The 115,343-nt window shown below is 72.1% G+C and carries 84 protein-coding genes and 5 tRNA genes (2 of these 89 only partly in view); 42 read left to right on the top strand and 47 right to left on the bottom strand.

Annotated features, from left to right (window positions below; translation table 11 throughout):
- Window positions 1-1,361, bottom strand: partial view of a sigma 54-interacting transcriptional regulator gene (locus WMF24_RS02705; RefSeq protein WP_437734765.1) — the 5' portion only. Its footprint begins 7 nt before the window's first position; only the first 1,361 of its 1,368 coding nucleotides appear in the window; the start codon lies at window positions 1,359-1,361; the stop codon falls past the left edge of the window.
- A 101-nt stretch (window positions 1,362-1,462) separates the two neighbouring features.
- On the opposite strand from WMF24_RS02705, the gene WMF24_RS02700 reads away from it, so the two are divergent.
- The gene (locus WMF24_RS02700) at window positions 1,463-2,998 is read left to right on the top strand and encodes a phytoene desaturase family protein (protein WP_437734764.1); all 1,536 of its coding nucleotides are present in this window, start codon (window positions 1,463-1,465) and stop codon (window positions 2,996-2,998) included.
- Between the two features lie 59 nt (window positions 2,999-3,057).
- Here WMF24_RS02700 and WMF24_RS02695 read toward each other — a convergent pair whose 3' ends face one another.
- Window positions 3,058-3,492, bottom strand: a complete 435-nt coding sequence (locus tag WMF24_RS02695) for a VOC family protein (RefSeq protein WP_437734763.1) — start codon at window positions 3,490-3,492, stop codon at window positions 3,058-3,060.
- A gap of 103 nt (window positions 3,493-3,595) precedes the next feature.
- A complete protein-coding gene (locus tag WMF24_RS02690) occupies window positions 3,596-4,225 on the bottom strand; it encodes a matrixin family metalloprotease (RefSeq protein ID WP_437734762.1) in 630 nt (209 codons plus the stop codon).
- A gap of 149 nt (window positions 4,226-4,374) precedes the next feature.
- On the opposite strand from WMF24_RS02690, the gene WMF24_RS02685 reads away from it, so the two are divergent.
- From WMF24_RS02685 to WMF24_RS02675, 3 genes are all read left to right on the top strand, one after another.
- Complete coding sequence (locus tag WMF24_RS02685; RefSeq protein WP_437734761.1) at window positions 4,375-5,760, top strand: cystathionine beta-synthase; 1,386 nt, start codon at window positions 4,375-4,377, stop codon at window positions 5,758-5,760.
- 228 nt (window positions 5,761-5,988) lie between these two features.
- Complete coding sequence (locus WMF24_RS02680) at window positions 5,989-6,258, top strand: acyl carrier protein (protein ID WP_437734760.1); 270 nt, start codon at window positions 5,989-5,991, stop codon at window positions 6,256-6,258.
- Between the two features lie 10 nt (window positions 6,259-6,268).
- Window positions 6,269-7,789 carry an AMP-binding protein gene (locus tag WMF24_RS02675; protein WP_437734759.1) on the top strand — a complete coding sequence of 507 codons (1,521 nt, stop codon included), beginning with the start codon at window positions 6,269-6,271 and terminating at the stop codon, window positions 7,787-7,789.
- Window positions 7,790-7,908: 119 nt separating this feature from the next.
- Here the strand turns inward: WMF24_RS02675 and WMF24_RS02670 are convergent, their stop codons facing one another.
- The 4 genes from WMF24_RS02670 to WMF24_RS02655 form a co-directional block, all read right to left on the bottom strand.
- Window positions 7,909-8,388, bottom strand: a complete 480-nt coding sequence (locus WMF24_RS02670; RefSeq protein WP_437734758.1) for a carboxymuconolactone decarboxylase family protein — start codon at window positions 8,386-8,388, stop codon at window positions 7,909-7,911.
- A 151-nt stretch (window positions 8,389-8,539) separates the two neighbouring features.
- Complete coding sequence (locus WMF24_RS02665) at window positions 8,540-8,707, bottom strand: hypothetical protein (RefSeq protein WP_437734757.1); 168 nt, start codon at window positions 8,705-8,707, stop codon at window positions 8,540-8,542.
- Window positions 8,708-8,828: 121 nt separating this feature from the next.
- Window positions 8,829-9,968, bottom strand: a complete 1,140-nt coding sequence (locus WMF24_RS02660; protein ID WP_437734756.1) for a hypothetical protein — start codon at window positions 9,966-9,968, stop codon at window positions 8,829-8,831.
- 285 nt (window positions 9,969-10,253) lie between these two features.
- Window positions 10,254-10,685 (bottom strand): hypothetical protein, encoded by a 432-nt coding sequence (locus WMF24_RS02655; RefSeq protein WP_437734755.1) that lies wholly within the window; start codon window positions 10,683-10,685, stop codon window positions 10,254-10,256.
- An 829-nt stretch (window positions 10,686-11,514) separates the two neighbouring features.
- Here WMF24_RS02655 and WMF24_RS02650 point away from each other — a divergent pair.
- Both WMF24_RS02650 and WMF24_RS02645 read left to right on the top strand, forming a co-directional pair.
- Entirely contained in the window at window positions 11,515-15,564 is a 4,050-nt protein-coding gene (locus WMF24_RS02650; protein WP_437734754.1) for a serine/threonine-protein kinase, read from the top strand.
- Window positions 15,565-16,534: 970 nt separating this feature from the next.
- Window positions 16,535-17,449 (top strand): squalene/phytoene synthase family protein, encoded by a 915-nt coding sequence (locus WMF24_RS02645; RefSeq protein WP_437734753.1) that lies wholly within the window; start codon window positions 16,535-16,537, stop codon window positions 17,447-17,449.
- Here WMF24_RS02645 and WMF24_RS02640 read toward each other — a convergent pair.
- The 5 genes from WMF24_RS02640 to WMF24_RS02620 all read right to left on the bottom strand — a co-directional run bounded on the left by WMF24_RS02640 (window position 17,437) and on the right by WMF24_RS02620 (window position 22,750).
- Window positions 17,437-17,805 carry a response regulator gene (locus WMF24_RS02640; protein WP_437288631.1) on the bottom strand — a complete coding sequence of 123 codons (369 nt, stop codon included), beginning with the start codon at window positions 17,803-17,805 and terminating at the stop codon, window positions 17,437-17,439. The two genes, WMF24_RS02645 and WMF24_RS02640, sit on opposite strands and share 13 nt — an antisense overlap.
- A complete protein-coding gene (locus WMF24_RS02635; RefSeq protein ID WP_437734752.1) occupies window positions 17,802-20,018 on the bottom strand; it encodes a HAMP domain-containing sensor histidine kinase in 2,217 nt (738 codons plus the stop codon). Before WMF24_RS02635 ends, WMF24_RS02640 begins: the two co-directional genes overlap by 4 nt.
- Before the next feature lie 266 nt (window positions 20,019-20,284).
- A complete protein-coding gene (locus tag WMF24_RS02630; RefSeq protein WP_437734751.1) occupies window positions 20,285-20,995 on the bottom strand; it encodes a glycosyltransferase in 711 nt (236 codons plus the stop codon).
- Between the two features lie 55 nt (window positions 20,996-21,050).
- Window positions 21,051-21,488 carry a rhodanese-like domain-containing protein gene (locus WMF24_RS02625; protein ID WP_437734750.1) on the bottom strand — a complete coding sequence of 146 codons (438 nt, stop codon included), beginning with the start codon at window positions 21,486-21,488 and terminating at the stop codon, window positions 21,051-21,053.
- Window positions 21,489-21,520: 32 nt separating this feature from the next.
- Entirely contained in the window at window positions 21,521-22,750 is a 1,230-nt protein-coding gene (locus WMF24_RS02620) for a DUF1015 domain-containing protein (protein WP_437734749.1), read from the bottom strand.
- Window positions 22,751-22,970: 220 nt separating this feature from the next.
- Between WMF24_RS02620 and WMF24_RS02615 the strand changes: the two genes are divergently transcribed.
- Window positions 22,971-24,629: a helix-turn-helix domain-containing protein gene (locus tag WMF24_RS02615; RefSeq protein WP_437734748.1), complete on the top strand. Its 1,659-nt coding sequence runs from the start codon at window positions 22,971-22,973 to the stop codon at window positions 24,627-24,629.
- A complete protein-coding gene (locus WMF24_RS02610; protein WP_437734747.1) occupies window positions 24,622-26,157 on the top strand; it encodes a glycosyltransferase family 39 protein in 1,536 nt (511 codons plus the stop codon). Before WMF24_RS02615 ends, WMF24_RS02610 begins: the two co-directional genes overlap by 8 nt.
- A 127-nt stretch (window positions 26,158-26,284) precedes the next feature.
- Here the strand turns inward: WMF24_RS02610 and WMF24_RS02605 are convergent, their stop codons facing one another.
- Entirely contained in the window at window positions 26,285-27,298 is a 1,014-nt protein-coding gene (locus tag WMF24_RS02605) for an OmpA family protein (RefSeq protein WP_437734746.1), read from the bottom strand.
- Between the two features lie 127 nt (window positions 27,299-27,425).
- Between WMF24_RS02605 and WMF24_RS02600 the strand changes: the two genes are divergently transcribed.
- The 3 genes from WMF24_RS02600 to WMF24_RS02590 all read left to right on the top strand — a co-directional run bounded on the left by WMF24_RS02600 (window position 27,426) and on the right by WMF24_RS02590 (window position 31,169).
- Window positions 27,426-28,403 (top strand): LysM peptidoglycan-binding domain-containing protein, encoded by a 978-nt coding sequence (locus WMF24_RS02600; protein ID WP_437734745.1) that lies wholly within the window; start codon window positions 27,426-27,428, stop codon window positions 28,401-28,403.
- A complete protein-coding gene (locus tag WMF24_RS02595) occupies window positions 28,400-29,674 on the top strand; it encodes a serine/threonine-protein kinase (protein ID WP_437734744.1) in 1,275 nt (424 codons plus the stop codon). The genes WMF24_RS02600 and WMF24_RS02595 overlap by 4 nt, the downstream gene beginning before the upstream one ends.
- Before the next feature lie 61 nt (window positions 29,675-29,735).
- Window positions 29,736-31,169, top strand: coding sequence for a choice-of-anchor D domain-containing protein (locus WMF24_RS02590; protein WP_437734743.1), 1,434 nt, complete (start codon window positions 29,736-29,738; stop codon window positions 31,167-31,169).
- A 3-nt stretch (window positions 31,170-31,172) separates the two neighbouring features.
- Here the strand turns inward: WMF24_RS02590 and ftsH are convergent, their stop codons facing one another.
- Entirely contained in the window at window positions 31,173-33,011 is a 1,839-nt protein-coding gene (gene ftsH / locus WMF24_RS02585) for an ATP-dependent zinc metalloprotease FtsH (protein WP_437734742.1), read from the bottom strand.
- A 196-nt stretch (window positions 33,012-33,207) separates the two neighbouring features.
- Between ftsH and WMF24_RS02580 the strand changes: the two genes are divergently transcribed.
- Together WMF24_RS02580 and WMF24_RS02575 are read left to right on the top strand one after the other, a co-directional pair.
- Window positions 33,208-34,152: a DUF58 domain-containing protein gene (locus tag WMF24_RS02580; RefSeq protein ID WP_437734741.1), complete on the top strand. Its 945-nt coding sequence runs from the start codon at window positions 33,208-33,210 to the stop codon at window positions 34,150-34,152.
- Window positions 34,149-36,248, top strand: a complete 2,100-nt coding sequence (locus WMF24_RS02575) for a VWA domain-containing protein (RefSeq protein WP_437734740.1) — start codon at window positions 34,149-34,151, stop codon at window positions 36,246-36,248. The genes WMF24_RS02580 and WMF24_RS02575 overlap by 4 nt, the downstream gene beginning before the upstream one ends.
- Window positions 36,249-36,288: 40 nt before the next feature.
- Here the strand turns inward: WMF24_RS02575 and panB are convergent, their stop codons facing one another.
- From panB to WMF24_RS02480, 19 genes are all read right to left on the bottom strand, one after another.
- Window positions 36,289-37,233: a 3-methyl-2-oxobutanoate hydroxymethyltransferase gene (panB, locus tag WMF24_RS02570; protein WP_437734739.1), complete on the bottom strand. Its 945-nt coding sequence runs from the start codon at window positions 37,231-37,233 to the stop codon at window positions 36,289-36,291.
- A 188-nt stretch (window positions 37,234-37,421) separates the two neighbouring features.
- Window positions 37,422-38,042 carry a GNAT family N-acetyltransferase gene (locus WMF24_RS02565; protein ID WP_437734738.1) on the bottom strand — a complete coding sequence of 207 codons (621 nt, stop codon included), beginning with the start codon at window positions 38,040-38,042 and terminating at the stop codon, window positions 37,422-37,424.
- A 23-nt stretch (window positions 38,043-38,065) separates the two neighbouring features.
- Window positions 38,066-40,396 carry an HD domain-containing phosphohydrolase gene (locus tag WMF24_RS02560; protein ID WP_437734737.1) on the bottom strand — a complete coding sequence of 777 codons (2,331 nt, stop codon included), beginning with the start codon at window positions 40,394-40,396 and terminating at the stop codon, window positions 38,066-38,068.
- Between the two features lie 416 nt (window positions 40,397-40,812).
- Entirely contained in the window at window positions 40,813-45,096 is a 4,284-nt protein-coding gene (gene rpoC, locus WMF24_RS02555) for a DNA-directed RNA polymerase subunit beta' (RefSeq protein ID WP_437734736.1), read from the bottom strand.
- Complete coding sequence (locus WMF24_RS02550; RefSeq protein WP_437734735.1) at window positions 45,089-45,238, bottom strand: hypothetical protein; 150 nt, start codon at window positions 45,236-45,238, stop codon at window positions 45,089-45,091. The genes rpoC and WMF24_RS02550 overlap by 8 nt, the downstream gene beginning before the upstream one ends.
- Window positions 45,238-49,374, bottom strand: coding sequence for a DNA-directed RNA polymerase subunit beta (rpoB, locus tag WMF24_RS02545; protein ID WP_437734734.1), 4,137 nt, complete (start codon window positions 49,372-49,374; stop codon window positions 45,238-45,240). Before rpoB ends, WMF24_RS02550 begins: the two co-directional genes overlap by 1 nt.
- A 396-nt stretch (window positions 49,375-49,770) precedes the next feature.
- Window positions 49,771-50,160, bottom strand: coding sequence for a 50S ribosomal protein L7/L12 (gene rplL / locus WMF24_RS02540; protein WP_436613115.1), 390 nt, complete (start codon window positions 50,158-50,160; stop codon window positions 49,771-49,773).
- A 99-nt stretch (window positions 50,161-50,259) separates the two neighbouring features.
- Entirely contained in the window at window positions 50,260-50,787 is a 528-nt protein-coding gene (gene rplJ, locus WMF24_RS02535) for a 50S ribosomal protein L10 (RefSeq protein ID WP_437636072.1), read from the bottom strand.
- Between the two features lie 3 nt (window positions 50,788-50,790).
- Entirely contained in the window at window positions 50,791-51,501 is a 711-nt protein-coding gene (gene rplA / locus WMF24_RS02530) for a 50S ribosomal protein L1 (protein ID WP_437734733.1), read from the bottom strand.
- Between the two features lie 143 nt (window positions 51,502-51,644).
- Window positions 51,645-52,088 carry a 50S ribosomal protein L11 gene (rplK, locus tag WMF24_RS02525; RefSeq protein ID WP_129572915.1) on the bottom strand — a complete coding sequence of 148 codons (444 nt, stop codon included), beginning with the start codon at window positions 52,086-52,088 and terminating at the stop codon, window positions 51,645-51,647.
- 117 nt (window positions 52,089-52,205) lie between these two features.
- Window positions 52,206-52,736, bottom strand: a complete 531-nt coding sequence (gene nusG, locus WMF24_RS02520) for a transcription termination/antitermination protein NusG (protein ID WP_436613119.1) — start codon at window positions 52,734-52,736, stop codon at window positions 52,206-52,208.
- A gap of 30 nt (window positions 52,737-52,766) precedes the next feature.
- Complete coding sequence (gene secE, locus WMF24_RS02515) at window positions 52,767-53,471, bottom strand: preprotein translocase subunit SecE (RefSeq protein WP_437734732.1); 705 nt, start codon at window positions 53,469-53,471, stop codon at window positions 52,767-52,769.
- Between the two features lie 9 nt (window positions 53,472-53,480).
- Window positions 53,481-53,553 (bottom strand) — tRNA-Trp (locus WMF24_RS02510).
- A 29-nt stretch (window positions 53,554-53,582) separates the two neighbouring features.
- Window positions 53,583-53,753, bottom strand: coding sequence for a 50S ribosomal protein L33 (gene rpmG / locus WMF24_RS02505; RefSeq protein WP_020732607.1), 171 nt, complete (start codon window positions 53,751-53,753; stop codon window positions 53,583-53,585).
- Window positions 53,754-53,763: 10 nt separating this feature from the next.
- Entirely contained in the window at window positions 53,764-54,954 is a 1,191-nt protein-coding gene (gene tuf, locus WMF24_RS02500) for an elongation factor Tu (RefSeq protein ID WP_020733175.1), read from the bottom strand.
- A 52-nt stretch (window positions 54,955-55,006) separates the two neighbouring features.
- A tRNA-Thr gene (locus WMF24_RS02495) sits at window positions 55,007-55,082 on the bottom strand.
- A gap of 16 nt (window positions 55,083-55,098) precedes the next feature.
- Window positions 55,099-55,171 (bottom strand) — tRNA-Gly (locus WMF24_RS02490).
- A 72-nt stretch (window positions 55,172-55,243) separates the two neighbouring features.
- Window positions 55,244-55,325: transfer RNA gene (locus WMF24_RS02485), tRNA-Tyr, on the bottom strand.
- A gap of 81 nt (window positions 55,326-55,406) precedes the next feature.
- A tRNA-Thr gene (locus WMF24_RS02480) sits at window positions 55,407-55,479 on the bottom strand.
- A 682-nt stretch (window positions 55,480-56,161) separates the two neighbouring features.
- Here WMF24_RS02480 and WMF24_RS02475 point away from each other — a divergent pair.
- Window positions 56,162-57,958: a protein kinase domain-containing protein gene (locus WMF24_RS02475; RefSeq protein WP_437734731.1), complete on the top strand. Its 1,797-nt coding sequence runs from the start codon at window positions 56,162-56,164 to the stop codon at window positions 57,956-57,958.
- A 682-nt stretch (window positions 57,959-58,640) separates the two neighbouring features.
- Here WMF24_RS02475 and WMF24_RS02470 read toward each other — a convergent pair.
- Window positions 58,641-60,173 carry an MXAN_5187 C-terminal domain-containing protein gene (locus tag WMF24_RS02470; protein WP_437734730.1) on the bottom strand — a complete coding sequence of 511 codons (1,533 nt, stop codon included), beginning with the start codon at window positions 60,171-60,173 and terminating at the stop codon, window positions 58,641-58,643.
- 5 nt (window positions 60,174-60,178) lie between these two features.
- On the bottom strand, window positions 60,179-60,931 hold the full coding sequence (locus tag WMF24_RS02465) for a hypothetical protein (protein WP_437734729.1): 753 nt from the start codon (window positions 60,929-60,931) through the stop codon (window positions 60,179-60,181).
- Between the two features lie 206 nt (window positions 60,932-61,137).
- On the opposite strand from WMF24_RS02465, the gene WMF24_RS02460 reads away from it, so the two are divergent.
- The 8 genes from WMF24_RS02460 (at window position 61,138) to WMF24_RS02425 (ending at window position 70,018) form a co-directional block, all read left to right on the top strand.
- Entirely contained in the window at window positions 61,138-62,601 is a 1,464-nt protein-coding gene (locus tag WMF24_RS02460; RefSeq protein WP_437734728.1) for a prolipoprotein diacylglyceryl transferase, read from the top strand.
- Window positions 62,602-62,604: 3 nt separating this feature from the next.
- Window positions 62,605-63,294 carry a bifunctional phosphoribosyl-AMP cyclohydrolase/phosphoribosyl-ATP diphosphatase HisIE gene (hisIE, locus tag WMF24_RS02455; protein ID WP_437734727.1) on the top strand — a complete coding sequence of 230 codons (690 nt, stop codon included), beginning with the start codon at window positions 62,605-62,607 and terminating at the stop codon, window positions 63,292-63,294.
- Between the two features lie 136 nt (window positions 63,295-63,430).
- The gene (locus tag WMF24_RS02450; RefSeq protein ID WP_437734726.1) at window positions 63,431-64,333 is read left to right on the top strand and encodes a hypothetical protein; all 903 of its coding nucleotides are present in this window, start codon (window positions 63,431-63,433) and stop codon (window positions 64,331-64,333) included.
- Between the two features lie 93 nt (window positions 64,334-64,426).
- Window positions 64,427-65,989: a BamA/TamA family outer membrane protein gene (locus tag WMF24_RS02445; protein ID WP_437734725.1), complete on the top strand. Its 1,563-nt coding sequence runs from the start codon at window positions 64,427-64,429 to the stop codon at window positions 65,987-65,989.
- Window positions 65,986-66,834 (top strand): hypothetical protein, encoded by an 849-nt coding sequence (locus tag WMF24_RS02440; RefSeq protein ID WP_437734724.1) that lies wholly within the window; start codon window positions 65,986-65,988, stop codon window positions 66,832-66,834. Before WMF24_RS02445 ends, WMF24_RS02440 begins: the two co-directional genes overlap by 4 nt.
- A 111-nt stretch (window positions 66,835-66,945) precedes the next feature.
- A complete protein-coding gene (locus tag WMF24_RS02435; RefSeq protein ID WP_437734723.1) occupies window positions 66,946-67,554 on the top strand; it encodes a precorrin-2 dehydrogenase/sirohydrochlorin ferrochelatase family protein in 609 nt (202 codons plus the stop codon).
- Between the two features lie 156 nt (window positions 67,555-67,710).
- Window positions 67,711-68,985, top strand: coding sequence for a PEGA domain-containing protein (locus WMF24_RS02430; RefSeq protein ID WP_437734722.1), 1,275 nt, complete (start codon window positions 67,711-67,713; stop codon window positions 68,983-68,985).
- Between the two features lie 10 nt (window positions 68,986-68,995).
- Window positions 68,996-70,018 carry a hypothetical protein gene (locus WMF24_RS02425; RefSeq protein ID WP_437734721.1) on the top strand — a complete coding sequence of 341 codons (1,023 nt, stop codon included), beginning with the start codon at window positions 68,996-68,998 and terminating at the stop codon, window positions 70,016-70,018.
- 150 nt (window positions 70,019-70,168) lie between these two features.
- Here the strand turns inward: WMF24_RS02425 and hflX are convergent, their stop codons facing one another.
- Window positions 70,169-72,052, bottom strand: coding sequence for a GTPase HflX (hflX, locus tag WMF24_RS02420; RefSeq protein ID WP_437738751.1), 1,884 nt, complete (start codon window positions 72,050-72,052; stop codon window positions 70,169-70,171).
- A gap of 269 nt (window positions 72,053-72,321) precedes the next feature.
- Between hflX and WMF24_RS02415 the strand changes: the two genes are divergently transcribed.
- From WMF24_RS02415 to thiL, 6 genes are all read left to right on the top strand, one after another.
- A complete protein-coding gene (locus WMF24_RS02415) occupies window positions 72,322-73,335 on the top strand; it encodes a homoserine kinase (RefSeq protein ID WP_437734720.1) in 1,014 nt (337 codons plus the stop codon).
- A 200-nt stretch (window positions 73,336-73,535) separates the two neighbouring features.
- Window positions 73,536-74,429: a M48 family metallopeptidase gene (locus WMF24_RS02410; RefSeq protein ID WP_437734719.1), complete on the top strand. Its 894-nt coding sequence runs from the start codon at window positions 73,536-73,538 to the stop codon at window positions 74,427-74,429.
- A 49-nt stretch (window positions 74,430-74,478) separates the two neighbouring features.
- Window positions 74,479-76,296 carry a dynamin family protein gene (locus WMF24_RS02405; protein WP_437734718.1) on the top strand — a complete coding sequence of 606 codons (1,818 nt, stop codon included), beginning with the start codon at window positions 74,479-74,481 and terminating at the stop codon, window positions 76,294-76,296.
- 120 nt (window positions 76,297-76,416) lie between these two features.
- Window positions 76,417-77,145, top strand: coding sequence for a GTP-binding protein (locus tag WMF24_RS02400; RefSeq protein ID WP_437734717.1), 729 nt, complete (start codon window positions 76,417-76,419; stop codon window positions 77,143-77,145).
- A complete protein-coding gene (locus tag WMF24_RS02395) occupies window positions 77,142-78,638 on the top strand; it encodes a sensor histidine kinase (RefSeq protein ID WP_437734716.1) in 1,497 nt (498 codons plus the stop codon). Before WMF24_RS02400 ends, WMF24_RS02395 begins: the two co-directional genes overlap by 4 nt.
- Window positions 78,635-79,660, top strand: a complete 1,026-nt coding sequence (thiL, locus tag WMF24_RS02390) for a thiamine-phosphate kinase (RefSeq protein ID WP_437734715.1) — start codon at window positions 78,635-78,637, stop codon at window positions 79,658-79,660. Before WMF24_RS02395 ends, thiL begins: the two co-directional genes overlap by 4 nt.
- A 16-nt stretch (window positions 79,661-79,676) precedes the next feature.
- Here thiL and WMF24_RS02385 read toward each other — a convergent pair whose 3' ends face one another.
- The 4 genes from WMF24_RS02385 to sppA form a co-directional block, all read right to left on the bottom strand.
- Complete coding sequence (locus WMF24_RS02385) at window positions 79,677-80,465, bottom strand: hypothetical protein (protein WP_437734714.1); 789 nt, start codon at window positions 80,463-80,465, stop codon at window positions 79,677-79,679.
- A 43-nt stretch (window positions 80,466-80,508) separates the two neighbouring features.
- On the bottom strand, window positions 80,509-81,006 hold the full coding sequence (locus WMF24_RS02380) for a hypothetical protein (RefSeq protein WP_437734713.1): 498 nt from the start codon (window positions 81,004-81,006) through the stop codon (window positions 80,509-80,511).
- A gap of 314 nt (window positions 81,007-81,320) precedes the next feature.
- Entirely contained in the window at window positions 81,321-84,722 is a 3,402-nt protein-coding gene (locus WMF24_RS02375; RefSeq protein ID WP_437734712.1) for a vitamin B12-dependent ribonucleotide reductase, read from the bottom strand.
- 501 nt (window positions 84,723-85,223) lie between these two features.
- Entirely contained in the window at window positions 85,224-87,002 is a 1,779-nt protein-coding gene (gene sppA, locus WMF24_RS02370) for a signal peptide peptidase SppA (protein ID WP_437734711.1), read from the bottom strand.
- A gap of 420 nt (window positions 87,003-87,422) precedes the next feature.
- Between sppA and WMF24_RS02365 the strand changes: the two genes are divergently transcribed.
- The 3 genes from WMF24_RS02365 to WMF24_RS02355 all read left to right on the top strand — a co-directional run bounded on the left by WMF24_RS02365 (window position 87,423) and on the right by WMF24_RS02355 (window position 91,387).
- A complete protein-coding gene (locus WMF24_RS02365) occupies window positions 87,423-89,045 on the top strand; it encodes a ribonuclease J (protein WP_437738750.1) in 1,623 nt (540 codons plus the stop codon).
- The gene (locus tag WMF24_RS02360; RefSeq protein WP_437734710.1) at window positions 89,042-90,166 is read left to right on the top strand and encodes a CHAD domain-containing protein; all 1,125 of its coding nucleotides are present in this window, start codon (window positions 89,042-89,044) and stop codon (window positions 90,164-90,166) included. Before WMF24_RS02365 ends, WMF24_RS02360 begins: the two co-directional genes overlap by 4 nt.
- A 162-nt stretch (window positions 90,167-90,328) precedes the next feature.
- Window positions 90,329-91,387 (top strand): hypothetical protein, encoded by a 1,059-nt coding sequence (locus WMF24_RS02355; protein WP_437734709.1) that lies wholly within the window; start codon window positions 90,329-90,331, stop codon window positions 91,385-91,387.
- A 66-nt stretch (window positions 91,388-91,453) separates the two neighbouring features.
- Here the strand turns inward: WMF24_RS02355 and WMF24_RS02350 are convergent, their stop codons facing one another.
- The 4 genes from WMF24_RS02350 to WMF24_RS02335 form a co-directional block, all read right to left on the bottom strand.
- Window positions 91,454-92,023, bottom strand: a complete 570-nt coding sequence (locus tag WMF24_RS02350) for a peptidylprolyl isomerase (protein ID WP_437734708.1) — start codon at window positions 92,021-92,023, stop codon at window positions 91,454-91,456.
- Between the two features lie 140 nt (window positions 92,024-92,163).
- Window positions 92,164-93,375, bottom strand: a complete 1,212-nt coding sequence (locus WMF24_RS02345) for a thiolase family protein (RefSeq protein WP_437734707.1) — start codon at window positions 93,373-93,375, stop codon at window positions 92,164-92,166.
- Window positions 93,376-93,769: 394 nt separating this feature from the next.
- The gene (locus WMF24_RS02340) at window positions 93,770-94,579 is read right to left on the bottom strand and encodes a TPM domain-containing protein (protein WP_437734706.1); all 810 of its coding nucleotides are present in this window, start codon (window positions 94,577-94,579) and stop codon (window positions 93,770-93,772) included.
- A 14-nt stretch (window positions 94,580-94,593) separates the two neighbouring features.
- Window positions 94,594-95,178: a LemA family protein gene (locus tag WMF24_RS02335; RefSeq protein WP_437734705.1), complete on the bottom strand. Its 585-nt coding sequence runs from the start codon at window positions 95,176-95,178 to the stop codon at window positions 94,594-94,596.
- A gap of 243 nt (window positions 95,179-95,421) precedes the next feature.
- On the opposite strand from WMF24_RS02335, the gene WMF24_RS02330 reads away from it, so the two are divergent.
- The 5 genes from WMF24_RS02330 to WMF24_RS02310 all read left to right on the top strand — a co-directional run bounded on the left by WMF24_RS02330 (window position 95,422) and on the right by WMF24_RS02310 (window position 100,821).
- The gene (locus WMF24_RS02330) at window positions 95,422-95,943 is read left to right on the top strand and encodes an ureidoglycolate lyase (RefSeq protein ID WP_437734704.1); all 522 of its coding nucleotides are present in this window, start codon (window positions 95,422-95,424) and stop codon (window positions 95,941-95,943) included.
- A 178-nt stretch (window positions 95,944-96,121) separates the two neighbouring features.
- Complete coding sequence (locus WMF24_RS02325) at window positions 96,122-96,955, top strand: TrmH family RNA methyltransferase (RefSeq protein ID WP_437734703.1); 834 nt, start codon at window positions 96,122-96,124, stop codon at window positions 96,953-96,955.
- 13 nt (window positions 96,956-96,968) lie between these two features.
- Window positions 96,969-97,685, top strand: a complete 717-nt coding sequence (locus tag WMF24_RS02320) for a hypothetical protein (RefSeq protein WP_437734702.1) — start codon at window positions 96,969-96,971, stop codon at window positions 97,683-97,685.
- 222 nt (window positions 97,686-97,907) lie between these two features.
- Window positions 97,908-100,286, top strand: a complete 2,379-nt coding sequence (locus WMF24_RS02315) for a (Fe-S)-binding protein (protein ID WP_437734701.1) — start codon at window positions 97,908-97,910, stop codon at window positions 100,284-100,286.
- A gap of 181 nt (window positions 100,287-100,467) precedes the next feature.
- Window positions 100,468-100,821, top strand: coding sequence for a hypothetical protein (locus tag WMF24_RS02310; protein ID WP_437734700.1), 354 nt, complete (start codon window positions 100,468-100,470; stop codon window positions 100,819-100,821).
- 94 nt (window positions 100,822-100,915) lie between these two features.
- Here WMF24_RS02310 and WMF24_RS02305 read toward each other — a convergent pair whose 3' ends face one another.
- On the bottom strand, window positions 100,916-103,153 hold the full coding sequence (locus tag WMF24_RS02305) for a BamA/TamA family outer membrane protein (protein ID WP_437734699.1): 2,238 nt from the start codon (window positions 103,151-103,153) through the stop codon (window positions 100,916-100,918).
- A gap of 370 nt (window positions 103,154-103,523) precedes the next feature.
- On the opposite strand from WMF24_RS02305, the gene WMF24_RS02300 reads away from it, so the two are divergent.
- The 3 genes from WMF24_RS02300 to gspC all read left to right on the top strand — a co-directional run bounded on the left by WMF24_RS02300 (window position 103,524) and on the right by gspC (window position 107,365).
- A complete protein-coding gene (locus WMF24_RS02300; protein WP_437734698.1) occupies window positions 103,524-104,108 on the top strand; it encodes a ubiquinol-cytochrome c reductase iron-sulfur subunit in 585 nt (194 codons plus the stop codon).
- Window positions 104,105-105,886, top strand: a complete 1,782-nt coding sequence (locus WMF24_RS02295; protein ID WP_437734697.1) for a cytochrome b N-terminal domain-containing protein — start codon at window positions 104,105-104,107, stop codon at window positions 105,884-105,886. The genes WMF24_RS02300 and WMF24_RS02295 overlap by 4 nt, the downstream gene beginning before the upstream one ends.
- A 483-nt stretch (window positions 105,887-106,369) precedes the next feature.
- A complete protein-coding gene (gene gspC / locus WMF24_RS02290) occupies window positions 106,370-107,365 on the top strand; it encodes a type II secretion system protein GspC (RefSeq protein WP_437734696.1) in 996 nt (331 codons plus the stop codon).
- A gap of 27 nt (window positions 107,366-107,392) precedes the next feature.
- On the opposite strand, the gene WMF24_RS02285 is transcribed toward gspC, so the two are convergent.
- Both WMF24_RS02285 and WMF24_RS02280 read right to left on the bottom strand, forming a co-directional pair.
- Window positions 107,393-108,991: a serine/threonine-protein kinase gene (locus WMF24_RS02285; protein WP_437734695.1), complete on the bottom strand. Its 1,599-nt coding sequence runs from the start codon at window positions 108,989-108,991 to the stop codon at window positions 107,393-107,395.
- Window positions 108,992-109,147: 156 nt separating this feature from the next.
- Window positions 109,148-109,750 (bottom strand): hypothetical protein, encoded by a 603-nt coding sequence (locus tag WMF24_RS02280; protein ID WP_437734694.1) that lies wholly within the window; start codon window positions 109,748-109,750, stop codon window positions 109,148-109,150.
- 478 nt (window positions 109,751-110,228) lie between these two features.
- Between WMF24_RS02280 and treS the strand changes: the two genes are divergently transcribed.
- The 3 genes from treS to WMF24_RS02265 form a co-directional block, all read left to right on the top strand.
- Entirely contained in the window at window positions 110,229-113,624 is a 3,396-nt protein-coding gene (gene treS / locus WMF24_RS02275) for a maltose alpha-D-glucosyltransferase (RefSeq protein WP_437734693.1), read from the top strand.
- Window positions 113,625-114,076: 452 nt separating this feature from the next.
- On the top strand, window positions 114,077-114,943 hold the full coding sequence (locus tag WMF24_RS02270) for a hypothetical protein (RefSeq protein WP_437734692.1): 867 nt from the start codon (window positions 114,077-114,079) through the stop codon (window positions 114,941-114,943).
- A gap of 137 nt (window positions 114,944-115,080) precedes the next feature.
- Window positions 115,081-115,343, top strand: partial view of a hypothetical protein gene (locus WMF24_RS02265; protein ID WP_437734691.1) — the start only. Its footprint extends 313 nt past the window's final position; the window shows 263 of its 576 coding nt (coding positions 1-263); its start codon is at window positions 115,081-115,083; its stop codon lies beyond the right edge, outside the window.

The raw sequence follows: 115,343 nt of genomic DNA, 5'->3' as shown, positions 1-115,343 counted from the left end.
TCCGTCGCCGACACGGCGTGCCGCTGGAGCAGCTCGCGCAGGTGGCTCCGGTCCATCCGGGCTGCGCGCGCGGCGCGCGAGAGGTTGCCGCCGTTCGCGCGCACGAGCGCCGTCAGGAACGCCCGCTCCCAGCGCGCGACGGCGCGCTCCTTGGCCTCGCGGAACGACAGGCTGAGCTCGTCGTCCCGGAGCGCCTCCGCCGCCGGGGAGCCGCCCTCCCGCCCCTCCGGGCCCATCACCGCCTCGCGAAAGAGCGCCGGATCGATCATGAGCACCGCCCGCTCCACGGCGCCGCGGAGCTCGCGGACGTTGCCCGGCCAGTCCTGGCGCATGAAGCTCTCGAGGAGCTCGCCGGGCGGGCTTTGATCCGGCCCCTGCGCGAACTGCCGGTAGAAATGCGCCGTGAGCAGCGCGATGTCGTCCGGGCGCTCGCGCAGCGCCGGGACGCGGAGGCGGACGATGTTCAGCCGGTAATAGAGGTCCGACCGGAAATTGCCGCGGTTCACCTCCTGGCGGAGATCGCGGTTCGTCGTCGCGATGACGCGGATGTCGAGCCTTGTCGGCTCGACCGTGCCGATGCGCCGGATCTGCCGCTCTTCAAGCACGCGCAGGAGCTTCGGCTGCATGTCGAGCGGGAGCTCGCCCATCTCGTCGAGCAGCACCGTGCCGCCCCGCGCCGCCTCGAAGGCGCCGACGCGCGCCGACTGCGCGCCCGTGAACGCCCCCTTCGCGTGCCCGAAGAGCTCGGCCTCGATCAGCGTCGGCGGGATCGAGCCGCAGTCGATCACGACGAACGGCCCGTTCGCGCGCGGGCTGCTCTCGTGGATGGCCTCGGCGAGCAGGCCCTTGCCCGTGCCCGTCTCGCCCTCGATGAGCACCGTCGAGTCCGACGCGGCGATCCGCGGCAACGCCGCGAAGATGCGGCGCATCGCGGGGCTCTGTCCGAGCACCCGGCCGTACCGGTCCTCGTCGCCGAGCGGCTCGCGGATCTCCTCGGCCAGCAGCTCGAAGCGGAGCGTCGACTGCCCGATCCCGAGCGCGGCGCCCGGCTGGAGGTAGGCGGCCTCGATGCGGAAGCCCGAGAGGGTCGTGCCGTTCTTGCTGCCGAGATCGCGGAGCAGGAAGCCCCGCGGGGTGACGGTGATCACGCAGTGGTGCCGCGACACGGCGCGGTCGGTCAGGATGAGCTGGTTGCCGGGTGCGGTGCCGATCACGAACTCGGCCGCGTCCGACACCTGGGCCGCCCCGGCGTCCGGGCCGGCCGTCACCTGCACGCGGAAGCGGCTGAACGCGATCTCCTTGGAGCGGACCTTGAGGAGCGCCGTCTCGGCGCTCGCGTGACCTTTCGCCTCGGAGCCCATTGCGCCAGCGTACCACGAGGCCCTGCGCCGCCGGGGCCGGTCGGTGGCCCCCGGGCGCAGCGGCTTCCCGCGGGCGCACCGGAGCCCTACAGGGGTCCGCCATGACCCCGGCCAGCCCAGGCGCGCCGCGCGGCGCCGACGCGGACGTCCTCGTGATCGGCGCCGGCTTCGGCGGCCTCGGCGCGGCGCTCTCGCTGGCGGAGCGGGGGGCAAGGGTGATCCTGTGCGAGGCGCTCCGGTACCCCGGCGGCTGCGCCAGCACCTTCGAGCGCGGCGGCTACCGCTTCGAATCCGGGGCCACGCTGTTCTCCGGGCTCGCCCCGGAGCAGCTCTTCGGGCGGTGGATCGCGCGCCACGGCCTCGACGTCACGGTGGACTGGATCGACCCGCTCGTCGAGCTGCGGACGCCCTCGCTCCGCCTCCGGATCGGGCGCGACCGCGACGCGCTCGTCTCCGCCCTCGCGGGCCTGCCGGGCGCCCCGGCGCGCGGTCTCCGCGACTTCTTCGCCTACCAGGCGCGGATCGCCGACACGCTCTGGGCGCTCTTCGACGACCCGGCCCTGCTGCCGCCGCTCGGCGCCGGCGCGCTCCTGCGCCACGCGGCGAGCGCGCCGCGCTACGCCGCGCTGCTGCCGGTGCTCGGGCGCCCGCTCGAGCGCGTGCTCGCGCGGTTCGGCGTGGCGGGCTTCGCCCCGCTGCGGCAATACCTCGACGGGCTCTGTCAGATCACGGTGCAGTGCGGGGTCGCCGAGGCCGAGGCGCCGTTCGCCATGGCGGCGATGGACTACTACTTCCGCGGCACGGGCCACGTCCGCGGCGGCATCGGCGCGCTCGCGTGGGCGCTCGTCTGGGCGGTCGAGCGGCTCGGCGGCGAGGTGCGCATGGCGAGCCGCGTGCGCTCGCTCGATCCAGTCCCGGGCGGCGGCTTCCGCGTCGGGACCCGCTCGGGCGAGATCCGCGCGCGCCACGTCATCGCCAACCTGCTCCCGCAGGACCTGCGCGCGCTGCTCGGCGCCGCGCCGGGCGCGCTGCCGCGGCTCGACCGGCTCGCGCGCGACGTCGAGGGCGGCTGGGGCGCGGCGATGCTCTACCTCGTGGCGCGCGCGCCCGAGGGCGCGCCGGCCGCGGCGCACCACCTGGAGCTGGTGCAGGACCCGGCAGCGCCGTTCACGGAGGGCAACCACCTGTTCGTGTCCGTGAGCGGCGCGGCGGACGAGGGCCGCGCGCCGCCCGGGCACCGCACGCTGACCGTGTCGACGCACGTCCCGCTCGCGAAGCACAGCGCGCTTCCGGCCGAGCAGCAGGGCGACACCATCGGCGCGATCCAGGCGCGGATGCGCGAGGGGCTCGCGGCGCTCGCGCCCGAGTGGAGCGAGAACGTCGTGCACACGCTGACGGCCTCGCCGCGGACGTTCGCGCGCTTCACCGGGCGCGCGGGCGGCGCCGTGGGCGGCGCGCCGCGGCGCGCGGGGCTCGGGCACTACCTTTCGGTGTGGCCGCGCCCGGTGCAGGACGGGCTCTGGATGGTCGGTGACTCGGTCTTTCCCGGGCAGAGCACGCTGGCGACGGCGACAGGCGGCGTGCGCACCGCCGAGAGCGTGGCGCGGCGGCTCGGGCTCGCGCGGGGCGGGCGCTGAGCGGCGATCGGAAGCAGGAAGCAGCGAGAGCGACGACGCGCGATCGAGCCGCCCGTGGCTCACCCCGTGGCGCCCAGCACCTCGGCGTCCCGCGCCTCGGCGCCAGGCCCCAGCGGCTGGCCGTAGGAGAACTCGACGTAATTGCCGTCCGGATCCCTGAGCGCGCAGAAGTACGCGACCGGATAGGGCAGCTCCCTGGGAGGCCAGACGAGGTGCGCCCGGCCGCGATTCGCCACCTCATCGACGGCGGCGCGGCTCTCGAGCGCGAACCCGAAATGGCTCATGTCCTCCGGAGCCTGCGGCGCGCGGCGGCCCCCCTCGATGACCACGAGGACGAAGCTCCGCTCCTTCCCCTCCTCGGCCAGCCACGCGACCCGCGTGCCGTCGTCGGTGCGCTCGTGAACCACCTTGAGCCCGCAGAACTCGCGATAAAAGTCGATCGTCGCGTCGATATCGCCGACGTGAAGCGCGACGTGCGTCATCATGGGCCTCATTGTAAATACTCCTTCCTTTATCCTGCCGGTGAGCCGATGAGGAACGAGCGGGCGCGAGAGCGGCAGAGACCGCGCGCCTGACCGGCCGCGGCGAGGGCCCGTCCTAGGCGGGATCGAACGCCTTGCTCGCCGCGTACCTGCGCGCGGAGGACCGGATCTTCTCGATCTGCGCCGCGTCGAAGGAGACGGGCGCACCGGTGCGCGTGTAGCTCATCACGTTGTCGTCCGTGCCGCTGTGCCCGAGCCCGAAGAAGTGGCCGAGCTCGTGCGCGAGCACGGTGGGCCGCGCGTTCGCCGCCAGGATGACGCACCGGCGCTCGGGCGTCGCCCGGCGGCGCCAGTGCACGCCCATCCGGAAGCGCCGCGGATCGTCGACGTCCCGCAGCGACCCGACGACCATCACGTTGATCCGGCGCGCCTCGATCGCGGCGGCGAGGGCGTCGCGATCCTCGCGCGTCTCGACCCGCGAGAACCTCGGGGGCAGCGCGCGCGAGGCGACCTTGCGCAGCGCGACGCCCGCGGGCTCGAACAGCCGGGCCGCCTCGGCGACCTGCGCGTCGACCCAGGCCTCGTCGCGCGCCGGATGGCCGGCCTCGTCCTCCGCCACGGCGATCGACAGGGGAAACGCGTGGACGGGCGCGGCCGCGGGCCCCGCGGCGCGGGCCAGCCTCGAGGCGAGCGCGCCGGCGGAGAGCAGGCCGGCCGTGGCGAGCAGGGCGCGGCGGGAGACCATGGATAAGGCCCTATACCATGAGCGGTGAGGCCGCCGCGAGAGCGCCCGTGGAGCCGGCGTTCACCGAGGCAAGGACCGATGTGATGCGGCCCGCCGCGGCCGCCTGCTCCCCTTGTCGCTGCGGCGCGCGGCGGCTAAGAGTCGCATCCATGATGCGAGGCGCGCTCAGCGACATCACGAGAGCCGTCGGCGACACGCCGATCGTCAAGCTGAACCGGGTCACCGAGGGGCTGAAGAGCGACATCTATGTGAAGTGCGAGTACCTGAACCCGGGCGGCAGCCACAAGGATCGGGTCGCGCTGAACATGATCCGCGACGCGGAGGCGCACGGGCTCAGGCCGGGCGGGACGATCGTCGAGGCGACGAGCGGCAACACCGGCGCCGCCCTCGCCATGGTCGCCGCCATCCGCGGTTACAAATGCGTCTTCGTCATGCCAGACAAGATGTCGCAGGAGAAGATCGCGACCCTGCGCGCCTACGGCGCCCGCGTCGTCGTCTGTCCCACCGCCGTCGAGCCCGAGGACCCGCGCAGCTACTACCAGGTCGCGAAGCGCATCGCCGACGAGACGCCGAACTGCTTTTACGCGAACCAGTACCACAACCCGTCGAACCCCGAGGCCCACGTCGGCTCCACGGGCCCCGAGATATGGCGGCAGTGCGGGGACGATCTCGACGTCTTCGTCGCCGGCATGGGGACGGGCGGCACCATCAGCGGCGTCGGCAAGTACCTCAAGCAGCGGAAGCCGGACATCAAGATGGTCGGCGTCGACCCGGTGGGCTCGCTCTATTACGATTACGTGAAGACCCAGCGGATCACGAAGCCTTTCGCGTACAAGGTCGAGGGGATCGGCGAGGACTTCTTCCCGAGCACGATGAACCTCGAGATCATCGACGAGATCATCCGGGTGGATGACAAGGAGTGCTTCCTCATGACGCGCGATCTCGTGCGGCTCGAGGGCCTCTTCGTTGGCGGCTCCGCGGGCGCGGCCGTCGCGGGCGCGATCAAGTACGCGCGCCAGAGCGGGAAGAAGGAGAACATCCTCGTCCTCTTGCCCGACGGCGCGTCCAAGTACATCTCGAAGATCTTCAATGACGACTGGATGCGGGAGAACGGCTTCCTCGAGGAGGAGAAGAGCCTCGGGACGGTGCGCGACCTGCTCGCCGGCAAGCCCAGCGCGGCGGTGGTCACCGCCGACGCGAGCGCGCGGGTCCGCCAGGTCATCGACATGATGAAATCGCACGGTATCAGCCAGCTCCCTGTCACCGAGGGCGGCAAGCTCCGGGGGCTGGTCCATGAGGTCGACCTCTTGCGGCACCTCGTGGAGGGGAGCGGCACGCTCGACTCGAGCATCAGCGGGCTCGTCGAGAGCGATTACGCGACCGTGACGCCGGCGACGAAGGTCGAGCTCCTGAAGGGCGTGCTGAGCGACGCGCGGGTCGCGCTCGTCGTCGACGAGGAGACGGTGCTCGGCGTCGTGTCCAAGATCGACCTCATCGATTACCTCGCTCGCAAGGCGACGCCGGCGGCGAGCTAGAACACCGATCTCGTCGAGCGAGCGAGAAATGAACCGCCAAGGCGCCAAGGACGCCAAGAAGAAGACAATATTTTTGCGCCCTTGGCGTCCTTGGCGTCTTGGCGGTTCGAAATTCTGCTCGTTTCAGGCGAGTTCAACCCGTTTGTCGCTCTAGCATCTCGACAGGAACTGGAACTGACCTGAAACTGACTTGAACTGACTGGAACTGACCCGGAGAGGAACGTGGCCGTGACGCTCGATGTCGACGCCGTGCAGCGCGCGCTGCACGATCATATCGTGAAGGAGATCCTGCTCCGCAAGGCGCCGCTCGCCCCGGACGAGGATCTCTTTGCCGGAGGGTCCGGGTTCGATTCGATGTCGCTGACGCGCGTGCTCGTGTTCATCGAGCAGCGCTTCGGCGTGAAGATCCCGGACGAGGAGGTGGACCTCGACGAGGTGTCCACGGTCGAGAGGATGGCGCGCTTCGTGGCCGGCCGCATCGCGGCCGCGCGGGGCTAGCGGGGCCGCGATGGCCGGCCCCTACCGGCTGCGCGTCGAGGACCTGGCCGCGCGCGGCGACGCCGTCGCGCTCGCGTCGCGCGGCGCCGCGGTGACCTACGCCGAGCTCGCGGCGCGCGCGGCGGCCGTGGGCGCCGCGCTCGCCGGGACGGGCGCGCGCCCGGGGGACCGGGTGGCGCTGCTCTCGTCGGGACGCGCGCACGACGAGCCGGCGGCGCTCGCCGGGGTGCTCGCGGCCGGCGCCGTGGCCGTCCCGCTCGACGCGACCGCGCCGCCCGCGCGGCTCGGCCGGATCGCGCGGGCCCGCGGCTGCCGGGCGCTCGTGCTCGACGCGGCGGCCACGGGCCTCGCCGACGGCATCGACGCCGCGCTCGGCGCAGCCCTGCCGCGCCTGGAGCTCGACGCGGAGGGCCGGTTGGTGCGCGCGACGGCGTCCTCCGGTCCAGGCGGCGAGCGCGACGCCGCCGGCGAGGGCGCCGGGGCGCAGGACGTCGCGTGCATCCTCCACACCTCGGGCAGCACCGGGGAGCCGAAGCCGGTGCCCATCACCTGGGCCGGGCTCGACGCGTTCACGGCCTTCTGCATCGATCTCATCGGCCTCTCGCCGGCGGACCGGGTCCTCCGCGTGGCCGAGCTGGTCTTCGATCTCGCCTGGTTCGACCACCTCGCGACCTTCCGCGCCGGCGCGACGCTCGCGACCATGGCCCGGCGCGACCTCGCCTCGGGCCGCGCGCTCCGCGACGCCGTCGTCGCGCTCGCGCCGACGGTCATCTACGGCGTGCCGTCGATGTTCATGAAGCTCGCCGCGGCGCTCCCCGCGCCGGACGCGGGCGCGCCCGCCGGGGCGCTCTCCCCTCCGGTGCGCGCCGTCCTGTTCGCCGGCGAGGTGTTCCCGCCGCGCGAGCTCGCCGCGCTCGCGGCGCGCGCGCCCGGCGCGGCGCTCTACAACCTGTACGGGCCGACCGAGACGAACGTGTGCACGTTCCACCGCGTCGACCGCGCCGCGCTCGACGGGGCGAGCGAGATCCCGATCGGCGTCGCGTGCCCCTACGCCGCGTGCGCGCTCGTCGCCGAGGACGAGAGCGGGCGCGTCATCGAGGGCCCCGGCACGGGCGAGCTCGTGGTCTCCGGGCCGACGACCGTGGACGGCGGCCCGTACCGGACGCGCGACCGGGTGGAGCGCAAGGCCGACGGGCTCTTCTACTTCCGCGGCCGCATCGACCGGATGGTGAAGGTCCGGGGCTACCGGGTCGAGCCGGGCGAGGTGGAGGCGGCGCTCGCGTCGCACCCCGCCGTGCGCCAGGCCGCCGTGATCGCCGTGGAGGACCCGCGCCTCGGCAAGACCCTCCGCGGCTTCGTCGCCCTCGCCGGCGAAGCGGACGAGCGCGCGCTCAGGATGTACCTCGCGGAGCGGCTGCCTCCGTACATGGTCCCGGAGACGATCGTCGCGATGGACGAGCTGCCGCGGACCTCGACGGGGAAGATCGACTATCGCGCCCTCGCGGCGCGGGCTGACGCACACCTGGCATGACCGGACGCGGACGGCGTCCGTGGCAGTCGAGCGGGCACACGTCGCCGTCGCCGGAGGACCGTCGTGCTCGCATTCCCATGGCCGTGTGCGGGCGCGCTCGCGACCGGCCTCGCGCCGCCTCAGCCGCTCGCCCGCCCCTCCGGTCGATGGGATCCAGGCACCTTCCGGAGCGCGATCGCCATCCTGTTCCACGCGTTGATCATCGCCACGAGCCAGGTCAGGTCCGTGAGCTCCCGCTCCGAGAAATGCGGGCGCACGGCGTCGTGGATGCGATCGGGCACCTGGTCCTCCGCCACGAGCGTCACCGCCTCCGTCCACGCCAGCGCCGCCCGCTCGCGATCGCTGTAATAGGGCGCCTCGCGCCACGCGCTCAGGCCGTAGAGCCGCTGCTCGCCCTCCCCCGCGGCCCGCGCCTCCCTCCAGTGCATGTCGATGCAGAACGCGCAGCCGTTGATCTGCGAGGCGCGGAGGAGCACCAGGTGCTTCAGCGCCTCCTCCAGCGCGCAGCGCCTCACGATGGCGCTCAGCCCGAGCATCGCCTTGTACGTCTCGGGGGCGACGCTCACGTAATCGATGCGCTGGTCGGACCGTGAACTCATGCCTGAATCCATATTCACCCCGTCCTCCGTGATATCCCTTCTCGTGACGGCCTCACCGGCGTCCACAGCGCACATCTAGGCCGCTCGCGGCACATCGACGAGGGCCACGTCGCGACGATCCGCTGGATCCACCCGCGCGCAGGAGATCCCGCTAGCCGAGGGCCGCCTCGAGCCGCCGGACGCCCTCGTCGATCGCGTCCTCCGGCACCGCCGCGTAGCCGAGCAGCAGCGCGCCGCGGCCGGCCGCCCCGCGCAGCGCCTCGTCGACCTGCCGGTGCAGCGGCGCGCGCGATGTCGGATCGAGCACCACGGCCGTCACCGCGCCTCGGGGCGCGGGCGCCCGCGCTGGCCGCCTCGCCGAGATCTTCCGCGTCAACGGTGCGCGCCGAGGGAGGACCCGCCAGGCGGCGCGCGCCGCCCGGCCCGCTCCCCCGCTGACGTCAGCGCGTCCCCACCTTCGCGCCCGCGCTCGCCCGGGCCGACGCCGACGCCTTGAAGCTCGGCTTGGGGATCGAGATGTTGGGCGCCTTGATCTGGACGTTCACGCTCGGCGGCGTCACGCGGACGCTCGGCGCCTTGACGTGGACGTGGGCGTTCGCCTTCGCCCTGGCGGCGGCGCCGGACGCCGCGTGGACGTGGACCTTCGGGTCGATGTCGGCCTTCGCCTTGAGGTCCGCGTGCGCGTGGGCGTGCGCGTGCCAGTCGGTCTTCATGCGCACCTTCACCCGCGGGGCGTTCGCGTGGACGGCGAACGCCGCCCCGGCGCGGTAGCCGCAGAGGGCCACCGCCGAGCGGCCCGCGTTGCGCACCGCGACGGTCACCTTCAGCGGATCGGCGGCGAGCGCGAGCTTGCCGGTCAGGTACGCCCCCGCGGCCACGCCCGCGGTCGCCGCCACGGGCGTCAGCACGACCACCTGCGGCGCCTCGGCGACGACGCCCAGCGTGACCTTGCGCTCGCCGATGTCGACCGGCTTCAGATCGGCGTCGAGCACGAACACGCGGACCTCGCCGGTCGCCTCGTCCACGAGCAGCTCCAGGCGGTCGTCGCCGACGATCTCGATGCGCCCGCCGTGCGGGCCGAGCTTCCCCTCGGGGAGCGCGAGATCCGCCGCCGCCTTGGCGTGGGCGTGGAGCTCGGCGGTGCCGCCGGCGGGGACGTGCAGCGTGCCGCTCCACGGCTTGCCGGCGACGTTCAGCGTGTAGCCGATCTGCGTGAGGTCCGCCTCGAGCTTGGGGCCGGAGGCGACGAGCAGGCCTGTCTTCGCGTCGAGCGTCAGGGGCACCGTCTTCTCCTCGCCGGCCGCGTCCTTCCACAGCAGCGTGCCGCCGACGTCCTCCCGGATCGGCTTGCCGTCCGGCCCGGTCACGGCCGCCTTGACGCTCCCGTCCGCGGCGACGTTGAAGGCGGCCTTGCCGCTCTCGTGCTCCTCGACGTAGGCGCCTTCGCCGATCGCCGACTCGGCGGTGGCGGTCACCTCGGCCGTCGCGTTCGCCTCGACCTGCTGCTCTTCGCCCTTGCCGCATGCGGCCGCGGCGATGAGCAGCACGGCGAACACTCCGGAAAGCTTGGTGATCTTCATGAAATCCTCCTCGGTGCGAGCGGACCCTCGGCCGGAGCCGCGGCTTCGCTCGGTCCGGCGCGCCGAGGCCAAAACCTCCCCGGGCGCACCGGCTTCGGAGCCCATCATACGACGAGATGCCCCCCGAGGCGCGGACGAGCGCGAATATCGGTGTGAATCGAAAGATACAGGCGAACGGAGGTGGGACAAGGGGGCTCACGGCCGCCGAGCGGCCGTGACGCGCCTACCCGCAATTCGTTCAGCCGGCGCCCTGCGCGCGCGCAGATTCCAGCCGCCGCGCCGCGATCAAGGGCTCTCGTCGCCCTGCCCCTCACCGTCGCCCGTGGAGACGACCTGCGGGCACTTCCGCGCCACCACGTCGCAGTCCGGAGGGGCCGTCTCGAGCGTGGTCAGGGTCGAGTCGCACGTGAGCGACCGAATCATCTGGGTCTGGGCCAGGAGACAGACCTCGTACTCGGCCACGGTGGCCGTGCAGCCCGCGCGCTGGTCGTCGGGAGGCAGGCAGTCGGCGGTGACGGCCTGGCCCTCGGTCGACTCGTCGGCCGCGGAGACGCACTCGTCCTTCAGCTCGCTGCACGGCTTCCCCATGGCGGGGGCCGCCATGAGGCCGAAATACTCACAAGCATCTTCCTTGGAGAGCTTCACCCTCGCCTCGAGCGACTCGCACGCGGACCGGACGTCATCGGCCGTCAGATCCTTCAGCTGCTTGCTGCTCATGGCGGTGTCCGCCGGGGCAGTATCCGCACCTTCGCCGCCGCACGCGGCGAGGGACAGGACGGTCGCGAGGGCCCCGAGATGAATCGTACGCTTCATTCGTTGTCTCCCTTTCTAAGTGCGGCCGCGGGCGCGGCCGTGGGGCACCGGCGAGCAAGCCGTGTACCGGGAGCGCAGTTGTGCACGATTGGACCGCGCGGCGGCGCCAGGCGCCGGGTGAAGCGGGACAATCCCATCGGAGATGCGGAATCCGCCAAGCGGGGAAAGCAAACGTTTCTTGGCGCCGCGCGCGCGCCGACGAATCGAGACGTTCTCGCCCGAGCGCCGCGCCGCCAGCCTCGCCGCGAATTCGCGTCTCGCGTCCTCCTGCCGGCGCCGGCTGACGCTGGCGGCGGAGCGGCGCTCGCGGCACTCCACCGAGTCCCGGCTCCGCCGCGCACCGCTCCCCGGAACGCCCGAGGCGCGCGCGCCGAGGGGGGGTCGTTCCGTGCACGCACCGCCGACGCCACGGGCGGACGGCGCGTGGGCGCGGTCCACGCGCCCACGCGCGCCCGCGCAATCGCCGCACGACAGCCGCACGTTGTCCCGACAGGCACTCTCACCGCCTCACGCAGCGTCGCGTGTGGTCCCCTGTCGGTGCGAGCGCCCTTCAAGCGGCGTCCGTGCGATGACCGGCGCTCGACACGGACTTGTTGTACGGTCGGCCGCTCCGTGACATCATGGCAGGCCGTCGGGTGGATGTACTCAGCCTCAGCGGCGATGTGGGGAGCTCGCCTCGGGCCTACTACCTGAAGCGGATCCCGGCCCAGGCCAGGGTCGCCTGGGTCCCCAGATGATCACGACGCCGAGCTCGCGACAGGCCAGGCCCTCTCCGGACGTCCCGGCGTCCGTCGGGCCGTGGCGGGTGCTCGAGCCGCTCGGCCGCGGCGGAATGGGGGTCGTCTACCGCGCCCAGCACAGCGTCACGGGCGCGCACGCGGCGCTGAAGACCGTCTCGGTGAGCGACGAGAGCCTCGTCTCGAGCATCCGCCGCGAGATCCATGCGCTCCGCGGCGTCGAGCACCCGGGCGTCGTGCGCATCCTCGACGAGGGCATCCAGGGCGGGATCCCGTGGTACGCGATGGAGCTGCTCGAGGGGCGCACGCTCCGCGACCACAACCAGGAGCGCTGGCGCGGCCGGGCGAGCATGAACAGCGAGCCCACCGTGAGCGTCCTGTCCGCGAGCCTCGACGCGCTGACGAGCACGGCGACGGCCGAGATGGGCCCCGTCTCGATCGTCCCGCGCTCGTACCAGCCGTTCGCGCCGCGCCCGTTCCACCGCGCGGCCGGCGGGGCGCTGCGCCAGGCGCTGACGCTCCTGCGCGCGATCTGCCGGCCGCTCGCGTACGTCCACGGCCGCGGCCTCGTCCACCGCGACCTCAAGCCGGACAACGTCTTCATCCGCGACGACGGCGCGCCGGTGCTCTTCGACTTCGGCCTCGCCTTCCAGTTCGAGGGCCACAAGGGGCGCGACGAGCTCCAGGCGGGCGGCCGGCTGATGGGCAGCCCCGATTACATGGCCCCCGAGCAGATCCGCGGCGACCTCGTCGACGCGCGGGCGGACCTCTACGCGCTCGGGTGCATGATCTACGAGGCCGTGACCGGGGCGGTCCCGTTCCTCGGCGACTCGAGCTCGGTCGTGCTGTCGATGCACCTCTACGCCGAGCCGCTCCCGGCCTCCGAGCTCGTGGCCGACGTGCCCCCCGAGCTCGACGCGCTCATCGCGCGGCTCCTGAAGAAGCGCCCCGAGGACCGGCTCGGCTACGCCGACGACGTCGCGACCGCCCTCGCCCGGCTCGGCGCCGACGACGCGCCCCCGCCGCGCGACGAGGCGCGCGCGCCCGCGGCGCGGCCGTACCTCTACCGGCCGCGGCTCGCCGGGCGCGGCGAGGCGCTGCGGCAGCTCGGCGAGGCGCTCGAGCGGGCCCGGGAGCGCCGGCAGGGCAGCCTCGTCTTCGTCGGCGGCGAGAGCGGCGTCGGCAAGACGCGCCTCGCGGTCGAGGCGGCGCACCAGGCGGCGCTCATCCACATGACCGTCGTCGCGGGCGCTTGCGTGGCCGTGTCCGCGGCCGACGGGCGCGGGGGCGCCGTGAAGGCCGCGCCGCTGCACCCGTTCCGCCCGCTCCTGCTCGCGGTGGCCGACCGGTGCAACGAGCTCGGGCCCGGGGCCTACGACGCGCTGCTCGGGCCGCGCGGCAGGGTCCTCGCGCCGTACGAGCCGTCGCTCGCCCAGCTCCGCGGCCACGAGCGCTACCCCGAGCCGCCCGAGCTGCCCCCGGACGCGGCCCGCTACCGGCTGCGGACCGCGCTCGCCGACACGCTCGCCGCGTTCGCGGCGACGCGGCCCGTCCTGCTCGTCATCGACGACCTCCAGTGGGCCGACGAGAACTCGCGCGGCGTCCTCGAGCGCCTCGACGCCGACTACTTCGCCGCGCACCCCGTGGTGCTGCTCGGCACGTACCGCACCGAGGAGAGGACCTCCGCGCTCTCGTCGCTGCTCGCGGCGCCCTGGGCCTCGCGCATCGCGCTCGGGCGGCTCGACCGGGCGTCGGTCGGCCGCATGGTGCGCGACATGCTCGCCCTCGACGAGCCGCCCGAGGCCTTCGTGCGCACCCTCTTCGAGCAGTCGGAGGGGAACCCGTTCTTCATCGCGGAGTACCTCCGGGCCGCCATCCAGGAGCGGATGATCTACAGGGACGAGGGCTACGTGTGGCGCATCCGCGCGGGCGCCGAGGGCGCCGCCGCGGAGCTCTCCCGCGCCGCGCGCGCGAGCCAGCCGCCCGCGGCGCTGCCGCTGCCCGGCTCGCTGCGCGAGCTCGTCGCGCGCCGCCTGTCGGGCCTGAGCCCGGGGGCGCTCGCGCTCGCGCGGCTCGCCTCGGTGCTCGGCCGCCAGATCGAGGAGCGCCTGCTCCTCGGCGCCGCCGGCCTCGCCGAGGTCGAGGCGATGGACGCGCTCGCGGAGCTCGCCGACCGCCAGGTCCTCGAGGCGACCGAGCCGGGGCAGCTCCGCTTCGTGCACGACAAGCTCCGCGAGACCGTCTACGCCGGCATCCCCGAGCCGGAGCGGCGGGCCCTGCACCGCGCGGCCGCGCGCACGATCGAGCAGCGGCACCGCGACGCGCCGGATCTCGCGCTGTCGTACCCGCTCCTCGCCCACCACTACGCGACCGCGGGCGTCGTCGACAAGACGCTCGAGTACCTCGACAAGGCGGGCGCCCAGGCGCTCGCGACGGGCGCGTCCGGCGACGCGGTGGATTTTTACAGGCGGGCGCTCGAGCTCGACGGCGCGCTCCCGCCGGAGGAGCGCGCGCCGCCGCTCCGGCGCGCGCGCTGGGAGCGGCAGCTCGGGCAGGCCCTCTACAACGTCGGCGACCTGTTCGGGGCGGAGCGGCACTGCGCGGCGGCGCTCGAGCTGCTCTCGCGCGACGAGGCGGCGTGGCTGCGCGCGGGGGCGGAGCGCGGAGGGGGAGAGCGCGCGCCGTGGCTGCGCGCGGGGGCGGAGCGCGGAGGGGGAGAGCGCGCGCCGTGGCTGCGCGCGGGGGCGGAGCGCGCGCCTGGGCCCCGGGCGGGCGAGCGCGCGCCGCTCCGGGAGCGGATCCGGCCCGTCGTGGCCTCGCTGCGGCAGCTCGGCCTGCAGCTCGCGCACGTCGCGGGGGCGCCGATCCCCATCGCGCGCGCGGCGCTGGAGCGCGAGCGCCTCGCCGAGGCGTCGCTCGCGGCGGAGAAGCTGTCGGAGACGTACCTGTTCCGCAACGAGCCGACGCGCGCCTTCCTCGCCGCGCTGACCGCGACGAACGCCGCGGCGCGCCTCGGCCCGTCGCTCGCGCTCGCGCGCGGCTACGCGACCCTGAGCGTCGCGTTCGGGTACGTGCCGTGGAAGGCCGTCGTCGACGCCTACGCCGCGCGCGCGGCCGCGACCGCGGCCGCGCTCGACGATCCGCGCGCCGTCGCGTTCGTCTCGTGCCTGCGGGGGCTGACGGCGCTCGGCGAGGGCCGGTGCCGGGACGCGCGCGCGCTGCTCACCGAGGCGGACCGGCTGGCGGAGGCGCTGCAGGACCGCCGCCGCAAGGAGGAGTGCATCACGCTGCTCGCCAGCGTGGCGCACACCGAGGGCCGCTGGATGGAGGCGCTCGACCGCTACGGCGAGCTCTCGGTCGCGGCGCGCCAGAGCGACAACGCGCAGGGCCACGTCTGGGCGGAGAGCGGCCGCGCGCAGTGCCGGCTGCTGCTCGGCGACGGCGAGGGCGCGATCGCCATCTTCAACGGGCTGGCCGCCGAGGTGCAGCGGCTGGGCGACCGCTCGCAGCAGATCACGCACGGCCAGGTCGCGCTGGGGTACCTGCTCCGCGGCGCGCGCGACGACGCGCGCGCGGCCGCCGAGCGGACGCTGCTGCTCATCCGCGACGGACAGCCGGCCGGCTACCACTGCCTGTACGGCTACGCGGCGACGTGCGAGGTGCTGCTCGCGCTGCTCGAGGACGCCCGGAGCCCCGTCGATCGGCGCGAGCTCGCGCGGCTCGCGGCAGCGGCGTGCCGCGCGATCGCCCGGTACGCGCGCATCTTCCCGCTCGGCCGCTCCACGTCGCTCCGCCTGCGGGGCCTCGCCGCGTGGCTCGCCGGTCGCCGCGCGCGCGCGCGGCGGCTCTGGGCCGCGGCGATCGACGAGGCGCTCGCGCGCGGGCTGCCCGTCGACGAGGCGCGCGCCCGCTACGAGCTCGCGCGGCACCTCGCGCGCCGCGATCCGGCGCGCGGGCGCCACATCGCGCGCGCCGCCGCGCTCTTCTCGACGCTGGACCTGCAGTACTGGCAGGGCCGCGTGGAGCGGCTGCGCGACGACCGGTAGCCCGCGGCCGCGCCGGACGGCCGGCGCTGCCGTCCTCCCGGGCCAGCGCCCGCCCGCGCGAGAACGCCGGGCGCCTCTGATGAGGTCTCTCCTCCAGTCTCTATGTCTGGAGCGGATATCCCCTCGGCGCGCCGAGACCGGATGGCCGTATCAGGTGGTGATCACAACCACAGATTCACCGCGTTCACCGCGACACGACGACAATCGCTGAATCGTTCAGCGCACGAGAGCGTCTAGCCTCGCGCTGCTCGCGCGTCGGAGCGCCCGAGTCGCGCCGCGCGCCGTGGAATCGTGCGCACATGAAGCACGAGAAACAGAGATTCACCGGCCGGCGCCGCGGGGCGCCGCGGCCGACACGCCGGCGGTCCGTGGCGCCGAGACCACTCCACCAGGAACTCCGGAAAACGCATCTGCCCAGGACGCCTGCGGGCGAACGGCGACAGCTCAGGAAACGGCAAAAACGCCGGGCCAGCCTCGGTTTTATCCGTTGGACAACGTATCAACCCGGGGTATACACCGACGCTCATTGACGGCGTGGCCCCAGCGCACCCGCAAAACACGCAGGGAATCCATGCATTGTCCCAGGCACCCGTGCCCTGGACGACGAATTTCCGCGTCGACTGGGAGACTATAAGGTCTCATAAAGGAAGGCGAGCGGGCGTCAGCTTGCATCTCGGGGAGGAGCGGAAAGTTCTACCGGACAGCGGACAACGCGTCGTCGCTGACACAGGCGCTCCGCGTCCCCGGGATGGGCGACAGCCATCATTGCCAATGACTGTACGCGAGCGCAGGGCGACACCGGCGACATTCACACTCAACGGCGGCACGCGATCTCGTGAAACCTATTCAACCCACCTCTCCTCGACTGCCTAGCCTACCCGCCGCGGCGCCGGTGTCGGAGAGGAGCGCTTACCAGCCCATCTCAGCGGTCGTCGGCTCATCGCATTATCGCGCCCTGTCGGACGACGCCTTGAAGGACGAGGACAACGCCGCCTGGGTGCTCGGCCTCGAGCCCGACGTGAGGCAGGCGTGGCTCGACCGCATCCGCTGGATCCGCATCGTCGATCGCCTGGCCGAGAACGAGCGCATCGAGCCCCACGAGCGGCGGTTCAGCCGGTTCATGGAGGCGTGGAGGCTGCTCCGTTCACGCGGCTTCGTCGATCCGAGCTGCCCCTTCGCGAGCGAGCTCTCGGCCATCCGCGCGCTGTGGCTCCGGAGCGCGGGCGACCCGGAGCGCGGCGCCGCGCGCGATCGGCGTGAGGCGCATGAGGCGTGTGACGCGCGTGAGGCGGACGACATCGAGGGGCGGTCGCTGGCCGCCTGGGACGCTTACCTGCTCGCCCTCGCCGACTACCACGCGCCCGGCCTCCTCATCCGCACGATGAGGGAGCACGACACGATGCTCATGCGGCTCTCGGGCCACATCTTCCAGCTCGTTCCGTTCCTGACGCTGGAGCACTGGGACGCAGCCGGGGAGTTCGGCCGGCTCGATCAGTTCTTCAACAACCTCAGGGACATGCAGGAGGACGCCGATCGGGGCCTCTGCTATCTGCCCGAGGAGGAGCTCGCGCGGCACGGCGTCACGCGCGCTCAGGTGATCTCCGGCCGCTGCATCGGTACGTCCGGGTACGAGCGCCTGATGCGGTCGTGGCTCGATGAGGTCATGCCGACGCTCTACGCGCGGGCGGCGCCGTTCATCGAGGCGCGCGGCCTCCACCCCTCGCTCGAGATCATGAGGGCGTGGAGCCTGCGCCGGTATGCCCGCATCACCCGCGTATTCCGCGCGACCGGCTTCGATTACCGGCGCTTCCCCGCGCGGTACTGGGCCGAGGTGCGGCGCGACCTCGCCGGGCGCCGGCAGCTCCTGCGCGCTCACCCTGTGTAACGCCTCACGGTCGAGAGCAGCGCGTCCGGGTCGAACGGCTTGCCCAGCCACGCGTCCGCGCCGACCTCGGCCGCCCGCCTGTGCGCGTCCGCCGCGGCGGTCAGCACGATGATGGGCGCCTGCCGCCCGTGCCGGACCTCGAGCTCGCGGGCGAACTCCGGTCCGTTCATCACCGGCATCTTCATGTCGAGCAGGATGAGATCGGGGATGTCGTTCTCCAGCTTGGCGAGCGCCTCGCGCCCGTTGCACGCGATCTTCACCCGGTAGCCGTCCTCCTGGAGCACGAGGCAGACGAGCGCCACGAGGTCCGCGTCGTCCTCCACGAGGAGCACCGTCTTTGCATGTCTGTCGCTCATCGTCGGTCCGCCGCGGGGGCCTCGTTGCGGAGTGGAACGGTGAAATAGAACGTGCTGCCCTTGTCCTCCTCGCTCTCGAACCAGATGCGACCGCCGTGGCGGGTGATCATGTCCTTGGCAAGGAACAGCCCGATCCCCATGCCGCCGTAGTCGTGTCGGGTGTCCGTGTGGGCGCGGAAGAAGCGCTCGAAGATCCTCGCCTGCTTGTGGGCCGGGATGCCGACGCCCTGATCGCGCACGGACACGACCGCCTCGAAGCCCGGCGCCGAGCCGTGGCGCTGCGAGAAGAGCGCGGCGTCGCACGGCGACGGCGAGGACGCCGGCGCGCGCTCGGCCACCGCGACGCGGACGTCGATGTCGCCGCCGTCCGGCGAGTACTTCACGGCGTTGTCGAGCAGGCTCGCGAGCACCTGGCGCAGCCGCTCCGGATCGGCGCGCACGACGGTCGGCCGCTCGGCGTCGATCGACAGCCGCACGCGGTGGCGGGTCGCCGACTTCGCGACGCGGTCGACCGTCTCCTCCAGGAGCGCCTTCAGGTCGACGTCCTCTGCCGAGACGTGGAGGACGTCGAGCGACACCTGCGAGATGGCGAGGAGATCGTCGACGATGCGGTTGATCCGGTCGGCGCCGCGGTCGATCGCCTCCAGCATCTTGCGGCGGGGCGCCGGCAGGTCGTTCGTGTTGCGCAGCATGGCCAGCGCGTAGCCCTTCATGATCGCGACCGGCGTCTTGAGCTCGTGCGCGCCGACGCGGATGAACTGGTCCTTCACGAGGTCGAGCTCCATGAGCTCCGTCACGTCGCGGGCGACGGTGACCGCGCCGAGGATCGCCCCGCACTCGCTGCGGATCGGCGCGGCGCTCGTGCGCAGGAAGACGTCCCGGCCCGCGCGGCCGTTCACGAGCACCTGCTCCTCCTGGACGATGGTCTCGCCGGCGAGCGCCCGCACCATGGGCAGCTCGTCGCGCGTGAAGGGGCGGCCGTCGGAGTGGCGCATGCGGCTGAGGTCCATCACCTCCTCGACCATCCGGCCGACCTGCCCGGAGCGGCCCGACAGGCCGAGCAGCCGGATCCCCGAGGCGTTGAGCATCGTCAGCCGGCCCTGGCGGTCGCACGCGAACACCCCCTCGACGAGGTTGTCCAGCACGGCCCCGAGCTGCGCCGCGCGCTGCGCCGCGTCCTGCAGCAGGCGCTCGCGCTCGGCCAGGTAGCTGCGCATGCGGCGGGACGACTCCTCCAGGCGATCGACCATGGCGTTGACGCCGCCCGCCAGGGCGCCGATCTCGTCCTTGAAGTAGACGGGGATGCGCTCCAGCCGGTCGACCTCGCCGCGCTGGACGATCGTCTGGATGACCGCGGCGACCTGCTGGAACGGGCCCGCCAGGGCGCCCGCGAGGAAGCCAGCGCAGACGGGCGCCCAGGTGACGGCGACCATCGAGAAGATCGCCAGCGTGAGGTTCAGGCCGGGCCTCGACGGCACCGCCGTCTCGCCGAGCACCATCGCCGCCATCCAGCTCGTCGGCGCGATGGCGAGGCAGGCGCCGAGGATCACGAGCCGGACCGCGAGCGAGTAGCCCTTGCCCGGGACGGAGAGGCCGCGCTCGCGGGCGAGGAGCGAGATGACGCCGGCGGCGGGCGAGAGCAGGCGGCCGAGGATGCTGTAGGCGAGCGGCAGCGCGGCCGCGAAGAGCGCCAGCGCGAAGAGGGCCAGCGCGATGCCGCGCTGGACGCCGAGCGGGGCCTGGTCCGGCGCGATGACGTAGTAGGCCACGGTGGCGGGCAGGTACAGGAGCGCCCACGAGACGGCCCAGACCGTCGCGAACGAGAGCGGCGTGTCGTAGGCGGCGTTCGCCGCGGCGAGGATGAGATCCTGCGGGGGCGCCGCGCCGTCGCCGGTCTCCTCGAACGCGGCGCCGCTGCGGAGGGGGTGGCCGACGGCGTGCCGCCGCAGGCGCTCGATCGGGCGCAGCATGTGGACGAGCAGCGCGATGAGGCCCGCTGTCTTGATGATGTACAGGACCCCGATGAGCCCGAGCATGCGCGCCTGGACACGCGAGTCCACGACGCCGAGCAGCCGCAGGTGAGCGACCGGGACAAGCAGGCTATACGGCAGCTCGATGCCGAACGCATAGGCCACGACCCGGGGCGTGAAGGAGGGAGTCCGCGCCCTCCCCGGATTCCAGACTCTGAACCAGGCGGCTCGGCTGATCGCCACGTCCGTCACCCCCACCGGTTGAAGCATGGCCCTGGGGTCCGCGCCTGCGGGGCCCGCGGCGACCCGTCGATGAGTCAGGTCGCCAGTCCAGCCTTGCTATGGAACCAACCAGCGAGTTGTCGACCGATTTGCGCAGCCCCTCGTGTCGATTCGTCCGACTGACGCTTTCCGTCCTGGCCTGGTCTGCCTGGGTTTCCTGGCTCGACTCAGGCGCTCCCTCATGGCGCTTCTGGCAATGACGAAACGTGGTGAGGGGGTGTTTGTGCTCAACTCAGGCGCTTCCTTATGGCGCACCTGGCGATGAGGAAGAGGATGGTGAGCACGTGGCGCGCGCGCAGGCCGCTGGCCTCGCCGCGGTAGACGGGGCGCACGCTGACCTCGCGGACGCGGAGGCGGCGCGCCGCGAGGGCGGCGAGCAGGTCGTTCGGGTAGCCGTAGCGGGGCCAGAGGGCGTCGAGGTCGAGCGCGTCGAGCGCGCGCGCCGAAATGGCGGTGTACCCGCACTGGCTGTCGGAGAGGGCGTCGAGCCCCGCCGCGCGGCGGGTGAGCGCGGCGAGCGCCGCCGTCGCGGCGAGCCGCTGGAGGGGCATGACGCGCCACACGTCGGGGTGCCGCAGGCGATCGCCCTTCACGTAATCGGCCTCGCCGGAGGTGATCGGCGCGACGACGCGCGGCAGGTCGCGCGGGTCCATCTGCCCGTCGCCGGCCATGACGGCGACCGCGGCCGCGCCGAGGGCGCGCGCGCGCCGGTAGCCGGCGACGATCGCCGCGCCGACGCCGCGGCACGTCGGGTGCACGAGCACCTCGAGCCGCTCGTCGCCGGCCGCGCGCGCGACGCCGGCGGTGCCGTCCCGGCTGGCGTCGTCCACGACGATCACGTGGTCGACGAAGGCCGGGACCGCCCCTACCGCCTCGGCGATCCAGCGCGCCTCGTCCCGCGCGGGGATGACCACTGCGACGCGCGCACCGTGGAGCACGCCGGTTCGTAGCGGAAGGCGCGGCCCTCGGCAACGCGCGCAGGGCCGTGGCCCGTCACCTGCCGGCCTTCTGCCGGAGCTCGGCGTACGACGCGCCAGGCGTCGTCGTCTCGACCGGCAGCCCGGCCGGCCCCCACCCCCGCTCGGTCAGCGCGCCGAACGCGTCGCGCGGCCCCTCGAAGCCGGCGCGCTGGTCGATGACGGCCGTGAAGCCGGCCGACACCATGGCCTCGGCCGCGCGCATCGAGCGCTGTCCGGATCGACAGCCAACGACGATCTTCGCGTCCTTGGGGTAAAGGGCGCAGACGACGTCGAGGAAGTCCGGGTTGGGCTTCATGCCGCCGGCGGCGGCGTGCAGGAGCGGCACGTTGTGGGCGCCGCTCGGGTGGCCTGCCGCGTATTCGGGTTCGCTCCGGACGTCGAGGTAGAGATATCCCTCCTCGTCGATGAGCTTCTTCGCCTGTTCGGGTGATACGCGCTTGATGTCCGCCATGAGCGCAGTCTAGCCCCGGCGCGGCGCGCTCGTCAGAACGTATGCACGAAGAGCCCGCTCCGGAGCTTCGGCTCGAACCACGTGCTCTTCGGCGGCATGAGCAGCCCCGCGTCGCTGACGGCGAACAGCTCGCCTATCTGCGTCGGATACAGGACGATCGCCATCGTGAACGCGCCCGAGTCGACGCGCCGCTCGAGCTCCGCGATCCCGCGGATGCCCCCGACGAAATCGACGTGCTTGTCCCGCCGCGGGTCGCCGACGCCGAAGATCGGGCCGAGGATCTGGTCCTGGCATATCGAGCAATCGAGCGAGGCCACCGGGTCTTTGGCGTCGAACGACCCCGGGCGCACCCGGGCGGCGTACCAGCGGCCGCCGAGGTAGAGCCCGAAGGTCTTCGGGCCGGCCGGCGTCGCGGCCGCGCCATCCTGGACCGGCGCCGGCCAGACGTCGAGCCGCTCGCCGAGCGCGGCGAGGATCGCCTCCGCGCTCCGGCCCGCGAGGTCTTTCACGACGCGGTTGTACGGCATGATGTTCATCTGGTCGTGCGGGAAGACGACGGCCAGGAACACGTCGTGCTCGCCGCCGTCGCCGCGCAGCTTCCTGTGGACGCGCGCCGCCGCGGCGCTGCGGTGGTGGCCGTCGGCCACGTAGAGCGTCGGGATCTGCTGGAAGCGCTCCTCGAGGTCGGCGGTCGCCTCGCGGCCGAGGACCCAGAGCTTGTGCTCGACGCCGTCGGTCGTCGTGAAATCGTAGATGGGCGGCGACTGCGTTGCCTGCGCGACCGCGCGGTCGATGCTCGGGTCGGCGCGGTACGTGAGGAAGACCGGCTCGTCGTGGGCCCCGAGCTCCTCGATGTGGCGGGTGCGGTCGTCCTCCTTGTCGGGGCGCGTCTTCTCGTGCTTCTTGATGACGTCCTGCTCGTACTCCGCGACCGAGGCGCAGCCGACGACGCCGATCTGCCGGTGATCGCCCATCTTCTGGGCGTAGAGGTAGAGGTGCGGCTCCGGGTCCTGCGCGAGATCGCCGCGGGCGATGAGGTCGGCGAGGTTCTGCGCGCCGCGGGCGTACACCGCGTCGTCGTGCTCGTCGGTCCCCTCGGGCAGGTCGATCTCGGGGCGGGAGACGCGGAGGAAGCTGTGCAGCCCCCCCGCCGCCAGCGCGCGCGCCTCGGCGGTGGAGATGACGTCGTACGGCGGGCTGGCGACGCGGGCCGCGTGCGCCTGGGGAGGTCGGTAAGCGCGGAAGGGTCGAACGGTGGCCACGGCGAGCGCGTACTCCAGCGGCCGGGGCGCGTCGAGGCGGCTCTCGGGGCCCGCGACGGGACCGGCGCCCCGGTCGCGCGCCCGCGCGGAGCCCCGGCGACGGCGACGCTGATGGCGGCGCGCGGCGCGTGCTAGGAGGGACACGCCCGCTCCACGAGCAGCTCGCCGCGCCGGTCTTCGACACCGCGCCCCGCGCCCGCACACCGCATCACGAGGAACCTTGTCCAGCTCCGGTGAGTCCTACCCTCCCTCCCGCTACTCGACGCTCCCGCCCGGCTCGTCGGACGACGACCTCGCCCTGCCGGGCGAGGCCCCCTCGTTCTCCACGTCGCGCTCCCGCCGCGTGATCGCCGTCGGGGGCGGCCGCGGGGGCGTCGGGAAGGCGACGCTCGCGGTCAACCTCGGGGTGTACTTCGCCCAGCTCGGCCGCGACGTGATCATCATCGACACCGACGCCTACAGCCCGGGTCTCCACGCGGCGCTCGGGATCGAGGCGCCGCCGCTCGTCACGCGCGAGGACATCGAGGAGGGCAAGGCCGAGCCGATCGCGACGACGGTGCCCGGGCTCCGGCTCGTCCCGACCGCGTACGACCCGATGACCGCGACGCCGCTCCGGCCGAGCCGCGCCGCCTACTGGATGAAGATGATCCAGGAGCTCGACGTCGACTACGTGATCGTCAGCCTCGGCGCGGCGACCGGCTCCTCGACGCTCGACCTCTTCCTGCACGCCGACGTCGGCATCTGCGTCACCACGCCCGAGCCGCTCGCGGTCGAGCACGCCTACCGCTTCTGCCGCGCGCTCTACCAGCGCACCCTGCGCCGCGCGCTCATGAAGGAGCGCTTCAAGATCCGCCTCGTCGAGAAGGTGGCCGCGTCGCTCCCGGCGCTCGCGACGCCGCGCGACTTCATCATGGAGGTGAAGCGGTTCGACGAGGGGGTCGCGGCGCTCGCGGCCGCGCAGCTCCCGCGGGTGACGCCGCACCTCGTCGTCAGCCAGACGCGGCACCGCTCGGACCTGGAGCTCGGCCCGGCGATGAGCGCGGTGTCGCAGCGCTTCCTCGGCATCTCCCTCGACTACCTCGGGCACATCGAGCACGACGACGCGGTGTGGCTCACCGCGCGGCGGCGCCAGCCGCTCCTCATCGACAGCCCGACGTCGAAGAGCGCGCGCAACCTCGAGCGCGTGGCCCGGCGCATCCTCGCGCTGCTCGCCGCGCGCGACTCGCGCCCTGCCGACGCGCACGCGCGCGCCCTCGCCGCCGCCGCGAAGGGCGCCGCGCCGGCCACCCTCTACGAGGCGCTCGGCCTCGCGCGGACGGCCGCCGACGACGAGATCCGGCGCGCCTACAAGCGGCAGCGCGACATCTACCGCGAGGGGAGCCTGCCGGTCGTCAGCGTGCTGAGCCCCGCGGTGCTCCAGAAGGAGCAGGCGCGCATCGAGGAGGCGCACGACACGCTCCTCGATCCCGTGCGCCGCCGCGCCTACGACCTGTCGACCTACCCCGACGATCCGCGCACGCCGCTCGGCCCGGCGCGCCCCGACAACGCCGCTGTCGCGGCCGAGCTCGCGATGCTCCAGGCCGAGCTCGCGCGCGAGATCAACGCCGAGACGCAGTTCAGCGGCGCGCTGCTCCGCAAGGTGCGCGAGTCGCAGGGCGTCGAGCTCACCGACATCTCGCAGCGGACGAAGATCTCGCTGGCCCACCTCCAGGCGATCGAGAACGAGTCGATGGGCGACCTGCCGGCGCCCGTCTATGTACAGGGATTCGTTCAGGAAATTGCCAAGTACCTGCGGCTCGATCCGGCCCAGGTCGCGAAGACCTACATGCGCCGCCTGCGCGAGCTCTCCGCTGGCACGCGCGCGAAGCAGCATGGCTGAGGCGCCGCGGGACGGCGCCGAGGCGTCGCCGGACAGCGCCGAGGCGCCGCGGGACGGCGCCGGACCGGCGCGCGCCGGACGCGCCCCGGCGAGCCCCGGCCGGGATCTCGCGTTCTCCGCGATCGCGTTCGTGCTCGCGCTGCTGCCGCGGCTCTACGTGGCGCTCGCGTGGGCGCGCGAGCCGGTGTGGGACGGCCATTACTACGACTTCGGCGCGCGCCGCATCGCCGCCGGCCTCGGTTACTCGGACGACCTGATCGTCGGAGGCCAGCCGGTGTGGCACCCGTGGTGCCACTACCCGGTCGGCTACAGCGGCTTCCTGGGCCTCGTCTACAAGGTGTTCGGCGCCGGGCCGCACGTCGCGACGGTCGCGAACGCGGTGACCGGCGCGCTGCTCGTCGTCGTCGTCCATCGCCTCGCGCGGTACGCGACGACGCCGGCGCGCGCCCGCGTCGCGGCGCTGCTCGCGGCGCTCTCCCCGGGGCTCATCGTGTACGCGGCGCTGCTCATGACCGAGCCGCTCGCGGCGCTCGGCCTCGTCACGTCACCGTGGCTGCTCGCGCGCGACGCCGCGCGCGGCCGCCCTGTCCGGGGCGCGCTCCTCGCGGGCGCGGCGCTCGGCCTGACGGCCCTGGTGCGGCCGCAGAGCCTGCTCTGCGCGCCGGCGCTCGCGCTGCTGGCGTGGCCTCGCCCCGGCGGGGCGGCCGGCGCGTCGCGCGCGGCGATGTGGAGGCGCGGCGCGCTCGCGGCGACGCTGTCGGCCGCCACGGCCCTCGCGGTGATCGCGCCGTGGACGATCCGGAACTGCCGCGTGATGGACGGCTGCGCGCTCGTCTCGACGAACGGCGGCTGGAACCTCGCCATCGGCGCGTTCCCGCGCGCGACGGGCCGCTTCGAGACGCTGCGCGCCGGCGACGGCTGCCCGATCACGCGCGGGCAGGTCGCCCAGGACCGGTGCTGGATGGCCGAGGGCCTGAAGTGGATCAAGGACGATCCCGCGCGCTGGCTGGCGCTCATCCCGAAGAAGCTGAGCTTCACCTTCGACCACGAGTCGTTCCCCGTGGGCTACCTGGGCGAGGCGAACCCCGCGGCGTGGCCCGAGGCGCGGCGCGCGGCCGGGCGCCGCGTGCTCACGGCGTCGCACCTCGGCCTTCTCTCGGCCGCGGCGCTCGGGGTCGTGGCGCTCCCGCGCCTGCGCCCGTGGCGGGCGCTCCTCGCGCAGCTCGCGGCGCTCGCGGCGGTGCTGGGGCTCGTCGCGTGGGGCGTGCTCGGCGACGATCACGCCTTCTGGCCGCTCGCCGTGGCGATCCCGGTCATCGCCGCGCTGCCGCTGCCGGGCCGGCCCGCGAACGGCGGCGTCGTCGGCTATCTCGCGTTCGCCGTCGCCTCGGTGGCGCTGACGCACGCGGTGTTCTTCGGCGAGGACCGCTATCACATGGTCGTCACGCCGGCGCTGTGCATCCTCGCGGCGTGCGCGCTGCGGCGCGGCGGGGCGGCAGGCGCAGCGGCGCGGACGATCGCTCGCTGACGCGACGGGGCTGTTCAGGGAGCGCGCGCGAGCCAGCACAGCAGGCGGCGCGGTGCAGTGCCGTGCTGGCCGACGCGGCTCCGTTGACACCGATTCCACCGAACCGCCGCCCGCCGGGCCCGTGCCCTCAGGGCGCGGCCGCCCCCGCCTCGCCGGGCGCCTTCCCCGTCTTCCCTGCCGCTTCCGCTTCCTGGTCCGCCAGGAGGACGATCTCGATGCGCCGGTTCTTCGCCCGCCCCTCCTCCGCGGCGTTCGACGCCACCGGCGCGAACTCCCCGTACCCGGCCGCGGACAGGCGCTGAGGCGACACCCCGCGCTCGACGAGCGCCTCGACGACCGCCACCGCGCGCGCCGCCGCGACGTCCCAGTTCGACGCGAGCTTCGCGTTCTTCCTCGGCTTCCTATCGTCCGTGTGCCCGCCGACCTGGAACCTGTGATCCGGTATCGTCCGGAGCACACCGGCGATGTCCGCCAGCACCTTCCGCCCCGCCGGCTTGACCTCGGCCCTGCCGGCGTCGAACAGCGCGTCGCTCGAGATCTCGATCAACGGCAGCCCACCGCGCATCGCGACGCGGACCTTCCCGCCGTCGACCATCGCCTGGAACCGGCTCGCGAGGTCGCGCATGCGCGCCGCCCGCGCCTCGGCCGCCGCCTGCTGGCGGCGCAGCTCGTCGACCTTGGCCCGCGCCTCGGCCAGCTCGGCCGACAGGCTGCCGCGCTCGTTGGCGAGCTGGCCAACGCTCTGCCCGGCGCTCCGGAGCCGCGCCGACAGCTCCTCGTTCATCGCGGCGAGCTCGTCCAGCCGCCGAACGAGCCCGGCCTCCGCGGTCGTCGCCTCGGACAGCCGGAGGTCGCGCTCGCGGAGGTCGTCCTCGAGGCGCCCGAGCTCTGCCTCGAGCGCGGCGACCTGCGCCGACCGCTGCGCCGCCTCGGCGCGGGCGCCCTGGGCCTCGGCCCGGGCCTTGTTTCCCTCCTCACGCTCTCTCCGGATCTCGGCGCGCGCCTGGTCGTAGAGCTCCTGCCGGACGAGGCAGCCCGGCGTCGCCAGCCCGAGCAAGCCCACCGCGAGGAGCCGCGCCGCGGCGGGCGAGCGCCGCGAGAACCACGCCGGGATCGAGCCGGCCATCGTCGTGTGTCTCATGAACCCCGCCGACTCTGGCATGAAACCGCGGGCAGGACGAAATTGCGGGCGCGCGCCCGGCCCTGCGCGGGCTCCGCCGCGCGAGCCCATCGCGCTGCGCCGCGGACCCCTGGTACCCTCGGCCCCCGTGAGCTCTCGGCGCACCTGGTTTTCCGTGGGAGTCCTGGCCGCGACGACGCTGGCTGCCAGCGCCGCGGCGGCGTTCCCGCACGTCGTCCGCGAGGGCGAGACCCTCGCGCAGATCGCGGAGCGCACCTACGGGCGCGTGCAGATGGAGCAGGTGCTCGTCGCCGCCAACGCGCTCGACGCGGGCGCCGGCGTCCCGATCATGCCCGGCCTCCGGCTCGAGGTGCCCGCGCTCGGCCACCACCGCGTCACCGCCGGCGAGACCTGGGCGAGCCTCGCGGAGCGGCTGCTCGGCGCCGCCGACCGCAGCGACGTCCTCGCGCTGTCGAACGACACCTACCCGTGGATCGAGCCGACCGACGGCCTGGAGATCATCGTGCCGTACAACCTGCGGTACGTCGTCGGCCAGAACGACAACCTGCTCACCATCGCCTATCGCTTCCTCGGCAAGCGGGACAAGGCGTGGATGCTCCACAAGTACAACCACCTCAAGAAGGACACGCTGCGCCGCGGCATGGTGATCCTCGTGCCGCTGACGGATCTGCCGCTCACGGCGGAGGGCAAGGCCGAGGCCGCGAGCGCCGGCGCGCTCGTGCGCTCCGAAGGGGCGGGCCGCGCGCGCGAGGCCCAGCGCCGCGTCGACGCCGAGCTCCCGCAGCTCGCCGGCGACGTGCGGAGCGGCCGCTACATCGACGCCGTGGCCCGGGCGAACCGCCTGCTCGGCTACGGCGACCTCGCCCGGATGCAGGTCGCCACGGTGCACCGGCACCTGCTCGAGGCCTACGTCGCGCTCGACGCGACCGGGCTCGCCGAGACCGCCTGCGCCGCGTGGCGCGAGGCCGATCCGACCGCGCCGCTCGACCCGATCGAGCTGAGCCCGAAGATCGTTCGCGCGTGCACCTCGTCGACGGATCTGCACCTCAGGGCCCCAGCGCCGGAGCCCACGCCGCCCCCCGTGGACGCGGGGGTCGCGCGGTGATCTCCCCGGAGCCCGCGCCCGAGCGCCTGCCCGCCGGGCACCGCGTCGCCTCGCGGTACACGGTGGAGTCGGTCATCGGCGAGGGCGCCTCCGGCGTCGTGTACCGCGCCGCCCGCGACGAGGACGGCCGGCGCGTCGCGCTCAAGGTGATCCACAGGCACCTCTCCGGCACGCCGCAGATCTTCAGGCGCTACCACCGCGAGGCCGCGATCCTGAAGCGCGTCGAGGGTCCCCACGTCGTCCGGATGCTCGATTTCATCGAGGAGGGCGGGCTCATCGCGATCGCGCTGGAGCACATCGACGGCAGCTCCCTCGAGGAGCTCCTGCAGGAGCGCGCGCCGCTCGACATCGACCTGGCGATCGAGATCGCCGTCCAGATCTGCTCCGCGCTGGAGACCGCGCACGCTGCGGGCGTGATCCACCGCGACCTCAAGCCGGCCAACGTGCTCGTCGAGCGCCCGTCCGCGTCGCCGGACGAGCACGCCGGCGCCGCGCCCGCGCCGCTCGCGGGCCGCGTGCGCGTCGTCGATTTCGGGCTCGCGAAGGTGGTGCACGGCGAGCAGATGACGACCGGGCTCACCGAGCAGGACATGATCTTCGGCACGCCCGAGTACATGGCGCCGGAGCAGGTGCGCGGAGACGACGTCGATCCGCGCTGCGACGTCTACGCGCTCGGCTGCATCCTCTACGAGATGGTCGTCGGCGCCGTGCCGTTCAGCAAGCGGACGCCCATCGCCGTGATGACGGCGCAGATCGCCGAGCAGCCGCTGCCGCCGCGCGCCAGCGAGCGCGGCCGGCTCATCTCGGCCGGCCTGGAGGCGGTCATCCTGAGGGCGCTCGCCAAGAGCCCGGCCGACCGGCACCCGAGCGCCCGCGCCTTCGCCGACGCCCTGCGCGCCTGCCGCGAGCGGCGCTTCGTCGGCCACTCCCGCGAGAGCCTCCACGACGCCATCTCGATCACCGAGCTGGAGCTCGAGCGCACCGGCCTGGACCACGCCGCCTTCGCCGCGAGCGACGCTTTCATCCCGGACGTCGCGCCTCCCGCCGCGCCGCGGGGGAGCGCGGTCGTCCCGGAGCTGCCCGCGGCGAGAGCTCCGGTGTTCAGCGAGGCGCCTGGCAACGGCGCGACGACGGCGGGCCTCAGCGGAGCGCCTGGCAACGGCGCGACGACGGCGGGCGGCTTGTCGCGCGAGCGCATTCTCTGGACCGTGGTGGCCATTCTCTGCGCCGTCGCCGGGATCGCGGTCGGCACGCTGTTCGGAGCACGTTGACCGCGCGCCGCCCTGGAATGCGATGATGACGTGGCGCGCCCGGATCGCGATAATCGCGATCATGCGCTCCCTGCTGTACGGCGACGCTGCCCCCGCGGCTCTCCTCTCTGCTCGGCGCCGGCGCGTGGGCGCGCTCCGCTGCGCCGCCGCGGCGCTCACCCTCCTCGCCCCCGCCGCGGCTTCCGCCTACGACGCGCTCGCCGCGCCGTGCCCCGACGACCCGCTGTTCTGTGAGCGGGGGCCTGTCACCTTCCAGCGCAGAGAGGCCATCCCGCTCGAGCTCGATTTCGAGACGGGCTGGATTCCGCCGGGCTCGCCGCTGCAAGTGAGCTTGCGGGCGGCGGTCTATGCGAACACCGAGGTTTCCCTGAGCGGCGCGCTCGAGGCGACGTGGCCAGAGGCGCTCTCGCTCACCGCCCCCGGCGACGACGGCGGAAGCTCGTTTACCTGCGATTATGGGCTCGACGTCAGCGCCCAGGGGCGCATCAACGTCTCCGTCCTGGGCCAGGACGTCGACTGGACAGGCGATATCCCCTACATCCCCCAGGTCGACTTCCAGGTGCACACCCGCGACACGTTCGACGGCTGGGGCTGGGAGCCGGGCATCACGCTGGCGAGCTCGACCGACGTCCAGCGGCTCGCGTCCGTCTCCCTCGCCGACATCCTCGGATCGATCCCCGGCATCGACGGCAGGTTCGAGCTCGATGTCGCCATGGACGTCACCGCCCATTACGTGACGCATCGCGTGGCCATCGAGACACTCGAGCAGACGACGGTGCGCGGGGGCGACATCACCGCGGAGCAGGGCGCGTCCTCGACGGAGTACCTGGGCGGCCCGTCGGTCGAGCTCAACGTGCGGCCCGAGGGCTCGGTGCGGTACGAGGGCACGCTCCACCTCATCCCCGCGTTCGCCGTCAGCCTGCTCGGCCGCGAGTGGTCGATCCCGATCGCCGACATCCCGCTCGATTTCCCGATCACCGAGCGGGACTGGATCTTCGAGGGCGAGCGCGTCCACGTGCCGCTCCCGGACCTCGCGCTGGACACGCAGGAGATCGACTTCGGCGCGGTGGAGGTCGGCAAGGTCAACGCGGAGCTCGTCGCGCTGTCCAACGCCGGAGAGGCGCGGCTCGACGTCGCCGTGACGACCGACGACGCGGAGAGCTTCGAGCTCGCGGACGCGGCGCTCGAGATCGACGCCGAGACGGCCGTCGATCTCGCGATCCGCTTCGCGCCGAAGGCCGCCGGCGAGTTCACCGCGACGGTCCTCGTCGCGTCGAACGATCCGGACGCCCCGGAGCAGGCGATCACCGTGAGGGGCGTCGGGGTCGAGAGGCCGGAGGCGCCGCAGGACGGCGGTGAGCCGCCGGCGCAGGACAGCGGCTGCGCGTGCCGCGCGGCCGGCGCGCAGCGCGGCGGCGGCGGGGCGTGGGCAGCCGCCGGGCTGTCGCTCGCCGCGCTCGCGGGCGGCCTCGGGCGCCGGCGCCGCGCGGCCTGAGCCTCAGGCGGCGCTCGGCGACCCCACGGAGATCTTCCGGCGCGTCGACACCGCCGCGATGCGCTCCAGCTCCTCGCCGCGCAGGGTCTCCTTGAGCACGAGCGCCTCCGCGGCCGCCTCGAGGCCCTCGCGGCGATCGACGAGGAGCTGCTTTGCCTTCAGGTACATCTCGCCGAGCCGCTCCCTCACCTCCTCGTCGATCTCGCGCGCGGTCTCCTCGCTGCAGGTGCGCTCCTCCTGGATCACCCCGAGCATCGGCGCGCCGACGTTGCGCGACAGCGCGGGCAGCCCGAGGCGCCGGCTCATCCCGAGGCGGGTCACCATCTCGCGCACGAGCGCAGTGGCCCGCCCGAGGTCGTCGTGCGCGCCGCTCGACACCTGGCCCAGCGCGATCTCCTCGGCCGCCCTGCCGCCGAGCATCACCGTGACGCGCGACTCGATCTCCTGCTCCGTGACGAGCTGGCGCTCGTCGCGGGGCACCTGGATCGTGACCCCGAGCGCGCCGATCGTGCGCGCCACGATCGACACCCGCTCCACCGGATCGGCGGCCGGCAGCGCGAGCGCGACGAGCGCGTGCCCGGCCTCGTGGTAGGCCACGCGCCGCCGCTCCTCCGCGGTCATGATCTGCCCGCGCCGCCGGAGCCCGAGCTGCGATCGATCGAGCGCCTCGTCGAAGTCGGCCTGCCCGATCTCCCTGGCGCCTCGCCGCGCCCCGGCCAGCGCCGCCTCGTTGACGATCTTGGCGAGATCGGCCCCCACCATGCCGGGCGTCCGGCGCGCGACGAGCCCGAGGTCGACGCCGTTCGCGAGCGGCACCCGCCGCGCGTGCACGGCGAGGATCGCCTCGCGGCCCCGCAGGTCGGGCCGGTCCACGATGACCTGACGGTCGAAGCGACCGGGCCGCAGCAGGGCAGGATCGAGCACCTCGGGCCGGTTCGTGGCGGCCATCAGGATCACCGTGGTGCGCGCGTCGAAGCCGTCGAGCTCGGCGAGGAGCTGGTGGAGCGTCTGCTCCCGCTCGTCGTGGGTCGCGATGGCGCCGAGGCCGCCCCGCGCCCTGCCCACGGCGTCGATCTCGTCGATGAACACGATGCTGGGCGCGCTCCTGCGCGCCTCCTCGAAGAGCTCGCGCACCCGCGCGGCCCCGAGCCCGACGAACATCTCGACGAACTCGCTCGCGTTCAGCGAGAAGAACGGCACGTTCGCCTCGCCCGCCACGGCGCGCGCGAGCAGCGTCTTGCCCGTGCCGGGCGGCCCGATCAGCAGGAGGCCGCGCGGGATCCGCCCGCCGAGCGACCGGTACCGCGACGGCTCCTTGAGAAAGTCGACGACCTCGACGAGCTCGTCCTTGGCCTCGTCGACCCCCGCCACGTCCGAGAAGCGCACCGGCTCCTGCCTCGACCGGTCGTAGACCTTCGCCTTGCTGCGCAGGAACCCGAGCGGCCCTCCGGCCCCCTGCCCCGCCCGGCGCAGCATCAGGAAGAACACCGCGTTGATGAGGACGAGCGGCACGAGCCAGATCGCCACCTGCAGCCACGCCGAGGAGGCCGCGCTCTTCGCCTCGATGCGGATCCCCTGGTCGAGCAGCGCCCTCATGAGCGGCTCGTCCTGGACGCCGGGCAGCCGCGTCACGCGGACGCGCTCCCCGGGCCGCTCCGCGCTGCCGCGGCGGACCAGCTCGACCTCGTCGGGCTTCACGACCGCCGCGGCGACCTCCCCGCGCCGCACCTCGGCGACCGCCTCGTCGTACGGCACGAGCGGCCGCCTCAGCGGCCCGAGGATCCCGGAAAAGACCAGGATCGCGACGGCGATCAGCAGGTATCCGAGCCACGCGCGCGACACCGGTCTCCTCTCGTCAGCCATTCCATGGAGCTGATGTGTGGTGGGCGTCGCCACGGCAAGCCCTCGGCCCCGGAAGAACGGGAAAGCAAGCGGTAAAGCCGCGCGAGGGAAGGAACGCAGGGCCGGCCGAGCGCGGCCCGGCAGGGCCCGCACGGCGGGTGATCGCCCCGGGGATCCACGCTAAGAAAGCGCCCCTGTGCCGCCCTCTCCTGCCCGCGCCCCGCTCGCCGCAATTCCCATCGACTGGGGCGGGCTCGCCCCGCTGCGCCTCAGGTCGCGGGCCATCGCCGAGGGCGTCTACGCCGGGATGCACCGGAGCATCCGCAAGGGCGCAGGCGTCGAGTTCGGCGGGCAGCGGCCGTACGTGCCGGGCGACGATCTCCGCTTCTTCGATCGCCGCGCGCTGCTCCGCCACGACCGCCTGATGGTGCGCGAGTTCGAGACCGAGACCGATCGCGCCCTCTGGCTGTGCGTCGACGCGACCGCCTCGATGTCCTACCGCGGCCGGCGCGCCCCCGGCGCCAAGCTCGCCTACGCGGCGCTCGTCGCCGCGGCGATGGCCCGCGTCGCGCTCGCCACCGGCGACCCGGTGGGGCTCGCCTGGCTCGGCGGGGCCGGCACCCACGGCCTGCCCGCCATGGCCGGGCGCGAGGCGTTCGAGCGGATCGTCGGCGCCCTGGAGGCCACGTCGGCCGCGCAGGACTGGAGCGGCGACGCGAGCGCCATCGAGCGGGCGCTCGCGCCCGTCGCGAAGAAGGCCCGCCGCGGCGCGGTGGTCCTGCTCATCTCGGATCTACTGGATCTCGCTCAGGAATCTGGCGCGGAGGGCGCGCTCTCCGCGTTCGCGCCGCTCGGCACGGGCGGCCGCACGCTGATCGCCCTCCAGGTGCTCGACCCCAGCGAGGCGGAGCTCGACTTCGAGGGCAACGTGCGCCTCCGCGCCCTCGAGGGCGGCGCAGTGGTCGAGGCCGACGCGGGCGCTGTCCGCGCGCAGTACCAGGCGCGCCTCGCCGAGCTCACGGACGCCTGGTCGCGCGCGCTCGCGTCGCGCGGCGGGCGACTGCTCCGGGCGACGACCGACGAGCCGCCGACCGACGTCGTCCGCGCCCTCGTGCGGGCGATCGCGGAGGCGCGGCGATGAGCTTCGTCACGCTCGGCGCGCTCCTCGTCGCGCTGCTCGTCGGCGCGCCGATCGCCGCGCACCTCTTGCGCCGCCGCCGCGCCGAGGAGCGGCCTTTTCCGCCCGCGCGCCTGGTCCCGGCCACGCCGCCGACGGCGCGGCGCCGGAGCCTCCTCGAGGACCGCGCCCTCTTCGCCACCCGGGCGCTCTCCGTGCTCGCGCTCGCGGTGCTCGGCGCGACGCCGCTCCTGCGCTGCTCGCACCTGTCGCTCAGCCGGAAGGCCGGCGCGTCCGTCGCGCTCGCGATCGTCGTCGACGACTCGCTGAGCATGCGGGCGCGGTCGGGCGGCGGGGGCGGCGGGAGCGACGCGCGGCCTGGCGGCGCGCCCTCGCGGTTCGAGCGCGCGCTGACGGCCGCGCGCGAGCTCGCCGGCGGGCTCGCGCCCGGCGACGCCGCGGCGATCGTCCTCGCGGGCGCCCCGGCCCGCGTCGCCCTCGCGTCGACGACGAACCTCGCCGCCGTCACCGAGGCGCTCGCCGCGGTGACGCCGTCGGACCGCGCCACCGATCTCGACGGCGCGCTCGACCTCGCCCGCGACCTGCTCCGGGGGCTGCCCCAGGGCGACAAGCGGATCGTGCTGCTCAGCGATCTCGCGGACGGCGCGCCCGGCGCCCCGCCCATCGCGGGCACCCCCGACATCGCGACGTGGGTGCCGCTCAGGGAGCTCGAGGCGGGCGGCGAGGACTGCGGGATCGTGCGCGCCGATCGATCCGGCCAGAGGGCGCGCGTCCGCGTCGTGTGCACCGCCGCGTCGGCCGACGCGCAAGGGGCCGCCGCCGCCCCGGAGCGCGACGGCGGCGCGGCGCCGGCGGCCGCCGCGGGCGCCTCCGCCGCCGCGGGGCGCTCGCTCGAGGTGCGCGCCGGCGACGCGGTGCTCGCCACGGTCGCGCTCCCTCCGGCGCTGCGCGCCGAGGAGATCGCGATCGACCTGCCCTCCGGGACGCCCGAGATCCTGATCGCCGCGCTCACGGGCAGCGACGCGATCGCCGAGGACGACCGCGCGCCGATCATCTCCGCCGGCGGCCCGCTCTCGATCGCGGTCGTCGTCGACCCCGCGACGACGCACGTCGAGACGGGCGGCCCTCCGCCGCTCGAGCAGGCGCTCTCGGCGCTCGACCTGGACGCGCAGATCCGGCCGCTGCCCACCGTTCCGGAGCACGCGGACGAGCTGGCCGCGCACGCGGGGCTCATCGTCGACGACGCGCCGGGGTTCACGCCCGAGGTGCGCCGCTCGCTCGCGGCGTGGGTCGAGCGCGGCGGCGTCGCGCTCCTGACGCTCGGCCAGCGCGCGGCCGCGGCGCCGCTCGGCGCCGGGTTCGAGCCGCTGGTGCCCGGCGTCGTCCGATGGTCGACGTCCCCGGTGCCGGGCGTGGATCCCGCGACGGCGGGCTGGCTCGGCCCGTCGGCGGCCGGCCTCGCCGACGTCGCCCCGCGCGGCCGGGCCACCCTCGGCCCGGAGGCCTCCGAGGGCGCCGAGGTGCTCGCCCGGTGGAAGGACGGCGCCCCGTTCCTCGTGCGCCGCCCGCTGGGGCGCGGCGTTGTGCTGTTCATGACGCTGCCGCTCAGCACGGAGGAGAGCGACGTCGCCCTGCGGCCGGCGTTCCTGTCGCTCCTCGACGGGTTCGTCGGCGCCGCGCGCGCCCGGGGCGGGGCGCGCCGCCTCGCCGCGGGCGAGACGTGGACGTTCGACGGCTACAAGGACGTGAAGGTCGAGCGCGTGCGGGTCGACAGCAGCCAGGGCTCCGCGGCGCGCGAGCCGCTCCCCGTCGCCGAGGTCGAGCGGAGGCTGCGCGTGTCGCCCCCGATCGCCGGTCTCTACGAGCTGACCCTGGACGGCGAGCGCTCGACGCGCGTCGTGTCGGTCCCGGAGCGCGAGATCGACCTGCGCCCCCGGCGCGTCGCCGAGAGCGCCCGCGCGGCGGAGCTGGGCGGCATGTCCGCGTCGATCGACGCGTCGCCCTACGTGGCGCTGCTGCTCCTGTTGCTGCTCGCGGCCGAGCTCCTGCTGCGCGCCATCGGAGCGCGGCGAGAGCCGGCGGAGGCCCGGGCCGGATGAGCAGGCGAGGGTCCAGGCCGGCCGGAGCCGGCCGAGGGCCTCAGTGCGTCTGCCAGTGCGCGGGGATCTCGTCCGCCGGCGGGAACTCGGGCTTCGCGGGCGCCGCGGCCACGGGGGCCCGGCGCGGCCCGTTCGGCTTGAAGCTGTGCTCCGCGGCGGGGAACGTGCGCGACTGCACCTCGTCCACGTAGGCGCGCGTGGCCTCCACGATCTGGTCGCCGACCTCGGCGAAGCGCTTCGCGAACTTCGGGGTCAGCTCGCGGAACATCCCGAGCAGGTCGTAACAGACGAGCACCTGCCCGTCGCACCCGGCCCCGGCGCCGATGCCGATCGTCGGGACGGACACGGCCGCGGTCACCTCCTGCGCGAGGTCCGGCGGGATGGCCTCGAGCACGATCGCGTAGACGCCCGCCTCGTCGAGGGTGCGCGCGTCGGCGATGAGGCGCTCGGCCGCCTCGTCGCCCTTGCCCTGCACCTTGAAGCCGCCCATCGCGTGCACGGACTGCGGCGTGAGCCCGAGGTGGCCCATCACCGGGATGCCGGCGGCGACGATCCGGCGCACGTGTTCGGCGATCTCCGCGCCGCCCTCGAGCTTGATGCTCTCGAAGCTGCCCTCCTTCATCATCCGCCCGGCGTTCTCGAGCGCGTGCACCGGGGAGAGCTGGAAGCTCATGAACGGCATGTCGCCGACGACGTGAGCCCGCCGCGCGCCCCGCGCCACCGCGCGCCCGTGGTAGCAGATCTCCTCGACCGTCACGGGGAGCGTCGTGTTGTGCCCCTGCACGACCATCCCGAGCGAGTCGCCGACGAGCAGCATGTCGGCGCCGCCCTCGTCGAGCAGCCGCGCCATCGTGAAGTCGTAGGCCGTCACCATCGCGATCGGCGAGATCCCCTTGCGGGAGCGGATCTCGGGGACAGTGACCTTCGCCGAGCGCTGCGCCGGTCTGCGCGCGCTGCCGCCACCATTGCCTTGCGGACCGTACATTGTGCCTCCGGGTCGCGGCCGCACCTGCGGTCCACGCCTCCGGGGAGGCTAGAGCGGGGCCGGCTCCCGGGCAAGACGCGGCGCGCGGGCCGCCGCGGTCGCCCTGCCGCAATCTCCAGCGATCTCCCACGGTTACGGGTCGCCACGGACGTTGCGCCGTCGCGCCGTCGCGCAGCCGCGCAGCCCGGTCAACCTTGGCGCTGGCCGGCGCTCCCGGGGGGGAGCGCCGCGGCCGGCGCGCGCGGCGGCGCGGCGCGGGGGTTCGTCAGCGCCGTCAGGACGTGGTCGCGCCAGGCGCCGTCGATGTAGAGGTAGTCGCGGGCGTACCCCTCGACGACGAAGCCGAGGCGCCGGAGCAACCGGCCGCTGCGCTCGTTGTGCGGCAGGTAGTTCGCCATCACCCGGTGGAAGCCGAGCGTGTCGAACATGTACGCGAGCGCCGCCTGGAGCGCCTCGAACATGACGCCCGAGCCCACGGCGCGCTGGTCGAGCGAGTAGCCGAGGGTCGCGGCCTGGAAGGCGCCGCGGACGAACTGCGTGAAGTTGCAGACGCCGATCACCTCGCCCTCGGGATCGCCGCGCCACTGCAGCGCGAGCCGCAGCGCCCGGTCCGCGGCGAGGTCGTCGTGATCGCGGAGGAGGCGCTCGCGCCAGAACGCCTCGGTGTAGAAGCCCTCCGGGCGCGGCGGATCCCACCGGGCCAGGTGGTCGCGGTTGCGCTCGAAATAGGCGAGGTAGCGGCCGGCGAGCTCGGGGGGCGGGACGAGGAGGCGCAGCCGCGGCGTCTCGATGCAGACGGGGCTCTTCAACCCGGCCTCCGCGCGCGACGCGCCTACGACAGGGTCCCTTCGTCGAGGCGTCGCATCCCCTCGAGGAGCAGCGCCTCGGGCGAGGCGGTGATGCTGCGGGTGCTCGGCGAGAAGCTCGGATCGAGGCGGAAGTCGCCCTCGCGGAGGGTGAGCATCCGGTAGAACGCGTCCTCGCCCTGCGCGCCGGCCCAGAGCGCGTGCACGACCTGCCCGTCGGCGAAGTGGATCTCGCCGGCCATCGAGTTCGCCTGGATCTTGAGCGCGCACGTCTTCCGGCCGTGCCAGAGGATCTGGATCATGTCCGGCAGGCCCATCTCGGCGAGCGAGCCGGACACGCCGCGCGGGACGGCGGTCGAGGAGCGCCGCTCGATGAGCTGGCGGAGCTTGGCGGCCATCACGTCGGTGGAGGCGGGCTTCGAGACGAAGTCGTCGACGCCGAGGTCGAACGCGCGCTGGGCGGTCTGCCGGTCCGTCTTCGCGGTGAGGATGACCCACGTCTTGTCGCGGCCGAAGCCGAGCTTCAGCGCGTCGGCCCGGAGCGTGAGGCCGGCGTCGGGCTCCTCGAGGTCGATCTCGCTGACGACCACCTCGATGTCCTTCGTCTCGAGCTCGCGGCGCGCTTGCGCCACGTTGCGCGCGATCGAGACCTCGAACCCCTGCTCGAGGAGCCGCAGCTCGAGCACGGTCGTCTCCTCGGGATCCGGGTCGACGATGAGCGCCTGGTGCCGGTCGGACAGGAGCTTCGCGCGCATGTCGTCGCCGGTCATGACCTGGCGGAAGAGGTCGACGATGTTCGGATCGAAGATCGTGCCGCGGTACTGGGCGAGCACGTCGCAGGCCTCGGCCGGGCGGAGCGCCTTGCGGTACGGATTGCGCGGGTTCTGCGTCAGGTCCGCGTAGGTGTCCGCGACCGCGAGGATGCGCGCGCCGAGCGGGATCTCCTTGCCGGACAGGCCATCGGGGAAGCCGCTGCCGTCGTAGCGCTCGTACATCAGGCTCATCGACGAGACGACATCCTGCGGCAGGCCCACCGACTCCATGAGGTGCGCCGGCAGGTCGACGCTCTTCGTCGCGGCGAGCCGGTGGCCCTCGTACTCGGCGACGTTGAGCGCGGTGAGGTGGTACGGGCCGTTCTTGCCGAGGTCGTGCAGGTAGGCCGAGGCCACGTAGCTCGCGACCGTCGTCGGCGGCAGGCCGATGCGCTCGCAGAGCTTCCGGACGATGCGCGCGACCGTGGAGGAATGGCCCCGCAGGTCCTGCCGGTTGTTCTCGAGCAGGCTGACGAGGACGTTGAGCGTCTCGACGTACGCGTGGCTCGTCGTCGGGTGCGGCGGCGGAGGGACCGGCGCCGACACCGGCGCGGCCTGCTGCGGCTGGACCGGAGGCGATGGCGGCACCGGCGTGGGCGGGGGGCCGGCCGTGGCACCCCGGGGCGGCGCCGAGGGCGCCCGCATGACGGCCGGAACCGGCGGCGTCGCGACGAGCGGCACAGGGATCGGCGCGAGCGGCGGGGTCGCGTGCGCAGGCTGCCCGTGCATCGTCTGCGTGTGCATCGTCTGCGTGTGCATCGGCTGGACGTGCGGCGGCTGCGCGTGCGCGGGCTGGGCGAGCATGGGCTGCCCGTGCATCGTCTGCCCGGGGATCGTCTGCCCGTGCGTGGGCTGTCCGTGCATCGTCTGCCCGTGCATCGTCTGCCCGTGCATCGTCTGCGGATGCGGCGCGGGCACGTGGGTCATCGACGCGCGATCGTGAATCATCGATGCGCGGTCGTGCATCATGGACGCGCGATCGTGGGACGCCGACGTGCGCTCGAAGGGGTTGCTGTTGGCGTTGTTGTACAGGATCTCGTCGAACGAGCTGACCGGTCGGAGCAGCGAGTTGAACGCGGTCGTGTCGCCCCGGTAGTGGTACGCGATGGCCGCGCGCACGGCCGCCGGCCTGGCGACGATGGCGCGCACGTCCCGCACGCCCGCGGCCAGCCGGATCTCGTGCAGCGCGGCGTCGTTGTCGGGGTCCGCTGTCGCGACCGAGAGCGTCGTGTTGCGCTCGTCGAGCAGGACCGGGAAGACGCCGTGCAACGTCGCGGTGATCGCCGAGACCTTGGCGAGGACGCGGGGCTCGATGATCGCCTTCGAGAGCTTCTCGGTCGAGACGAAGCGGGTGTTGTGGACGGTCGCGATGAACTTCAGGAGCTCGGCCTCGTTGACGATATCGAGCTCGATGATGGCATCCTCGATGCGGCCGCGCGTACGCATCGCGTACTCCACCGCGCGACGGTGGTCGTCCGGGGTGATGCGCCCCTCGAGGACGAGGCGATCGGCAATCCGCTGGTTCAATCCGTGAACGGAAGCCATCGAAACCCTGATTCTACTCAAAAATTGGGGGTGGGCGCGCGCCGGAGAACCCTCGCGGACAGGAGCACGCGGGGAGAGCTGGCTTGCCGCTCGCGGCGTATACAGCCATGGGGTGCGCTCGATAGATGAGAGCAGAGCTGGGCGCGTCGCGCGAGCCCCGTGAACGTCCCGGCGAGCGCCGGTTGCTCCCGTGGGCCCGCTCGACCGATGCGCTGCACCGTGGAAGTGAAGGCTGACCCCGGGTAGGCGCGCGCGCCACGTCCGGCGCGCTTCGCCTGGCCGGCAGGCTCCAGGGTGCGCGGAGCCTTGGGTGCGCGGGGAAAGCGGTCGTCTCCTGACCGGCGCGCGAGCACCTCGCAGGAGACAGGCGCGCTCAGGGGCGGGGTGCCCCCCACCCCTGGCGCGCCGGATGGCCGCTACTCCTCGTTCACGGCGGTGAGCGTCTCCTCGGGGCGCGGCCGCGGGGCGACGTACGGCGCCTGGACCACCGGCTCGCCCTCGACAACGACCTGGAGGCGCTTGTAGGCGGGCAGCCCCGTCCCGGCCGGGATCAGGCGGCCCATGATGACGTTCTCCTTGAGACCGCGGAGATCGTCCGTCTTGCCGTTGATCGCGGCCTCGGTGAGCACCTTGGTCGTCTCCTGGAACGACGAGGCGCTGATGAACGACTCGGTCGACAGGCTGGCCTTGGTGATGCCGAGGAGGAGCGCCTCGGCGATGGCGGGCTTGCCGCCGCGCTCGAGGACGGTCTCGTTCTCCTTCTCGAAGATGTGCTTCTCGACCTGCTCGTCGACCAGGAAGTTGGTGTCGCCGACCTCGCGCACGCGGACCCGCCGGAGCATCTGCCGGACGATGACCTCGATGTGCTTGTCGTTGATACCGACGCCCTGGAGCCGGTAGACCTGCTGGATCTCGTTCACGAGCCAGGCCGACAGCTCCTTCTCGCCCTTCACCCGGAGGATGTCGTGCGGGTTCGGCGGGCCGTCCTGGAGGGGGTCACCCGCGCGCACCCGGTCGCCCGGCTGCACCTGGATGTGCTTGCCCTTCGGGATCAGGTACTCGCGCGCCTGATCGCCGAGCGCGTGCCCGTCCGGCGAGTACGGCGTGATGATGACCTTCCGCTTGCCCTTCGTGTCCTTGCCGAACGTGACCTCGCCGTCGATCTCGCTGATGATCGCGTGATCCTTCGGCTTGCGGGCCTCGAACAGCTCGGCGACGCGGGGCAGACCGCCGGTGATGTCCTGCACCTTCGTCGTGTCGCGCGGGATCTTGGCGATGACCTCGCCGGCCTCGATGAGATCCCCCTCCTGCGCGACGATGTGCGCGCCGACAGGGAGCAGGTAGCGCGCCTCGAGCTCGCTGTTCGGGAGCTTCAGCGTCCTGCCCGTCTCGGGGTCCTTCAGCGAGATGCGCGGGCGGACGTCGGCCGCCTTCGACTCGATGACGACCTTCCGGGAGAGGCCCGTCACCTCGTCGAGGCGATCCTGCACGCTGACGCCCTCGATGAGGTCGCCGAACTTCACCACGCCGGAGACCTCGGTGAGGATCGGCGTCGCGAACTGGTCCCACTCGGCGAGCAGCTCGCCGGGCTTCGTGCGCTCGCCGTCGGCCTTCTTGAGGATGGCGCCGTAGACGAGGCGGTTGTGCTCGCGCTCGCGGCCCGTCTCGTCGACGACCACGATCTCGCCGTGGCGGTTCATCACCACCATGGTGCCGTCCTTCTTCTTCTGGACGACCGCGCGGCGCAGGCGAACGGTGCCTTCGGTGCGGGCCTCGAGGTAGCTCGCCTCGATCTTGCCGCGCGCCGCGGTGCCGCCGATGTGGAACGTGCGCATCGTGAGCTGCGTACCGGGCTCGCCGATCGACTGGGCGGCGATGATGCCGACCGCCTCGCCGATGTTGACCCGGTAGCCGCGCGCGAGATCGCGCCCGTAGCACAGCGCGCACACCCCGCGGCGGAGCTGGCACGTGAGCACCGAGCGGATGACGACCTCCTCGATGCCGGCGTCCTCGATGGACCGCACCGCCTGCTCGTCGAGCTCGGTGTTCGCCGTGATGAGCACCTCGCCGGTGAGCGGGTCGACGACGTCCTCGAGCGCGACGCGGCCGAGGATGCGGTCGCCGAGCGGCTGGATGACCTCGCCGGCCTCCTCGAGCTTCGCCACGCGGATGCCGTCGAGGGTGCCGCAGTCGAACTCGGAGATGACCGCGTCCTGCGCCACGTCGACGAGGCGCCGGGTGAGGTAACCCGAGTTCGCCGTCTTGAGCGCCGTGTCCGCGAGGCCCTTCCGGGCGCCGTGCGTCGAGATGAAGTACTGGAGCACGCTGAGACCCTCGCGGAAGTTCGCGGTGATCGGCGTCTCGATGATCTCGCCGGACGGCTTGGCCATCAGGCCGCGCATGGCGGCGAGCTGCCGGATCTGCTGCGTGGAGCCGCGCGCGCCGGAGTCGGCCATGATGTAGATCGGGTTGAAGCTCGGCTCGATCGACTCCTTGCCCGTCTCATGGTCGACGACCGTCTCCTTGCCGATGCCGGCCATCATCTCGGTCGTCACCTGGTCGGCGATGCTCGCCCAGATGTCGACGATCTTGTTGTACCGCTCGCCGTCGGTGATGAGCCCCTCCTGGTACTGCTCGACGACGCGCTCGACCTCCTTCTGCGCCTCGCCGAGGAGGACCTTCTTGGCCGGGGGGATCACCATGTGATCCATGCAGATGGAGATGCCCGCCCGCATCGCGTGGTCGAAGCCGAGCGTGCGGAGCCGGTCCGCGAGGAGGACGGTCTCCTTGTTGCGGTGGATGCGGTAGCAGACGTCGATCAGCGCCGAGAGCGCCTTCTTGTCGAGGGTCTTGTTCGCGTACTCGAACGCGACGCCCTTCGGGAGCACCTCGGAGATGAGGACGCGGCCGACCGTCGTCTCGACGATGCGGCGCTTCACGTGGCCGTTCTCGTCGAGCTGCGGGTTGCCGTCATCGTCGATGACCGGGACGCGGACGCGGACGCCGGCGTGCAGCGCGACCTCGCCGTTGTCGTAGGCCATCCGCACCTCCTCGGGGGAGGCGTAGATGCCCCGGAGGTAGCCCTGCGCCACGCCGTCCTCGCCGAAGGAGAGGGTGTCGGCGCGGTAGGACCCCTTCTCGAACTTCCGCTCGCGGGTCGCGTAGTAGAGCCCGAGCACGATGTCCTGCGTCGGGTTGATGATCGGCTTGCCGCTCGCGGGCGAGAGGATGTTGTTCGTGCTCATCATGAGCACGCGCGCCTCCATCTGCGCCTCGACCGACAGCGGCACGTGGACCGCCATCTGGTCGCCGTCGAAGTCGGCGTTGAACGCCGCGCAGACCAGCGGGTGGAGCTGGATCGCCTTGCCCTCGATGAGGACCGGCTCGAACGCCTGGATGCCGAGGCGGTGCAGCGTCGGGGCGCGGTTCAGGAGCACCGGGTGCTCGCTGATGACCTCCTCGAGGATGTCCCAGACCTCCGGGCGCTCCTTCTCCACCATCTTCTTCGCGCTCTTGATGGTGTTGACGTAGCCGCGCTCTTCCAGCTTGTTGTAGATGAACGGCTTGAAGAGCTCGAGCGCCATCTTCTTGGGCAGACCGCACTGGTGCAGGCGCAGCGTCGGGCCGACGACGATGACGGACCGGCCCGAGTAGTCGACGCGCTTGCCGAGCAGGTTCTGGCGGAACCGGCCCTGCTTGCCCTTCAGCATGTCGGAGAGCGACTTGAGCGGGCGCTTGTTCGGACCGGTGATCGTCTTGCCGCGCCGGCCGTTGTCGAACAGCGCGTCGACCGCCTCCTGCAGCATCCGCCGCTCGTTCCGGATGATGATCTCCGGCGCGTTCAGCTCGAGGAGGCGCTTCAGGCGGTTGTTGCGGTTGATGACGCGCCGGTAGAGGTCGTTCAGATCGCTCGTCGCGAAGCGGCCGCCGTCCAGGGGGACGAGCGGGCGAAGATCCGGCGGCAGCACCGGGATCACGGTCAGCATCATCCACTCCGGCCGGTTTCCGCTCTCGCGGAAGGCCTCGACGACCTTCAGCCGCTTGGCGAGCTTCTTCCGCTTCGCCTCGCTGGTCGCGGCGCGCATCTCGGTCCTGAGCAGCTCTGCCAGGCCGTGGACGTCGACCTGCTTGAGCATCTCGAGGATCGCCTCGCCGCCCATCCCGGCGCTGAACTTGTCGTCACCGTACTCGTCGAGGAGCTGCAGATACCGCTCCTCGCTCAGGAGATCGCCCCGCATGAGGCCGGTCTCCTTCGGATCGATGACGATGTAGGCCTCGCAATAGAGCACCTTCTCCAGGTCCTTGAGCGTGATGTCGAGCATGTTGCCGATGCGCGACGGCAGGCTCTTCAGGAACCAGATGTGGGCCACCGGCGTGGCCAGCGAGATGTGCCCGAGCCGCTCGCGCCGGACCTTCGACTGGATGACCTCGACGCCGCACTTCTCGCACACGATCCCACGGTGCTTCATGCGCTTGTACTTGCCGCAATTGCACTCGTAGTCCTTCACCGGCCCGAAGATCTTGGCGCAGAACAGACCATCCCGCTCCGGCTTGAACGTCCGGTAGTTGATGGTCTCCGGCTTCTTGACCTCGCCGTGCGACCACTCGCGGATCTTCTCCGGGCTCGCGAGCGAGATGCGGATGGCGCTGAACGACAGCGGGTCTTTGGGCTTCTCGAAGAAGCTGAAGATGTCACGCATGGAGACCTCCGGAGACGGAAACGAAACCGATGAACCTGTCCGCGCCCACTGCGTCTGCCCTCGCGGGCGCGCCGCCCTCGCGGCGCGCCTCGCCCGTCATCACCGACAGCGCGCGCGGCGATCGTGACGTGACGAACTGCATCACTCCTCTTCCTCCGCGGCCGAGGCCTCCACGCCTCCGCTCGTCTCGACCAGCTCGACGTTCAGGCACAGCGACTGGAGCTCCTTGATGAGCACGTTGAAGCTCTCCGGCAGCCCCGCCTCCAGGGTGTAGTCCCCCTTCACGATGGCCTCGTACATCCGGGTGCGGCCCATCACGTCGTCGCTCTTCACCGTGAGGAACTCCTGCAGCGCGTAGGCCGCGCCGTAGGCTTCCATGGCCCAGACCTCCATCTCGCCGAGGCGCTGCCCGCCGAACTGCGCCTTGCCGCCGAGCGGCTGCTGCGTGACCAGCGAGTAGGGCCCGATCGAACGAGCGTGGATCTTGTCGTCGACAAGGTGGTGGAGCTTCAGCATGTACATGATGCCCACCGTGACGTTCTGGTCGAACGCATCGCCCGTCCGGCCGTCGAAGAGGATCGCCTGACCCGAGGTCGGGAGTCCGGCGAGGTCGAGGGCGCCCTTGATGTCGGACTCGTGCGCGCCGTCGAACACCGGCGATCCCATGAAGACGCCCTCATCGACCGTCTTGACGAAGCGCTTGACGTCGCCGTCGTCGAGGTCGTCGAAGAAGCCGTCCATCGACTCGTCGCCCGCGTAGATGGCCTTCAGGTGCTCCTTGATCTCCGCGGCAGACCGCTGCTGCTCCAGCATGCGCTGGAGCTGGTTGCCGAGCTCGAAGGCGCCCCACCCGAGGTGAATCTCGAGGATCTGGCCGACGTTCATGCGGCTCGGCACGCCGAGAGGATTGAGCACGAGGTCCACCGGCCTGCCGTCCTGGAGATACGGCATGTCCTCCTCGGGGAGGATCCGGCTGATGACACCCTTGTTGCCGTGGCGGCCCGCCATCTTGTCGCCGACCTGGAGCTTGCGCTTGATGGCGATATAGACCTTCACCATCTTGATGACGCCCGGCGGCAGCTCGTCGCCCTTGGAGAGGCGATCGATCTTGTCGCGGAAGTGCTCCTCGCGCGTGCGGACGAGCTCCTCGAGGTCGCGCAGGATCTGCTGGACCCGATCGGCGTCGTCGACGGGGATCTCGCCCCAGTACTTGCGCGGGATCTCGGCGAGCGACGCCTCGTCGATGATCGCGCCCTTCTGGAAGAGCACCTTGCCCTTGTCGTCGACGAGCTTGCCCGTCGTCTCCTTGCCGATGAGGATCTCGCGGATGCGGCGGAAGAACGAGTCGCGGAGGATCTTGATCTCCTCGTCGCGCGTCCGCTCGATCCGGGCCCGCTCCTGATCCTCGATGTCCCGCGCGCGGTCGTCCTTCTCGGTCCCCTTGCGCGAGAACACCCGGGCGTTGATGACGATCCCGCCGACGCCGGGCGGCACCTTGAGCGAGCTGTCGCGGACGTCGCCGGCCTTCTCGCCGAAGATCGCCCGGAGCAGCTTCTCCTCGGGCGAGAGCTGGGTCTCGCCCTTCGGGGTGATCTTGCCGACCAGGATGTCGCCCGGGCGCACCTCGGCCCCGATGCGCACGATGCCGGAGTCGTCGAGGTCCTTGAGCGCCTCCTCGCCGACGTTCGGGATGTCGCGGGTGATCTCTTCCTTGCCGAGCTTCGTGTCGCGGGCGACGCACTCGAACTCCTCGATGTGGATCGAGGTGAACACGTCGTCCTTGGCGATGCGCTCGGAGACCAGGATCGAGTCCTCGAAGTTGTAGCCCTGCCACGGCATGAACGCGACGAGCACGTTCTGGCCGAGCGCGAGCTCGCCCATGTCCGTCGACGGCCCGTCGGCGAGCACGTCGCCCTTCTTCACCACCTCGCCCGTCCTGACGACCGGCTTCTGCGTGTAGCAGGTCGACTGGTTCGAGCGCTGGAACTTCATGAGGTGGTAGATGTCGGGCACCTCGGCGCCCTCGCCCTCGGCGCGGACGACGATGCGCGTCGCGTCCACGCTCTCGACGACGCCGGGGCGCCGCGCGATGACGCAGACGCCGGAGTCGCGGGCGAGCCGCTCCTCCATGCCGGTGCCGACGAGCGGGGCGTGCGACTGGACGAGCGGCACGGCCTGGCGCTGCATGTTGGCGCCCATGAGCGCGCGGTTCGCGTCGTCGTGCTCGAGGAAGGGCACGAGCGCGGCGGCGACCGACACCATCTGGTTCGGCGCGACGTCCATCAGCTCGACCATCTCGGGCGTGACGATCTTGAACTCGCCGTTGTAACGAGCCGAGACGAGCGACTCCTTGAAGCGCCCGCCCTCGTCGAGGTTCACGGTCGCCTGCGCGATGTACTTGCCCTCTTCCTCGAGCGCGGAGAGCCAGATCACGTCCTCGGTCACCCGGCCGTTCTCGACCTTGCGGTAGGGCGTCTCGACGAAGCCGAACTCGTTCACGCGGGCGAACGTCGACAGCGACGCGATGAGGCCGATGTTCGGGCCTTCCGGCGTCTCGATCGGGCAGATACGACCGTAGTGGGTCGCGTGGACGTCGCGCACCTCGAAGCCCGCGCGCTCGCGGGTGAGGCCGCCGGGCCCGAGCGCCGACAGGCGGCGCTTGTGGGTGACCTCCGAGAGCGGGTTGGTCTGATCCATGAACTGCGAGAGCTGAGAGCTCCCGAAGTACTCCTTCACGACCGCGCTGACCGGCTTCGCGTTGATCAGGTCGTGCGGCATGAGCGTGTCGATCTCCTGCGACATGCTCATGCGCTCCTTGATCGCGCGCTCCATGCGGACGAGGCCGATGCGGTACTGGTTCTCCATCAGCTCGCCGACCGCGCGCACGCGGCGGTTGCCGAGGTGGTCGATGTCATCGACCGAGCCGCGGCCGTTCTTGAGCTCGATGAGGTGCCGCACCGTCTCCAGGATGTCCTGCGGCGTGAGCACGGTGAGATCGAGCCCCGGCCGCTCCTCCTCGGGGACGTCCCGGTAGAACTTGTAGTTCAGCTTCAGCCGGCCGACCTTCGACAGATCGTAGCGCTCGGCGTTGAAGAACAGGTTGTGGAACAGGGTCTTGGCGGTCTCGAGCGTGGGCGGATCGCCCGGCCGCAGGCGCCGGTAGATCTCCAGGATCGCGTCCTCCATCGTCTTCACCTTGTCGGTGAGCAGCGTGTCGCGGAGGTACGAGCCGACGTTGAGGCCGTCGATGAAGAGGATACGGAACTGCTCGATGTTCGCCTCGCGCAGCCGCTCGAGCTTCGCCTCGGTGAGCTCCTCGTTCACCTCGACCACGACCTCGCCCGTCTCGGGGTCGACGATGTCGTGCGCCGCCACCTTCCCGACGAGCTCCTCCGGCTCGAGGCTGAGCCGCTCGAGCTTCGCCTCCTTCATCTTCCGGATGGCAGCGCGCGTGAACTTCGTGTTCTTCTTGACGATGACGTCGTTGCCGATCTTGATGTCGCGCGTCGTCCGCTGACCGGCCAGGAGGTCGTACTCGATGCTCTTCGCGTACTTGCCCCCCTTCTCGAGGTACACGGTCTCCGTCGAGTAGAAGTAGTTCAGCAGGTCCTGCGTCGAGTAGCCGAGCGCGCGCAGCAGCACGGTCGCGTGCATCTTCCGCCGACGGTCGATGCGAACGTAGATGATGTCCTTCGGGTCGAACTCGAAGTCGAGCCACGAGCCGCGATAGGGGATGACGCGCGCCGAATAGAGCAGCTTGCCGCTCGAGTGCGTCTTGCCCTTGTCGTGATCGAAGAAGACGCCGGGGCTGCGGTGGAGCTGGCTGACGACGACGCGCTCGGTGCCGTTGATGATGAACGTGCCCGTCTCGGTCATCAGCGGCAGCTCGCCGAAGTAGACCTCCTGCTCCTTGATGTCGCGCACGATCCGCTCCCCGCCGTCGCGGGTGTCATAGATCATGAGCTGGTTCGTCACCTTGATCGGCGCCGAGTAGGTCATACCGCGCTGGCGACACTCATCGACGTCGTACTTCGGCGGCTCGAGGTTGTACGAGACGAAGACGAGCTCGCTCGTGCCGTTGAAGTCTTTGATCGGGAAGACCGAGCGGAACACCGCCTGCAGCCCGACCTCCTCCCGCTCGTTCGGCGGAACGCTCATCTGGAGGAATTTGTCGTAGCTCGACTTCTGGATGTCGATCAGGTTGGGGACGTCGATGATGCGACGAACGCGACCCAGGTTCTTACGGACGCGGAAGTTGGATTGGACGACCGACGGCATCGATTTCCTCCGGCTCACACGAGCAGTGCGGGGCGGGCGCACGGCTCGAACCGAGCAACGAACACGAAGCTACGCACCAATGGCGCGCGAGCGTCCCCAGGCTGTGAGGACCCAAAACGTTTTGGCTGTGGGGGCAGAGCGGACCGCGTGGCGACCCATTGAGCTCCGGCATTGGTCGAGGACCCGCACCCGCGGTCCTCTTCAGAGTTGACCGAGGACCCGTACCAGTGGTCCTCTTCTTCAGCAGCGGTCGAGGACCCGTACGCGCAGTCCTCGTCGGAGGGCCCGCACGCGCGGTCCCTTTTTTCAGACAAAAGCGGGACGTGCGGCAGGGACGACCGCCCCTGCCGCCGTCCTCCGGCGGATCCCGATTTCCCTAGCAGGGAGCGGTGATCGTTACTTGAGCTCGACGGTAGCACCTGCCTCGACGAGCTTCTTCTTCATCTCCTCCGCGTCCGCCTTGGAAACCTGCTCCTTGACGGTCTTCGGCGCGGCCTCGACCAGGTCCTTCGCCTCCTTCAGGCCCAGACCGGTGATCTCGCGGATCGCCTTGATGACGCCGATCTTGTTGCTGCCGGCGTTCGCGAGGACGACGTCGAACTCGGTCTGCTCCGGGGCCTTCTCGGCCGGAGCGGCGCCGGCGGCGGGGCCAGCCGCGACAGCGACGGCCGCGGGGGCAGCCTTGACGCCCCACTTGTTCTCGAGGTCCTTGATGAGCTCGGCGATCTGGATGACAGGGAGGTTGGAGAGGTAATCGACGACCTGCTCGCGCGTGATCTCAGCCATTGCAAGACTCCTTCAAACTCTTCTGCGCGCCCCGGGGGAGGGGGCCATGTAAACCAAAACCAGACGGGCGCAAGGCCCAATTGATACGAAAGCGCCCGCTCAGCCCGACGAGCCCGCGTCCTCCTTCGCCTTCAGGAGATAGGCGAAATTCTGGAGCGGTGCGTTGAGCTGCTGAACGAACTGCTGGAGCGGCGCCTGGAGCGTCGCGAGCAGCGTGGCACGAAGCTCATCCTTGCCGGGCATCGTCGCGAGCTGCGTCTCGACGGCGTCGCCCGAGAGGATCTGCCCCTCGATGAGCCCGGCCTTGATCTGGAGCTTCTGGTTGTCCTTGCGGAAAGCCTTGACGACCTTGGCCGCCGCGCTCGGATCCTCGTAGCTCCAGGCCACGCCGGTCATGCCGGTCAGGCTCTTCGCGAGGGTGTTCGCCCAGGGGTGCTCCTTGATGGCGTGGCGGACGAGCGTGTTCTTCACGACCCGGTACTCGACGCCGGACTTCCGGAACTCATCGCGAAGCTTGGTGACCGCCTCGACGTTCATCCCCTTGAAATCCAGGAAGACCGCGGAAGACATCCGCTCGAACTTCTGCCGGACCGAGCCGACGACCGCTTCCTTCTGGGACCGTTCCATGGGCTACGCCTCCTCTGCCTTCCCGATGAAGTGGACCGGGTCGATACGAACCCCCGGGCCCATCGTCGAGGACATCGTGATGCTCCGGAGGTAGACGCCCTTCGCCGTCGCCGGCTTGGCCCGGACGAGCGCCTGGATCAGCGCGTCCGCGTTCGCCTGGAGCGCGTTCTCCGCGAAGGAGACCTTGCCGATCCGGGCGTGCACGATGCCCGCCTTCTCGACGCGGTACTCGACCTTGCCGGCCTTGGCCTCCGATACGGCCGTCTTCACGTCGAACGTCACGGTCCCGACCTTCGGGTTCGGCATCAGGCCGCGCGGACCGAGGATACGACCGAGCTTGCCCACCAGACCCATCATGTCCGGCGTGGCGATCACGCGATCAAAGTCCATGAAGCCTTCCTGGACCTTGTTCACGAGATCGGCCTCGCCGACGAAGTCGGCCCCGGCGGCCTCCGCCTCCTTGGCCTTCTCGCCCTTGGCGAATACGAGGACCCGGAGCGACTGCCCCGTGCCGGCCGGGAGCACCACGGCGCCGCGGACCATCTGGTCAGCGTGCCGCGGGTTGACCCCGAGCCGGACCGCGAGGTCCACGGTCTCGTCGAACTTGGCCGGTGCGGCTTGCTTCACCAGCGCGCACGCCTCCGGCAACGTGTACTTTCGAGCGCGATCGACGACTGCTCGCGCTGCGAGTTTCTTCTTGGCGACTTTCGGCACATGCCCTCCTTCTTAACGGCTCTCGCCTCCCACGGTGCGCCTTAAACTACCGTGGTAAGTCCTTGCACTGCTCGCCGGGGCGCCCCCTCTCGAGGGACGCCGGGGCGGCGCGCCCCGATCGCGGGGCGCGGCTGCGACAAACCTCAGTCGACGATGTCGATGCCCATCGAGCGGGCGGTGCCCGCCATGCTGCGCATCGCGGACTCGAGGTTCGTCGTGTTCATGTCCTGCATCTTGAGCTGGGCAAGCTCCTGCAGCTGCTTCTGCGTCACCTTGCCCACCTTGACCTTGTTGGGCTCCTTGGAGCCCGCGCCCGGCTTCTTCTTCGTCTCGAGCCCCGCCGCCTTCTTGAGGAGCACGGAGGCCGGCGGCGTCTTCATGATGAACGTGAACGAGCGGTCCGAGTAGACCGTGATCACCACCGGGATGATCATGTCTCCCTGCGCCGCCGTCCGCGAGTTGAAGTCCTTGCAGAACGCCATGATGTTGACGCCGTGCTGGCCGAGCGCCGGACCGACGGGGGGCGACGGGTTGGCCTTGCCCGCCGGAAGCTGCAGCTTCACATACCCAGTGACTTTCTTCGCCATGATGAATCTCGCACCCTATCGAACCGCCGCCCGACGGGCGGTCTACTTTTCAGAGAAACAGTGAGGGACCGCGGAGGCGCGGTCCTCGCCCACAGGTTTGCAGCCGCTCGTCCCTGGCTAGCGCTTCTCCACGGCAGAGAAGTCGAGTTCGACGCTGGTGGGCCGACCGAAGATGCTGACCTTCACCTTGAGCTTCTGCTTGTCCATCTTCACGTCGTCGACCGTGCCGGTGAAGTTCGCGAAGGCGCCGTCGAGCACCCGCACCTCCTCACCCACCTCGAACGTGAGCCGCGGCTTCGGCTTGACCGACCCCTCGACGATCCCGCGCCGGAGATTGTCGATCTGAACGAGCGGGACCTCCTGGGGCGTCTGGTTGCCGATGAAGCCGGTCACCTTGGGCGTGTCCTTGACCAGGTGCCAGACCTGCTCGTTCATGTCCATCTCGACGAAGATGTAACCGGGCAGGCTGAGCTTCTGACGAACGCGGGTCTTGCCACCGGGACGGTTCTCCGTGACCGTCTCGCTCGGGATGAGGATCTCGCCGAACCGATCTTCCAGTCCGTACTGCTTCACGCGCTGCTGGAGCGCGTCGCGCACCTTCGCCTCGTATCCCGAGTAGGTATGGATGACGTACCACTTCTTGGCCATGGCGCTTGGTTCCCTCAGGATCTCCCTGCTTCAGCTTCCATCGCCGTAAACGATGTTGGTCACGAATGCCCAGAAGCGGTCGAGCAGCGCCAGGTAGAGGGTCGCCACGGTGGTCGTCGCGATCACGACGAACGTCGAGTTCGTCACCTCTTTCTTGGTGGGCCACTTCACCTTGGCAAGCTCGGAAGCGACCTCGTCGGCCCAGGTGCGGAGCTCCGCGTTGCGGAACGAACGCAGCACGACAACGAGCGCGATGATGCCGCCGATGACCATGCCGTAGGTCGCCTGGTCGTCGTCGCCCACCGCAGACACCGCCGGCAGCGTCCGGCTGAACCAGTCCTTGTTGGAGAGGGCCGACCAGAGGCTGTGGACGATCTTGCCGAGCAGGTAGGCGAGCAGCATCCCGCCGGCAAAGAAGCCGGCGAGCACGTAGCGCTCGGTGCCGAGCTGAGTCGCTGCGACCTCTTCTTCGTCCTCGTCGGTCTCACCGGCGCGTTGCGCCTCGGTGGCTTCGGAGCCTTCCGCGTCAGCGGTCCCCGGCTCCTCGCTCCGCGTCGCGAGGGACGACGTCTCGGCGGGCGCGGCCGTTCCAGATTCCTCCGGCTCCCCATCCTCCGCGACCTTCGGCGTCTGCTTGTCTTTTTGACCCTTCGCCATAACCACACCAAACGCGCCGACCCGCGGCAGGCGGAAGCCTGCTCGATGGGGTTCCGAGGGCCGCCCCTCGGCGCCCACATTCCCCGGCAGGGGCAGAGAGGCTCGAACTCCCGACCTGCGGATTTGGAATCCGCTGCTCTACCAACTGAGCTATACCCCTAGAACTGCTGCGCCTTCCTGAGCACGCGTTCACTTCGTCTCGTTGTGAACCGTGTGCTTCTTGCACTGCTTGCAGAACTTCTTGAGCGAAACCACCTGGTCGGGCGCCTTCGTCGTCTTGTAGTTCCGCGACTTGCACTCGCAGCAGGCCAGTGAGACGGCGATGCGCGCCGCACGCCACCCACCGGCCTGCTCGCCCACGTCGGCCTCCCTACGCGAGGATCTTCGTGACGACGCCGGCGCCCACCGTCTTGCCGCCCTCGCGGATGGCGAAGCGCATCTGCTCCTCCAGCGCGACCGGGGCGATGAGCTCGATCGTCATCGTGATGTTGTCGCCCGGCATCACCATCTTCACCCCCTCGGGGAGGTTCACCGTGCCGGTCACGTCCGTCGTCCGGATGTAGAACTGCGGCCGGTAGTTGGTGAAGAACGGCGTGTGGCGCCCGCCCTCCTCCTTCTTGAGGACGTACACCTCACCGGTGAACTTCGTGTGCGGCGTGATCGACCCGGGCTTCGCGAGCACCTGGCCGCGCTCGATCTCTTCCTTCTCCACGCCGCGGAGCAGACACCCGACGTTGTCGCCCGCCTGCCCCTGATCGAGCAGCTTCCGGAACATCTCGACGCCGGTGACGACCGACTTCTTCGTGTCCTTGAAGCCGATGATCTGGACCTCGTCGCCGACCTTGATCACGCCGCGCTCGATGCGGCCCGTGGCCACCGTGCCGCGGCCCTTGATCGAGAACACGTCCTCGATCGCCATCAGGAACGGCTTGTCGATGTCGCGCACCGGCTCGGGGATGTAGCTGTCGAGCGCGTTGAGGAGCTGCTGGATCGTCTCCTCCCACTTCGGGTCGCCCTGCAGCGCAGGCAGCGACGCGCCCCGGACGACCGGCGCGTTGTCGCCGTCGAACTTGTACTTCGACAGGAGCTCGCGGACCTCCATCTCGACGAGGTCGAGCATCTCCGGGTCGTCCACCGCGTCGCACTTGTTGAGGAACACGACGATGTGGTTCAGGCCGACCTGCCGGGCGAGGAGCACGTGCTCGCGCGTCTGCGGCATCACGCTGTCGAGCGACGACACGACGAGGATCGCCCCGTCCATCTGCGCCGCGCCGGTGATCATGTTCTTGATGTAGTCGGCGTGCCCCGGGCAGTCGACGTGCGCGTAGTGGCGCTTCTCCGACTCGTACTCCACGTGCGCCGCGGCGATGGTCACCGTCTTCGTCTCGTCACGGACCGTCCCGCCCTTGGCGATGTCGGCGTACGAGATCGCCTTCGCCAGCTGGCGCTTCGACTGCACCTTGACGAGCGCGGCCGTGAGCGTGGTCTTGCCGTGGTCGATGTGGCCGATGGTGCCCACGTTCACGTGCGGCTTCGTACGAGTGAATTTCTCCTTGGCCATCGAGATGTCTCCTGCCGGAATGAAGTTCGCGGATGCGTTGCGCTGTCCTCGCTGGAGCCCACCATCGGGATTGAACCGACGACCTCGTCCTTACCAAGGACGTGCTCTGCCAACTGAGCTAGGTGGGCAGACGACCGACCACAGAGCGGGCGACCGGGTTCGAACCGGCGACGTTCAGCTTGGAAGGCTGACGCTCTACCAACTGAGCTACGCCCGCGGGCGTCCGCCGGGAGAGGTCCCGGCGGATATATCTTGGTCGGATCGCTGTCGGAGCGAAAGACCGCTCCGGTGGAGGGTGATGGATTCGAACCATCGTAGGCATTGCCGGCAGATTTACAGTCTGCTCCCTTTGGCCGCTCGGGCAACCCTCCAGAATTTCTCTACTATCCGAGTATACCGGATCTTGTTCCTGCCGTGACCTCCCGAACCGTCGATCTGCTGCCTTGCATCGGAGCTGGCGAGGGGACTTGAACCCCTAACCCCCTGCTTACAAGGCAGGTGCTCTACCGATTGAGCTACGCCAGCGACTTCGACCGGCTGCCCGCCCCCGAAGCGTCGGGAGGCGTGCGTGCTGACCTAGCGAACTTCCCAAGACCGATCACTTCTGTGCGAGCAATCTACTCCCGGCCCTGCCGGACCGTCTGCCTGCACCGTTCGGAGCGTGCCGACCGGGCTGGACCCGGCGACGTGAAGCTGTTGGTGCCGCTCACGTCGCTCCGAAGGTAGACGAGTCCCGCGAAGGGAGGAGGCTCTTAGCCCCCTGCAAGAGACGTGTCAAGCGGTGTGTATCGTTTTCGTCCGTTTCGCTGGAATCGCCGCGGGAGCGCGGGCTGTCGCGCCTCGCGTCCGGCGGCGCGGATCTCGCTCGAGAGCTGGCCGCTTTCAAGATGAACGTCGCACGCACGGCAAAATTGGCGGCGATCGCGACGACCCAGCGTCGACCTGCGCGCCCCCCGCCGCCTTGTCGCGCGCGCCGCTACCGCGAGGCCCGCGCGGCTGGACCCCGGCGCCACGACGCGCGGCGCGCCCGTGGCGGCGCCGCGGGCACGCGGGTGAGAGGCCACGCCTCGGCCGCGCGAGAGCTCCCTTGCGCTCGGCGCTCGGCTGCTGCGATCCTGCCCGGCGCGCGTTCGCTCGGGTGCGCAGGAGAGCAGCCCGAGGCGGCCGCCCGCGTCTCGTCATGCTCCGGGGGTAGAGGTTCGATCGCATGGACTGTCCCGCTTGCCATCAGCCAAACATCGATGGGGCGCGCTTCTGCGCCACGTGCGGCGCGCTGCTCCCTGCCGCGCCGGTGGAAGCAGATCCGCTCATCGGCACGATCGTCGGCGGCCGGTTCCGGATCGTCGGGGTGCTCGGCGAGGGCGGGATGGGCCGCGTCTACAACGGCGAGCAGCCGATGGGGACGTCGGTCCGGAAGGTCGCCATCAAGACGCTCCTCTCGCAGCACGCGAAGGACCCGCAGGTGGTCGCGCGCTTCATGCGAGAGTGCGGCACGGTCAGCGAGCTCGAGCACCCGAACACGATCAAGGTCTACGACTTCGGGCAGACCAACACCGGGGAGCTCTACATCGCGATGGAGCTCCTCAACGGGCAGTCGCTCGAGACGGCGCTCGAGCGGGGCGGCGCGCTCGCGCCGGAGCGGGTCGATCGCATCATCGCGCAGGTGTGCGGGTCGCTCCAGGAGGCGCACGAGAAGGGGATCGTCCACCGCGATCTGAAGCCCGCCAACATCTTCTTGACCCGGCGCGCCGGCGAGGAGGACTACGTCAAGGTCCTCGACTTCGGCATCGCGAAGCGCGACGAGCGGAGCGCCAAGGCGGAGCAGAAGCTGACGCAGCAGGGGACGGTGCTCGGCACCCCGCCGTACATGAGCCCCGAGCAGTTCACGGGCACGGAGCTCGACGCGACGAGCGACATCTACTCGCTGGGCGTGCTGACCTACGAGATGCTCACCGGCCGCCTGCCGTTCGACGCCGACACGCCGTGGGCGTGGGCGACGCAGCACATGACGGCGCAGCCGTTCCCGTTCGAGGCCGTGCCGATGGGCGCCGCGGCGCCGCCGAAGATGAAGGCGGCCGTCATGAGGGCCCTCAGCAAGAAGCGCGAGGACCGCCAGCAGTCGGCGCGGGAGTTCTACGAGGAGCTCACGATCGGCGCGGGACCCCGGCTCTCGGTGCTCGGGGCGGCGCCGCGCACCCAGGTCGGGCTCGAGGCCCCGACCAGCGGGACGGCGCTGATGCCGTCGCGCTCTGGGCAGACGCAGATCGGCGAGCCGCTCTTCGTCTCGGGACCGCCCACGGGGGCCGGCAGGACCGTCGTCAACCCTCAGGCGGGCCATCACCCGGCCACCGTGATGGATCAGGCGGCGGTGCCGCCGGGCGCGGTGCCAGCGCACCCGCCCGTGCACACGGGCAGCGGCCAGGTGTTCCCCGCGCCGCCTCCCCCGCCCGCACAGAAGAGCAAGACCGCCCCGATCCTCGCGGCCGTGGCGGCCGCCGCGGTGCTCGGCGTCGTGGGCATCGTCATGATGACGAAGGGGAACAGCGGGAGCGCGACCGACGAGAGCGCACCGGACCCGATCCCGCTGCCGAGCGTGGCCACCGTCGCGTCCGATCCCACCGTGGCCGTTCCCACGAGCGAGCCCTCCGCCCCCGAACCGCCACCCGACAGCAAGGTCGAGCCCGGCAAGACGCCCGCGACCGACCCGCCGAAGAGCACGCCGACCGCGACCGCGGCGCCCAAGACCCCGCCCGCTGGCAACGAGAAGGCCGAGCAGGAGTGCAGGGCCGCGATCAACCTGGCAAACGGCGGCAACACCGACCTCGCGGCGAAGCGCTTCGCGGGCTGCGACGGCCCCAGGAAGGCCGAGGCGCGATCCGCGATCAGCGCCAGCGCCAAGCGGGCCGTGGCGTCCAGGGGGTGTGCGGCGAAGTCCCACGCGCTGGCCGCCGCGCGGATCGGGGCGGGCGAAGCGATGTCCCAGCTGCCGGCGCGCTGCCAGTGACGACGTCGGCGACGTGCGAGCTGGGCACAACGCTCGGGGGGTCCCGGCTGTTCCATGCTTGCCTTGACGCCCGATTTTGACAGGTGCTAGATCGCGCCCTGAGGTTCTGAAAGTTCATGGAACGCCGCACCCGGGCTTGTTAGGTCGGCTCTTGACTTTGGAACATGGGGGAGAAGGTCGCTCACGGGAAATGGGCAGTAAGATTCGTTTGGTCGCGCCTCGAATGACCTGGCGCGACATATGTCGTTCTGAAGAGTTCGCTGGGCGCTGGGTCGCCCTCGACAACGTCAGGTATGTTCAGGGCGGCTCCCAGCCGGCCGAAGCCGACGTTGTGGACGCTGATGATGACCTCGCGGACTTATGTGCGAGGATGCGTGAAGCCGATCGCACGGCATGTGCGATCCTCTTCGTCGAGGACGATGGCGCGGTCCCGTCGCGGGTCCAGCGCCTGCCTCAGCTCTGGCGCCGCGTCGCACACCACTGACCCGCCAGAACACCATCACCCACCCAGCCACCTGACGTAGCGAGCGCATTGCAGGGACGCAGCTCGCCGAGCGCTGCTCGGCGAGCTCGGTCCTGGCGCTCGCAACGGCGGGGTTTGTCCGCGTGCCCGGCCAGATCGAGGCCAGCGCCGGCCGGGCGCGTCCGCGCTCGCTGATGGCGTAGGTCCGTCGGCTGCCGGTTACTTGAGGATCGGCTTCAGCAGCGTCTTGCCGTCCTTGATGACGACGTCGTAGTCGACGGATCGGGCCGGGTTCGTCGCGCGCAGCTTCGCGGCCTGCGCGCGGAGGCTCTCGGCCAGGCGCTCGTAGGTGACGCCGGCCGTCGACTCCCGCGCTGCGCGCTTTGTCTCGACGTACTTCGCATAGATCTGGCGCAGCCGCTGCTCCGGGAGATCGTCGTCGCGCGCGGCGGGCCGCTGCGGGGGCGGCCCGGGTCGCGCGCGCCCGCCTGCGTCCACGCCCGCGCGTGCGGCCTCCGGCGGGCGCGACGGCGTGCGCGGGGCCGCATGCCGAGCGCCGCTCGCTGCGCCGGCGTCCGCGGCGGGCGGCATGGTGGATCGACGGCGCCGGGTCGGCGGCGGCCGCTCCGAATGCACGCGCTCCTGCCGCTTCGCCCCAGCGCCCGCCGCCGCGGCCGGCGACGCTGCGGCCGCGGCTGCGGCGGCCGGCGACGCTGCGGCCGCGGCTGCGGCGGCCGGTGATGCTGCGGCCGCCGCGGGAGCCGCCGGCGGCGGTCTGACCGGGAGCGGCGGCGGCGGGCGCTTCGGCGGGGACGGCGGCTCAGGCGCGGCGTCCGCCAGGACGGCGGGCGGTGCCGCCGCGGCCTTCGCGTCGCCGGCCTGGGGGCTCTGCGCGCGCTTGGCGCGCATCTCCGCCGCGAGCTCGGCCAGCCGCTGGCGGTTCCCGGCGCCGGCCGCGGGCTGGTTCCGGTCAGCCGCGGGTCGCGCGGCGGTCCTGGTGCCCGCCACGGATGCCTCGGCCGGCTTCGCCTCCGCCGGCCTGATCTCGGCGGGCTTCTGCTGGGGTCTGGTGAGGCCGAGCCCCCGGGGCAAGCCTCCCAGCGGGGCGGGCTTCACGGCTGGCGTGGCCTGGGGCGGGGCAGGCGGCACGAGCGCGACAAGGGGGCGCACCTCCGGGCCGGCGGGCGCCGCGCTCGGCGCCTCCGGCTGCACGGGGGCCTCGGGCGGAGGGGCCTCCTCGACGGCCGGCGCTCGCTTTCGCGCTGGCGGCGCGGGGGGCAAGGGCGGAGGCGCCAGCGTGACCGCCTCGTCGTCGACGTCGATCTCCTCGTGATCCTCGGCGTCCTCGCCGCGGCGGGCCGCCTCGCGCGCCGTCGCCTGCTGCTCGGCGAGATCCGCGTACCGCTCCGCCCGCTTGCGGCCGACGATCGTGAGCGCTTCCTTCGCCCCGACCCGCTTCGCCGCGCGGATGACATCGCGACGGTACGTCCCGTTCTCGATCTCGCGCGAGATGCGGCCCCAGTACTGCTGGAACGTGTTGTAGCGCTGGAGCAGCATCTGGAACTTGAACCGGAGCCCGGTGTTCCTGATCTGCTCCCGCCGCAGCACCCAGATGCGGCGGTCGACGTCCTTCCGCGGGATGAGCGGCTCCAGCCGCTCGATCCCCATGAAGTACTGCTCGTACAGCGCGCGCAGCCGCTCGATGCGCGTCTCCAGCTCCTCAAGCTCCCGCTCGATCTCGCTCGATTCCATCGCGGCTAGAGGGGCGTGATGCGCAGGTTGTCGAAGCAGACCGGCGCATCCCATTCGTTGAAGCCCAGGTGCTCGTGCCCCGGCCCGGAGAGCGGCTCGGGATCGCTGAGCTCCAGGTACTCGACGCCGTTCACCGACCAGGAGATCGTCTTTCCGTCGTGGCGCTCGATCCGGAAGCGGTACGGCTGCCCCGGCGCGACAGGGCGCGCTCGCTCGTCGTCGCTGTCCGGATCCACGTCGATCTCCAGCCGGTCGGCGCCGTGCTCGTCGAGCCGGGCGAGCACGTGCTTCGTGTTCTTCCACCCGCCGAGGATCACGAGGTAGCTCGTCGCGTTCGTGTAGCTCGCCGTCGTCGCACCGCTCCGTCCGTCTCCCCAGAGCTCCGCCTTGAGATCGCCGTCGGGAGCCTCGGCGATGGCGTCGAACTCGATCCGCGCGTTCTCCGGCAGCGGGCGCTTCAGCCACACGCCGCGGTTCCTCGCGGCGCGCGCACAGAGCCGCCCGTCCTCGATCTTCCACCTGGGGCTGAGCGCGTTCCAGTCGGGGCCAAGCGTCGACCGGTTGAAATCGTCCTCGAACGCGCCCGCCGCCTGCGCGCCTTGAACCGCAGCGGCCGCCGCGCTGGGCGCCGAGGTCGCGACCGTCCCGGCCGGCCGTGTGCTCGCATCGCCCGTGGCCGGCCCCTCGGGGACGCACGACGCGCTCACGAGCAGCCCGGGGACTGCGAAGACGCGGACGGCGGCGCGGCCAGAGAGCACGGAATCGATGCTAGCAGCGGCGCGCGCGGACTTCGAGGGCCGCTCGCGGACGTCATCGTCAGGGGGACGACGCTGCGCTGTCGGCCCGGGCGCATCGCGATCGCCCGATGCGGCCGGACAAGCGTCTGCGAGCGCCTTGGCCCGCCGCGTCATGCCCGAGAGACGGCGCTTGATGGTGCCCAATCCCAGGCGTAAGGAGAGGCGCCATGCATCCCATCCTGTTCCGCGTCCCGCTGCCCGTGTGGACCGTGCCCCTGCTCTGGGTCTTCCTGATCGCTGCGGGCATCGCTTTCGCGGGCGCGATCGGGCTGTTCATCGCGAAGAACAAGCCGGGCGCAGCCGCGGCGGGCATCGCGGGCGTCGCGCTCGCCGCGCTCGCCTCCCAGTTCAAGGAGCAGACCTACACCCTGGGTCCGCTGCCCATCTACAGCTACGGCGTCATGCTCGGCCTCTCGCTCGTCGTCGGCTGGTACCTGACGCTCGGGCTCGCGGAGCGCGACGGCCTGCCGAAGGAGACGATGGCGAACTGCTACGTCGTCACGGCGCTCGCCGCGGTCCTCGGCTCACGCGTGCTCTACATCCTCACGAACCTCGACGAGTTCGACTCGTTCGGCGCGATGTTCGACATCCGCCGCGGCGGGCTCGTCGCCTACGGCGGGTTCCTGGGCGGCTTCCTGGGCTCGTACCTGTTCCTGCGATCCCATCGCATCCCGCTGCTCCCCTGGGCCGACGTCGCCGTCCCGAGCCTCGCCTCGGGCCTCATGATCACGCGCATCGGGTGCTACCTCTTCGGCTGCGATTTCGGCCGACCGCTCGGCGAGACGGCGCCGGCGTGGCTGAAGAAGCTCGGCACCTTCCCGCACTGGCCCGACGGCACGCTGGACCACGGCAGCGGGTCCCCGGCGTGGGTGCAGCACGTCAAGGAGCGCGGGCTGGATCCGACCTCCGAGGCGTCGCTCGCCGTGCACCCGACGCAGATCTACGAGTCGCTCGTCGGCGCGGGGCTGCTCGCGCTCCTGCTGCTCGCGCGGCGACGGCAGAAGTTCCGCGGGGAGATCTTCCTCCTCTTCACGTTCTCGTACGGCGTCTGCCGCTACCTGCTCGAGCTCCTTCGCGACGACGCAGAGCGCGGCTCGATCCCGCCCTCGCTGCCGGAGCACGTGCTGCTCCCCGCCGGGCTCGTCATCTTCGCCGTGGGGTACACGATCGGGTTCTCTCACGTCGTCCGCGACGGCGTGCTGCGCAAGGTGACGCAGGCGCTCGCCTTCGTCCCGGCGATCGCCCTGTACCTCGCGCTCAAACCCGAGACGTTCGGCGCCTCCACGACGATCCAGTACTCGACCTCCCAGGCCGTCGCGCTGGCGACCGGGCTGGCCGCGTCGATCGCGTTCGCGGTGTACTACAAGGCCGCCCTGGATCACCCGGAGCAGGCGATGGCGCTCAACCTCCCGGAGAGCCCCGCCGCCGCGGACCGGGCAGCCGACGACGACGAGGACGAGGACGAGGAGGACGACGAGGACGACAGGCCGGACGAGAAGCGAGGCGCGCCGACGAAGGCCAGCGACAAGCCGTCGCGGGTCAAGCGCGGGGGCGCGAAGGACGACGACCGGGCGACGGCCCGCGAACGCGGCGCGGCCGCCGAGGCGCCCGACACCACCGGAGAGGCATAGGCTGTGAAGATCGAATTCGGAGAGGGCAAGCTCATACCGGCCGTCGTGCAGGATCGGCTGACAGGACAGGTCCGGATGCTCGCGTACATGACGCGGGAGTCGCTCGCCCGGACGCTGGAGACGGGGCGCGCCACCTTCTTCAGCCGATCGCGCGGCGAGCTGTGGGAGAAGGGGGCGACGAGCGGCAACACGCTGGCGGTGACGAGCGTCCACGCCGACTGCGACGGGGACGCGCTCCTGATCCTCGCCGAGCCGCGCGGCCCGACATGCCACACGGGGAGCCCGAGCTGCTTCTTCCGGCAGGTCGACGCCCGCGGCGACGCCGGGCCGGAGGCCGCCGACGAGGGGCAGGACGCGACCGCGCTGCTCGAGGCGCTCGAGCGGGAGATCGAGGCGCGCAAGGCGTCCACGGCGACGAAGAGCTACACCCGGAAGCTGCTCGACGGCGGCGCGACGCTCATCGGCGCGAAGCTCCGCGAGGAGGCCGGCGAGCTCGCGCAGGCGATCGCCGGGGAGAGCGAGGAGCGCGTCGCGTCCGAGGCTGCAGACGTGATCTACCACCTGCTGGTCGGCCTCGCGTCGCGCGGCGTCCCGCTGCGCGCGGTCCTCTCGGCGCTGGCGTCGCGCATGGGCACGAGCGGCCTCGTCGAGAAGGCACAGCGGGCGCAGAAGCAGAAGTCGGGAGAGCCGTGACGCGTTGCGCGCCGGTCGCCTGACGCGGGGCGCGCCTCCGGACGGCGCGCTTCCGTCGCCGCCGCAGCGCCGAGGGCCCTGGCGCGCCGTTCGCGCCGGCGTCCTTCGCCGGCGAGGGATGGGCTATCCTGGACGCGTGAGCCCGTTCCGTGAGCCGCCCGGCATCGAGCTCGGCCCGCTGGAGGTCGGCCTCGGGCGCGCGGCGCGGCGAGCGATGGTGGCGCTCATCCCGAGCGGCGGGCGGCTCATCGCGCCCGACGGGTACGCGCGGATCCTCCACGGCGACGGCGGGCCCTGGCGCGGCCGGTCGCACGCGGCAGGCGCGCTCGGCTCGCTGGGGCTCTTGCTGGTCGCCGCCTGCGCGTTCGTGGCGGCGACCGGCGGCTGCGAGCTGCGCGGCGCCGGGGCCACCGCCGCGACGGTGGCGCTCGTCATCGCCGGTGGGCTCTCGCTGGCCGCGGTGCTGCACGCCATCGATACGCCGCGCGAGCGGCCCACCGTGCGCGGCGCCGTGGTCGGCAGGGCCGCGAGGCGCGCGCTCCGCAGGGCGTTGCGCCTCGCGCGCCACGCGGCGCGCGCGCCGGAGCAGTTCGGCCCGCGCCACGTCACCGCGCTGCGCAGGACGCTGGCCATGCTCGCGGATCCGCTCATCGCCGACTGGATCCCCGCGGACGTGCGCGGACGCGCGGAGCTCCTCCTCGCGCGCGCCATCGCCGCGAGCGTCGGCGCGCGCTGGACGCGCGACGCCAGCGTCCGGACCGAGGTCCGGGGGCTGCTGCTCGCAGCGGCCGATCACCTGATCGAGCCGACGCCAGCCCGGCTGGACCTGCTCGTGCTGGCGGAGCACACCGAGGCGGCCTCGACCTCGAGCGCGCCGCGGTGGCCGCAGCACGATCCGCCGGTGGCGCAGCGCCGCTCCAGGGCGCCGGCGATCCACGCGCTCCCGCATGCGGAGATCGCGCGCGGGGTGGTAGAGCCGCCGCCGGAGGCGGCCGACCCCTGCGGCGAGGTGATCGATCGTGCTACGCTGCGTCGCTGAGGTCTCCGGAGGCGCTGGCGATGCCGCGGCGATCCGGTGGCTCCTCCTCGGTTCTGGAGTCCCTCACCCTCCCCGGCCATCCCCCTGCCCCCCGTGCTCAGCCGCGCACTCCTCGCGCTCTGTAGCGCGCTGCTCGTAGGGTCGTCCCCGGGGCGCGCCCTCGGGCAACGCGCCGCGGCCGCCGCGGGCAGCGCGCCCGCGGCGCCGGAGCAGAGGCCCCCCGCGGCCGCGCGCCTCCACGCTGCAGGGCCGTCCGGGGGCGCGGCGCTCCAGGCGAGACACCGCGTCCGGTACGCCCTCGATGGCGTCGAGATCCGAGGAAACACGCGGACCGCCGCGCGCGTGATCCTCCGCTACGTCAGGTTCCGCGCGGGGGACGTGCTCGACGTCGAGGATCCGGAGATCGAGCTCACCCGCTATCGCCTCCTCGGGACCGGGTTCTTCGCCTCGGTCGGGCTCTCGCTCCGCAAGGGCGTCGAGCGCGGCAGCGCGACGCTCGTGATCGACGTGGTCGAGCGCAACACCTTCGTCGTCCAGGACCTCTGGCTGGGCATCGCGGCGGACGAGGACACGGCCGGCAACGCGCGGCCGCTCTCCGCGTTCACCGGCGTGCAGGTCGCCGAGACAAACCTCGCCGGTACAGGGATCACGCTCGGCGCCGGCATCGGGCTCGCCGCGGACCAGCTCGCGCTGAGGACCCGCTTCGTCGACCCCGCGTTCGTGGGGTCCCGCTGGTCGGCCGCGGTGACGTTGCTCTACAACGACGCACGCGACTTCTTCGGCAACCGGGACGTCTCGTTCGAGTCCCCGCTGCTCGAGCAGCGGGAGGTCACCGGCTACGCCGTCGTCGCCTACAAGCGGTTCGGCGCGACGCTCGGCACGGGTCACGACGTCTCCTCGTCGTGGCACCTCTCGCTCGACTACCACCTCGAGCAGATCGACGCGACGGTGCCCACGGTCGCGTCGCACATGCGCGGCGAGAGCCGCGAGCCCATCGATTTCGACATCCTGGGCGGCAGGACGGTGCTCTCATCGCTGCGCGCCGCGATCGATCACGACACGCGCGACGCGCCCTTCCTGACGACGCAGGGCACGCTCGCCTCGCTCGCGGTCACGGTGGGGGTGCCGCCGTTCGGCAGCGATTACGGTTACCAGAAGTTCGAGTTCGGGGCGCAGCGCTGGTTCCGCCTGCCGCGGCGGCACGTGCTGCGCCTCGAGGCGTTCGCCGGCGCCGTCGCGGGGGACGCGCCGTTCTTCGAGAAGTTCTATGTCGGCGATCTGACCGACCTCCTGCCGGATCGGCTGCTCGACCTCGCCCCGGATCGGCGGCAGCCGCCGAACTTCCTCAGCACCGACATCATCGAGGTCCGGTACGGCGACTTCGCCGCGAAGCTCGAGGCGGAGTACCGGATCCCGGTCTATTCCGGCCGCGGCTCCATCTACGGCGTCGACCTCTTCGCCGCCGCGGGCCTGTACGGGCTCGCGACCCGCCGCGAGCTCACCGACGCGCCGACCGGGTACGAGGGCTTCGCCCGCGTGCCGGTGGACATCACCTACAACCTCGGTCTGCGGGTCGATACGGCGGTCGGCGGCGTGACGCTCGCCTTCTCGAACCTGCTCGGGATGATCCCGGCGCGGCGCGGTGAGCGGAAATGACCTGCCCGGACGCAGGCCGCCGGCAGCGGCGCGCGGCGCGCTGGGTCGGGGTTGCGCTGCTCGCGGCGCTCTGCCTCCCGGCGCGCCGGTCCTCGGCCCAGGAGCGGGCCAGCGCGGCGGAGGGGCGGCAGCCGCCGAAGGAGATCGCCGACGCCGACGCCCAGCAGGCGCTCGACGCGCCGGCCGCGCTGCCCACGCGGGCGGCGAGCCTGACGCTCGACCGGACGATCGTGCAGCTGACCGTGAGCTTCCGCGACGTGGTCGACGGCGAGATCTCGAAGAAGCTGCTCAGCGGGCTCCCCACCGTGATCACGATGCGCGGCTACCTCTTCCACGAGAGCGGCGGCACCCCTCTCGCGCTCGCCGCCAAGAGCTGCCGCGTCGTCTACGATCTCTGGGACGAGGTGTTCCGGATCCAGCTCATCCAGGCAGGGGGGCAGGCGAGCACGGTCGCGGTCAACGTGGAGGGCGTGCTCCGCAACTGCGCCGAGGCCCGGAAGCTGCCGCTCGTGGAGCGCTCTCTCCTCCGAGACGGCAGCCGCTATTTCGTCGCCGTGCTGGTCGAGGTGAACCCCATGAGCGCCGAGATGCTCGACCGCATCAAGCGGTGGGTCACCCGGCCGCCCGGCTCCACCGCCATCGGCCCGGGCGACTCGCTGTTCGGCTCCTTCGTCGGCCTGTTCGTGACGCGCATCGGAAACGCCGACCGGAAGCTCTCCTTCCGGACGCAGCCGTTCCTCCCCCCGTCCGCGCCGCCCCCCCCGCCGAATCCACCACCCCAGAGCCCGCCGCCCCAGAGCCCGCCGCCCCAGAGCCCGCCGCCCCAGAGCCCGCCCAGCCGTTGACCGGCGCGCGGACGGGCTGCGAGCGCGCCCCGGGTCCTGCGCCTCCCCCGCCGGGCGGCGCGCCGGTCCACGACCGCTGCGCGGACGCGGACGTTCGTGTCTACTCCCCTCATGCGCCTCTTTCCCATCGCGCTCGATCTCAACGGCCGCCGGGCCCTCGTCGTCGGCGCCGACGGCGAGGCGCCGTACACGGTGGAGCGGCTCCTCGCGGCGGGCGCCCGCGTCTCGGTCGTCGCGCCCGGGCAGGTCGACGGGGCGATCGAGCGCGCCGGCCGGGAGGGCCTGCTCGAGCTGCACCGGCGCGCGTTCGTGGACGACGACCTCGCCGGCGCGGCGATCGTGTTCCTCGCGCCGGGCGACGACGCGCTCTCGCGGCGCCTCCATCGCGAGCTCACGGACGCCGGGCGCCTCGTCTGCACGCTGGACCGTCCGGAGGTATCGAATTTCATCAATCCCTCGGTCGTGGCCGCCCCCGGACTGACCATGAGCTTCAGCAGCCATGGCGTCAGCCCAGGGACGATTCGGCGCATCCGGGAGGACCTGAGCGCGCTGTTCTCGGATCCTCGGTTCGCGCGCTACATCGACGCGCTACGGCGGCTCCGCGAGAGCCTCCCTCGCGGCGCCGAGCGGGCCGCGCGCATGCGCCAGGCGACCCTGGGCTTTGGTGTCGAGGCGAGGCTCCGCTTCCCTGCATGGCTGGAGCGGGGCGACGAGCCTTGATGTCCTGAGGCGCCCCGGGCGACGCGAACCGTGAACCGAGAACCGTGCGATTGAAGGCGCGCGCGACCAAACCAACGCGAAAACCCTTGTGTAAAGCGGCCTTCAAGGCTTAAGTGGGCGCCCACGCGACACTATCCGCGGAGGAGGGCTTACGGTATGCGTTCACGATCGGGCCGGCTGACGATGTTGACCTCGGCGGCGATGGTCTCTGGGCTCCTGACGCTGACGAACGTCAGCCCGGCATTCGCGCAGGCGGATGCCAAGCCGGCGGCACCTCCGGCGGCCAAGCCCGCCGCGCAGGCGCCCGCCGGGGCCGCGACGACGGCGGCCCCCACCGCGGCGCAGGCGCCCACCACGACCGGGACGCCGCCTGCTGCCGGCGCGACGTCGCCCGCGACGGGGACGACGCCCCCCGCGACCGGTACGCCCGCGACGGCGACCCCCGGGAAGGCCGCCGAGCCCGCGGCCAAGGTCACCACCACGAAGCCGAAGAAGCCGCTGACCGAGAAGCAGAAGAAGGACGAGGCGAAGAAGCTCTACAAGGAAGCCGAGGCCCGGTTCGACAAGGGCGAGTACGCCGTCGCGGCCGACCTCTATCGCCAGGCCGACGAGCACGTCCCCGGCGCCGCGCCGAAGTACAAGCTCGCGCTCTCGCTCGACAAGCAGGGGCTCGCCGTCGACGCGGTCGCGGCGTGGCAGGCGTTCCTCGACTCGAAGCCGGACGCCGAGAAGTTCAAGGACAAGATCGCCGAGGCGCAGGGGCGCATCGAGGCGCTGAAGAAGACGCCGGCGAAGGTGCGCGTGGCGACCACGCCGGAGGCGCCGCAGGGGCTCAAGATCGCGATCGACGGCGTGCCCCAGACGGGCGCGGAGCTCTCGGTGCCGCCCGGCAAGCACACGCTGACCGTCTCGGCCCAGGGGTTCGCGGACGCGAGCCAGGAGATCGAGGTCAGCTTCGCCGAGACGCGCGACGTCAGCGTCACGCTGACGCCGCAGGAGCCGCAGCCGGTCGCCGCGACGCCGGCGCAGCCCCCGGCCCCGCCGCCGGCCACCACGCCGCCGCCGGCCCCGCCGCCGCCTGCAGCGCCCGTCGAGCCGCGCTCCCCGGTGCCGGCGTACGTCACGCTCGGCCTCGCCGGCGCTGGCGTCGTGGTCGGGACGATCTTCGGCATCCAGGCGCTCAGCGCGAAGGGCGACTTCGACGAGAACCCGACCACGAAGACGGCGGACAGCGTCGATCGCAACGCGCTCATCGCGGACATGTCCTTCGCCGTGGCGCTCACGTTCGGCGTCACCGGGGCGGTCCTGCTCCTCAGCGATGACACGCCGGCCGAGACGAAGGCCGCGTCTTCGAGCATGAAGAGGAATGCGTTCGTCGCTCCGTTCGTCAGCCCGACCGGCGGCGGCGCCGCTGCGCGGTTTACCTTCTAAGGGGACTACCATGTGGAAGAACCAGCACACTCTCGCGATGGCGCTCTGCGCCGGCACGATCTCGATTCTCGGGATGGGCTGCGAGCTCATCGCCACGGTCGATCGTTCGCGCATCCCGGGGGACGAAGGCGTCGCCGATCTCTGTACCGACGGCGAGAAGAACGGCGACGAGACCGACGTCGACTGCGGCGGCTCCACCTGCCCGCAGTGCGCGATCGCCAAGGCGTGCGACGAGGCGGATGACTGCGCGAGCGGCTTCTGCGCCGACAGCGTCTGCTGCGACACCGCCTGCGACGACGAGTGCGACTCCTGCGCCGCGGATCTCAAGGAGTCGGGCGACGAGAGCGGCGCGTGCGGCCCCACCAAGGCCGACACCGCGTGCGGCGAGTCGACGTGCTCCGAGGGCGTCGAGACGGGCCGCGGCACCTGCGACGGGGATAGCGTCGAGTGCGGGCCGGGCGAGGAGAAGGAGTGCGAGACGTTCGCCTGCGATCCGGAGGAGAACGCGTGCTTCACCGAGTGCTCGGAGGACTCGCACTGCACGCTGTGCCACGTCTGCGATACGGACTCGGGCGAGTGCGTGCTGGCCTCGGCGGGCACGACGGGCCGTGGCTGCGAGGACGATCAGGCCTGCGACGCGACGGGCGCGTGCAAGGCCGCGAACGGTCAGGAGTGCACGGACGCGGAGCCGTGCGCGACCGGTAACTGCGTCGACGGCGTCTGCTGCGACACCGGGTGCGACACGGCGTGCCAGGCCTGCAACATCGCGGGCTCGGAGGGCACGTGCTCGAACGTCCCGGCCGGCGAGGAGGACGGGGCGGACTGCAGCGGCGCCAACGTCTGCAGCGGGAGCGGCGTCTGCGGGCTGGCGCCCACCGAGGCGTGCACGACGGACGAGGAGTGCGCGAGCGGCAACTGCCTCGGCGTCTTCGTCTGCGCCGACTTCCCGGAGGACGAGGGCACGGGCGGGGGCGGCGGCGCCGGCGGCGGCGCGGGCGGGGGCGGCGGCGGCGGCGGCGGCGGGGAGCCCTGAGCTCCCCCCGAGTGTCCGCCGGGCTCATCGCGAGCCCGGCGGCGCTCCGCCACCCCGACGTGCGCTGAGCCGGGCTCATCGCGAGCCCGGCGGCGCTCCGTCACCCCGACGTGCGCTGCGCCGGGCTCCACGGCGAGCCCGGCGCGGTGCTCAGACCTCGAACGTCCCTCTCACCCGTGTGCTGCCCCCCTCGCCGCCGGAGCCCGACGGCGTACCGAGCACCGTCATCGACTCCGCCTCGCCGTCGAACAGCCCCCCGTCGTCCAGCTCGCCGTCCTCAGCCTCCGTCTCGTAGGCGGGGACCGTCGCGGCCTCTTCCCAGCGGCTCTTGAGCCGATCCGCCAGCTTGGCGAGCAGCTCCCTCGTCGTCTCCCGATCGGTCGCGGACAGGAGCACCGCGTCGGGGTGTCCGAGGAGCAACCGCCGCCCTTCCTCCGGCGCGATGAGGTCCGCCTTGTTGAACACGAGGATGCGGGGGATTCCGATGAGATCGAGCTCGGTCAGCAGCGCCTCGGTCGTCTCGATGTGCTGGTCGCGCGCGGGATCGCTCGCATCCACGACGTGGAGCAGGAGGTCCGCGTCGGCCGCCTCCTCGAACGTCGCCCGGAAGGCGGCGAACAGGTCCTTCGGGAGCTCACGGATGAAGCCGACGGTGTCGGTGATCACCACCTCGCGCTCCTCGGGAAAGCGCAGCCGCCGCGAGCGCGTGTCGAGCGTCGCGAACAGCTTGTTCTCCGCGACGACGTCGGCGCCGGTCAGCGTGTTCAGCAGCGTGCTCTTGCCGGCGTTCGTGTAGCCCACGATCGAGACCACCGGCACGCCGAGCCGGGCGCGGCGGCGGCGGCGCTGCTCGCGCTGCCGGGAGAGCCGCTTGAGCTGCCCCTCCAGGAAGGAGACGCGCTCCTTCGCGCGGCGGCGCCCGATCTCGAGCTTCGTCTCGCCAGGGCCGCGCCCGCCGATGCCGCCGGTCAGGCGCGACAGGGAGTCGTCCTTCTGCCCGAGCCTGGGGAGCGTGTACTTGAGCTGGGCCAGCTCGACCTGGAGCTTGCCGTCCGACGACTCGGCCCGCTGGGCGAAGATGTCGAGGATGAGCTGCGTCCGGTCGATCACCTTGAGGTCGGTGTGCTTCGCGATCGCCGACGCCTGCGAGGGGGTCAGGTCCCGGTCGAAGACGAGCGTCTCCGCGTCGAGCTCGGAGGCGCGCAGGACGACCTCGTCCAGCTTGCCCTTGCCGAGCACGAGCCGCGGGTCGATGCGGTCGCGGAGCTGGAGGACCGTGTCCGCGACGTCGACGCCCGCGGTCCCGGCGAGCTCGGTGAGCTCGCGCAGGCTCTCCTCGGCCCGCGCGAGCGCGCCCACCTTCGATTTCTCGGCGACGTGGACGAGGATCGCCCGCCCGTCCTTCGCCGCGACCGAACGCGTGCGCGAGCGCTTCGCGAACTCGTCCTCGAGCGCCTGGATGAGCGCGCCGAAATCCACGTCGACGCGCCCGACCGCGACGGGCCCCACGGTCCGGTACGGCAGCTCCGCCTGCCGGCGGCCGTCGCCGCCGTCGCTGTCGCTGTCGCCCGCGGCGCCCTCCACGGTGACCGTGACCTCGTCCTTGCCGTGGACCGGTACGTTGTACGCGTACTGGATCGTGCGCGGCTCGCCCTGCGGCGTGAGCTGCACGGCCGCGACAAGGTCGAGCCGGAGACGGACGAGGTCGACGAGATCGTCCCGCGTGAGCGGCTCGTTGAAGAGGTGCGTGTGGACGAGCCGGAGCGCCCTGAAGCGCCCCTGCGCGGCGCGGAGTCGCCCGATGTCCGGCAGCATCAGCCGGGTCGCGTCGCCGACGACGACGTAGTCGATCTCGCCTGATCGGTGGACGAGCGCGCCGACCTGGCGCCCCGTCTCGTGCGACGCCTCGGCGAGCGCCTTGATGAGCTCGGGCGTGGCGATGCTGGCGAGCGGGACCTTGCGCCGGTAGATGCGCTCGAGGGTCTTGGTGGCTAGGGGGCTGAGTCCGGTGGTGTTTCCGTAGAGCGTGGGCATTCGATAGAAGAAGGGGATGTTGCTCCCACACATTCATAATGCACCCGGGTCCGGTCCGCGAGCAGGGCCCCTGCAGATCGTCGCTGGGAGCCCTCATTTTTCGCTTCTGCCATTCGCCGCTCGCCTCCGTTTCCCCTCGGCCTCCCGCGGTCTCCCCGGCCCTCCTCACCTGCTCGGCGCGCCGTGGGTTGCCGGCCGTCGCCCGTGTTCCCTGTACGCCGGCAAGTTCCTGTAGAGGCGCCGCGCGCGTCGAGGCTACCCTGCGCGCGATGGCCATCCTGACCCCGCTATCGCTCGTGGACGCCCGCCGCATCGGCGCGCTCTACGGCCTGGAGATCGCCGACGTGCGCGGCCTCCTCGCCGGGAGCGTGAACTCCAACTTCGCGCTGACGCTCGCCGGCGGCCGCGGCCAGGTGTTCCTTCGCGTGTACGAGGAGCAGCAGCTCGCCGCCGCCTCCCGCGAGGCGCGCATGCTGGAGCACCTCGCGGCCGGGGGCGTCGCCACGCCGCAGCCGCTCCGGCGCATCGACGGAGCGTCCAGGTCGGCAGGCGCCGCGTTCATCGCCGAGCACGCTGGAAAGCCCGTCGCGCTCTTCCCGTGGGTCGCCGGCGATTCGATCTGCCAGGCGCGCGTCACGCCGGAAGCGACCCGCCGCGTCGGCTCGGCGCTCGCGCGGGTGCACCTCGTCGGCGCCTCGTTCGAGGGGGCGAGCGCGAGCCGGTTCGACCTCGACGGCCTCGACCAGCGGCTCCGCGGCCTCCGCGCGCCCGGGCCGGAGGCCGCCGCGCCGGCCCTGCCGCCCGAGGTGGCCGCGGCCGTGGACGAGCTCACCGGCCGGCTCGAGCGGATCCGCGCGGCCACGCCGCGGACGTCCGGGCCCGAGACGCTGATCCATGGCGATCTCTTCCGCGACAACGTGCTCTGGCAGGGCGGCGAGATCTCCGCCCTCCTCGACTTCGAGAGCGCCTCGCGCGGGAGCGCCGCGTTCGACCTCGCTGTCACGATGCTCGCGTGGTGCTTCGGCGACGACCTCGACCCCGCGCTCGCGGCCGCGCTCGCCGCCGGCTACACATCGGTGCGGCCGCTTGCGCCGGAGGAGCGCGGCCGGCTCTTTCACGAGAGCCTTGTCGCCGCGCTGCGCTTCTCGATCACGCGCATCACCGATTTCGAGCTCCGCCCGAAGGGCAGCGGCGTCTACAAGGACTTCAGGCGCTTCCTTGCGCGGCAGCGGACGCTCGAGCGCCTCGGTCCGGAGGGGCTTCTCTCCCTGCTCGGCGTCTGATCCGCGGACCGTCCGCGCACGGTCCACGCACGGTCTACGTACGGTTCACGTCCGGTCCACGCACGGTCTACGTGCGGTTCACGTCCGATCCGCGTCGGGTTCGGGTGCGAGCGAACGCCGCCCTGTGAATTTGCGTCAAGTTCACGGCGCCGGGCGAGGGTGGCGTTGCGCGGCCGCTGCCCGACCGTTACCTTCGCCGGATGGCACAGGTCGGATCGCTCGATTTCAAGGGCTTCATCGAGAGACGGAAGGGCCAGCGCGCCGGCGGCAGCGATGGCGCTGGCAACGCGTATGCCTACGTGTCCGATAAGAACACGCGGCTCGCCTTCGAGAAGATGCGTCCGGTCGAGCTCGCCGTGACCGCCGCGGTCAGGCTGTTCAAGACGGTCGGCAAGAACGAGCTCCTCGGCCACGCCGTCAAGGTCGGGCCCACGCAGTTCCCTCGCGTCCACAACCTCGCGGTCCACTGCGCCGAGACGCTCGGGATCGCGACCCCGACGCTCTACATCGTCAACAGCCCCACCCTGAACGCCGCCACCTACGGCACGAACGACGACTCGTTCATCATGGTGCACTCGGCGCTCGTCGACCATTTCACCGACGACGAGCTGCTCAGCGTCATCGGCCACGAGTGCGGCCACATCCACAACAGCCACGTGGTCTACCTGACCGCGATGCACTACCTGACGCGGATGGCGTCGGTGTTCGTGAAGTGGATCGTCGGCCCGGCGATGCTCGCGCTCTCCGGCTGGTCGCGCCGCGCCGAGGTCACCTGCGACCGCGCCGGGCTGCTCTGCGCGAAGAGCCTCGACGTCTCGACGCGCGCGCTCACGAAGCTCGCGCTCGGCTCGACGAAGCTCTACGAGGAGCTGAACCTCGAGGCGTTCATCGCCCAGCACGAGGAGGGCAAGGGCGGGATCGGCAGGTTCGCCGAGTTCACGGCGAGCCACCCGTGGCTGCCGAAGCGCGTCCTGGCGCTCCGGGCCTTCGCCGAGAGCGAGCTCTACAAGCGCCACGCCGGGCTCGGCGCGGGCGGCCTCTCCATGGAGGAGGTCGACGAGAAGGTCCACGAAGTCATCAAAGTCTGGGGCTGAGGGGCACCCTCCTCGCCAGCTCCCCGACCAAGGCCGAGGTCCAACGCACATGCTCGAATCCTTCCACAGCCGCAAAGACGACGTGACCGGGGCGCTCAGGGATCTCGTGGAGTTCGCCGAGTCGCTCGGCGCCAGGAGCGTCGCGACGCGCATCACGAACGATCTCGTGAAGAAGCTCGACGCCGACCGCTTCCACCTCGTCGTGGTGGGCGAGTTCAACCACGGCAAGACGACCTTCGTGAACGCCCTGCTCGGCGCCTCGATCCTCCCCGTCGGCGTGACGCCCACGACGGCGGTGATCCACCACCTCGAGTACGCGGCCGATCCGCGCGCCGAGGTCGTCCACGCGTCCGGCGAGCGCACGCCCCTGCCCTTCGAGGACGTGCGCGCGTTCACCGTCGGCGGCGAGCGCTCGTCGAGCGCCGGCGAGGTGAAGTACCTCGAGGTCGGCTACCCGGCCGAGCTCCTGCGCGAGCGCGTGGTGCTCGTCGACACCCCCGGGGTGAACGACCTCTCGCTCCAGCGCGCGGACATCACCTACAGCTACATCCCGCGGTCGGACGCCGTGCTGTTCCTCATCGACGCCGGCCAGCCGCTCAAGGAGAGCGAGCGGGTCTTCCTCCAGGACAAGCTGCTCGGCCAGTCGCGCGACAAGATCCTCTTCGTCGTCACGAAGCGCGACATCTGGAGCCAGGACGAGGAGGTCGAGGCGCTCGCGTACATCAAGAGCGAGCTCGGCAAGCTCGTGAAGTCGCCGGTGGTCTTCCCGATCTCGAGCGAGCGGGCGCTGGAGGGCGACAGGCCCGGCAGCGGGATGCCGGAGCTGCTCGATCACCTGACGCGGTTCCTCGCCGAGGAGCGCGGGCGCATCCTCCTCGACAACGCGCTCGGCGAGGGCATCGAGGCCGCGCGCCTGCTCGGCAAGGGCGTCGACGCGCGGCGGCGGGCGACCGCGATGTCCCGCGAGGAGCTCAGCCGCCGCATCGAGCTGATCGAGAAGGACCTGGCCGGCCAGTCGCGCACCATCGAGGAGCGGCGCGCCGGCATCCGCGAGGAGGTCAGCGCCATCCGGGCGTGGGTGCGCCGCGACCTCGACCGCTTCGTCGACGACGTGCTCCGGCAGCTCCCGGCGATCATCGACGAGGCGAACACCGACGAGATCAAGGTCTACCTCGGCGCCTTCCTGGAGCGCACCTTCGCCGAGTGGGCGCAGGCCGAGACGAAGGAGATCGCCACGGCGCTCGAGGAGCTCGCCGAGAAGACGATCGCGCTCGTCCGGGAGGACGCGCACGACGTGGCCAAGCGCGTCAGCGAGGCGCTCGGGGGCGACGTGAAGCCGCCGAACGTCGAGGTCGACACCTTCGGCTACGATGTCGGTGTCTTCGCGCTCTTCACGATCGGGCTCGGCGTGATGTTCACGAACGCCCTGCTCGGCGGGATCCTGGCGCTCGCCGCCCCGGTCCTGGCCGTCTACGTGAAGGACAAGGTCGAGGCCGAGACCCGCAAGAAGGCGAAGGAGATGGCGCCCATCGCGCTGCGCGAGGCGGCCGTCCGGATCGGGCCGAAGCTCGACGAGATGATCCAGGAGTTCGCGAGCCGGCTCGACGCGTGGGTGGTCACGGCCGGCCAGGAGCTGCACCGGGAGGTCATCGAGGTGCTCAAGGCGGCCCGCGAGGAGCGGGCGCGCGCCGAGCCGAGCAGCGAGACCCAGCTCAAGGCGTGCGACGCGCAGGCCGAGGCGCTGAAGGCGCTGACAGCGCGCCTGGAGGGGCTCCGGAGCGCCCTCTGGACCGTCGAGAACGGCGAGAGCAAGCTGATCCCCCCTCCCGTCTCCAGCATCCCCAACGCGCCCGGCGGCTCGGCCTGAACGCGGCCTGAGCGGCGCGCACGCCTCCTGACAAGGGAGGAGACGGCGCCCGGTCCGGGCGCCTCGCCCGCGCCGCCGTCACCATATCCAATCGTCCGGCGCTCATGCGAGAATGCGGCCGTGCAGCTCGATTTCGCAGCCCGTGAAGTGACGATCAAGCTCGTCTATTACGGCCCCGCGCTCAGCGGCAAGACGACGAACCTCGTCTCGCTGCACGGCCTCGCCGGGTCGGACGCCCGCGGACGCCTGATGACGCTCGAGACGCAGGACGATCGCACGCTGTTCTTCGATCTCCTGCCGCTCACCTTCCGCGCGAAGGACGGCGACGTCTCGCTGCGCATCAAGCTGTTCACCGTGCCCGGCCAGCCGATGCACGCGGCCACGCGGCGGCTCGTGCTCCAGGGCGCGGACGGGGTCGCGCTGATCGCCGACTCGCAGACCTCCGAGACGCAGCGCAACGCCGACGCGTTCTTCGATCTCCGCCAGAACCTGCGGGAGAACGGCCTCGACCTCGCGCGGATGCCGCTCGTCATCCAGTTCAACAAGCGCGACCTCCCCGACATCCGCAGCGATGAGGAGCTGGCGCGGCTCGCGGCGCGCGGCAAGGAGCCGGTGTACAGGGCGATCGCGACTCGCGGCCTCGGCACGGTGGAGACGTTCATGGGGCTGCTCCACCTCACGTGGGAGACGCTGGATCAGACGCACCAGCTCTCGAAGCGGCTGTCGATCAGCGGCGAGGAGCTCCTGAACAGCGCGGCGCGCCAGCTCGGGGTGACGGGCTCGGTGAACGACCTCCTGGCGAGGCGAATGGGCGGCAGCTTCGAGAAGAGCTCCCGGATCGTTCCATGAGGCCCGACGCCCACAAGGGGACGCCGGCGGACTTCGGCCTCGACGACGAGGATCTCCTCGACATGCCGAGCTCCGCGCCGGTCCCGTCGGCCCGCGTCGCGGACGCGCCCAGCTCCTCGAAGCGCGACGGGGCACAGAGCGCACAGGAGCCCTCGACGCTGCCTCCCCCGGCAGCCGCGCCGGTCGTCGACATGGTCGGCATCGGCCCGCTCTCGCTCGAGGATCTCGTGGACCGCCAGGCCCTCGGGGAGATGACGGCCTCGTTCCACAAGCTGTTCGGCCTGCCGATCCGGATCCAGTCGACGAGCGGCGCGACGCTCGCGGAGTCCGGCGGCGAGCTCGCGGACGCGTCGTTGAGCGGCGCGCTCTACCAGGTGGTCCCCATCGAGTACGACGGCCGCACGATCGGCCGCTCGGTCCTCGGGCCGTACCTGCCCGAGGACGCCGCGGCAGGCCCCGCGGCGCAGGGCGAGCCGGCGGCGCAGTGCGACGCTCACCGCGCGGCGGAGGGGCTCCCGCGCGTGGCGAGGCTGCGGCCGGAGCGGCTCGGCGAGATCGCCGACCACCTCCGCGCCGTCCTCGACCTCATCCTGTTCAGCGGGCACAAGTCGCTGCTCACGTCGACGATGCACGTCGCGTCGATCCGCGAGAGCTTCCGCGAGCTCTCGCAGAAGAACGCCGAGCTGCAGCAGGCGTACGAGCGGCTGAAGGAGCTCGACCGGCTCAAGTCGAACTTCCTCGCCACGGTCTCGCACGAGCTCCGGACGCCGCTCACGTCGATCATGGGCTACGGCGAGATGCTCGCCGAGGGCATCGGCGGGCCGCTCACCGACGAGCAGCGAGAGTTCGTCGAGACGATCCGGTCGAAGAGCGAGCAGCTCCTCGGGCTCATCATGAGCCTCCTGGACCTCTCGAAGCTGGAGAGCGGCACGCTGATCGTGCACCGCAGCGAGGTGGCCGTCGGCCCGGTGCTCTTCGAGGCGGCGTCGACGATCGCGCCGGCGGCGGCGAAGAAGGGGGTCGAGCTCCGGATCAACGCGGAGGGCGATCTGCCGCCGGTGCTCGGGGACGGCGACCGGCTGCGGCAGGTGTTCATCAACCTCGTCGAGAACGCGGTGAAGTTCACCGAGCCGGGCGGCGAGGTCACGCTCGTCGCGCGCGCCGTGAGCGACGACACGGACGACCTCCCCGGGCTGGTGCTCGTCGCGCCGCTCCAGCAGGCGGTCGAGATCCGCGTCGTGGACACCGGCATCGGCATCCCTGCGGCCGAGCGCTTGAGGGTGTTCGACCCGTTCTACCAGATCGACCAGAGCTCGACGCGGGAGCACGGCGGCACGGGGCTCGGCCTCTCGATCGTGAAGCGCCTCGTCGAGGCGCACAGCGGCACGGTGCGCATCGAGCCGAACGAGCCGCGGGGCACCGTGTTCGTCGTCAAGCTGCCCACGGTGACGGGCTCGCCGGCGAACAGCATCGTGCCGCCCATCTTCCAATGAGCGCGCGCTCCGAGTGGAAGCGCATCGACATCCTGCGCGCCGTGCTCGGGGGCGCTGCGGGCGACCACGTGCTCTACGGCATCGGCGACGACGCCGCGATCCTCGCGCCCGCGGCGACGTCGCCCGGCGGGGCGCTGTCGGGCGCCGCGGAGCCGCTCGTCTGGACGGTGGACAGCGCTGTCGAGGGCGTGCATTTCCGGCGCGATCTGCTGAGCTTCGAGGATCTCGGCTACCGGGCGACGATGGCGGCGGCGAGCGATCTGGCGGCGATGGGGGCGCGCCCGGTCGGCCTGCTGGCCGCGCTGGTGCTGCCGCTCGACGTGAGCGACGACGAGCTCGGCGCCCTCGCCCGGGGTCAGCGCGCCGCGTGCGACGAGATCGGCACGGCGGTCATCGGGGGGAACCTCTCGCGAGGCGGCGAGATCTCGGTCACGACGACGGCGCTCGGCGCCGCGGCGCGGCCGCTCCGGCGCGACGGCGCGCGCCCGGGGGACGCGCTCGCGCTGGCGGGCCCGGTGGGCCTCGCCGCGGCGGGCTTCGCGCTGCTCGACCGCGGGATGTCGCCCGCCGGCGCGGCGGCCGGGCGGGCGATCCAGGCGTTTCGCCGGCCCGTGGCGCGCATCGACGCGGGCCTCCGCGCGGCAGCGGTCGCCCGCGCGGCGATCGACATCTCCGACGGCCTCGCCGCCGATCTCGCGCACCTCGCGCGCGCGAGCGGCGTGCGCGTGCTGCTCGATCCCGAGGCGCTCGTGGACGCCGACCTCCGCGAGGCCGCCGCGCTGCTCGGCGCGGACGCGCTCGGGCTCGCGCTGCACGGCGGCGAGGACTACGCGATCGCCGTCGCGGGCCCTGACGTCGGGTCGCTCCCGGGCTTCGTGCCGATCGGCCGCTGCGCGCCGCGCGAGGAGGGCGCGAGCGAGGTCGCGCTGCTCGGGCCGGAGGGGCGGGTGACGGGCGTCGAGGCGCGGGGATACGACCATTTCGCGACGGCGCCTCATCGCGAGCGCGCGGCGACGGGTTAGCTCTCCGCCGCCGCGCTCATCCGTTCGAGGGCGCGGAGCCTCCGCGCTTCGCCGGCGGAGCGCTGGGGGCATCCGCCGGCGGAGCGTCCACGTCGGTCCGCCCGGAGCGGCGCGACGACGGGCGCACGTGGTTCGCGAGGTCGGCGTGGCCTGCCAGCCGGAAGAGCCCTCCCAGGAAGGTCGCGATGCGGCCGAACCGCTCGTCGTACAGCGCGATGGCCGTGCTCTTGGCCATCCGCGTCGCTGCGGCCTCGCGCGCCTCGCGCGCGACGTCCTTCAGGTGGCTGAGGAGCGCGTCCCGCAGCCGCTCGATCCGGAGCACCGCGTCGTCGGCATCCCAGCGGACCCCCTCGCGGCGGGGTTTCGGCAGCTCCTTGCGGCTGAGCGCGCGGGTCACCTCGCCGGCGAAGCGCTCGAGCTGCACCGGATCGCGCGGGGTGGCCTCTGTGAAGCCGAGGTCCTCGAGGGCCGCGGCGTCGTGCAGGCTGGTGAGCCAGTCGCGTAGGTCGGTGAGCTCGTCGTAGAGCTCGTGGGCGGCCTCGTCGCGGCCTTCACGCGGCGGCCCATCGTCGGCGAGCTCGTCGGCGAGGGCCTCGTCGGCCGTCACCATGCGGTCGCGCGCGTCGGCGAGCGCGCGCGTGACGAGGTGCGTGAGGAGGGCGATGTTCGGCATCTTCTCTCCCTTGCGGAGGTAGGGAGAGAGCAGCGCCTCGATCTCGGCGGCGATCCGGTCCGCGTGGGTCTCGCCCGCCGCGATGACCGCGCTGGCGCTCTTCTGACGATCGGTAACCCGCTTGGAGGGCATGGCGGCTCCTGGTCGCGGCCTCCTCGGCGCAGCGCGCCGCGGCTCACTTGCACTCGTCGGGCGGCGTGGTCCCGGCGAGGCTGGCTCGGATCTGCGTGAGCGCCTTGGCGCGCGGCGTCTTCCCGCTCTTCACGAGCTTCTCGATCCCGGCGCACAGATGGGATGCCGTCGCCGCCTTCGACTTGGCATCCGGCGACTTGCCCGATTTGGTGGCGACGGCGTGGAGCGCGGTGCAGCACGCCTGGATGGAGGCGCCTCCCCCGCGGGCCGTCGCCGTCGCCCCCTCCCCCGTCTCTGCCCCCGCATCAGCATCTGTCGCCGGCGTCGCGGAAGCCGCAGCGGCCGGCTCCTGTGCTGCGGCGGGCTCCTGGGTTGCCGCAGGCGCCTGGGTCGCTGCCGGCACGGGATCGGCGGCCACCGGTGCGACCGATTGTGCGGGCGTGGGGATCGTCTCCGGCTCTGCCTCTTCTCTCTGGCAGGCGCCGGACAGGATGCCGCAGCCGAGAACGACGAAGACCAAGGACGAACGCGACGGGATCATGCCCTGTTTTCTACAGAGCCTCGCAAAGCGCAGCCATCCGGGCGGCCCGGTAGAAGCTCGTCCGGACGTCCCCGCAGGCCGCGCAGCGCGAGGTCCCCCTCACCGCAGCAGTCCACGATCATGGCCGGCGGTCCGCGATCTCATTCGGGTGGTGGGGGGAGGGCCCCACGAATCCGAGCGCCGGCCCGCAGCGCAGCGACGCGCGCCCAGACCCAGCTTCCCCGTTCGTGAGGCACTAGCCACCAAGAGGCGCGAGTTCGTGGGAGGGCCCCCCCGCCACCCCCTCCCGCCTCACCCCCACCCCCGCCCGTTGCCTAGCTGCACCCCATGCTGTTACCGCAGTTGAGGCACTTGTAGCAGGCGCCGTTGCGCACGGTGATGTGCCCGCACCCGTCGCAGACCGGCGCGTCGCCCATCATGTCCTCGAGCTGCGCGTCGAGCGCGCTCGCCGTCCGCCCCCCGCCGTCGAGCAGCGCGGTCGCTGTCGAGGTCTGCGTGAACGACGCCACGCCGCTCTCCTGCGCCCGCGACTCGACGGGGTCCTCCATGGCCGAGGTGACCGGCTGCACGTGGGCGAGGTCGTAGCGGTTCAGGTACTCGACCCCGAGCACGCGGAACAGGTAGTCCACGATCGACGTCGAGAACTTCACGTAGTCGTGCCCCTCGACGACGCCCTGCGGCTCGAACCGGGTGAACGTGTACTGCTCGACGAACGTCTCGAGCGGCACGCCGTACTGGAGCCCGATCGACACCGCCATCGCGAAGCAGTTCATCATCGAGCGGAACGCGGCCCCCTCCTTGTGGAGGTCGATGAAGATCTCGCCGAGCGTCCCGTCGTCGTACTCGCCGGTGCGCAGGTAGATCTTGTGACCGCCGACGCGCGCCTCCTGCGTGAAGCCCTTGCGCTTCCTCGGCAGGCGGAACCGCTCCGGCGCCGCCGCCGAGGGCGAGCGCGGGCGCGGCTGGATCGCGGCCGCCGCCTGGAGGACGGGCCCGGCGATCTCGGCCTTGTCGGCCTTGCTCTTCGCGTCCTTGCTCTCGCTCGTGCTCGAGGTCGACGAGAGCGGCTGCGACGCCTTGCAGCCGTCACGGTAGAGCGCGACCGCCTTCAGCCCGAGGCGCCACCCCTCCTCGTAGATGCGCTGCACGTCCTCGACCGTCGCGTCGTTCGGCAGGTTCACGGTCTTCGAGATGGCGCCGGACAGGAACGGCTGCGCCGCGGCCATCATCCGGACGTGCGCCATCGGCGCGAGGTACCGCCGGCCCTTCTTGCCGCAGCGGTTGGCGCAGTCGAACACCGCATAGTGCTCCTCGCGCAGGTGCGGCGCGCCCTCCACCGTCATGCGGCCGATGATCGTCTCGTTCGCCTCCTCGATCTCCGCGGGCGAGAAGCCGAGGTGCTGGAGCAGCGAGAAGCCGAAGCGCGCCCGCGACTCCTTGGAGACGCCGAGCCGGTCGTACGCCTCCTCGCCGAGGATCCACGGGCCGAAGGCGAGATCCAGATCGAACACCCCCGGGATGGCGGCCTCGACCTTCGCGAGGTCGTCGTTCGTGAGCCCCTTCTGCTTGAGCGACGCCCGGTTCACGTGCGGCGCCGCGAGGAGGGTGTTCGTGCCGGAGACGTAGGCGACGATCTCCTGCACCTCGGCCTCGGGGTAGCCGAGCCGCCGGAGCGCCTCGGGCACGGACTGGTTCACGATCTTGAAGTAGCCGCCGCCGGCGAGCTTCTTGAACTTCACGAGCGAGAAGTCGGGCTCGATGCCGGTCGTGTCGCAGTCCATCAGGAGGCCGATGGTGCCGGTCGGCGCGAGCACCGTCGCCTGCGCGTTGCGGTAGCCGTGCTCCTGCCCGATGCGCACCGCCTCGTCCCAGTCGGCGCACGCCGCCCGCCAGAGCGACTCCGGGCAGCGGTCGCGGTCGATCGCGTAGGCGGCGTCGCGGTGCATGCCCATGACCCGGAGCATCGGCTCGCGGTTCCTCGCGAAGCCGGCGAACGGACCCTTCGAGGCGGCCATCTCGGCCGAGACGCGGTACGCGTGGCCGCAGAGGATCGCGGTGAGCGCGCCGGCGACCGCGCGCCCCTGGTCCGAGTCGTACGGGATGCCCTGCAGCATGAGCAGGGTGCCCAGGTTGGCGTAGCCGAGCCCGAGCGGGCGGTAGTCGTGCGAGTTCTTCGCGATGTTCCGCGTCGGGTAGGCCGAGAAGTCGACGAGGATCTCCTGGGCGACGAAGAAGATCCGCACCGCGTGGCGGTAGCCCTCGATGTCGAACGAGCCGTCCTCGCGGAGGAACCGGGTAAGGTTCAGGCTCGCCAGGTTGCAGGCCGAGTCGTCGAGGAACATGTACTCCGAGCACGGGTTCGATGCGTTGATCCGCGCCGTGTTCGGGCAGGTGTGCCAGCGGTTGATCGTCGTGTCGTACTGCACGCCCGGATCGGCGCAGCCCCACGCCGCCTCGGCGATCTGGCGCCAGAGATCCTTGGCGCTCAGCGTGTCGACGACCTCGCCGGTCGTCCGGGCGCGCGTCTCCCACGCCGCGCCCGTCGCCGCCGCGCGCATGAAGTCGTCGCTCACGCGCACCGAGTTGTTCGAGTTCTGCCCGCTGACGGTGTGGTAGGCCTCACCGTTGAAGTCGGACGGGTACCCCGAGGCGATGAGCGCCATCGCCTTCTTCTCCTCGCGGACCTTCCACTGGATGAAGTCGACGATCTCCGGGTGGTCCATGTCGAGGCAGACCATCTTGGCGGCGCGCCGCGTCGTCCCGCCGCTCTTCGTCGCGCCGGCGGCGCGGTCGAACACCTCGAGGAAGCTCATGAGCCCCGAGCTCGTCCCGCCGCCCGATAGCTTCTCCTGCTTGCCGCGGATCGCGCTGAAGTTCGTCCCCGTCCCCGACCCGTACTTGAACAGCCGGGCCTCGGCCTTCACGAGGTCGTAGATGCTCATCAGGTCGTCCTGGACCGCCTGGATGAAGCACGCCGAGCACTGCGGCCGCTCGTAGGCGTTGCGGGTCTCGATGATCTCGTCGACCGCGCCCGCCCGCTGCGCCGACGCGCCCTTCAGGGCGGCGCTGCCGTTCCCCGCGTCGGCGGACGCCTCGTTCCACGCGTAGTTCCCGCCGGATCCCTCGATGCCGTAGCGGTGGTAGAGCCCGCAGTTGAACCAGACGGGCGAGTTGAACGCCCCGTACTGATGGACGAGCAGGTAGGCGAGCTCCGCCTCGAAGGTGTCGGCTTCCTTCGTCGAGGCGAAGTAGCCGCCGAAGTGCTCGCCCGCCTCGCGGATGGTGCGCGCGAGCCGGTGCACGACCTGGCGGACGCTCGTCTCGCCGAGCTCCTTCTTGCCGTGGATCCCGGCCTTGCGGAAGTACTTGGAGACGACGATGTCGGTGGCGAGCTGCGACCAGCCGGCGGGGATCTCGGCCCCTTCCATCTTGAAGACGACCGAGCCGTCGGGGTTGGTGATGACGCTCGAGCGGCGCTCCCAGGTGACCTCGTCGAGCGGGTCCACGCCGCGGTGCGTGAACCGCCGCTCGAACGAAAGCCCGCGCGGCCGCGAGGCCCCCTTCTTCGCAGCCTTCGCGGCCGCGCCGTTGACCTGCGCCCTGGCAGCCCCCCCGGTCACCGGACGGGCCCCTCCTTCTTCCTTCGTCCGTGCCGTCATCTTGCCGTTCCCGGCGGGAAGCTTACCGCCGTCACCCACCACTGCCGACTGGGCCATTTCCAAGTCCTCCTGTGAGCCACCGCACCTGTCGGTGACCCGGGCCGTACCGAAAGCACAAAGAGTTCCCTGGAGACGCCGAGGCGCTCATCGCCTGGATCTCCCACGGGTCCTCGCCGCTTCTCCCCGACTACCTGCTCAAACGTTCCGTTTCCCGAGCAGTGAGCATAGTTTCAGGTCCCATGCCCGAAAGGCGTGAGCTGGCGTTCGGGAGCGCCTGACCGCCCGCTAGTCAAACCCGCGAACGCCCCGTGCGTCAAGGAGAACCGCTACATGTTGGGAGCACGGGCTCAACAGGGCCCACATATAGGGCCTCGTCCGTTCGGCCCGTGTTTCGTAGCGTTCTCTGATCAGTTCTGAACAGCTGCTACCCACCAGGCGCACAGATTACTCACAGCTTTCCCCCGACAAAATTACCTGTCGTTTCGGAAAGCTATCCCACATCTGCGCCCAGGTGCGCGCTGGGGCGGCCGATCTCCGCTGCGGGCTTTCCAGTCGAGGTCAGCCGTCGAGCTCCGCCGCCTCCCCGCAGTACGCGAGCACCCGTTCCCCCTCGCAGTGGATCGCGAGCTCGACCTCCGCCGCGAGCCCCCGCAACCCGACGAGCTCGAGCAGCGTCGGCACCGGCGCCGGCAAGAGCGGCGGCGGCGGGATGTACCGCGACGCCCGCACGATCGCCGGCTCGATGGCCGCCGCCTTCGGCCCGATCATCTGGCGCAGCTCGTGGAGCGCCCGCTCGAACCCGCCGAGCATGTCGACGAGCCCGCGCGCCTGCGCCTCCGCGCCGCTGTAGACGCGCCCCTGCGCGAGCGGCTCGATCTCCTCGACGGGCCGCCTCCGCCCGCGCGCCACGACGCGCAGGAACGTCGCGTAGATCGCGTCGAGCTCGCGCTCCATCACCGACCGCTCCCCCGCGTCGAGGCGGCGCGACGGCGAGAAGAGATCGGCCCGCGCGCCGCGCTTCACCACGTCCGTCGACACGCCGAGCCGCTCGAGCAGCGGGCCGAGCGCGAAGCGCGCCGAGACCACCCCGATGCTCCCCGTGATCGTCTGCGGCTGCGCCACGATCGCGTGCGCCGCCGCCGCCACGTAGTAGCCGCCGCTCGCCGCCACGTTCGACATGCAGGCGACGACCGGCTTCACCTCGGCGAGCCGCGTGACCTCGTGGTGGATCCGGTCCGACGCGAGCGCCGAGCCGCCAGGCGAGTCGATGTGGAGGATCACCCCCCGGATCCGCGGGTTCTGGCGCGCCGCGCGCAGGCTCGCGACGAGCCGCTCCTCGCTCGCCAGCGAGGCGCCCCGGAAGTGGGCGCGGCTGACGATCGCGCCGTGCACCTCGACGACGCCGATGATGGGCCGCGGCCACATCGGCCGCAGCGACAGCGCGCGCCGCGCGCCGAGGTAGCGCGCCGCCGGCACGAGGCGCGCCCTCGCAGGACGATCGGCCGCGTGCGCCGCCCCGCCGGCGCCGCCCTCGGCGCGGCGCGGCGCGGTCGTGCCGGGGAGCAGCCCCGTCGCGAGCATGTGCTCGAGCTCGTCCTCGTACGCGACCGCGTCGACGATGCCCCGCGCCACCGCCTGCTCCGCGCCGAAGGGCGCCTCGTCGATCCACCGCGCGGCCGCCTCGCGCTCGACGCGGCGCCCCTGCGCGAGCGACGCGATCAGATCGACGAGGCGCGCGTCGAGCAGCGCGCCGACCTGCTCGCGCTGCGCCGCGCTCATCGAGTCGCGCACGAGCACCTCGCCGGCGTTCTTGTACATGCCCTTCGCGAACACCTCGGGCTCGACGCCGACCTGCTCCAGCGCGCGGCGCACGTAGCGCCCCTCCACGGCGAACCCGAGCGGCGACACGAGCGTCTCGGGCCCGACGACGACGGCCCGCGCCGCCGACGCGAGCAGGAGCATCGTGTTGTCGGCCCCCATCGGCAGGTACGCCACGAGGTCCTTGCCCCCGGCCCGGATCTCGAGGAGCGCGTCCCGCAGCGACGCGATCACCGCGGGGCCCGCGTGGACCGACCGCATCCGGAGGAGCAGCCCCGCCGGGCGCGGGTCCTTCATCAGGTGCTTGCCCAGCTCCCGGACGCGCTCCACCGACAGCGGCGCCCGCCGCCGGGGTCGCCACCAGAGGGCGAGCCGGACCCGCGGGGGCTGAAGATCGACGACGCGGCCGTCGATTTCGAGGACGACATACCCGCCCCGCGGTGCAGCAAACGCCCAGCGGAGCGCGCTGACCGGGAGCAGCAGCAGGCGGAGGAGGTTGATGAACAGGGCAGCGATCACCGGTGGCTCCTGGGAACGTTCAGGGGAGAGGCAGCGTCCGCCGGCGAGCGGCGGCCAGGCCACGGCGGGGGAGAGCCGGGGAAGACAAGGTGCGCTGGAACGGACCGCGCGGCGCGAGCCCCGGGTCGCCCGGGTGAGCCGGGGCCGCGGGCCTCGCGCCGGCGCCACAAAGAGAGAGCGTGACGCAAGGGGCCACCCTGTGGCTACACTGTCGCGCTAAGTTTCGAAGGGGACGGCGAGCGGATCTCGTTCTACGTCGTGAAGCCGTCGCCCCCTCTCCTACAGACCAGCTCAGCAAGCCGCGGGCCGAAGGCCCCCGGCGCCCTGGGTGGCAGCCCCCCTCCACGGAACGTGCATCCCGAGCAGAGCGCCCCCGCCACGAGCCAGCTCCCCCCGCCAGCCCCGTCCACCTTGCGGCTCGTGCCTCTCGGCGGCCTCGGCGAGGTCGGGATGAACTGCCTCGCGCTGGAGCAGGCGGACGGCCTGCTGCTCATCGACTGCGGCGTGACGTTCCCGAGCTCGGACCTCGGCGTCGACGTCTACCATCCGCGCTTCGATCACGTGCTCGCGCTCCGCGACCGGGTGCGCGGCGTCGTGCTGACCCACGGCCACGAGGACCACATCGGCGGGCTGCCATTCCTCCTGCGCCACCTCGACGTCCCCGTCTGGGGTCCGCCGCACGCGCTGGAGCTCGTGCGGTACCGGCTCGCCGAGCACGCGCTCGACGAGAAGGCGCGGCTCGTGCCGACGCAGGTCGGGCGCGAGGTCGCGATCGGCGGCTTCGTCGTGGAGCCGCTCCGGGTGACGCACTCGATCGTCGACGCCACAGCGCTCGCGATCCGCACGGCCGCGGGGCTCGTCGTCCACACCGGCGACTTCAAGCTGGACCCTGCGCCGCTCGACGGCGAGCCGACGGACGAGGCCCGCTTCCGGGCGCTCGGCAAGGAGGGGGTCCGGCTGCTGCTCTCCGACAGCACGAACGTGGACTCGCCAGGCGAGGCGGGCAGCGAGCGCGACGTCGCCCACGCGCTGGCCGAGCTCGTCGAGACCGCGCGGGCGCGCGTCGTCGTCGGCGTCTTCGCCTCCAACGTCCAGCGCCTGCTCGCCCTCGGGCAGGCCGCGGCCCGCGCGCGCCGCAAGATCTGCCTCCTCGGCCGCAGCGTGCAGACGCACGTGCGGGCCGCCCAGGCCGTGGGGCGGCTGCCGTGGCCGAGCGACCTGCTCGTGCCGCCCGAGGTCGCGTCGTCGATGCCGCGGGAGCGGCTGCTCGTCGTCGCGAGCGGCACCCAGGCCGAGCGGGCGTCCACGCTGACGCGGTTCGCGTCGGGCACGCACCCGCACCTGCGCCTGGAGGAGGGGGATCGGGTGATCCTCTCGAGCCGGGTCATCCCGGGCAACGACCGTCCGGTGGTCGATATGATGGCCGGGCTGCTCCGCCTCGGCGTCGAGCTCGTGACCTGGTCGACGGATCGGCGGGTCCACGCGAGCGGGCACGCGCACCGGACAGAGCAGGCACGCATGATCGAGATGACCGAGCCGCGCAGCTTCCTCCCCGTGCACGGCGCGCTGCACCACCTGACGCGGCACGCGGCGCTCGCGCGGGAGCGCGGCGTGGCCGAGGTGCTCGTCGCCGAGAACGGTCACGTCGTCGAGATCGGCGCGGCGCAGCCGCTCGGGCGGAGCGGCCGGGCCGTCACCGGCCGCGTGGCCACCGCGAACGGCGAGGAGCTCGGGGACGAGGTCCTCCGGGAGCGCGCGAACCTCGGCCGCGCCGGCGTGGCGTTCGTGTCGCTCGTCGTCGACGTCCACGGCGCCCTCGCGGCGCCGCCGCAGGTCCTCGCGCGCGGCGTCACGGGCGAGCTCGAGGGGGGCGCGCTGAGGGCCGCGGCGCGCGCGGTCGCCCAGGCGGTGAACGACTGCGAGCCGCGCGCGCGGCGCCGCGACAACGACATCATCGAGGCGGCGCGGCTCGCGGCGCGCCGGACGATCGAGGCGAAGCTCGGGAGGCGCCCGCTGGTGACGGTGGCGCTCACGCGGCTGTGACGCCCGCGGAGGAGAACGCCTCGCCGCAGGGCGGCGGCGCGGGTGAAGGCGACGCCGCGGCTGAAGGCGACGCCGCGGCTGAAGGCGGCGGCGCGGGCCATGGCGGCGGCGCGGGCCATGGCGGCGGGAAGCTCTCGGCCGCGGACTTCCTGGCGCCGGTGCTGCTCTCGTGCATCGAACGGGTGCGCGCCGACGCGCGGCGCGTCGTCGCCACGAGCGGGCAGGGCGCGGACGCCGAGCCGGACGTCGAGGCGGTGCACGACTTCCGCGTCGCGCTCCGCCGGCTCCGGACGCTGCTCAAGCCCGCGCGCCGCATCTACGGCAAGCGGCGGCTCCGGCCCATCGCGGACGGGCTCCGGGAGCTCGCGCGGGCGACCGGGACGCTGCGCGACGAGGAGGTGCTGCGCGAGACCCTCACCGCGCTCGAGCTGGACGACGGGGCGCGTGGCGCCGTCGACGCCTGGATCGCGCGGCGTTCGCGCCGGGAGCACGACGCGCGAGCGCACATCGTCGATCTGCTGCGGCGGGACCGGCCGGGCGACGCGACGGCGCCGCGCGACGCGGGCGCGCCGAAGGACAACGCGACGGCGCCGGGCGACGCATGCACGCCAAGGGATGACGCGACGGCAGGCAAGCGGCTCCGGCTGGAGAAGCACCTCGCGCGGCTCGAGCGGCGCGTCTCGCACAAGAAGAAGGCGAAGCGGCGCGGCGCCAAGGCGCTCGCGCGGCGAACGATCGTCGACGCCCTGGACGACGTGCGCGCGCTCGCGGCGACCGAGCCGAGCGACGGCGCGGGCATGCACGCGCTCCGGATCCGCTTCAAGCGGCTGCGCTACTCCGCCGAGACGTTCTCTCCGCTCTTCGGCGAGCGCGCCGAGCGCACGGCGAAGTCCGCGGCGCGGCTCCAGCGCCGCCTCGGCCAGCTCCACGACGTCGACGAGGCGCTCGCGCAGATGAGGAACGCCGAAGGGCTGTCGCCCGACGAGCGCGCGGCCGTCACCGGCGCGCTCAGCGCAGAGCGGGCGCGGATCGCCCACAAGGCGACCGAGGAGCTCGCGCAGGAGCTCGAGACGCTCGCGGCGCTCTGGTCGGACGAGCCTCCGACGCCCCCGCCAGGGTGACGCGGCGCGCGGCGCGCAGCGCAGCACGGAGCACCGCGGCAAGGGCGCCGCGGACGGGCCTGCAGGCTCCGGCTGCGGAGCCCGCGAAGAGGGCAGGCGGTTCGTGATACCGTCGCCAGGGCTTCATTTCCGAGGCGAAGCTCGCCGATCCCGGAGGTCGTGTTGCGCCGCTGTGCCTTCCCAAGCGTCACCGCGCTCGTCGCTCTCCTCGCGGCGAGCGCCTGCACCCAGGACTTCGACCAGTTCAACCCCCTGCCCTCCCCGGGCTCGTCCGGGAGCTCGGGCGGCGGCGGTCAGACGGCGGCCACCTCGGGCAGCGGCGCGGGCGGCGCCGAGCAATGCACGAACGGCGACGACGACGACCGCGACGGCGCGGTCGACTGCGCCGACGATGACTGCGCCGGGTTCGCCTGCGTCGCCGTCCCCGAGGGCTGGGAGGGGCCCGGCATCCTCTACGCGGGCCCGGACGCCGCGGACGTCGACTGCCCCGCGGGCTTTCCCATGCGCGTGGACGTGGGCGGCCGCGGTCCGCTCGACGAGCCGGCGACCTGCAGCCCGTGCGAATGCGGCGCGCCGACCGTGGCGTGCGAGGCGCCCAGGGCCACGGTGTACCGGGGCGAGGCGTGCGACGGGTCGAGCGCGACGCTGTCGGTTCCTGTCGATGGATGCTTCGTCGTGGAAGGCATCGATCCCGGCAGCTACCGCGCGCAGGCGCCCGACGTCGACACGGCGCGCTGCGAGGCGTCCGGCGGCGAGGCGACGCTGCCGCCGCCGCGCTTCGCGACCGAGGGGCTCGTGTGCGCCCCCAGGGCGGACACCGGCGGCTGCGCGGCGGGCGAAGCCTGCGCCCCGCGGGACATCGACGCGCCGTTCGAGCCGGGCGTCTGCATCTGGCGGGAGGGCGAGCGGCGCTGCCCCGACGGGTTCGACGAGCGGCACGAGTTCGCGAGCTCCGTGGACGACGACCGCGGGTGCACGCGGTGCACGTGCGACGCGGACGGCGTGGGCTGCGCGGCGACGCTGACCTTCTTCCAGAGGGACGGTTGCGAGAGGCCGATCGCGACCGCCTCCTTCGACGGCGCGTGCGCCGAGGACATCCCCGCTGCCGCCTCCCTGTCGCTCGAGGTGACCCCGACCGGCGACTGTCAGCCGCGCGGCGGCGCCCCTACCGGAGAGATCGAGGAAGGCGACGACAAGATCACCGTCTGCTGCGCCCGCTGAGCGGCGGCGCGCGGTCGCCCCCCGCGCCGCGCGACGCGGAGCGGCGTCGCGCGGCGGCCGACGCGGCTACTGCCGGAAGATCTCGACGCTCTCGAGGACGACGTCCTGGTTCGGCCGATCGCGCGTCGTCGCGACGTTGGCGATGCGGTGGACGACGTCCAGGCCGCTCACGACCTTGCCGAACACCGCGTGCCGGTTGTCGAGGTGCGGCGTGGGCCCCTCGGTGATGAACCACTGCGCGCCGTTCGTGTTCTTGCCGGAGTTCGCCATCGAGAGCACGCCGGCGCTGTCGTGCCGCAGCTCGGGGTGGAACTCGTCCGCGAACTTGTAGCCAGGGCCGCCGGTGCCCCAGAGCGGCGCCTTCTCCGGGTAGCGCGAGAGCGGATCGCCGCACTGGATCATGAAGCCGGAGATGACGCGGTGAAAGCGGACGCCGTCGTAACAGGGCGTGCCCTGCATGCCCTTGCCGCTCACCGGGTCTTTCCAGCTGATGGCGCCGGTGGCGAGGCCGACGAAGTTCTTGACCGTCTCGGGCGCGCGCTTCTCCTCGAGCCGGATGGTGATGTCGCCGAGCGAGGTCTTCAGTCGGGCGTGCAGCTCGCCGGTGCCGGGCACGTTGATCGGGGGGAATTCCATCGGGCCTTCTCCTGTTCCTTGCCGCCGGGGCGGCGACGTCAGCCGAATCAGCCGGAGAGGAGAGCCGCGCGGCCCCCCTGCTGCGGTCTGGTGCCGCGGTCTTAGCGCATCTCGCGCCGCGGGAGACCGGCGAAGTTGCCTCAGGCGCGCTCGAAGAGCGTCGCGATGCCCTGGCCGACGCCGACGCACAGCGAGGCGACCCCGACCTTGGCGCCGCGCGCACGCATCGCATGCACGAGCGTGCACGCGATGCGCGCGCCCGAGCAGCCGATGGGATGTCCGAGCGCGATCGATCCGCCGCGCACGTTCACGCGCGCCGGGTCGAGCTCCAGCGCCCGCGAGCACGCGAGCGCCTGCGCGGCGAACGCCTCGTTGAGCTCGAACAGATCCACGTTGGGCACGCGCAGCCCGGTCCGCTGGAGGAGCTTCTTCACGGCAGGGATCGGCCCCTCCCCCATCAGGTTGGGATCCACCCCCGCGGTCGCTGTCGCGACGACGCGCGCGATCGGCGTCGCGCCGGCGGCCTGGACGGCGTCGCTCGAGGCGAGCAGGAGGGCGGCGGCGCCGTCGTTGAGCGGCGACGAGTTGCCCGCCGTGACGGACCCGCCCTCGCGGAAGGCCGGCTTGAGCTTCGACAGCGCCTCGAGCGAGGCGTCGGCGCGCACCGACTCGTCGCGCTCGAACAGGACGGGATCGCCCTTCTTCTGCGGGACGGGGACAGGGACGACCTCGGCGGCGAAGCCCCCCGCCTCCCAGGCGAGCGTCGCGCGCTCGTGGGACAGCAGCGCGAACCGGTCCTGCTCCTCGCGGCTGATACCGTGCTTCTTGGCCACGTTCTCGGCCGTCTCGCCCATCGACTGGAGCTCGAACCGCGCGGCCATCCTCGGGTTCGGGTAGCGCCAGCCGAGCGTCGTGTCGTAGACGGCCGGCGCGCTCCGGTCGAACCGCTCGGCCTGCTTGGGCATCGAGAACGGCGCGCGCGTCATGCTCTCGACGCCGCCCGCGATCGCGCAGTCGGCCTCGCCCGTCGCGATCAGGCGCGCGGCGTCGGCCACCGCCTCGAGCCCCGAGCCGCAGAGGCGGTTCACCGTCACGCCCGGGACCTCGTACGGGAGCCCGGCGAGCAGGGCGGCCATGCGCGCGACGTTGCGGTTGTCCTCTCCGGCCTGGTTCGTCGCGCCGAAGACGACCTGATCGAGGCGCGGCGCGAGCGAGGATTGACGGCGCACGAGGGCGTCGATGACGAACGCCGCGAGGTCGTCGGGGCGGACCATCGCCAGGGCGCCGGCGTAACGGGCGATCGGGGTCCGGACGGCGTCGACGACGAAGACGGGGCGGAGAGCAACGGCCATGAAGCGAGCGTAGCTTCGCCTCGTGAAGGCGCCGTTGAAGATCGCGTGCGCTCGACGTCGGCTCGACGTCGGCTCGACGTCTGATTCCGCGTCCGTTCGGCGCGGCCCGCTGCGATGTTGCGTCCGCCTGCCGGAGGGCGCCGCGCCGGGCGCAGTCCGCCGGCCCGCCCCTTTCGCAGGCGGGCTTACACGCCCCTGCATCGATTCAACTCGGCTGCCCGATATTCACCGGACACCACCCTGCCTCGATATCCGGAGATGGCAGGAGCGACAGGACACGGTCGCTCCGGCGAGCCCGATTCGCCGGACCCGGGCTCGAACGCGACCGAGCCAGCCGATCCGTTCGGTACGTCGTGAGCGCTCGAGGCCTGAGCGCCGAGGAGACGGCAGCGGCTCAGTAGCTGTCGCTCGACCCGCCGCCGCCGGAGCGACCACCGCCGCCGCCGCCGAACCCGGAGCCGCCGCCGAACCCGGAGCCGCCGCGGCCGCCGCCACCGCGACCGCCGCCCCGGAAGAGGATCGCCTGCAGGGCGAACCACAGGAACCAGCGGAAGATGGGCGAGATGAGCGCGAGCAGCAGCGCTGCCACGACGGCGATGACCGTGACGCCGACCTTGATCGGCGAGACCGGGGTGGGCGCCGGTTGCGCGCCAGGGGCCGGTCGCCGCTCCTCCTCGGGCGTCCCGGCGATGAGCGCCCGGGCGATCTCTGTCGTCCCCTGATCGATGGCGTCGCGGAAACGATCCTGCCGGAGCAGCGGGTTGATCGTCTGCCGGATGATGTCGTTCGACTGGAGATCCGTCAGCGCTCCGCCCACGCCCTTGCCCGTCTCGATGCGGACGCGGCGCTCGGAAGGGGCGATCACCAGGAGGACGCCGTTGTCGGCCCCCCGCTGGCCGAGCTGCCACGTGTTGAAGGCCTCGTAGGCGACGTCCTCGATCGTCTCCCCTTCGAGCGATCCGGCCACGAAGGCGACGATCTCGAACCCGGTCTGGCGGCGGATGCGGTCGAGCTTGGCGTCGAGGGTGCGAATGTCGGCCGGGTCGAGGCGCCCCGCCGTGTCGACGACGTGCCCCGTGAGCGCCGGCGGCTTGAAGTCGGCGAGGGCGGGCCGGGCGACGAGCGCGCAGACGAGCGCGACGGCGGCCGCGACGGCGCGGACCACGGCCCGCAGCCGCACGCCGCTCGAGACCACCGGGCGCATCGCCGCCTCCCTCATCAGAACGAAACCTTGGGCGCCGATTGCACCTCGGGAGAGGCGGTGAAGTACACGCGCGGCTTGAACGGCTGACCCGTGGCCTTGTTCACCACCTGGCCCCGGATCTTCAGGAGCTCCGCGTTGTACTCGCGCGCCGCCTGGTTGTACTCCTCGCGCGCCCGGAGGATCCGGTTCTCGATGCCCTCGAGCTGGACCTGGAGGCCATGGAAGCTCTGGTTCGCCTTGAGATCGGGATATTGCTCCTGCACGACGAGGAGCCGTGAGAGCGAGCCGCTGAGCTGCTCCTGCGCCTTCTGGAAGGCCTGCACCTTCTCGGGATCGGTCAGGTCCTCCGCCTTGAGCTGGATGCTCGTGGCGCGGGCGCGCGCCTCGGCGACGCTCGCCAGCGTCTGCTCCTCGTGCTTGGCCGACGCCTTCACGACCGCCACGAGGTTCGGGACGAGATCGTAGCGGCGCTGGAGGTTCGCCTCGAGATCCGACCACTTCTGGGCCGCGATCTGATCCTTCTCCACGAGCACGTCGTAACGCTGGCAGCCGATCGCCGACACCATGAGGGCGAGCACCGCCAGGAAAAGGGGAACCACCGTCAGGCGCTTCCGGAACGACAATTGGTGAACAATCCGCATGACTGACTCCAGGGTCGCTTGCTTCACCGCTCGGGGTAGACGCGGTTCGTCGCCATGCAAGACCTCGGCCCCGGTGCGCCCGCAGGCGCCGTACGGTCCGGAGCGACGGTGACGTGATAGCCTCTCGCGCTGCGATCACGCCCCAGCCTTCCCCTGCAGGCGGGCCACAGGCGTGGCGCACCGCCACAGTCGACGGACCCGATGAGCCACCGCATCGCAGCCCATTCGCTCAGCCCCGCAGCGTATGCGCCGTTCGGCGACGTCCTCATGGCCGCGCCGCACGGACAGGCGGGCAAGCCGGCCAACCAGGGGACGGCCCGCCGCTTCGATCACCTCGCGGCGCTGGAGAACCTCCGTCCCGGGCGCGCCGCGCTGAACGTCTCGGTGTTTCGCTGCGCGCCCCGGACGACCTTTCCGATCCCGATCGCGCTGCTCGAGAAGCACCCCGGCTCGACGCAGGCGTTCGTGCCGATGACAGCGCGCCGCTACCTCGTCGTCGTCGCGCTGGGCGGCGACCGGCCCGACCTCGGCACGCTCGCCGCCTTCATCGCCAACGGCGCGCAGGGCATCACCTATCGCCCCGGCGTGTGGCACCACCCGATGATCGCGCTCGACGCCGAGACCGACTTCGTCTGCATGGTCTGGGAAGACGGATCTCCCGGCGACTGCGCCGTCGTCGCGTACGACGAGGCCGAGCAGGTCGCGATCGCGCTCGACCCCTGATCCCCGGACCTCTCCTGCGTCGCCGCCGGTCCTGCGACGCGCGGCGCCGGCGCCGCAGGCGCGACCGCGGCGGCGGAGGCCGCTCCCTCCGCGCCGCGCCCCTCCGCGCCGCGCCACCTCGCGCGCGGCGCCGCAGCCTCCGGGCGCGCGCCGCGCTATAGAGGCGGCCCGACCCGTCATGCGCCGCTCGACCCCCAATTGCTCGTTCGTCGCGCAGGAGCAGCGAAGGCTGCTCGCCGCGCTCGATGTCCTCGACGTCGCCGCCGTCGCCCGCATCCTCGAGGAGTTCGTCACCAGCGAGCGCAGGGCGCGGCTACGCGGCGTCATCGCGGCGCGGCTCGACGCGGTCACCGTGGCCATGGACGCGCCGCACGACCCGCACAACGGGGCCGCCGTGCTCCGGTCCTGCGACGCGTTCGGCCTGCAGCGGCTGCACATCATCGAGCGGGCCGAGCCCTTCCTCGTCTCGAACACCGTCTCGCGCGGCTCGGAGCGCTGGGTCGACGTGAACGCGCACGCGACGACGGAGGCCGCGGTGGCCGCGCTCCGCGCCTCGGGGCACGAGCTCGTGGCGACCCACCCGGACGGCGAGCTGACGCCGCGCGACCTCTCGAGCATCCCGCGGCTCGCGCTGGTGCTCGGCAACGAGCGCGACGGCATCCGCCCCGACCTCGCCGCCGCCTGCGCCCGCGCCGTGCGCGTCCCGATGCGCGGCTTCGCGGAGAGCCTCAACGTGAGCGTGACCGCGGCGATCCTCCTCGAGCACGCGACGAACGGCCGCCCGGGCGATCTGCCCGAGCCCTACCAGAGCCGGCTCTACGCCCGCGCGCTGGTGCTCACCGTGCCGCACGCCGCGGAGATCCTGGCCGCGCGGGGCATGCACCTGCCGTCGCCGCTCGGGGGGCCGCCCCCGCCCCCGCCGAAGCCGCGCGGCCCGAAGCCGCGCCGGCCAGCGCTGCCGGGGGCCGGAGAGCGCGGCGCGGGCGCCCCCGAGGAGCGCGAAGGTGGCTAGCATGCAGCCCCCCATGCGAAGCCCCGTTCCCCCGCGGCGCGCCCGCCGCGCCCGCGGCGCCGTCCCGCCCCTGCCGGCCCCCCGCGGCCTCCGCGCGCGCCTCGCCGCTGCCTGCGCGGCGCTCGCCTCCCCGCGCGCGGCGCTCGCCTTCCCGCGCGCGGCCGCGCCGCTCGCCCTGCTGCTCGCGGGCTGCATCGAGGTGCCGCCGCCCCCGCCGAGGCCGCCGCTCGAGCCGAAGGACCTCCAGGTCTCCGAGGGCGTCGGGCTCGAGATGGCCTGTACGCCGACGGGCGTCGAGCTCTGCTTCGACGCCCGCGACAACAACTGCAACGGCGTCATCGACGAGGGGTGCGGGCTCCACACCGGGATCCTCCAGTTCACGATCGCCTGGGAGGAGCCCGAGGCCGACGTCGACCTCAACGTCTACGACCCGACGGGAGAGCTCGCCCGCATCGGCGAGCCGACCGCGAGCGGCCTCATGAAGGACCGCGATTGCCCGCGCGCGAGCGGCGAGTGCCAGGAGCAGAACGTGGAGAACGTCTTCCTCACCGAGGGCGAGCCGGTCCGGGGCCGCTACCGCGTCGTCGTGCGGCTCGACAAGCTGAACGACGCGACCGCTCCCATCCGCGTCCGCCTGAGCGCGCGGATCGGCCAGCGCTCGTACAGCATGGCGCTCGACCTGTCCCCGTCCGCCTCGACCGAGGAGAAGAGCGTCGAGTTCACGCTCTGAACCCCTGGCGAGGCGCGCCTGCCGTGGTCACAACGCGACCACGCCCCCCGCGCATCCGGCCTATCCGCCCTCGCGGCAACCGTGCGCGAGCAACGCGAACCGCGCGAGAGACGACGCGCGCGCGAGCGCTCCGCGCGCGCCTCGCGGCCGCCGCGCGGTTGACGTCCGCCGCTCCCCCACCTTAAAAGACATGGCCATTTTACACTCGGAGATGTCCCGCGAATGAATCCCACGTGGATGCTCACATTGCTCGTCGGCCTCTTCGCCGCCTTTGCGTGGAGCGCCAACCGGCGTTGGCAGCTCCTCAAGGTCGGGCGCGGGGAAAGCCGGCTCGATCGGATCGCCGAGCGCCTCAAGGGCACCTGGGAGTACGCCTTCCGGCAGCGGAAGATGGGTTACTACCCGCTCGCCGGGCTGGCGCATAAGCTCATCTTCTTCGGATTCCTCGTTCTCCTGCTCCGCACGCTGATCCTGTGGGGCCGCGGCTTCGACCCGGCGTTCGACCTCTGGATCCTGGGGCACCAGCCCGTGCAGCTTCCGGGCATCGGCGCGGTGCCGCTCGGGGGCATCTACGAGTTCGTGAAGGACGTCATGGCGACGCTGGTCGTCGCCGGCGCGCTCGTGTTCATCTACTACCGGGCGATCAGGCGCGAGCGGCGCATGACCCTGTCCGGCGAGGGGCTGCTCATCCTCGGCATCATCCTCACGATGATGGTGAGCGACATGCTCTACGACGGCGCCGCGATGGCGCTGCACCACCGGTGGTCGACGATGACGTGCGCCCCCGGCGACGCGGCGCTCTGCGAGCGCATCGCGACGGTCACGGCCCCGTTCGCCGGCGTCCCCGCGGATCCGGCGGCGCTCCGCTGGCACCTCTTCCCCGCCCCGGCGGGGTCGCTCTTCGGCGTGCTCCTCGGCGGCGCCAGCCCGGGGACCCTCGTCGTCCTCGCGCACGTCGGGTTCTGGACGCACGTCACGCTGGTGCTCGTGTTCCTCAACCTGCTGCCGCACTCGAAGCACTTCCACATCATCACGGCGATCCCGAACGTCTTCGCGCGCAACCTCGACCCGCGCGGCCGGCTGCCGCTCGTCGCGGGCAGCGCCGAGGCGATCGGCGAGATGGTCATGAAGGCCGCCGAGGAGCCCGAGAAGGCCGAGCCGGTCGGCGTGGGCCGCATCGAGGACTTCACCTGGAAGGCGATCCTCGACTTCTACACGTGCACCGAGTGCGGCCGCTGCACCGACAACTGTCCGGCCCACAAGACGGGCAAGATGCTGAGCCCCAAGCAGCTCACGCTCGACCTGCGCGACCACCTGTACGGCCGGGAGAGCGAGTTCATCAACAGGCCGGGCGGCCCGAGGGGCGCCGCCGCGAACGGCCACGCCCAGGCGAACGGACAGCCCGGCGACGGGGCGGCGACGGACGGCCAGGGCGCCGAGGCGCAGGCCGAGCAAGCGGAGCAGGCCGCGCCGGAGAACCCGGTCCCGAGCCCCGAGCCCGCGTACAAGCCGGTCGACCTCGTGGCGAACGTCGTCCACCCGGACGTGCTCTGGGCGTGCACGACGTGCCGCGCCTGCGAGGAGCAGTGCCCGGTGATGATCAGCTACGTCGACAAGATCGTCTCCATGCGCCGCCACCTCGTCATGGTGAAGGGCGAGTTCCCGGCCGAGCTCGGCAATCCGTTCAACGCGATGGAGGTCAACGGCAACCCCTGGAACCTCGCGCGCATCGATCGCGGCAACTGGGCCGAGGGGCTCGAGGTCCCGACCATGGCGGAGAAGCCGCAGGCGCCCGTGCTCTACTGGGTCGGCTGCGCGGCGAGCTACGACGACCGCGCGAAGAAGATCGCGCGCGCGACAGCCCGGCTGCTGAAGGCCGCCGGCGTCGACTTCGCGATCCTCGGCCAGGAGGAGACGTGCACCGGCGACCCGGCGCGCCGCGCGGGGAACGAGTACCTCTTCGCGATGCTCGCCGAGCAGAACGCCGCGACCCTGAACGGCTACAAGGAGCAGGGGGGCATCCGGAAGATCATCACGACCTGCCCGCACTGCTTCAACACGCTCGCCAACGAGTACCCCGATTTCGGCGCGAAGTTCGAGGTCGTGCACCACACCGACTTCCTCCTCGGCCTCGTCGCCGAGAAGAAGCTCGTCCCGAAGAAGCCGGTCCAGGGCAAGGTCGTCTTCCACGACTCCTGCTACCTCGGCCGCTACAACGACGTGTACGAGCAGCCGCGCGACATCCTGAAGAGCATCCCCGGCGTCCAGCTCGTCGAGGCCGAGGGGTGGAACCGGCAGAAGGGGCTCTGCTGCGGCGCCGGCGGCGCGCAGATGTGGATGGAGGAGCAGAACAAGGACCGCGTGAACGTCAAGCGGACGCTGCAGCTCCTCCAGACCGAGGCGAAGACGATCGCGACCGCCTGCCCGTTCTGCCAGACGATGATCACGGACGGCCTCAAGGATCAGTCCAAGGAGGACTCGATCCGCCAGCTCGACGTCGTCGAGCTGCTCGAAGAGAGCTGCGCCCTCGACCGCCCGGCCGGCAGCCGCGCGGCCTCCGCGCAAGAGGCCGCCGATACGGCCGCGTCCGCCAGCGCCTAGACCCCTCCCAGTTCTGCTGCGAGCGCACGCGGGACCGCCGCGCCGTGAGGACCACGGCGCACGATCCCGCGTGTTTCCCCACATTTACGCCCTGGAGCAAGCCTGACGGAGATCAGGAGCAGCCTTCTCGTGCGTCCCGTCTCGGCCTGAGCTAGATTCGGCCGTGCCGCCGGAGGTGGATGTGATTGAAGGCGCTCTGAAGGGGACAGCAAACCTGGACCCCCGCCCTACGCCGGAAGGGACCGCGAACGCGGATTACCGGCTCACCGGGACATTGACTCACCCGATCTGCATCTCGGTCGACGCGGTCGCCGACAGCGCGCTGCGCGCGCGCCAGGCGGCCTCGGGCGCAACGGAGCTCCGCTGCGACGTGTGCGAAACGGCCATCGAGGGCGAGCCCGCCGGGCGCGGCCTCTATGTGTGGTCGCGCGGCGACGAGCTCCGGTTCGAGGAGCCCGCCCTGTGCGGCGGCTGCGCCGTCGCCATCGGGATGACCGCGCTGTCCGCCTGGAACGTCGAGGAAGAAGAGGGCTGAGCCCGCTCCTGCGGCCCGCCGAGCGGCGCGGGCCGCGCCGCCGCCCGGCGGCCTGTGCTCCACCGCAGCGTCACTCCATCGCGTGGGTTTCCCGTCAGAACGCCTCGCCGATCGCCAGGTTCACGGCGATCGGCAGCACGTCGAGGAGCGCCTCCGGGGTCCGCTCGTCGTCGGGCCAGCCCGCCTCGCCGGGCGTACACTTGCCGAGCACCTGCAGGCACGGGACGCGGTAGCCGACGTCGAAGCGAAGCGGGCCGACAGGCGTCGTGTAGCGCAGCCCGACGCCCGCCGAGACGTGCGGCCGCTGCGCCCCCGAGCGGAAGAGCCCGAACCCGCGCTTGACGTCGCCGGCGTCGGCAAAGATCACGGTGCCGAAGCTCTCCCCGAGCGGGATCCGGAGCTCGAGGCTCGCTTCCCAGAGCTGCCGGCCGCCGATCGGGATCAGCGGGGCCTCCGCGGCGGCGTTCGTGCCGCCCCGCGCGGTGGGAGACGGCACGCGCGCGTGGGGGCCGACCTCGTTGAAGCCGTAGCCGCGGTTGCTCGTCGCGCCGCCGCTGAAGAACCCGCGGAACTGCATGAGCTGGAGGTCGGCGCCGCACCTCGCCCTCTCCTCGGCGCTCGCCCCGGCGTCGCACCGGGTCGGGTCGAAGGACGCCTCGCCGTACTGGAGATCCGAGTTGGTCGGGATGAGCCACCCGGTCATCAGGCGGAAGCCGAGGGTCCATCGCCGCGAGACCGGCAGGTAGGCGCGGAACTCGGGCTGCAGGCGGATGTCCCGAGCGTCGTGGAACCTCTTCTCCCGGACCGCGGTCGGTCCGACGAGGGCCCTGGCCAGCGCTGTGTCGGCCTCCAGATAGCCGGCGAGCTGAGCGTCGAGCGAGACGTAGTAGCCATGGTGGGGGGATAACCTGTCGGGCTTCCCCGCGCGGTTCAGGCGGCGATCGTAGGACACGGTCGCCTGGAGATAGGGGATGAAGATGGTCCCGAACCCCACGGGCAGCGGCGCCGAGTTGTAGGTGAACGGGCTGTTGAGCTGAACGTTGTAGAGAAGGGCGGCGTTCAGGTCCGACTTCAGGAACGGCCGCTCGAGGCCGATGGATCCGACGTACTCGCGGTAACCTACAATCGAGTGCTCCGCTTTTTCCTGAGGAGGGTCTGCAGCATTTCCCGACTCCCCCTCTCCCGCGTCGGGATCGTCATCCGGCTTTGTGCAGAACTCGCCTGTCTGCGGGCAGTAGAGCTTGAACGAGCCGCGCAGCACCGCGGCCGTGCGCCGCTCGATCGCGCCCGGCTGGCGGAGCTCGGAGCGGATCTGGATCTCCGGCAGGAGGCGGAAGTCGTCCTTCAGCTCGCCGAACAGGGTCGAGAACTCCACCGGGTAGAACACGACCCCCGGCCTCGCCTCGATGTTGAAGCGGCGAAGCCCGCCGAGGAAGTTGCGGTCCTCCCACCCGGCGACGAGGTGCGCCTCGACGCGCGAGCCGACCTCGGCGCCGCCGCCGAGCCGCACGGCGCGCAGCGCCGCGGGCTCGACGGAGAAGGTCACGGGGACAACCGGGTTCCTCGGCTGCCCGGGCGGCGCGAGCTCGGGCTTCACGGCGACGGCGCCGAACACGCCGAAGTCGGCGAGCGCCTGCTCGGCGTCCGCGAGCACCGCGGTCGAGAAGCGCTCGCCCTCCTCGATGCCGATCGCCGTCCTGACGGGCGCCTCCGGGATCTCGCCGAGCCCCTTCAGGTAGACCTTGCCGAACGTGCACTCGGGGCCGAGCTCGATCGTGTAGCGGACCCGCGCCTCGTTCTTCACGAGGTCCACGTCGACGTGCCCCTCGACGGTCGCGTAGGCGAAGCCGCGATCGGTGAGGACCCGGAGCAGCGCCTTCTTGATCTCCTCGTACTGCTCCTCGTCGAGGCGCTCGCCGATCTTCAGCTGGTCCTTCGCCTCGGTCACCGGCCGGGCGATGTCCCGCCCCTTCTCCAGCGTCCAGTCCCGCCACTGGAGATCCACGGACGCGACCTTCACCGGATCTCCCTCGGAGACGACGATGCGCACCCGGACGCGCCCCTCCTTGTCCGGGCCGCCCATCCGCTGCACCCGCGCCGCGCGCGCCCTCGCGCTGTAGAACCCGCGCGCCCGGTAGTACCGCTCGATCCGGGCCATGTCGCGCTCCAGGACGAACCGGTCGAAGCGCTCGTACTCGACCGTCAGCGCGTCCCAGATGCTCAGGATCGGCACGCGCTCGAACGCCCCGCCGAGCAGGTGCGAGCTCTCGGCCGTCGCGATGCGCTCGGCGAGCTCATCGCCGCTGATCACCCGCTCGCCCTCGAAGGACACCTCCTCGATGGCGCACCCGCTGAGGTCCGGGCGCGTACACGGCGGCGGCTGACGCGAGGCAGTGCAGGCCGACGCCCCGAGCGCAACGGACGAGACGAGCGCTGCGGCGACGGATCGCGCGAGCGGGGCCCGGACACCTGAAAGGTAACTTTCGGTTGTGCCGGCGGCGATGCGATCGCCCCGGTGTGCGCGATGGCGAGGATTCAACGTTACGCCTGTGTTTTCGATATGCTGCCGTCCGCTCCGACCGTCGAGTGCCCGCCCCGGGTCTGGGTGGGCGCTCGGAGCGCGGCGCGAGCGAGGGAGAGCCTACGAGATGGCAGAGCCGACGCAAAAGGAACCTGGTGCCGGTGGGTACCTCGGATATGGATTGCCGCACGAACCTGGGGTGCCCGGCGCGCCCACGAACGCCGGCGCGCCGCTCGGAGCCCCTCCCCCCGAGGAGCGGCGCGGCGCCCTGAAGGCGCTCGTGGCGATCGGCGGCCTGGCCTACGCGGGCGCGCTCGCCGCCCCGGCGGCGACCTTCCTGGCCGGCCCCGCCGCCGCCGGCGGCTCCGCAGGCGGGCGCGAGCGCTGGGTCCGGGTCGGGCGCCTCGATGATCTGCCGCCGGGCGAGCCGCGGCGCCTCAAGGTGATCGGCGAGGAGCGCGACGCCTTCACGGTCGCGAAGGACCAGATGCTCGGCGCGATCTGGGTCATCCGCGAGGGCGAGAAGATCCGCGCGATGAGCGCCTCGTGCCCGCACCTCGGCTGCGGCATCGAGCTCAACGACGACAAGAAGAGCTTCAACTGCCCGTGCCACGCGTCGCGCTTCGCGCTGTCGGGCGCGCCGGAGACCGGGCCGTCCCCGCGCCCGATGGATCCGCTCGCCACGCGCGTCGTGGACGGCTGGCTCGAGGTGGACTTCCGGCGTTACCGTGACGGGACCGCCGAGCTCCAGGAGATTGCAGGGTGAGCCTCGGCGACTGGCTGAACGAACGCATCGGGCACCGCGAGCCCATCCGCCGCCTGCTCGACGAGCCGATCCCCGGCGGCGCGCGCATCGGCTACGTCTGGGGGGGCACGATCGCGCTGCTGCTGCTCGTCGAGGTCGTCACGGGCGCGCTGCTCATGTCGGCCTACGCGCCGAGCGCGACGACGGCGTGGGCGAGCGTCGCGCACATCAACTTCACCCTGCGCGCCGGCTGGCTCATCCGGGGCCTCCACTACTTCGGGGCGCAGGCGCTGATCGTCCTGATCGCCGTCCACCTCGGGCAGATCGCGATCCACGGGGCCTACCGCGCGCCGCGCGAGGTGAACTGGCTGGTCCAGCTCGGCCTGTTCGGCGTGATCCTCGGGTTCGCCTTCTCGGGCAACCCGCTGCCGTGGGACCAGGACGGCTACTGGGGAGCGCGCGTCGAGACGGGCATCATGGGCGCCGTCCCCGTCGTCGGGCCGGCCACGCAGCAGCTCGTCGTCGGCGGGACGTCGCTCGGCCACCTGACCGTGACGCGGCTCTACAGCCTGCACGTCTTCGTGCTGCCGGCGGTCATGGCCCTGCTGCTCGCCGCGAGCTTCGCGCTGTTCCGCAAGCACGGCTTCGGCGCGCCGCACGGCGCCGATCTCCGCAAGGCGGACCGGTTCTACCCGAAGCAGCTCGGCATGATCCTGCTGGCCGCGGCGCTCGTGCTCGTCGTCATCTTCGACCTCGCGGCCATCGAGCACGGCGCCCCGCTCGAGGCGCCAGCGGACCCGGTGAGCGACTACACCGCCCGCCCGGCGTGGTACTTCCGCCCGCTCTTCGAGCTGCGCAAGTTCTTCCCCGGCAAGCTGGAGCTCATCGCGACCGTCGGCGTGCCGGGGGTCGTCGGGCTGTACCTCGCGCTGCTCCCGTTCATCGATCGGAAGCCCGGCCCGCTCCGCGCGCGGATCCCGGCGCTCGCGCCGCTGTTTTTCGTCGGCCTCGGGGCCGTGGGCCTGCTGGCGATGTCGTTCGTGGCCGACCGGAAGGACGAGGGCTACCAGCGCTCGCAGGCGCAGAACGCCGAGCGCACCGCGCGCGCGATGGCGCTGTTCAAGCAGGGCGTCCCGCCCGAGGGCGCGCTCGCGATGCTCCGGAACGACCCGGAGATCCGCGGCGAGGACCTCTACAAGAAGGAGTGCGCGAGCTGCCACCGGCTGAACGATCTCGGCCCGCCCAAGGACAAGCAGACGGCGCCGGACCTCACCGGGTTCGGGACGAAGGCCTGGGCGCTCGAGGTGCTGAGGGATCCGGACGCCGACCACCTCTTCGGCAAGACGGCGTTCAAGGAGATGATGCCGTCGGTGTCCAAGCCGCCCGCGGACCCCGAGGCGGCGAAGATGTTCACGCCGATGAGCGAGGCCGACCAGGAGACGATCGTCGCGTTCCTGGAGGCGCAGGCGCGCGGGGAGACCGCCGCCGGGACGCCGGGCGAGAAGCTCGTCCGGCAGCGGTGCACGAGCTGCCACCGGCTCGACGGCAAGACCGACGACGAGGAGTCCGCCGCGCCCGAGCTGCGCGGCTGGGCCTCCATCCCGTGGATCGAGGCGCAGATCACGAACCCCGGCAGCGGCAAGGCCTACCCGCCGGCGGCCATGTCGAAGGACCTCGAGGGCCACATGCCGGCGTTCGAGGACAAGATCGCCGCGAACGACAGGAAGCTCCTCGCCGCCTGGGTGTACCGCCGCGCGCGCGGGGAGTCCGGGAAGCCGACCGCCGCCAAGACGCCCTAGAACAACGGTCACGTTGATCGAGCGAGAAATGAACCGCCAAGACGCCGAGGGCGCCAAGAAGAAGACAATGCCTTGGCGTCTTGGCGGTTCGAAGTTCTGCTCGTTTCAGGCGGGTTCAACCCGTTTGTCGCTCTAGAAAAAGCCCTGGGCGCACAGCGCGCGGACCGCCGTCGTCCCAGGCTTTCCTCGCCCCCATCTCGAACACTCCCTGAACGTCGGCCGATGAACGTCGGCGCGGCGCTCGCCAGAGCGGCGCGATCCGTTCGGGTCAAGGCGCGCGCCGGCATGCGCCCGCGCGGGGCGCCCGCGGTGCGGCGCGCCGGCACGCGCGGTGCTGTGCGGCCCGAAGGAGCGAGCCGGTGGCGACATCGTGCACGGTCGCCTCCGCGCCGGCGTGCGCGCGGCGCTCGCCTCGAGGGCAACGTCGAGGACAACGGCGCGCGCATCCCAGAAAGGGCAGGACCGGTGGACCTGGATGCGGCTGTGAAGCATCACTTCCCGTGGGTCGCGGGCACGATGATCGCGCTCGCCGTCTACTTGCAGGCGACCGGGGTCTCGCGCCTGGCCGGGGGGGCGATCATCCCGGACAGAGCCGCCCGGCTCTCTTCCGTACCCCCTGCCCCCCGCCGTGCGCCGCACGACGGCCTCCACGCGACGAGCGCCGAGGCGATCCTGCGGCGCAACCCGTTCGACTCCGCGACCGGGCCGCTCCTCCCGCCGCCCGGCGGCGCTGACGAGGGGCGCGCGCCCGCGCCGGGCGGCGCTGCCGAGGGGCGCGCGCCCGCGCCGGGCGGCGCTGCCGAGGGGCGCGCGCCCACGCCGGGCGGCGATGCATGGCGGCGCGATCCGATCTGCGAGGCCGGGCGCGTTGTTCTCATCGCGGCGTCGGAGGACGCGGCGTGGTCGTTCGCGGCGATCGAGGGCCCCGACGGACGGACGGAGCTCCAGCGGCTCGGCAGCCGCACGCCGGGCGGCACCATCGCGCGCATCGCCTGGGACCGCGTCTGGATCGCCGCGGGCGGCGCGCGCTGTCAGATGCGGCTCGGGGGCGCCCGGGTCGAAGAGGCGCCGCCAGAGCCGCCCAGGCCTCAGGCCAGGCCGGTCGGCGGCGACGCCAGCCTGATCCCGCCCGAGATCGCCGCGCGCCTCCAGCGGGCGAGCGCCACGGAGATCCACGTCGACCGTGCGGCGGTCGAGCGGATCCTCGATCAGCAGGCGGGCCTCCTGCGCGCCGCCCGGACGATCCCGGACGGCCGGGGGGACCCGATCGTCGGGCTGAAGCTCCGGCTCAGGCGGGGCTCGCCGCTCGAGACGCTCGGGCTGGAGAGCGGCGATCTGCTGCGGTCGATCAACGGGTTCGACGTCACCGACCCCGAGCGGGTGCAGGAGGCCCACGCGCAGCTCCGGACCGCGAGCCACCTGTCGATCGCGATCGAGCGCGGCGGCCAGCTCATGACCGTCGACGTGAGCGTCCGCTGACGGCGGCGCGCGCCGGCGGCGCGGGGCTCAGCCGAACGCGTCGACGGCCGCCCGGGCCGGCCGGCTCGCGAGCGACGGCGGCGCGACCGACTCCCACCAGGCCGCCGCGTGCTGCTCGGTCCACGCGGCGTCCATGCGCAGCGCGGCGAGCCGCTCGGACAGCTCGCGCGCCGACTGCGGCCGCTTCGCCGGGTCCTTCTCCAGGCAGTCGAGCACGATGCGGTCGAGCGCCGGCGGGATCGCGCGCGCCGCCCGCTTGGACGGCTCGACGGGCGCCTCGGTCGCGTGGAGCAGCACCATCTTCATCGCCGTCTCGCCCTCGAACACGAGCGCGCCCGTGAGCAGCCAGTAGGCGACGCACCCGAGCGAATAGATGTCGGTCCGGCCGTCGATCGGGCGATCGCCGGTCACGACCTCCGGCGCCATGAACGCGGGCGTCCCGGTGATCGCGTTGTCCGCCGTCAGCGTGGAGGGGGCCGCGTCCTTCCTGCGCTCGGCCACCAGCCCGAAATCGAGCACCTTCAGGAAGTCGAGATCCGCGCCGTAGCGGCACAGGAACAGGTTCGCCGGCTTGATGTCGCGGTGCACGAGGAAGGCCTTGTGCGCCTCGTGGAGCGAGTGGCAGGCCTGCCGGAGCAGGTGGACCACGCGCGCGGGCGGCTGCGGGCCGTCCAGCTTGACGAGGGTGTCGAGGTCCATGCCTTCGAGCAGCTCCATCACGTAGTAGAACGACCCGTCGCGGGCGACGCCGAAGTCGAAGAGGCTTATCGTGTGCGGCGACCGGAGCGCCGCCGTCGCCTGCGCCTCGCGTTCGAACCGCACCTTCGCGGTGCCGTAGCTCGCCGCGCCGCCCTCGAACGCCTCGGGGCGGATCAGCTTCACGGCCGCCGGGCGCGCGAGCATCCGGTGCTTCGCGCGCCACACCTCGCCCATGCCCCCGCCGCCGAGCCGCTCGACGAGCCGGTAGCTGCCGAGCTCCCGCACCGCGTCGAGCTTGCGCCCGAGCCCGAAGACGACGCGCGACACGAGCACGGAGAGCGCCAGCGCGACGACGCTCGGGAAGAAGCGGCGGAGCATCGCGTCGCGCGAGGGCAGCTCCATGAACCCCGACGCGACGAGCCCCCAGAGGCACGCCGGCTCGGTGAGGATCGCCAGCGTCGAGGTGAGCAGCGTGCGCACGCTCGGGGCCGGGACGATGATGGGGAACATCAGCACCCAGATCGCCACCGGCGACCAGCCCGGCAGCATCGGCCCCTCGGGCCACGGCTGCGCGTTCGTGACCACGGCGAGCGAGGCGGCGCCCAGGATCTTGTAGGCGAACGACAGATCGACGATCCGCGGCGGCGAGAGGAGCCTCCGCCGCGCGACGACGAAGAGCGCGGCCGAGACGAGCATGAACGGCAGGTAGACCGCGAAGCGGATCGCGTGAGGTCCGAGCCGGAGGCTCGGGAAGATCTCCGATACGGCGAAGCCGAGGGCGCCGACGACGACCGTACAGAGCGACATCCAGGCGACGCGCCGCACCGCCTGCTCCTCGAGGTCCGGCGGCAGCCGGGGCGACAGCCACGCCCAGCGCGACGTCGCGCAGCTGCTGGCCTCGGGGCCGAGGAAGATGGTCTCGCTCATGGCGTCGCGCGCGGCGCTCCGCCGCGCTCGCCAGCCTTTAGGGGAGCTGGCAGGCGGCGGGAATAGGAAGCGTCGCGCGCGGCACGGCGCCGCCGTCGCCCTCGCGCGGGGCGCCGCGCCGCCGCGCGCCGGAGCAAGCTCACTTCCGGAGCAGGCTTACTTGGAGAAGACCTGCGCGGCCGCGATGCCCGCGCCCTTCGTCGCCTTGAGGATCACCTTGCCCGGGCCGCCGATCGGCAGCGGGTTCTTCCAGCAGCCGGAGGCCTTGCCGCCGAGCGTCGCCGCGGCGCCGGTGGTGCTGTCCTGCGCGAGCACCACGGGCGGCAGCGCGGGCGCCGGCTGCGAGACGAGCTGGATGTCGAGCTCCTGGACCCCGATGCCGATGCCGACGACCGTGTAGCACTTGCCGGCCGAGATGTTGATGTCCTGCTCCAGCACCTGGCCCTCCTGGAACTGACCCGCGAACGGCCCGCCGTCCGCCTTCATCCCCGGGGCCTCGGTCGTGCCCATCCCCTGGAGGATCGGCGTGGCGGCCACTGCGGCGACGGGCGGGACCGGCGTGGCGACGGTGCCCGCGGGCGCGGCGGCGGTGGTGGCCGGGGTCGCTGCCGTCGCGGGCGTGGTCGGCACGGCCGCGGCGCACCACTGGCCGGGCGGGCACGGGTTTGTCGGGTCCGTCGTCGGCTCGGGCGTGGACGAGCACGCGAGCGCTCCGAGCGCGGCGAGGCAGAGCGGGAGTACGTGGAAGACACGCATCATGAGAATGCTCCTTCGATGGGCATGAGCTCGCCCGATCACAGAACCAGGTGCCAGCGCTTCTTACACCGGCTGCGGTTCGACGTGTGGGGAGAGCGCGCGAAGCAGCGATCTCGGCAGCGCCCGCGCCATCACCGAGCGCCCAGCGCGGGCGCCGGGCGCCGAGCGCCGAGCGCCGAGCGCCGAGCGCCGAGGCCGCCAGAGGCCGGCGGCCGCCCGCCGCGCCGCTTTGCGCCCCGCCCCTGACGTGCTATCCGAGGTTGGGCCAGCGCGGTCTTGCAATTCCAAGTAGTCAAACTATACACGTGATTCGCGTCACCTGCGTGGGACGGCAGTGCGCGCCCAGTGGTGGACCTCCCAGCGTGCCTTGCCTCCTGGCCTCTCCTGGCTCGGCGGCGGCGCGCGCCGCACGAGGTCCGTACCGCTGCGTCCTTTGCGCCCGGCGTCGTCGCGCGGATAGCGCGCATCCGTCGGAGCAGCCATGAGCCAGGATCAGAAGCCCCCTCCCGCCGAAGGCAACGCCCTCTGGTACAAGGACGCGATCATTTACGAGCTCCACGTCCGCGCGTTCAGCGACTCGAACGCCGACGGGATCGGCGACTTCGAGGGGCTCATCGAGAAGCTCGACTATCTCCAGGATCTCGGCGTCACCGCGATCTGGCTCCTGCCGTTTTACCCCTCGCCGCTGCGCGACGGCGGATACGACATCGCAGACTACACGAACATCAACCCGTCTTACGGGACCCGGCGAGATTTCGCCCGCCTGCTGCGCGAGGCGCACCGCCGCGACATCCGCGTCATCACCGAGCTCGTCCTGAACCACACATCGAACGAGCATGAGTGGTTCCAGCGGGCGCGGACGTCCCCCAAGGGCTCGCGCTGGCGCGACTTCTACGTGTGGAGCGACACCCCCCACCGCTACAAGGACGCCCGGATCATCTTCAAGGACTTCGAGACGTCGAACTGGGCCTGGGATCCGGTGGCCAACGCCTATTACTGGCACCGCTTCTACTCCCACCAGCCCGACCTGAATTTCGACAACCCGGACGTGCACGCGGCCGTGTTCAAGGTCGTCGACTTCTGGCTGGAGATGGGCGTCGACGGGCTCCGGCTCGACGCCGTGCCGTACCTCTACGAGCGCGACGGGACGAACTGCGAGAACCTGCCGGAGACGCACGAGTTCCTGCGGAAGCTCAGGCGCCACATCGACGCGAATTTCTCCGATCGCATGCTCCTCGCCGAGGCCAACCAGTGGCCCGCCGACGCCGCCGCGTACTTCGGCAACGGCGACGAGTGCCACATGAACTTCCACTTCCCGCTCATGCCCAGGATGTTCATGGCGGTGGAGCTCGAGGACAGCTTCCCGATCGTCAACATCCTGCGGCAGACGCCCGTGGTCCACGACACCTGCCAGTGGGCGACGTTCCTCCGGAACCACGACGAGCTGACGCTCGAGATGGTGACCGACGAGGACCGGGACTACATGTACCGCGTCTACGCGCAGGAGCACACGGCGCGCATCAACCTGGGCATCCGCCGCCGGCTGGCCCCGCTCATGAAGACGCGGCGCCGGATCGAGCTGATGAACGCGCTGCTCTTCTCGCTCCCCGGGACGCCCGTCCTCTACTACGGCGACGAGATCGGGATGGGCGACAACATCTATCTCGGCGACCGCGACGGCGTGCGCACGCCGATGCAGTGGAGCGCCGACCGGAACGCCGGCTTCTCCAGGGCGAACCCGCAGAAGCTGTACCTGCCGATCATCATCGACCCCGAGTACCACTACGAGGCGATCAACGTCGAGGCGCAGCAGCAGAACCCCTCGTCGCTCCTCTGGTGGATGAAGCGGCTCATCACCCTGCGCAAGCAGAACAAGGTGCTCGGCCGCGGGACGATCGAGTTCCTGCACCCGGACAACAGCAAGGTGCTCGCGTTCATCCGCGCGTACGACGACGAGCGGGTCCTCGTCGTGGCGAACCTCTCGCGCTACGCGCAGCACGTCGAGCTCGACCTCGCGCGCTTCGCGGGCATGGTGCCCGTCGAGCTGTTCGGCAGGAGCCGCTTCCCGGAGATCACGAGCCGCTGTTACTCCCTGTCGCTCGGGCCGCACGACTTCTTCTGGTTCGCGCTGGAGCCGGCGGTGACCGCGGTGTCCACGGGAGACAGCCAGGCCGCGCCCGCCATCTCGACGAAGGGCGCGTGGCAGGCGCTCCTCTCGCCGGAGGGCCGCAAGGCGCTCGAGCCGGCGATCGGCAAGTACATCGCGGCGCGCCGCTGGTTCCGCGGCAAGGCGCGCACCCGGCGCTCGACGACGCTCGCGGACGTCATCCCGATGGCGCGCGACGAGCGGGGCGCGGCGCAGCACTTCATCCTGCTCGTGCGCGTCGAGTACACGGACGGCTCGCCGGAGACGTACGTCGTGCCGGTCGGCTTCGCGACGGCAGATCGCGCGCGCGAGCTCGCGACGCGCACGCGCCACGCGGTCATCGCGGACGTCACGGTGCGCGATCCGGACCCGGAGAGCGCGGCGGCGCCGGAGGGCGTCCTCTACGACGCGCTGGCGACCCCGGAGTTCGCCGCGCTGGTCCTCGCCGCGATCCGGGCGCAGGGGGTCGCGACGGGCTCCGTCGGCGAGCTCCACGCGCTGCCGCTCGGGACGACGCTCGAGGCGCTCGGCGCCGAGGGGGAGCTCCCGGCGCGCATCGCCGAGAGCGAGCAGAGCAACACGACCATCATTTACGGCGACAAGCTGCTCCTCAAGATCTTCCGCCAGGTGGAGGAGGGCATCAACCCGGAGCTCGAGATCGGCCGGTTCCTGACGGAGCACCAGTTCCCGGCCACGGCGCGGCTCGCCGGGGCGATCGAGTACCGGGGCCGCGGTCGCGAGGCGATCACGGTGGCGATGCTCCAGGAGTACGTGCAGAGCCAGGGCGACGCGTGGACGAGCACGCTCGAGGCGCTGAACCGCTTCTTCGAGCGGGTGCTCGCCGACGAGGAGTCGGTGAAGGGCGGCGCGCCGCCGATGCCGGCCGGCACGCTGGTCGAGGCGTCGCGCGCGACGCCGCCTCCGATCGTGAACCAGCTCATGGGCACCGAGCTCGTGAGGATGCGGCTGCTCGGCGAGCGCACCGCGCAGCTCCACCTCACGCTCGGCAAGGAGAGCAAGGATCCCTCGTTCGGGCAGCAGCCGTTCACGACGCTGCACCAGCAGTCGATCTTCCAGTCGGCGCACGGCATGCTCGCGCGCACCTTCGCGCTGCTGAGGAAGCGCGAGCACGCGCTCCCCGAGAACGTGCGGCAGCAGGTGTCGGCGATGCTGCCGCGCGAGGCCGAGATCAACGCGAAGCTCCAGCAGATCGTGTCGAGGAAGTTCGACGTCCCCCGCATCCGGACGCACGGCGACTTCCACCTCGGCCAGGTGCTCTCGACGGGCGACGACTTCATCCTGATCGACTTCGAGGGGGAGCCGGCGAGGCCGCTGAGCGAGCGGCGCTACAAGCGCGGCCCGCTCCGGGACGTGGCCGGGATGCTGCGCTCGTTCGACTACGCCGGCGCCTCGGCGCTCCGGGACGCTCGCCTCCGGCCCGAGGACGTCGCCGTCCTCAAGCCGTGGACCGACGCCTGGGTGGCCTGGATCTCCGCGAGCTACCTCGCGGGCTACATCGAGACGATCGCGCGCGCTCAGGCGGCCGCCGAGCCGCGGACTGACGACACGTGGCCGTACGTGCCCGCGAGCGACGCGGATACGGTGCTCCTTCTCGACTTCTATCAGCTCGAGAAGTGCATCTACGAGGTCGGCTACGAGCTGAACAACCGTCCGGACTGGCTCGACATCCCGATGCGCGGGCTGGAGCATCTAATTACGCCCAAGGCGTAATATCACTCCCAAGCCCCCTCCCCCTCCCCTTCCCGATTCCCTGCTCAGAACGGCCTCGGGCGCGCCCTGCTGGGCGCGCGCCCGAGGCTCGGCGCTCGCAAAGACGTGACCCCCCGCGCCCGGCTCGCCCACGCGGCGGTGCCATTGCGCGGAGGTGCCCGGAGGCGCTTGCCTCGACGCGCGAAGAGGAGACGCGCCGGCAAGGAGCCACTGGCTCGTTCGGCCGACGAAGAGTCAAGTCGTCCGGAGGCATCCTCTGGTAGGCTGTCGGCTCGCGCCGCCGAAAAGAGCCCCGAGAGCGCGCTTGACCTGAACCTCGGGCCAGGAGGTCCACCCCAGTGAGCAAGAGTTCGCACCTCGGCCTGAGACTGTGCATTGCCACGACCCTCCTATTTTTCTCACCCATCGGTCGCGCCGAGCCCACAAAAGAGCCGGTGAGGGTGGAAGATGCGGTGACCCGCCTGCGCGCCCAGGCGAACGCCGCGCAGGCGGAGGGCCGCTTCGCGGAGTCGCGCGACATGTGGCAGGCGGTATGGAGGATGGAGCGCTCGCAGGTGGCTGCCTGCAACATCGGCGCGCTCTCTTACCGGATCGGCGACGCGCCCGCTGCCGTGCGCTGGCTGTCGCTCTGCAAGGAGATCATGCGGCCGCCGAGCACGCCGGAGGAGCGTGAGCTCTACGAGTCACGGCTGTTCGATCTGGCGCGCGCGCGCCAGCTCGTGGGCGAGATCCGCATCATGCTCCCCGCCGGGGCGTCGTGCACCATCGACGGCGAGCCGGTCGCGATCGAGCGCGACAAGCTCATCCCCGTCAACCCCGGACGCCACACCATCGCCGCGACGCTGAGCGGCGCCGCCGTCCGGGTCGACACCGATGTTCGACGCGGAGAGGTCCGCGAGGTGCGGCTCGATCTGACCGCCCCGGCGCTCGGGCCCACGGCGGCGAGCGGCCCGGCGCCGGCGAGCGCGCCGCCAAGCTCGGGGCTGCGGACCGGCCTCATCGCTGGAGGGATCGGGGGCTCGGCGCTCTTCCTGGCGCTCGGCGGCGTGCTGATGGTCGTGGCGCACGACGCGGAAGCGAACCGGGACGAGACGGCGCGGAGCGTGGGCGGCAACAACTGCCTTCGCCTCATCGCCCCGGAGTGCAAGAAGGCCGCCGAGTACGAGGACACCATGTTCACGGCGCGCGAGCTCGGCACGGCCAGCTTCATCGCGGGCGGCCTGCTCGCAGCCGGCACGCTCGGGTTCGCGCTCCTCACGCACCAGCGCACCGAGATCACGGCGTCGGCCAGCGGCGTGGCGGTGCGGGGCGTGTGGTGATCCCCGACGTGGCGAGAGCGCGGGTGCCCGCCCGCCGTTCGCCGAGGTAGCGTGGTCACGGTACGCTGCGCTGAAGGGCCAGGGCCGCTCGCTGGACGGTCCGGGCGACGCGGTTATCCTGGAGCGCCGGAGGGGCCATGATCCGGCTGGAGCTCGCAGGCGCGCACACGCGGGTGCACTCGACGTTGTGCGGCGCCTGTCCGCAGGGGCCGACCGGCTGCTGCGCGAGCCCGCCAGGGGTCGAGTGGTCCGACATCGGGAGAATCGTGTCGCTCGGCGGCGCAGCCTGGCTGTTCGAGCAGATCGCCGCCGGCAGCCTGCGCCCTGGCCAGCGCGGCCTGCTCATCCTCCGCGTCGAGCCCCGGGACAGCGAGGGTCGCGCGCTGCCGAAGCGGTGCGC

Origin of the sequence: Sorangium sp. So ce1335, from assembly GCF_051521615.1 — a bacterium.
Lineage (GTDB): Bacteria > Myxococcota_A > Polyangia > Polyangiales > Polyangiaceae > Sorangium.
This window is presented reverse-complemented; position numbering and strand designations above follow the sequence as displayed.

What these genes read in the sequence shown, in the direction of transcription:
- WMF24_RS02700 (WP_437734764.1), top strand. Translation starts at nt 1,463, where the DNA reads ATGACCCCGGCCAGCCCAGGCGCGCCGCGCGGCGCCGACGCGGACGTC.
- WMF24_RS02695 (WP_437734763.1), bottom strand. Translation starts at nt 3,492, where the DNA reads ATGAGGCCCATGATGACGCACGTCGCGCTTCACGTCGGCGATATCGAC.
- WMF24_RS02690 (WP_437734762.1), bottom strand. Translation starts at nt 4,225, where the DNA reads ATGGTCTCCCGCCGCGCCCTGCTCGCCACGGCCGGCCTGCTCTCCGCC.
- WMF24_RS02685 (WP_437734761.1), top strand. Translation starts at nt 4,375, where the DNA reads ATGATGCGAGGCGCGCTCAGCGACATCACGAGAGCCGTCGGCGACACG.
- WMF24_RS02675 (WP_437734759.1), top strand. Translation starts at nt 6,269, where the DNA reads ATGGCCGGCCCCTACCGGCTGCGCGTCGAGGACCTGGCCGCGCGCGGC.
- WMF24_RS02670 (WP_437734758.1), bottom strand. Translation starts at nt 8,388, where the DNA reads ATGAGTTCACGGTCCGACCAGCGCATCGATTACGTGAGCGTCGCCCCC.
- WMF24_RS02660 (WP_437734756.1), bottom strand. Translation starts at nt 9,968, where the DNA reads ATGAAGATCACCAAGCTTTCCGGAGTGTTCGCCGTGCTGCTCATCGCC.
- WMF24_RS02655 (WP_437734755.1), bottom strand. Translation starts at nt 10,685, where the DNA reads ATGAGCAGCAAGCAGCTGAAGGATCTGACGGCCGATGACGTCCGGTCC.
- WMF24_RS02650 (WP_437734754.1), top strand. Translation starts at nt 11,515, where the DNA reads ATGATCACGACGCCGAGCTCGCGACAGGCCAGGCCCTCTCCGGACGTC.
- WMF24_RS02640 (WP_437288631.1), bottom strand. Translation starts at nt 17,805, where the DNA reads ATGAGCGACAGACATGCAAAGACGGTGCTCCTCGTGGAGGACGACGCG.
- WMF24_RS02625 (WP_437734750.1), bottom strand. Translation starts at nt 21,488, where the DNA reads ATGGCGGACATCAAGCGCGTATCACCCGAACAGGCGAAGAAGCTCATC.
- WMF24_RS02610 (WP_437734747.1), top strand. Translation starts at nt 24,622, where the DNA reads ATGGCTGAGGCGCCGCGGGACGGCGCCGAGGCGTCGCCGGACAGCGCC.
- WMF24_RS02605 (WP_437734746.1), bottom strand. Translation starts at nt 27,298, where the DNA reads ATGAGACACACGACGATGGCCGGCTCGATCCCGGCGTGGTTCTCGCGG.
- WMF24_RS02590 (WP_437734743.1), top strand. Translation starts at nt 29,736, where the DNA reads ATGCGCTCCCTGCTGTACGGCGACGCTGCCCCCGCGGCTCTCCTCTCT.
- WMF24_RS02575 (WP_437734740.1), top strand. Translation starts at nt 34,149, where the DNA reads ATGAGCTTCGTCACGCTCGGCGCGCTCCTCGTCGCGCTGCTCGTCGGC.
- panB (WP_437734739.1), bottom strand. Translation starts at nt 37,233, where the DNA reads ATGTACGGTCCGCAAGGCAATGGTGGCGGCAGCGCGCGCAGACCGGCG.
- WMF24_RS02560 (WP_437734737.1), bottom strand. Translation starts at nt 40,396, where the DNA reads ATGGCTTCCGTTCACGGATTGAACCAGCGGATTGCCGATCGCCTCGTC.
- rpoC (WP_437734736.1), bottom strand. Translation starts at nt 45,096, where the DNA reads ATGCGTGACATCTTCAGCTTCTTCGAGAAGCCCAAAGACCCGCTGTCG.
- WMF24_RS02550 (WP_437734735.1), bottom strand. Translation starts at nt 45,238, where the DNA reads ATGCAGTTCGTCACGTCACGATCGCCGCGCGCGCTGTCGGTGATGACG.
- rpoB (WP_437734734.1), bottom strand. Translation starts at nt 49,374, where the DNA reads ATGCCGTCGGTCGTCCAATCCAACTTCCGCGTCCGTAAGAACCTGGGT.
- rplL (WP_436613115.1), bottom strand. Translation starts at nt 50,160, where the DNA reads ATGGCTGAGATCACGCGCGAGCAGGTCGTCGATTACCTCTCCAACCTC.
- rplJ (WP_437636072.1), bottom strand. Translation starts at nt 50,787, where the DNA reads ATGGAACGGTCCCAGAAGGAAGCGGTCGTCGGCTCGGTCCGGCAGAAG.
- rplK (WP_129572915.1), bottom strand. Translation starts at nt 52,088, where the DNA reads ATGGCGAAGAAAGTCACTGGGTATGTGAAGCTGCAGCTTCCGGCGGGC.
- nusG (WP_436613119.1), bottom strand. Translation starts at nt 52,736, where the DNA reads ATGGCCAAGAAGTGGTACGTCATCCATACCTACTCGGGATACGAGGCG.
- tuf (WP_020733175.1), bottom strand. Translation starts at nt 54,954, where the DNA reads ATGGCCAAGGAGAAATTCACTCGTACGAAGCCGCACGTGAACGTGGGC.
- WMF24_RS02475 (WP_437734731.1), top strand. Translation starts at nt 56,162, where the DNA reads ATGGACTGTCCCGCTTGCCATCAGCCAAACATCGATGGGGCGCGCTTC.
- WMF24_RS02470 (WP_437734730.1), bottom strand. Translation starts at nt 60,173, where the DNA reads ATGGAATCGAGCGAGATCGAGCGGGAGCTTGAGGAGCTGGAGACGCGC.
- WMF24_RS02460 (WP_437734728.1), top strand. Translation starts at nt 61,138, where the DNA reads ATGCATCCCATCCTGTTCCGCGTCCCGCTGCCCGTGTGGACCGTGCCC.
- WMF24_RS02440 (WP_437734724.1), top strand. Translation starts at nt 65,986, where the DNA reads ATGACCTGCCCGGACGCAGGCCGCCGGCAGCGGCGCGCGGCGCGCTGG.
- WMF24_RS02435 (WP_437734723.1), top strand. Translation starts at nt 66,946, where the DNA reads ATGCGCCTCTTTCCCATCGCGCTCGATCTCAACGGCCGCCGGGCCCTC.
- WMF24_RS02430 (WP_437734722.1), top strand. Translation starts at nt 67,711, where the DNA reads ATGCGTTCACGATCGGGCCGGCTGACGATGTTGACCTCGGCGGCGATG.
- WMF24_RS02425 (WP_437734721.1), top strand. Translation starts at nt 68,996, where the DNA reads ATGTGGAAGAACCAGCACACTCTCGCGATGGCGCTCTGCGCCGGCACG.
- hflX (WP_437738751.1), bottom strand. Translation starts at nt 72,052, where the DNA reads ATGCCCACGCTCTACGGAAACACCACCGGACTCAGCCCCCTAGCCACC.
- WMF24_RS02415 (WP_437734720.1), top strand. Translation starts at nt 72,322, where the DNA reads ATGGCCATCCTGACCCCGCTATCGCTCGTGGACGCCCGCCGCATCGGC.
- WMF24_RS02410 (WP_437734719.1), top strand. Translation starts at nt 73,536, where the DNA reads ATGGCACAGGTCGGATCGCTCGATTTCAAGGGCTTCATCGAGAGACGG.
- WMF24_RS02405 (WP_437734718.1), top strand. Translation starts at nt 74,479, where the DNA reads ATGCTCGAATCCTTCCACAGCCGCAAAGACGACGTGACCGGGGCGCTC.
- WMF24_RS02395 (WP_437734716.1), top strand. Translation starts at nt 77,142, where the DNA reads ATGAGGCCCGACGCCCACAAGGGGACGCCGGCGGACTTCGGCCTCGAC.
- thiL (WP_437734715.1), top strand. Translation starts at nt 78,635, where the DNA reads ATGAGCGCGCGCTCCGAGTGGAAGCGCATCGACATCCTGCGCGCCGTG.
- WMF24_RS02385 (WP_437734714.1), bottom strand. Translation starts at nt 80,465, where the DNA reads ATGCCCTCCAAGCGGGTTACCGATCGTCAGAAGAGCGCCAGCGCGGTC.
- WMF24_RS02380 (WP_437734713.1), bottom strand. Translation starts at nt 81,006, where the DNA reads ATGATCCCGTCGCGTTCGTCCTTGGTCTTCGTCGTTCTCGGCTGCGGC.
- WMF24_RS02375 (WP_437734712.1), bottom strand. Translation starts at nt 84,722, where the DNA reads ATGGCCCAGTCGGCAGTGGTGGGTGACGGCGGTAAGCTTCCCGCCGGG.
- WMF24_RS02350 (WP_437734708.1), bottom strand. Translation starts at nt 92,023, where the DNA reads ATGGAATTCCCCCCGATCAACGTGCCCGGCACCGGCGAGCTGCACGCC.
- WMF24_RS02345 (WP_437734707.1), bottom strand. Translation starts at nt 93,375, where the DNA reads ATGGCCGTTGCTCTCCGCCCCGTCTTCGTCGTCGACGCCGTCCGGACC.
- WMF24_RS02340 (WP_437734706.1), bottom strand. Translation starts at nt 94,579, where the DNA reads ATGCGCCCGGTGGTCTCGAGCGGCGTGCGGCTGCGGGCCGTGGTCCGC.
- WMF24_RS02330 (WP_437734704.1), top strand. Translation starts at nt 95,422, where the DNA reads ATGAGCCACCGCATCGCAGCCCATTCGCTCAGCCCCGCAGCGTATGCG.
- WMF24_RS02325 (WP_437734703.1), top strand. Translation starts at nt 96,122, where the DNA reads ATGCGCCGCTCGACCCCCAATTGCTCGTTCGTCGCGCAGGAGCAGCGA.
- WMF24_RS02320 (WP_437734702.1), top strand. Translation starts at nt 96,969, where the DNA reads ATGCGAAGCCCCGTTCCCCCGCGGCGCGCCCGCCGCGCCCGCGGCGCC.
- WMF24_RS02315 (WP_437734701.1), top strand. Translation starts at nt 97,908, where the DNA reads ATGAATCCCACGTGGATGCTCACATTGCTCGTCGGCCTCTTCGCCGCC.
- WMF24_RS02285 (WP_437734695.1), bottom strand. Translation starts at nt 108,991, where the DNA reads ATGAGCGAGACCATCTTCCTCGGCCCCGAGGCCAGCAGCTGCGCGACG.
- WMF24_RS02280 (WP_437734694.1), bottom strand. Translation starts at nt 109,750, where the DNA reads ATGATGCGTGTCTTCCACGTACTCCCGCTCTGCCTCGCCGCGCTCGGA.
- treS (WP_437734693.1), top strand. Translation starts at nt 110,229, where the DNA reads ATGAGCCAGGATCAGAAGCCCCCTCCCGCCGAAGGCAACGCCCTCTGG.